112 protein-coding genes and 16 pseudogenes are annotated in these 110,624 nt (G+C 67.7%); 61 read left to right on the top strand and 67 right to left on the bottom strand.

Translation table 11 applies throughout. The features are described 5' to 3' along the window. The first annotated feature begins 167 nt into the window (after positions 1-167). On the top strand, positions 168-776 hold the full coding sequence (locus V2W30_RS41785) for a recombinase family protein (RefSeq protein ID WP_425244739.1): 609 nt from the start codon (positions 168-170) through the stop codon (positions 774-776). Between the two features lie 163 nt (positions 777-939). Next, the gene (locus V2W30_RS40080; RefSeq protein WP_338704093.1) at positions 940-1,767 is read left to right on the top strand and encodes a hypothetical protein; all 828 of its coding nucleotides are present in this window, start codon (positions 940-942) and stop codon (positions 1,765-1,767) included. A 36-nt stretch (positions 1,768-1,803) separates the two neighbouring features. Here V2W30_RS40080 and V2W30_RS40075 read toward each other — a convergent pair whose 3' ends face one another. Next, positions 1,804-2,331: a hypothetical protein gene (locus V2W30_RS40075; protein WP_338704092.1), complete on the bottom strand. Its 528-nt coding sequence runs from the start codon at positions 2,329-2,331 to the stop codon at positions 1,804-1,806. A gap of 174 nt (positions 2,332-2,505) precedes the next feature. Here V2W30_RS40075 and V2W30_RS40070 point away from each other — a divergent pair, with 174 nt between their 5' ends. Beyond that, on the top strand, positions 2,506-2,907 hold the full coding sequence (locus V2W30_RS40070) for a hypothetical protein (protein WP_338704091.1): 402 nt from the start codon (positions 2,506-2,508) through the stop codon (positions 2,905-2,907). A gap of 223 nt (positions 2,908-3,130) precedes the next feature. Next, the gene (locus V2W30_RS40065) at positions 3,131-3,517 is read left to right on the top strand and encodes a hypothetical protein (RefSeq protein ID WP_338704090.1); all 387 of its coding nucleotides are present in this window, start codon (positions 3,131-3,133) and stop codon (positions 3,515-3,517) included. 93 nt (positions 3,518-3,610) lie between these two features. Here the strand turns inward: V2W30_RS40065 and V2W30_RS40060 are convergent, their stop codons facing one another. The 3 genes from V2W30_RS40060 to V2W30_RS40050 all read right to left on the bottom strand — a co-directional run bounded on the left by V2W30_RS40060 (position 3,611) and on the right by V2W30_RS40050 (position 7,124). After that, the gene (locus V2W30_RS40060; protein WP_338704089.1) at positions 3,611-4,336 is read right to left on the bottom strand and encodes a LysM peptidoglycan-binding domain-containing protein; all 726 of its coding nucleotides are present in this window, start codon (positions 4,334-4,336) and stop codon (positions 3,611-3,613) included. A gap of 416 nt (positions 4,337-4,752) precedes the next feature. Then, a complete protein-coding gene (locus V2W30_RS40055; protein WP_338704088.1) occupies positions 4,753-5,607 on the bottom strand; it encodes a hypothetical protein in 855 nt (284 codons plus the stop codon). Beyond that, positions 5,604-7,124, bottom strand: a complete 1,521-nt coding sequence (locus V2W30_RS40050) for an AAA family ATPase (protein WP_338704087.1) — start codon at positions 7,122-7,124, stop codon at positions 5,604-5,606. Before V2W30_RS40050 ends, V2W30_RS40055 begins: the two co-directional genes overlap by 4 nt. A 194-nt stretch (positions 7,125-7,318) precedes the next feature. Between V2W30_RS40050 and V2W30_RS40045 the strand changes: the two genes are divergently transcribed. From V2W30_RS40045 to V2W30_RS40030, 4 genes are all read left to right on the top strand, one after another. Continuing rightward, positions 7,319-7,918, top strand: a complete 600-nt coding sequence (locus tag V2W30_RS40045; RefSeq protein WP_338704086.1) for a hypothetical protein — start codon at positions 7,319-7,321, stop codon at positions 7,916-7,918. A gap of 73 nt (positions 7,919-7,991) precedes the next feature. After that, a protein-coding gene (locus V2W30_RS40040) for an IS5 family transposase (RefSeq protein WP_425244729.1) occupies positions 7,992-8,803 on the top strand; the annotation gives its coding sequence in 2 pieces (ribosomal slippage) (positions 7,992-8,330 and positions 8,333-8,803; 810 coding nt in all). Positions 8,804-8,917: 114 nt separating this feature from the next. Beyond that, positions 8,918-9,439, top strand: a complete 522-nt coding sequence (locus V2W30_RS40035; protein ID WP_338704084.1) for a hypothetical protein — start codon at positions 8,918-8,920, stop codon at positions 9,437-9,439. Between the two features lie 73 nt (positions 9,440-9,512). Further along, entirely contained in the window at positions 9,513-9,725 is a 213-nt protein-coding gene (locus V2W30_RS40030) for a hypothetical protein (RefSeq protein ID WP_338704083.1), read from the top strand. A 16-nt stretch (positions 9,726-9,741) separates the two neighbouring features. On the opposite strand, the gene V2W30_RS40025 is transcribed toward V2W30_RS40030, so the two are convergent. Together V2W30_RS40025 and V2W30_RS40020 are read right to left on the bottom strand one after the other, a co-directional pair. Then, positions 9,742-10,422, bottom strand: a complete 681-nt coding sequence (locus V2W30_RS40025) for an HNH endonuclease family protein (protein WP_338704082.1) — start codon at positions 10,420-10,422, stop codon at positions 9,742-9,744. A 501-nt stretch (positions 10,423-10,923) separates the two neighbouring features. Next, positions 10,924-11,061 carry a hypothetical protein gene (locus V2W30_RS40020; RefSeq protein ID WP_338704080.1) on the bottom strand — a complete coding sequence of 46 codons (138 nt, stop codon included), beginning with the start codon at positions 11,059-11,061 and terminating at the stop codon, positions 10,924-10,926. 283 nt (positions 11,062-11,344) lie between these two features. Here V2W30_RS40020 and V2W30_RS40015 point away from each other — a divergent pair, with 283 nt between their 5' ends. From V2W30_RS40015 to V2W30_RS40005, 3 genes and pseudogenes are all read left to right on the top strand, one after another. Beyond that, positions 11,345-11,608 (top strand): hypothetical protein, encoded by a 264-nt coding sequence (locus V2W30_RS40015; RefSeq protein WP_338704079.1) that lies wholly within the window; start codon positions 11,345-11,347, stop codon positions 11,606-11,608. Continuing rightward, positions 11,605-11,970 carry a hypothetical protein gene (locus V2W30_RS40010; RefSeq protein WP_338704078.1) on the top strand — a complete coding sequence of 122 codons (366 nt, stop codon included), beginning with the start codon at positions 11,605-11,607 and terminating at the stop codon, positions 11,968-11,970. The genes V2W30_RS40015 and V2W30_RS40010 overlap by 4 nt, the downstream gene beginning before the upstream one ends. 186 nt (positions 11,971-12,156) lie before the next feature. Then, positions 12,157-12,311, top strand: a pseudogene (locus V2W30_RS40005) (IS5/IS1182 family transposase); the annotation flags it as partial. A 35-nt stretch (positions 12,312-12,346) separates the two neighbouring features. Here the strand turns inward: V2W30_RS40005 and V2W30_RS40000 are convergent. Continuing rightward, the gene (locus tag V2W30_RS40000; protein WP_338704077.1) at positions 12,347-12,478 is read right to left on the bottom strand and encodes a hypothetical protein; all 132 of its coding nucleotides are present in this window, start codon (positions 12,476-12,478) and stop codon (positions 12,347-12,349) included. A 92-nt stretch (positions 12,479-12,570) separates the two neighbouring features. Further along, positions 12,571-12,711 (bottom strand): annotated as a pseudogene (locus V2W30_RS39995) (IS5/IS1182 family transposase); the annotation flags it as partial. On the opposite strand from V2W30_RS39995, the gene V2W30_RS39990 reads away from it, so the two are divergent. Next, a complete protein-coding gene (locus V2W30_RS39990) occupies positions 12,677-13,186 on the top strand; it encodes a hypothetical protein (protein ID WP_338704408.1) in 510 nt (169 codons plus the stop codon). The pseudogene V2W30_RS39995 and the gene V2W30_RS39990 sit on opposite strands and share 35 nt — an antisense overlap. On the opposite strand, the gene V2W30_RS39985 is transcribed toward V2W30_RS39990, so the two are convergent. Next, on the bottom strand, positions 13,145-13,612 hold the full coding sequence (locus V2W30_RS39985) for a hypothetical protein (protein ID WP_338704076.1): 468 nt from the start codon (positions 13,610-13,612) through the stop codon (positions 13,145-13,147). The two genes, V2W30_RS39990 and V2W30_RS39985, sit on opposite strands and share 42 nt — an antisense overlap. Positions 13,613-13,817: 205 nt before the next feature. Further along, positions 13,818-16,730, bottom strand: a complete 2,913-nt coding sequence (locus tag V2W30_RS39980) for an NACHT domain-containing protein (protein ID WP_338704075.1) — start codon at positions 16,728-16,730, stop codon at positions 13,818-13,820. Positions 16,731-16,852: 122 nt separating this feature from the next. Between V2W30_RS39980 and V2W30_RS39975 the strand changes: the two genes are divergently transcribed. Next, on the top strand, positions 16,853-17,062 hold the full coding sequence (locus V2W30_RS39975) for a hypothetical protein (protein ID WP_338704074.1): 210 nt from the start codon (positions 16,853-16,855) through the stop codon (positions 17,060-17,062). 105 nt (positions 17,063-17,167) lie between these two features. Here V2W30_RS39975 and V2W30_RS39970 read toward each other — a convergent pair. Further along, positions 17,168-18,024, bottom strand: a pseudogene (locus V2W30_RS39970) (IS5 family transposase). Between the two features lie 135 nt (positions 18,025-18,159). Here V2W30_RS39970 and V2W30_RS39965 point away from each other — a divergent pair. Then, positions 18,160-19,116 carry an IS481 family transposase gene (locus tag V2W30_RS39965; protein WP_338704073.1) on the top strand — a complete coding sequence of 319 codons (957 nt, stop codon included), beginning with the start codon at positions 18,160-18,162 and terminating at the stop codon, positions 19,114-19,116. A gap of 106 nt (positions 19,117-19,222) precedes the next feature. On the opposite strand, the gene V2W30_RS39960 is transcribed toward V2W30_RS39965, so the two are convergent. The 4 genes from V2W30_RS39960 to V2W30_RS39945 all read right to left on the bottom strand — a co-directional run bounded on the left by V2W30_RS39960 (position 19,223) and on the right by V2W30_RS39945 (position 22,900). After that, a complete protein-coding gene (locus V2W30_RS39960) occupies positions 19,223-19,624 on the bottom strand; it encodes a hypothetical protein (RefSeq protein ID WP_338704072.1) in 402 nt (133 codons plus the stop codon). Beyond that, a complete protein-coding gene (locus V2W30_RS39955; protein WP_425244738.1) occupies positions 19,621-20,415 on the bottom strand; it encodes an IS5 family transposase in 795 nt (264 codons plus the stop codon). The genes V2W30_RS39960 and V2W30_RS39955 overlap by 4 nt, the downstream gene beginning before the upstream one ends. A gap of 161 nt (positions 20,416-20,576) precedes the next feature. Beyond that, positions 20,577-21,317: a hypothetical protein gene (locus V2W30_RS39950; RefSeq protein WP_338704070.1), complete on the bottom strand. Its 741-nt coding sequence runs from the start codon at positions 21,315-21,317 to the stop codon at positions 20,577-20,579. Positions 21,318-21,427: 110 nt separating this feature from the next. After that, positions 21,428-22,900 (bottom strand): AAA family ATPase, encoded by a 1,473-nt coding sequence (locus V2W30_RS39945; RefSeq protein ID WP_338704069.1) that lies wholly within the window; start codon positions 22,898-22,900, stop codon positions 21,428-21,430. Between the two features lie 389 nt (positions 22,901-23,289). Here V2W30_RS39945 and V2W30_RS39940 point away from each other — a divergent pair, with 389 nt between their 5' ends. After that, entirely contained in the window at positions 23,290-23,583 is a 294-nt protein-coding gene (locus V2W30_RS39940; protein WP_338704068.1) for a hypothetical protein, read from the top strand. A 720-nt stretch (positions 23,584-24,303) separates the two neighbouring features. Here V2W30_RS39940 and V2W30_RS39935 read toward each other — a convergent pair. From V2W30_RS39935 to V2W30_RS39915, 5 genes are all read right to left on the bottom strand, one after another. Further along, complete coding sequence (locus V2W30_RS39935; RefSeq protein WP_338704067.1) at positions 24,304-26,052, bottom strand: UvrD-helicase domain-containing protein; 1,749 nt, start codon at positions 26,050-26,052, stop codon at positions 24,304-24,306. After that, on the bottom strand, positions 26,049-27,980 hold the full coding sequence (locus V2W30_RS39930; protein WP_338704066.1) for an ATP-dependent nuclease: 1,932 nt from the start codon (positions 27,978-27,980) through the stop codon (positions 26,049-26,051). Before V2W30_RS39930 ends, V2W30_RS39935 begins: the two co-directional genes overlap by 4 nt. 380 nt (positions 27,981-28,360) lie before the next feature. After that, a complete protein-coding gene (locus V2W30_RS39925; RefSeq protein WP_338704065.1) occupies positions 28,361-28,786 on the bottom strand; it encodes a hypothetical protein in 426 nt (141 codons plus the stop codon). 383 nt (positions 28,787-29,169) lie between these two features. After that, on the bottom strand, positions 29,170-30,099 hold the full coding sequence (locus V2W30_RS39920; protein WP_338704064.1) for a transposase family protein: 930 nt from the start codon (positions 30,097-30,099) through the stop codon (positions 29,170-29,172). Positions 30,100-30,208: 109 nt separating this feature from the next. Continuing rightward, positions 30,209-31,159 (bottom strand): transposase family protein, encoded by a 951-nt coding sequence (locus V2W30_RS39915; RefSeq protein ID WP_338704063.1) that lies wholly within the window; start codon positions 31,157-31,159, stop codon positions 30,209-30,211. 153 nt (positions 31,160-31,312) lie between these two features. Here V2W30_RS39915 and V2W30_RS39910 point away from each other — a divergent pair, with 153 nt between their 5' ends. Then, positions 31,313-31,558, top strand: a complete 246-nt coding sequence (locus V2W30_RS39910; RefSeq protein ID WP_338704394.1) for a MafI family immunity protein — start codon at positions 31,313-31,315, stop codon at positions 31,556-31,558. 131 nt (positions 31,559-31,689) lie between these two features. On the opposite strand, the gene V2W30_RS39905 is transcribed toward V2W30_RS39910, so the two are convergent. The 3 genes from V2W30_RS39905 to V2W30_RS39895 form a co-directional block, all read right to left on the bottom strand. Continuing rightward, positions 31,690-32,121, bottom strand: a complete 432-nt coding sequence (locus V2W30_RS39905; RefSeq protein ID WP_338704062.1) for a hypothetical protein — start codon at positions 32,119-32,121, stop codon at positions 31,690-31,692. Positions 32,122-32,371: 250 nt separating this feature from the next. Further along, a complete protein-coding gene (locus V2W30_RS39900) occupies positions 32,372-33,475 on the bottom strand; it encodes an XRE family transcriptional regulator (protein ID WP_338704061.1) in 1,104 nt (367 codons plus the stop codon). 49 nt (positions 33,476-33,524) lie between these two features. Continuing rightward, positions 33,525-34,307: a hypothetical protein gene (locus tag V2W30_RS39895; protein ID WP_338704060.1), complete on the bottom strand. Its 783-nt coding sequence runs from the start codon at positions 34,305-34,307 to the stop codon at positions 33,525-33,527. A gap of 217 nt (positions 34,308-34,524) precedes the next feature. Here V2W30_RS39895 and V2W30_RS39890 point away from each other — a divergent pair, with 217 nt between their 5' ends. Continuing rightward, on the top strand, positions 34,525-34,686 hold the full coding sequence (locus tag V2W30_RS39890; protein WP_338704059.1) for a nuclear transport factor 2 family protein: 162 nt from the start codon (positions 34,525-34,527) through the stop codon (positions 34,684-34,686). Positions 34,687-34,725: 39 nt separating this feature from the next. Beyond that, on the top strand, positions 34,726-34,908 hold the full coding sequence (locus V2W30_RS39885) for a nuclear transport factor 2 family protein (protein WP_338704058.1): 183 nt from the start codon (positions 34,726-34,728) through the stop codon (positions 34,906-34,908). 16 nt (positions 34,909-34,924) lie between these two features. Here the strand turns inward: V2W30_RS39885 and V2W30_RS39880 are convergent. After that, a pseudogene (locus V2W30_RS39880) lies at positions 34,925-36,141 on the bottom strand (ISKra4 family transposase); the annotation flags it as partial. Between the two features lie 683 nt (positions 36,142-36,824). Between V2W30_RS39880 and V2W30_RS39875 the strand changes: the two are divergent. Both V2W30_RS39875 and V2W30_RS39870 read left to right on the top strand, forming a co-directional pair. Further along, a complete protein-coding gene (locus V2W30_RS39875; protein ID WP_338704056.1) occupies positions 36,825-37,082 on the top strand; it encodes a hypothetical protein in 258 nt (85 codons plus the stop codon). Positions 37,083-37,116: 34 nt separating this feature from the next. Then, positions 37,117-37,908, top strand: a complete 792-nt coding sequence (locus V2W30_RS39870) for a helix-turn-helix transcriptional regulator (protein WP_338704054.1) — start codon at positions 37,117-37,119, stop codon at positions 37,906-37,908. A 142-nt stretch (positions 37,909-38,050) separates the two neighbouring features. On the opposite strand, the gene V2W30_RS39865 is transcribed toward V2W30_RS39870, so the two are convergent. Then, positions 38,051-38,629 (bottom strand): hypothetical protein, encoded by a 579-nt coding sequence (locus tag V2W30_RS39865; protein ID WP_338704053.1) that lies wholly within the window; start codon positions 38,627-38,629, stop codon positions 38,051-38,053. Between the two features lie 480 nt (positions 38,630-39,109). Here V2W30_RS39865 and V2W30_RS39860 point away from each other — a divergent pair, with 480 nt between their 5' ends. Continuing rightward, positions 39,110-39,508 (top strand): Imm32 family immunity protein, encoded by a 399-nt coding sequence (locus V2W30_RS39860; protein WP_338704052.1) that lies wholly within the window; start codon positions 39,110-39,112, stop codon positions 39,506-39,508. Here V2W30_RS39860 and V2W30_RS39855 read toward each other — a convergent pair. After that, positions 39,458-40,744, bottom strand: a pseudogene (locus V2W30_RS39855) (IS110 family transposase). The gene V2W30_RS39860 and the pseudogene V2W30_RS39855 overlap by 51 nt on opposite strands. A 291-nt stretch (positions 40,745-41,035) precedes the next feature. Further along, positions 41,036-42,061, bottom strand: a complete 1,026-nt coding sequence (locus V2W30_RS39850; protein WP_338704050.1) for a YaaC family protein — start codon at positions 42,059-42,061, stop codon at positions 41,036-41,038. Between the two features lie 224 nt (positions 42,062-42,285). Here V2W30_RS39850 and V2W30_RS39845 point away from each other — a divergent pair, with 224 nt between their 5' ends. Beyond that, positions 42,286-42,858, top strand: coding sequence for an AAA family ATPase (locus tag V2W30_RS39845; protein ID WP_338704393.1), 573 nt, complete (start codon positions 42,286-42,288; stop codon positions 42,856-42,858). A gap of 579 nt (positions 42,859-43,437) precedes the next feature. Beyond that, complete coding sequence (locus V2W30_RS39840) at positions 43,438-43,569, top strand: hypothetical protein (protein WP_338704049.1); 132 nt, start codon at positions 43,438-43,440, stop codon at positions 43,567-43,569. 702 nt (positions 43,570-44,271) lie between these two features. Here V2W30_RS39840 and V2W30_RS39835 read toward each other — a convergent pair. Continuing rightward, entirely contained in the window at positions 44,272-45,435 is a 1,164-nt protein-coding gene (locus V2W30_RS39835) for a hypothetical protein (RefSeq protein ID WP_338704048.1), read from the bottom strand. Positions 45,436-45,810: 375 nt separating this feature from the next. On the opposite strand from V2W30_RS39835, the gene V2W30_RS39830 reads away from it, so the two are divergent. Beyond that, positions 45,811-47,793, top strand: coding sequence for a helix-turn-helix domain-containing protein (locus V2W30_RS39830; RefSeq protein ID WP_338704047.1), 1,983 nt, complete (start codon positions 45,811-45,813; stop codon positions 47,791-47,793). A gap of 274 nt (positions 47,794-48,067) precedes the next feature. Here V2W30_RS39830 and V2W30_RS39825 read toward each other — a convergent pair whose 3' ends face one another. After that, positions 48,068-48,268 (bottom strand): hypothetical protein, encoded by a 201-nt coding sequence (locus tag V2W30_RS39825; protein ID WP_338704046.1) that lies wholly within the window; start codon positions 48,266-48,268, stop codon positions 48,068-48,070. Between the two features lie 116 nt (positions 48,269-48,384). Here V2W30_RS39825 and V2W30_RS39820 point away from each other — a divergent pair. Beyond that, positions 48,385-49,194 (top strand): annotated as a pseudogene (locus V2W30_RS39820) (IS5 family transposase). 757 nt (positions 49,195-49,951) lie between these two features. Here V2W30_RS39820 and V2W30_RS39815 read toward each other — a convergent pair. The 6 genes and pseudogenes from V2W30_RS39815 to V2W30_RS39790 form a co-directional block, all read right to left on the bottom strand. Continuing rightward, positions 49,952-50,470: a hypothetical protein gene (locus tag V2W30_RS39815; RefSeq protein ID WP_338704045.1), complete on the bottom strand. Its 519-nt coding sequence runs from the start codon at positions 50,468-50,470 to the stop codon at positions 49,952-49,954. Further along, complete coding sequence (locus V2W30_RS39810; RefSeq protein ID WP_338704044.1) at positions 50,467-51,435, bottom strand: NucA/NucB deoxyribonuclease domain-containing protein; 969 nt, start codon at positions 51,433-51,435, stop codon at positions 50,467-50,469. Before V2W30_RS39810 ends, V2W30_RS39815 begins: the two co-directional genes overlap by 4 nt. A 410-nt stretch (positions 51,436-51,845) precedes the next feature. Then, positions 51,846-52,034 carry a hypothetical protein gene (locus tag V2W30_RS39805; protein WP_338704043.1) on the bottom strand — a complete coding sequence of 63 codons (189 nt, stop codon included), beginning with the start codon at positions 52,032-52,034 and terminating at the stop codon, positions 51,846-51,848. A gap of 303 nt (positions 52,035-52,337) precedes the next feature. After that, complete coding sequence (locus tag V2W30_RS39800) at positions 52,338-52,475, bottom strand: hypothetical protein (RefSeq protein ID WP_338704042.1); 138 nt, start codon at positions 52,473-52,475, stop codon at positions 52,338-52,340. Positions 52,476-53,066: 591 nt separating this feature from the next. Then, a pseudogene (locus V2W30_RS39795) lies at positions 53,067-53,276 on the bottom strand (SDR family NAD(P)-dependent oxidoreductase); the annotation flags it as partial. Positions 53,277-53,616: 340 nt separating this feature from the next. After that, positions 53,617-54,531 carry an alpha/beta hydrolase gene (locus V2W30_RS39790; RefSeq protein ID WP_338704041.1) on the bottom strand — a complete coding sequence of 305 codons (915 nt, stop codon included), beginning with the start codon at positions 54,529-54,531 and terminating at the stop codon, positions 53,617-53,619. 40 nt (positions 54,532-54,571) lie between these two features. Here V2W30_RS39790 and V2W30_RS39785 point away from each other — a divergent pair, with 40 nt between their 5' ends. After that, the gene (locus tag V2W30_RS39785; protein ID WP_338704040.1) at positions 54,572-55,552 is read left to right on the top strand and encodes an AraC family transcriptional regulator; all 981 of its coding nucleotides are present in this window, start codon (positions 54,572-54,574) and stop codon (positions 55,550-55,552) included. Positions 55,553-55,667: 115 nt separating this feature from the next. Here V2W30_RS39785 and V2W30_RS39780 read toward each other — a convergent pair whose 3' ends face one another. After that, positions 55,668-56,468 carry an NADPH-dependent F420 reductase gene (locus V2W30_RS39780; protein WP_338704039.1) on the bottom strand — a complete coding sequence of 267 codons (801 nt, stop codon included), beginning with the start codon at positions 56,466-56,468 and terminating at the stop codon, positions 55,668-55,670. A gap of 179 nt (positions 56,469-56,647) precedes the next feature. Here V2W30_RS39780 and V2W30_RS39775 point away from each other — a divergent pair, with 179 nt between their 5' ends. The 7 genes and pseudogenes from V2W30_RS39775 (at position 56,648) to V2W30_RS39745 (ending at position 62,064) form a co-directional block, all read left to right on the top strand. Beyond that, positions 56,648-57,499 (top strand): helix-turn-helix transcriptional regulator, encoded by an 852-nt coding sequence (locus V2W30_RS39775; protein ID WP_338704038.1) that lies wholly within the window; start codon positions 56,648-56,650, stop codon positions 57,497-57,499. Positions 57,500-57,806: 307 nt separating this feature from the next. Then, complete coding sequence (locus tag V2W30_RS39770) at positions 57,807-58,319, top strand: immunity 21 family protein (RefSeq protein ID WP_338704037.1); 513 nt, start codon at positions 57,807-57,809, stop codon at positions 58,317-58,319. 79 nt (positions 58,320-58,398) lie between these two features. Further along, positions 58,399-58,926 (top strand): hypothetical protein, encoded by a 528-nt coding sequence (locus V2W30_RS39765; RefSeq protein WP_338704036.1) that lies wholly within the window; start codon positions 58,399-58,401, stop codon positions 58,924-58,926. Between the two features lie 66 nt (positions 58,927-58,992). Next, positions 58,993-60,535: pseudogene (locus V2W30_RS39760) on the top strand (ISKra4 family transposase). 158 nt (positions 60,536-60,693) lie between these two features. Continuing rightward, a complete protein-coding gene (locus V2W30_RS39755) occupies positions 60,694-60,861 on the top strand; it encodes a hypothetical protein (protein ID WP_338704035.1) in 168 nt (55 codons plus the stop codon). A gap of 49 nt (positions 60,862-60,910) precedes the next feature. Next, the gene (locus V2W30_RS39750) at positions 60,911-61,591 is read left to right on the top strand and encodes a RibD family protein (RefSeq protein WP_338704392.1); all 681 of its coding nucleotides are present in this window, start codon (positions 60,911-60,913) and stop codon (positions 61,589-61,591) included. Next, positions 61,588-62,064: a hypothetical protein gene (locus V2W30_RS39745; RefSeq protein ID WP_338704034.1), complete on the top strand. Its 477-nt coding sequence runs from the start codon at positions 61,588-61,590 to the stop codon at positions 62,062-62,064. The genes V2W30_RS39750 and V2W30_RS39745 overlap by 4 nt, the downstream gene beginning before the upstream one ends. A gap of 206 nt (positions 62,065-62,270) precedes the next feature. Here V2W30_RS39745 and V2W30_RS39740 read toward each other — a convergent pair whose 3' ends face one another. Further along, on the bottom strand, positions 62,271-62,435 hold the full coding sequence (locus V2W30_RS39740) for a hypothetical protein (protein WP_338704033.1): 165 nt from the start codon (positions 62,433-62,435) through the stop codon (positions 62,271-62,273). A gap of 659 nt (positions 62,436-63,094) precedes the next feature. On the opposite strand from V2W30_RS39740, the gene V2W30_RS39735 reads away from it, so the two are divergent. Continuing rightward, positions 63,095-63,580, top strand: coding sequence for a polyketide cyclase (locus V2W30_RS39735; RefSeq protein WP_338704032.1), 486 nt, complete (start codon positions 63,095-63,097; stop codon positions 63,578-63,580). Positions 63,581-64,034: 454 nt separating this feature from the next. Then, complete coding sequence (locus V2W30_RS39730) at positions 64,035-64,364, top strand: chaplin (RefSeq protein WP_338693779.1); 330 nt, start codon at positions 64,035-64,037, stop codon at positions 64,362-64,364. Between the two features lie 452 nt (positions 64,365-64,816). Here V2W30_RS39730 and V2W30_RS39725 read toward each other — a convergent pair whose 3' ends face one another. The 4 genes from V2W30_RS39725 to V2W30_RS39710 all read right to left on the bottom strand — a co-directional run bounded on the left by V2W30_RS39725 (position 64,817) and on the right by V2W30_RS39710 (position 67,061). After that, positions 64,817-64,945, bottom strand: a complete 129-nt coding sequence (locus V2W30_RS39725; RefSeq protein WP_338704031.1) for a hypothetical protein — start codon at positions 64,943-64,945, stop codon at positions 64,817-64,819. Between the two features lie 334 nt (positions 64,946-65,279). Continuing rightward, the gene (locus tag V2W30_RS39720) at positions 65,280-65,930 is read right to left on the bottom strand and encodes a fasciclin domain-containing protein (RefSeq protein ID WP_338704030.1); all 651 of its coding nucleotides are present in this window, start codon (positions 65,928-65,930) and stop codon (positions 65,280-65,282) included. 135 nt (positions 65,931-66,065) lie between these two features. After that, positions 66,066-66,566 carry a DUF4383 domain-containing protein gene (locus tag V2W30_RS39715; RefSeq protein ID WP_338704029.1) on the bottom strand — a complete coding sequence of 167 codons (501 nt, stop codon included), beginning with the start codon at positions 66,564-66,566 and terminating at the stop codon, positions 66,066-66,068. Between the two features lie 42 nt (positions 66,567-66,608). Then, positions 66,609-67,061: a hypothetical protein gene (locus V2W30_RS39710; protein ID WP_338704028.1), complete on the bottom strand. Its 453-nt coding sequence runs from the start codon at positions 67,059-67,061 to the stop codon at positions 66,609-66,611. Between the two features lie 295 nt (positions 67,062-67,356). Between V2W30_RS39710 and V2W30_RS39705 the strand changes: the two genes are divergently transcribed. Continuing rightward, positions 67,357-67,938: a fasciclin domain-containing protein gene (locus V2W30_RS39705; RefSeq protein WP_338704027.1), complete on the top strand. Its 582-nt coding sequence runs from the start codon at positions 67,357-67,359 to the stop codon at positions 67,936-67,938. Positions 67,939-68,035: 97 nt separating this feature from the next. Here V2W30_RS39705 and V2W30_RS39700 read toward each other — a convergent pair whose 3' ends face one another. The 3 genes from V2W30_RS39700 to V2W30_RS39690 all read right to left on the bottom strand — a co-directional run bounded on the left by V2W30_RS39700 (position 68,036) and on the right by V2W30_RS39690 (position 71,152). Next, on the bottom strand, positions 68,036-68,785 hold the full coding sequence (locus V2W30_RS39700) for an anti-sigma factor (protein ID WP_338704026.1): 750 nt from the start codon (positions 68,783-68,785) through the stop codon (positions 68,036-68,038). Further along, the gene (locus V2W30_RS39695) at positions 68,782-69,366 is read right to left on the bottom strand and encodes a sigma-70 family RNA polymerase sigma factor (RefSeq protein ID WP_338704025.1); all 585 of its coding nucleotides are present in this window, start codon (positions 69,364-69,366) and stop codon (positions 68,782-68,784) included. The genes V2W30_RS39700 and V2W30_RS39695 overlap by 4 nt, the downstream gene beginning before the upstream one ends. 112 nt (positions 69,367-69,478) lie before the next feature. Further along, a complete protein-coding gene (locus tag V2W30_RS39690) occupies positions 69,479-71,152 on the bottom strand; it encodes a sulfite oxidase (protein ID WP_338704024.1) in 1,674 nt (557 codons plus the stop codon). A gap of 706 nt (positions 71,153-71,858) precedes the next feature. Between V2W30_RS39690 and V2W30_RS39685 the strand changes: the two genes are divergently transcribed. The 4 genes from V2W30_RS39685 to V2W30_RS39670 all read left to right on the top strand — a co-directional run bounded on the left by V2W30_RS39685 (position 71,859) and on the right by V2W30_RS39670 (position 75,360). Next, positions 71,859-72,668, top strand: coding sequence for a hypothetical protein (locus V2W30_RS39685; RefSeq protein WP_338704022.1), 810 nt, complete (start codon positions 71,859-71,861; stop codon positions 72,666-72,668). Between the two features lie 7 nt (positions 72,669-72,675). Continuing rightward, positions 72,676-73,356: a class F sortase gene (locus tag V2W30_RS39680; RefSeq protein ID WP_338704021.1), complete on the top strand. Its 681-nt coding sequence runs from the start codon at positions 72,676-72,678 to the stop codon at positions 73,354-73,356. A gap of 185 nt (positions 73,357-73,541) precedes the next feature. Then, the gene (locus V2W30_RS39675) at positions 73,542-74,687 is read left to right on the top strand and encodes a globin domain-containing protein (RefSeq protein WP_338704020.1); all 1,146 of its coding nucleotides are present in this window, start codon (positions 73,542-73,544) and stop codon (positions 74,685-74,687) included. Positions 74,688-74,850: 163 nt separating this feature from the next. After that, entirely contained in the window at positions 74,851-75,360 is a 510-nt protein-coding gene (locus tag V2W30_RS39670) for an SRPBCC family protein (RefSeq protein ID WP_338704018.1), read from the top strand. A gap of 95 nt (positions 75,361-75,455) precedes the next feature. Here the strand turns inward: V2W30_RS39670 and V2W30_RS39665 are convergent, their stop codons facing one another. Continuing rightward, positions 75,456-75,950, bottom strand: coding sequence for a CBS domain-containing protein (locus tag V2W30_RS39665; RefSeq protein ID WP_338704391.1), 495 nt, complete (start codon positions 75,948-75,950; stop codon positions 75,456-75,458). Positions 75,951-76,450: 500 nt separating this feature from the next. Continuing rightward, complete coding sequence (locus tag V2W30_RS39660) at positions 76,451-77,749, bottom strand: ArsB/NhaD family transporter (RefSeq protein WP_338704017.1); 1,299 nt, start codon at positions 77,747-77,749, stop codon at positions 76,451-76,453. A 1,371-nt stretch (positions 77,750-79,120) separates the two neighbouring features. On the opposite strand from V2W30_RS39660, the gene V2W30_RS39655 reads away from it, so the two are divergent. The 3 genes from V2W30_RS39655 (at position 79,121) to V2W30_RS39645 (ending at position 81,473) form a co-directional block, all read left to right on the top strand. After that, positions 79,121-79,591, top strand: a complete 471-nt coding sequence (locus V2W30_RS39655; protein WP_338704015.1) for a hypothetical protein — start codon at positions 79,121-79,123, stop codon at positions 79,589-79,591. 602 nt (positions 79,592-80,193) lie between these two features. Continuing rightward, the gene (locus tag V2W30_RS39650) at positions 80,194-81,051 is read left to right on the top strand and encodes an IS5 family transposase (RefSeq protein ID WP_338692562.1); all 858 of its coding nucleotides are present in this window, start codon (positions 80,194-80,196) and stop codon (positions 81,049-81,051) included. Positions 81,052-81,068: 17 nt separating this feature from the next. After that, the gene (locus V2W30_RS39645) at positions 81,069-81,473 is read left to right on the top strand and encodes a hypothetical protein (RefSeq protein WP_338692564.1); all 405 of its coding nucleotides are present in this window, start codon (positions 81,069-81,071) and stop codon (positions 81,471-81,473) included. A gap of 175 nt (positions 81,474-81,648) precedes the next feature. Here V2W30_RS39645 and V2W30_RS39640 read toward each other — a convergent pair whose 3' ends face one another. Further along, entirely contained in the window at positions 81,649-82,617 is a 969-nt protein-coding gene (locus tag V2W30_RS39640; protein WP_338704014.1) for a DUF5937 family protein, read from the bottom strand. Positions 82,618-82,683: 66 nt separating this feature from the next. Here V2W30_RS39640 and V2W30_RS39635 point away from each other — a divergent pair, with 66 nt between their 5' ends. The 4 genes from V2W30_RS39635 (at position 82,684) to V2W30_RS39620 (ending at position 84,857) form a co-directional block, all read left to right on the top strand. After that, entirely contained in the window at positions 82,684-83,157 is a 474-nt protein-coding gene (locus V2W30_RS39635; protein WP_338704013.1) for a cupin domain-containing protein, read from the top strand. A 109-nt stretch (positions 83,158-83,266) separates the two neighbouring features. Further along, positions 83,267-83,941, top strand: a complete 675-nt coding sequence (locus V2W30_RS39630) for an SDR family NAD(P)-dependent oxidoreductase (RefSeq protein ID WP_338704012.1) — start codon at positions 83,267-83,269, stop codon at positions 83,939-83,941. 149 nt (positions 83,942-84,090) lie between these two features. Next, positions 84,091-84,549: a PH domain-containing protein gene (locus tag V2W30_RS39625; protein ID WP_338704011.1), complete on the top strand. Its 459-nt coding sequence runs from the start codon at positions 84,091-84,093 to the stop codon at positions 84,547-84,549. 95 nt (positions 84,550-84,644) lie between these two features. After that, positions 84,645-84,857, top strand: coding sequence for a hypothetical protein (locus V2W30_RS39620; RefSeq protein WP_338704010.1), 213 nt, complete (start codon positions 84,645-84,647; stop codon positions 84,855-84,857). A gap of 215 nt (positions 84,858-85,072) precedes the next feature. On the opposite strand, the gene V2W30_RS39615 is transcribed toward V2W30_RS39620, so the two are convergent. Further along, positions 85,073-85,858, bottom strand: coding sequence for an alpha/beta hydrolase (locus V2W30_RS39615; protein WP_338704008.1), 786 nt, complete (start codon positions 85,856-85,858; stop codon positions 85,073-85,075). 152 nt (positions 85,859-86,010) lie between these two features. Between V2W30_RS39615 and V2W30_RS39610 the strand changes: the two genes are divergently transcribed. Beyond that, a complete protein-coding gene (locus V2W30_RS39610) occupies positions 86,011-86,616 on the top strand; it encodes a TetR/AcrR family transcriptional regulator (protein ID WP_338704007.1) in 606 nt (201 codons plus the stop codon). Positions 86,617-86,743: 127 nt separating this feature from the next. Here the strand turns inward: V2W30_RS39610 and V2W30_RS39605 are convergent. The 3 genes and pseudogenes from V2W30_RS39605 to V2W30_RS39595 all read right to left on the bottom strand — a co-directional run. Next, positions 86,744-87,352, bottom strand: a pseudogene (locus V2W30_RS39605) (transposase family protein); the annotation flags it as partial. A 133-nt stretch (positions 87,353-87,485) separates the two neighbouring features. Continuing rightward, complete coding sequence (locus V2W30_RS39600; RefSeq protein ID WP_338704006.1) at positions 87,486-87,860, bottom strand: transposase; 375 nt, start codon at positions 87,858-87,860, stop codon at positions 87,486-87,488. Continuing rightward, positions 87,773-89,011: an ISL3 family transposase gene (locus V2W30_RS39595; protein WP_338704390.1), complete on the bottom strand. Its 1,239-nt coding sequence runs from the start codon at positions 89,009-89,011 to the stop codon at positions 87,773-87,775. Before V2W30_RS39595 ends, V2W30_RS39600 begins: the two co-directional genes overlap by 88 nt. Positions 89,012-89,618: 607 nt before the next feature. Between V2W30_RS39595 and V2W30_RS39590 the strand changes: the two genes are divergently transcribed. Further along, positions 89,619-89,831, top strand: a complete 213-nt coding sequence (locus tag V2W30_RS39590; RefSeq protein ID WP_338704005.1) for a hypothetical protein — start codon at positions 89,619-89,621, stop codon at positions 89,829-89,831. Positions 89,832-89,834: 3 nt separating this feature from the next. On the opposite strand, the pseudogene V2W30_RS39585 reads toward V2W30_RS39590, so the two are convergent. Together V2W30_RS39585 and V2W30_RS39580 are read right to left on the bottom strand one after the other, a co-directional pair. Further along, a pseudogene (locus tag V2W30_RS39585) lies at positions 89,835-89,966 on the bottom strand (IS701 family transposase); the annotation flags it as partial. A gap of 193 nt (positions 89,967-90,159) precedes the next feature. Further along, positions 90,160-90,840 (bottom strand): SMI1/KNR4 family protein, encoded by a 681-nt coding sequence (locus V2W30_RS39580; protein WP_338704004.1) that lies wholly within the window; start codon positions 90,838-90,840, stop codon positions 90,160-90,162. A gap of 639 nt (positions 90,841-91,479) precedes the next feature. On the opposite strand from V2W30_RS39580, the pseudogene V2W30_RS39575 reads away from it, so the two are divergent. Next, positions 91,480-92,216, top strand: a pseudogene (locus tag V2W30_RS39575) (SDR family NAD(P)-dependent oxidoreductase). Between the two features lie 428 nt (positions 92,217-92,644). Then, entirely contained in the window at positions 92,645-92,953 is a 309-nt protein-coding gene (locus V2W30_RS39570; protein WP_338704003.1) for a transposase, read from the top strand. 322 nt (positions 92,954-93,275) lie between these two features. Here the strand turns inward: V2W30_RS39570 and V2W30_RS39565 are convergent. Continuing rightward, a pseudogene (locus tag V2W30_RS39565) lies at positions 93,276-93,506 on the bottom strand (IS5/IS1182 family transposase); the annotation flags it as partial. A gap of 444 nt (positions 93,507-93,950) precedes the next feature. Here V2W30_RS39565 and V2W30_RS39560 point away from each other — a divergent pair. Further along, positions 93,951-94,961 carry a helix-turn-helix transcriptional regulator gene (locus V2W30_RS39560; protein WP_338704002.1) on the top strand — a complete coding sequence of 337 codons (1,011 nt, stop codon included), beginning with the start codon at positions 93,951-93,953 and terminating at the stop codon, positions 94,959-94,961. Between the two features lie 52 nt (positions 94,962-95,013). Beyond that, positions 95,014-95,394 (top strand): hypothetical protein, encoded by a 381-nt coding sequence (locus V2W30_RS39555; RefSeq protein WP_338704000.1) that lies wholly within the window; start codon positions 95,014-95,016, stop codon positions 95,392-95,394. Between the two features lie 460 nt (positions 95,395-95,854). Here V2W30_RS39555 and V2W30_RS39550 read toward each other — a convergent pair whose 3' ends face one another. The 5 genes from V2W30_RS39550 to V2W30_RS39530 all read right to left on the bottom strand — a co-directional run bounded on the left by V2W30_RS39550 (position 95,855) and on the right by V2W30_RS39530 (position 101,054). Continuing rightward, entirely contained in the window at positions 95,855-96,199 is a 345-nt protein-coding gene (locus V2W30_RS39550; protein WP_338703999.1) for a hypothetical protein, read from the bottom strand. 48 nt (positions 96,200-96,247) lie between these two features. Further along, positions 96,248-97,045 carry a SulP family inorganic anion transporter gene (locus V2W30_RS39545; protein WP_425244728.1) on the bottom strand — a complete coding sequence of 266 codons (798 nt, stop codon included), beginning with the start codon at positions 97,043-97,045 and terminating at the stop codon, positions 96,248-96,250. 300 nt (positions 97,046-97,345) lie between these two features. Next, on the bottom strand, positions 97,346-99,238 hold the full coding sequence (locus tag V2W30_RS39540; protein WP_338703997.1) for an alkyl/aryl-sulfatase: 1,893 nt from the start codon (positions 99,236-99,238) through the stop codon (positions 97,346-97,348). A 539-nt stretch (positions 99,239-99,777) separates the two neighbouring features. After that, positions 99,778-100,698: a hypothetical protein gene (locus tag V2W30_RS39535; RefSeq protein WP_338703996.1), complete on the bottom strand. Its 921-nt coding sequence runs from the start codon at positions 100,696-100,698 to the stop codon at positions 99,778-99,780. Then, positions 100,695-101,054 carry a PadR family transcriptional regulator gene (locus tag V2W30_RS39530; protein ID WP_338703995.1) on the bottom strand — a complete coding sequence of 120 codons (360 nt, stop codon included), beginning with the start codon at positions 101,052-101,054 and terminating at the stop codon, positions 100,695-100,697. The genes V2W30_RS39535 and V2W30_RS39530 overlap by 4 nt, the downstream gene beginning before the upstream one ends. A 415-nt stretch (positions 101,055-101,469) precedes the next feature. Here V2W30_RS39530 and V2W30_RS39525 point away from each other — a divergent pair, with 415 nt between their 5' ends. Both V2W30_RS39525 and V2W30_RS39520 read left to right on the top strand, forming a co-directional pair. Continuing rightward, positions 101,470-101,826, top strand: coding sequence for a PadR family transcriptional regulator (locus V2W30_RS39525; RefSeq protein ID WP_338703994.1), 357 nt, complete (start codon positions 101,470-101,472; stop codon positions 101,824-101,826). Beyond that, positions 101,754-102,545: an HAAS signaling domain-containing protein gene (locus V2W30_RS39520; RefSeq protein ID WP_425244727.1), complete on the top strand. Its 792-nt coding sequence runs from the start codon at positions 101,754-101,756 to the stop codon at positions 102,543-102,545. Before V2W30_RS39525 ends, V2W30_RS39520 begins: the two co-directional genes overlap by 73 nt. Positions 102,546-102,910: 365 nt before the next feature. Here the strand turns inward: V2W30_RS39520 and V2W30_RS39515 are convergent, their stop codons facing one another. Then, positions 102,911-103,342, bottom strand: a complete 432-nt coding sequence (locus V2W30_RS39515; protein ID WP_338703992.1) for a hypothetical protein — start codon at positions 103,340-103,342, stop codon at positions 102,911-102,913. Then, positions 103,339-103,851, bottom strand: a complete 513-nt coding sequence (locus tag V2W30_RS39510) for a hypothetical protein (RefSeq protein ID WP_338703991.1) — start codon at positions 103,849-103,851, stop codon at positions 103,339-103,341. The genes V2W30_RS39515 and V2W30_RS39510 overlap by 4 nt, the downstream gene beginning before the upstream one ends. A gap of 252 nt (positions 103,852-104,103) precedes the next feature. Between V2W30_RS39510 and V2W30_RS39505 the strand changes: the two genes are divergently transcribed. Continuing rightward, positions 104,104-104,511 carry a DUF3224 domain-containing protein gene (locus V2W30_RS39505; protein WP_338703990.1) on the top strand — a complete coding sequence of 136 codons (408 nt, stop codon included), beginning with the start codon at positions 104,104-104,106 and terminating at the stop codon, positions 104,509-104,511. A gap of 10 nt (positions 104,512-104,521) precedes the next feature. Here V2W30_RS39505 and V2W30_RS39500 read toward each other — a convergent pair. Both V2W30_RS39500 and V2W30_RS39495 read right to left on the bottom strand, forming a co-directional pair. After that, positions 104,522-104,848 (bottom strand): annotated as a pseudogene (locus tag V2W30_RS39500) (IS5/IS1182 family transposase); the annotation flags it as partial. After that, positions 104,794-105,050, bottom strand: a pseudogene (locus V2W30_RS39495) (transposase); the annotation flags it as partial. The pseudogenes V2W30_RS39500 and V2W30_RS39495, both read right to left, overlap by 55 nt. A 146-nt stretch (positions 105,051-105,196) precedes the next feature. On the opposite strand from V2W30_RS39495, the gene V2W30_RS39490 reads away from it, so the two are divergent. Further along, positions 105,197-105,829: a DUF1707 SHOCT-like domain-containing protein gene (locus V2W30_RS39490; protein WP_338703989.1), complete on the top strand. Its 633-nt coding sequence runs from the start codon at positions 105,197-105,199 to the stop codon at positions 105,827-105,829. Between the two features lie 347 nt (positions 105,830-106,176). Here V2W30_RS39490 and V2W30_RS39485 read toward each other — a convergent pair whose 3' ends face one another. Further along, entirely contained in the window at positions 106,177-106,551 is a 375-nt protein-coding gene (locus V2W30_RS39485; protein WP_338703988.1) for a cupin, read from the bottom strand. 73 nt (positions 106,552-106,624) lie between these two features. Between V2W30_RS39485 and V2W30_RS39480 the strand changes: the two genes are divergently transcribed. Beyond that, positions 106,625-107,098, top strand: coding sequence for a MarR family winged helix-turn-helix transcriptional regulator (locus V2W30_RS39480; RefSeq protein ID WP_338703987.1), 474 nt, complete (start codon positions 106,625-106,627; stop codon positions 107,096-107,098). Between the two features lie 515 nt (positions 107,099-107,613). Here the strand turns inward: V2W30_RS39480 and V2W30_RS39470 are convergent. Beyond that, positions 107,614-108,072, bottom strand: coding sequence for a GNAT family N-acetyltransferase (locus tag V2W30_RS39470; RefSeq protein WP_338703986.1), 459 nt, complete (start codon positions 108,070-108,072; stop codon positions 107,614-107,616). 77 nt (positions 108,073-108,149) lie between these two features. After that, positions 108,150-108,293, bottom strand: a complete 144-nt coding sequence (locus tag V2W30_RS39465; protein ID WP_338703985.1) for a hypothetical protein — start codon at positions 108,291-108,293, stop codon at positions 108,150-108,152. 20 nt (positions 108,294-108,313) lie between these two features. Between V2W30_RS39465 and V2W30_RS39460 the strand changes: the two genes are divergently transcribed. The 3 genes and pseudogenes from V2W30_RS39460 (at position 108,314) to V2W30_RS39450 (ending at position 110,404) form a co-directional block, all read left to right on the top strand. Further along, a complete protein-coding gene (locus V2W30_RS39460; protein WP_338703984.1) occupies positions 108,314-108,664 on the top strand; it encodes a GNAT family N-acetyltransferase in 351 nt (116 codons plus the stop codon). 308 nt (positions 108,665-108,972) lie between these two features. Then, positions 108,973-109,817: pseudogene (locus tag V2W30_RS39455) on the top strand (IS5 family transposase). A gap of 116 nt (positions 109,818-109,933) precedes the next feature. Beyond that, on the top strand, positions 109,934-110,404 hold the full coding sequence (locus V2W30_RS39450; protein WP_338703983.1) for a hypothetical protein: 471 nt from the start codon (positions 109,934-109,936) through the stop codon (positions 110,402-110,404). On the opposite strand, the pseudogene V2W30_RS39445 reads toward V2W30_RS39450, so the two are convergent. Further along, positions 110,399-110,624, bottom strand: a pseudogene (locus V2W30_RS39445) (IS5/IS1182 family transposase); the annotation flags it as partial. The gene V2W30_RS39450 and the pseudogene V2W30_RS39445 overlap by 6 nt on opposite strands.

The following is a 110,624-nucleotide window of genomic DNA, read 5'->3' as shown; positions in this document are numbered from 1 at the left end:
CGCTGCATGGGTGGGCGGCGAGATACGAGCGACTGAAGCGACTCTTTCCCGCAATTGCGGCTGCGTGCAAGGCGGCGCGCCCGCAGTGCCCGCTCGGGTCGCCAAGCGGGAGCCGGGCGGAGGGCGCCCGTGCGCCCGTGCGCCCGTGGCATCCGACGTGAGGATGGATCCTTTCAACAGGCAATCGAGGGCCTGCCCTGCCGACGCTGCTCACCTTCCGGGCTGCCAGGCCCGCACCAAGGACTCGATCTTGGCGGGGTGGTCGCCGATGGCCGTGGCCACTGCGGACGTCGGATACCCGAGAAGGAAATGCAGTACGACGCTGTCGTACTGCAAGACGGAGTCTGTGGTCAGGGGCAGGCAGTCAGCTCGAGGGGTTCGGCCTGGAGGACCAGGACCAGATCGTGCGGCGCTGGTGCCGCGAGCACGGCCACCGGCTCGTGAAGCTGTTCATCGAGAAGGCGGTCTCCGGCACGGTCGCCGGCGACGAGCGCCCGGAGTTGGGCGCCGCCCTCTCCTGGATCGAGGACAAGAAGGCCGACGGGATCGTCGCCCCGAACCTCGACCGGCTCGCCCGCGAACTCGTCGTCCAGGAGGCCGCGCTCGCTCAGACCTGGAAACACGGCGGCCGCGCCTTCATGGCCGACCAGGGCGAGCTCCTGCCCGACGAACCGGAAGACCCGACGAACCGGAAGACCCGACGAACCGGAAGACCCGAGGACCCGGAAGACCCGAGGACCCGGAAGACCCGATGCGCACCGCCATGCGCCAGATGATGGGTGTCACTCAGCCGGGCGCAGGCATGCCTCGCCGCGGTCGCTTCCTGCCCCGGCCTGGAAACCGTCCTGCGCTCCGCCTCGACACCGTCACACTGGACGGACGCGCTCGAGGTCCTGGCCGCCGACCCCATCGATGCGCGCCTGCTGAGAAAGGCCTGCGATGTCCTCGCCCCCTGACCGCGCCGTCGCCGAGCGGATGAACAGAGCGCTCTCAGACGCCGCCCGCCACCTACCCGTGTGTCTGCCCGGCACGCCCCGGTGGGGTGTCGACGGCCGCACCCTCTCCAGCCGTGTCGAGCACCGGGGTGCGACTCCGGGCTGGCTGCGCCTGCTGGCCCTGCCGCAGGTCAAAGCCGATTCCGGCGACCGTCTGTGGGAGGGCGCGGTTGATGCCGCACGCTTCGACGGCAAGGTCACCAAGCCCCGGCTGCTCGCTGTGCACGACGCGTTCCGCGAGGGGATGGGCCTGCGCGCCGAGTTGAGCGAGTACGTCGCCGAACCGGCCTGCTCACCGACTCCGGTCGTGTACCGGGAGCTGGAGCTGACCGACATGTGGTGGACGTCGCTGCGCCGCGACCTGGACACCATCGCGGCGACCGCGACCGACCGCCAGGCGGTACGACAGGAGTGGATCGACTGTGCCGTCCCCCGGTACACCGGTCGCCCCGCCCCGCAGGTCACTTCGTGGACGTGCGCGCACGCGGACCTGCACCCGGCGAACCTGACCACCGGGACCCCGGTGATCCTGGACTGGGAGGCGCACGGGATGGCTCTGGCGGGGTACGACGCGGCAGTGCTATGGGCGCACTGCCTGCTCGCCCCGGTCACCGTCGACCGCGTGCGACGGGAGTTCGCCGATCTGCTCGGCGGGGAGGCGGGGCGCGTCGCGCAGTTGGTCGTCGCCGCCGAGTTGCTCCAGTGCGCCGAGCGGGGGCACTACACGGATCTGGTCGCCCCCCTGCGTGACGCGGTTCAGAGCCTTCCCTGAACCAGTGGCCTCCTCTGCCGGGCGGCTGGCCTGGGCTCAGCCGTAGGCGTTGCTGCACATCGACTTCCAGGCGGGGTCGAGGCCGGTGCGGCCGGCGGCGTCGCACAGGTCGCTCATCCGGTAGGTGGGGTGGGGGCGTGCCGCCCGTCGCGGTGTGGGGGGCTGGTGGCGGCGTGGCGCCGGGGCCGGCTGCTGCGCCGCAGGCTTTCGGGTGTGGTGGGGCTGTGGGTGTGGCGGTGCGGGCCGTGGGTGGTCGTGTCGGGGTGGATGCGAACGAGGCTGCTGGGGAGCGGAGTTGGCGGGCGGGTGCTCGGGCTTGTGGTTGGCCTCGTCCTCGTGGCGGGGCCGGTGGTGGGGGTGCTTTTCGGGGTCGGGGCGGGTGAGGGTCTCGCGTGCCGGGGGCTGGGGCGGGAATTCCGGTGCGGGCTGGTGTGTGACGGACTCGGCGGCGGGTGCGGGGTGGTTGGGCGTGCGCACGCTGGTGTGCGGGGTGTGCTGGGGGAGGGCGACGCAGCCGGTGGACAGGGCGAGTGCGGTGAGAGTGAGGCAGAGGCGGCGGAGCATGAGAGCACGCTGACAAACGGAGCTGCGACAGGTGGGGAGGCCGCGCGCAGGGCACCGGTTCGAGTGAGGGTGGGCACCTGCCGTGGTCGTATGTATCGCTCCCCGGGGTGATCGCCAACGGTCGGCCGTGCCCGCATGATCGGCCTGTGGGTTATGGCGATCATGCGAACTGTGATGACAGCTGGTCTTGCTGCTGCTGCCGTGCTCCTGGTGACTCCTGCCGTGTCAGCGGCGTCGACGCCCGAGGTGGTGCATGCGGCCGGGAAGCGGCTGGTCGGGCATGCCGGTCCGTACGACATCGTCGTCACCTACACGGGCAGCGGGGCCTTGCGGAAGGTCAATTTCGTGTACGCGTCCAAGTTCACGAAGTCGAAGCGGCAGTTGTCGGCGCGCTGGATGTACATCACGCCCAACGGCCCGTTGCGGACGAGCGGGTGGGCCAGGACCACGAGGGTGGACTCCGGGCCCACGTGGCGGGCCAAGAGCTGGGGACCGGGCAAGAAGATCCCTAAGAACTCGAAGGTCTGCACCCAGTTCAAGGGCTCGTCGACGCTGGCCTGCGTGAAGGTCGCCTGATCCCCCTTTCGAGCACGCCCTGCGCGAGCGCCTGGAAGAACACCGGCTCGGCGTTGGAGACGACCCCGCGCCCAGGAGCCTGCTTCCCCTGGGGGCCATCGCGCTCGCGGTCACAGGCGTGCCACGAGCTCTTGCGCGGCGTGGTGCCCTTCTGTGTCGCTCACTGGGGTGATCGCGTTGTCCGGGCCGTGCCTGCATGATTGGGATGTGGGTTATGGCGATCATGCGAACTGTGATCAAGGCGGCCGTCACGGCTGCGTCTGCTGTCCTGCTGCTGGCTCCGGCGTCCTCGTCCGCCCCGATGAGCGGGAGTGACACGGAGCAGTCGGTGTCCATCAGCGTGAAGGGCCGGGGGCTGCACGTCGACAGCATCATCGTGTCGAGCGACAAGCAGCGCAATGGAGAGGCCTTCCGCGTGTACCGGCACACGGGCTATGCGGCGAATCAGGCGTACGTCACCCGGTGGAAGAAGGCGGAGTTCGTCGATGCGGGCATGACGCACTTTTCCATGACCAGCTGGAAGATCAACAAGAACTTCGCGGACGGCACGTGGCTGTGCGCGGAGTCGGCGGAGTCGTCCGGCAATCCGTGTATCAAGGTCCACAAGTGAGCCGGTGCGACTCCTGATCGGGTATGAGTCGCGGGCGGTCTGGGCGGACCTTGTCCGTCTGGGCCGTCGCGTGCTGGGTCTACGGGTGGCGGGTCAGCAGGGTACGCGGCCTGCGGCGGGGTCCGCCCCCTCGTCGAGGTGAGCTGAGGGTGTGGCGTTTGTGGCCTGTGGCCGGGGGGTCTTCACGCGGCGCCGGATCGTGTCGGGGGAGACCCCGTACGCGGTGGCCAGCGAAGTGAGCGACTCACCGGCACGATGCCGCCGCCGCAGTTCGTCAACGGGGAGCTGGTACGGCTGGCTCAGCCCGACACGGGCCCGGATCGTGGGCACCGACACCTGGTACTCGGCGGCGAGGGCCACCAGGGATGTACCCGCGTCCCGGCGCCGGCGCAGTTCCTGCACGGGCAACTCGATCGGCCGGGAGCCGACCGGCACCCGCACGCCGACGTCGTCGCGGAGACGACGCGAGACCACGCGAGCGCTCACGCCGAGGGCGGCGCCGATGTCCTGCAACTCACGCCGCTCGACGAGGTACTGGCGGGCGAGTTCGGCGCTGGGGACCGGCAGTTCGCGGCGACGGCCGCGCCGTGCCACGCCGTGGCGGTCCAGGAGCCGGTACACCTGCCGTTCGGTCATCGCATGCACGGTGGCGATCTTCGATACGGGCTCGTGGCGCCAGTACCGGCGGGCGAGATCGCCCACCGGCCAGAATCCGGCGGCCGCCAAGTGGGTTTCCAGCAGGACGGGCCAGATCCCGAACTCGGCTGCCAGTTCGGCCAGTTCGGCGCCTGCGAGAAAGTCCTCGGCGATCTCCCGCAACGGGAGGTCAGCCCTTGTACCAGTACGTCCTGCGACCACGTCGTGGACAACTTCCCCGGGCGGACGGAGGACACCGTGATATCGGAGCGAAGTCGGCGACGGCCGGGACCAGGAGCCCGCTTTCCCTGGGGCCACGTCATCGGTCCGCGCGGTCGGGCGCCATGTCCCGCTTCGATGCGCGCAACTCTCTGCGAAGCCGGGCCATCCGCTCGCGGTGCCGCAGCACGTCCCGGATCGTGTCCCGTCGGTGTACCGATCTTGTGGGGCGAGTTCGGCCAATGCCCCGCAGGCCGCCGCTCCTAAGACTGTTGCACAAGGCCCGAACGATCTCCCGATGCAGCCTATAGTGCGAAGCATGCGGGACTGAGAGAATGCGGATTCACGGCTGGATTCGCACCCCCCCAGGATCCGTTCGACTACGGGGGCTCGTGGACGCCGTGATGGAGGTACCAGGCGCTGTCGGCCAGGCCGAAGCGCAGCGCCGTGTCCCACGTGTTGAGTCCGTGGGTGGCAGCGTGCTGCTCGGCGTCCTCCTGAAGAAACGCGGTCAGGGCCGCCGGGCCGCCCGTCTCCAGGATCTTGCGGTGGAGCCACTGGTTGGCGGTCAGCACGGATATGCAGAACTCGGCATAGCGCTGGGCAAGGTTGAAGGTGCGGAAGTGGTGCAGGACGCGGGCCAGTAGTTCTGCGTCCCAGTGCGGCAGGGGCCGGATGAGGAACTGCACGGGCCAGCTTGTGACGTCGGCGACGAGATAGCGCCCGCCCTGGCCGGGACGGTCGTAGTAGGGGTGGAGCGTGCGCACGCCGGCGGTGGCGCCGATCCGGTCGCCCTTCATCTGGTTGCACTTGCTGCACGCCGGCACCAGGTTGGCAGGAGTGATCGTGTAGAGCGGCAGCGCGTCCTTGGGTAGATGGTGGTCGAGCGAGCTGACCTCGCTATTGCCACACAGCAGGCAGCGCCCGAACGGTGCTCGGGCCTTGAGCTCGTCGTACTGCACCCGCCCGGGCTTCCGCCCGACCAGCCCTTCACTGTAGAGGGCCGTCAGATGTTCTCCGTCGCGGTCGGGCAGTTGCTTCTCGGCCTTCCGCGCGGTGCAGGCGAGCGCGTACAGACCGCCGTGCTCGGCGGCCTCGATGTAGCCCTCCTCGGCCGAGGTCAGATCCGCTTGGCGGGCCTCGAGCCGAATCCGCAGGACGGCGTTGCGCATCGTGCCGCAGGCGGCTGCCAGGGTGTCTTTGACCTTCAGCGCGGGAGGATCGATCGGGATCACGCACTGTCTCCCTCGCGGCCGAGGGTGAGGACACGCAGCAGACCGCGGGCTTCACTGCCCAGCGACTCGAAGTCCTCCAGGATCTCCCGGTAGCCGCGGCCGCCTTCCACTTCCCTCGCCAGGGCCGCATAGAAGCCGGTGGCGGTGGTCTCCAGGCCGAAGGCCTCATGGGTGAGGGTGCTGACGTTCTCGCCGTAGGTCTCCATCAGCGGCCGATCGGCGGTCAGCACCCGGCCGTAGCGGCGCAGCTTGTAGACGCACGACGCCGGCACCTCCTGCAGGACGACCGGCGAGTGCGTGGCCACCACCGCCATCCCGTTGACGTCCGAGAGGAAGTCGGACAGGGCACGGATGAACGCGGAAAGCAGGGGCGGCTGCAGATGAGCCTCAGGCTCGTCGACGAATACGACGGTCCGCTCGGTCACTTCCTGGACCAGTCGGGTCAGCGTCAGAAGAGCGATCTTGTGCCCGGAACTGAGGGGTGCGAAGAGCCGCTCAGCAGCGGGGATGAACCGCCGGTCCTCGTCCTCAGACAGCAGGTCGTCGAGATCACCCTCGTAGTCGTCCAAGAACCCCGACTCCGCGTACCGGAGCGTGGCCAGGATCTGCTCCCACCGGGCGCGCCGGGGCAGGCGGCGGGCTGCAGCGAGACTTGTAGCAAACTCGTGGGACAACTCTTCTTGCGTCTTGAGGTGATACGGCCGGCTGGTGTCGAGCAACCCGATATAGGCGAACTCGGCAGACGCTTCGGCATGGTGGGCGAGTTCGTCGAACGGGCTGAACGACACGAGCACCACGTTCGGCGTGACCCGGGCCGCCCGCTCGGTGAGCTGCGTGACCTCAATGTCCCCGGACGCCACCCCGTGGGCCATAGCGCGCATCATGCTCGTCTTGCCTACACCGTTGCGTCCGATCAGCGCGTGCACATTACTGGGCGGCAAAGAGGCAGGACTGGCCCGGAACTTCAGCACCGGCGGCCCACTGCCCGCTCCGGCGGGCCGGGACGGCGTGTAGTTCCACTGGAAGTCGACCACACGGGCCCGGCCGTGGGCGATGAGGTGCAGCCGCTCCAGCTCCGCCACGCGATGGGTGACATCGCGCATCAGAGACTTCTTGAAGACCCGCAGGTCCCAGACGCGCTCGACGACCGCCGGCGAATAGTCGAACGCGACATCGCGCAGCGCAGTGAGAACCGCGGTCCTGGTGTTCCCGCCTCGTTTGTTCAAGCGGTCGTAGTAGGTGTCCTGCACGCCCAGACTGAAGAAGTCGTCACTCAGCGAGATGAACTGACGGGGCAGCAGGTCCTCCGTGCGCCAGACCTCGTCCGTCGGGCTCGAGGCCATGCCCACGTGCCCAATCCTGACGCGACCGATGGACAACGGCCGACGACCGAGGCGCTTGATGCCCAGCTCGAACAGCGTCCAAAAGCCGTAGTCATTCCAGCCGTCCGGGATCAGATAACAGCCCACATAGTCGTCTGGAAGATCCACGGTCCGGCCCACCACGAGGAACTGCATGACGCCCCCATCACGCGTGTACAGGAGCACACCTCAGCCCCGGGCAGCACACTCTACTTGCGGCATGCCACGCCATCCCTCACTGGAGAGGCCTCGGGACTCTCGCTTGGATCATTGGGCGGACCAGAGGAAGATGCGACTGCGTCCCGGTCTTCAAAACCTCTCGCGGCGCCTCGACTACACAGGGGGAGTGCATGGAGTGGGGAACTGTCGTCAGCGTCGCCGTCGGCGGGTTGATAGGTCTCAGCGGCGACACCATAGGCAGGATCGGTGCCCGCCGGCAGGCCCAAAGGGCCCGGCAGGAATCGTTGGAGGACGCGGAGGCAGACCGGAGGCGAGCCATCGAGGACGAGAGCCGGGCCGCCAAGGCGGACCGCGAGCGAAGCGCGGTCGAGAACATCCTGGGCGCCTACTTGGCACACCCCGTCATGCTTCTCAACCAGCAGCCCGCCGACACTGCGAGGAGCGCCACCGAGATATGCGCCGTCCTTGGATTCGAGCAGTCGTTCTTGCTCGACAAAGAGCTCCGACTTCGCATCGCGGAAATCTGCTACCTCGTGGACATGGCCCTGTCCGACACGGTGCCTGGATACTCCCTGCCGGAAGTTGCGTTCCTGTCCCGGAGCGAGACCCGCATGCTGATGGGGGCCTGGTCGAGGGGAGAAGCTCTACCCGATTCGATCGAGGGCTGGCGGCAGATTCGGCAGCTGCGTCCCGACATCGAAGCCCAGTGGCAGGGGAAGCTACGAGACGCTGGCTCATCGATCGAAGTGCCCCCGCTCTCCATCTACTAAGAACGGCTAACACAATGAGGTGCTTCGGTCCTGGTAGCCGTGCCTGACAAGTGAGTTGGGCGTTGTCCGGGCCGTGGGGACTTCACCGTGGATCGTGCCGGACGACTTGTGGGTGCGGATTGAGCCGCTGCTGCCGAGGAAGGAGCGGCGGTTCCGCTACCCCGGTCGCCTGCCGGTCCCGAACCGGCAGGTGTTGTGCGGGATCCTGTACGTGCTGCACACCGACATCCAGTGGGAACACCTTCCCAAGGAGCTCGGCTTCGGTTCCGGGATGACGTGCTGGCGCCGGTTGCGGGACTGGAACGAGGCCGGCGTCTGGCAGCGGCTCCACGAAGTCCTGCTGGCCGAACTCAACGCGGCCGCGCGGCTCGACTGGTCCCGCTGTGTCGTCGACTCTTCGCACGTCAGGGCCCTAAAAGGGGGATCCACACGGGTCCGTCGCCGGTCGACCGAGGCCGGGCAGGCTCGAAGCATCACCTGATCACCGACGGGCACGGCACCCCGCTCGCGGTCCTCCTTACCGGCGGCAACCGCAACGACGTCACCCAGCTGCTGCCGCTGCTGGACGCCATCCCGCCCGTCCGCGGGCGGGTCGGTCATCCGCGGCGCAGGCCGGACTCGCTGTTCGCCGATCGCGGCTACGACCACGACATCTACCGCGACCAGGTCCGTGCCCGCGGCATCGTCCCGGCCATCGCCCGCCGAAACACCCGCCACGGCACGGGACTTGGCGTCTACCGGTGGGTGGTTGAACGGACCTTCGCCTGGCTGCACGGCTTCCGACGACTCCGCGTCCGCTGGGAACGCCGAGCCGACATCCACGAAGCCTTCCTCAAACTGGCCTGCTGCCTCATCACGCACCGGCAATTCCAGTCATTGTGTTAGCCGTTCTAAGAGACAGGGGCGTGTGATGGGGTCCGTGTGACATGCACCGGAATGCACACTCCGCATTCCAGTGATTGCCTTGCGTGAGCAAGTCAAGCGCAAGGAGAGTGTTCGATGAACGGCTCACACATACGCATGTCCCTCGCCGTGCTCGCGACCGGGGCGGCGCTGGTCCCCCTGGCTGCCTCCGCCGCCCAGGCGGAACCGGGGGATGACGGCGACGGCCGCTACACGGCCCAGGTGGTCGCGCTGAGCGACGACGAGGCCCGGCTGAAGTTCACCTTCACCGACCCCGGTGTGCGTCTGCGGGTGGACAGCGCGGGCAACCTGGATGCGGTGAACCGGCAGGGCCGCCAGGTCGCCGAGATCCCGCGTGAGCTCCGGCTCGCCGACGGAACCCCCTTCCTGGTCCACTACCGGGTGCAGGGAACCCTGGTCACCATCCAGCCCCAGCAGAGCCAGCCCGGCTCCCGCTCGGCGCAGCCGGCCCGGTGGGACTGGAAATGCGCCGCGAAGTACAGCCAGGCCTCCGCGGTGAGCGCCGGCGTGGTCGGAGCGTTCACTGGACCGGGTGTGGCGCCCGCGGCGGGCCTCGGCGCGGTCGGAGGCCTGGTCGGGTCATTCTGGAGCTGCTGACGATTTGCGGCATATGGCCTTGGGTAGGCAGAATTCCCGATCCACCCAAGGCCGTTGCCGCGGAGAGGGAGACATGCTCAAGCTCGACCCGAACGACCCCAGTTCCGGATTCTGGATCCCCATCGCCCTGTGCCTCGTGGTCTTCTTCGTGCTCACCGCCTGCGGCGTGGGACTGGTGCCGTCCGCCGCATGGGCCGCCGGCGCCGGAGTTGCTGCCGCGTTGATCCTGCGACTGGTGAAGAGGAGCCTGTTCGCCAGCCACACCCCCCACCACGAGGACGAATAGACGACGCTGTCGCGCGCTACCGCGCGAAGACGACCCTCACAGGAGTGTTCGGACACGATGCCAGCTCCTTGGTGATCGCCCTCTTCTCCGCGGTGTCGACGGCGAGTTGCCAGCGCATCTTGGTAGCGACCCAGTCCGCCACGTACGCACACCGCGCGCCGGCGAACGGCGGCAGCCACTGGGCGACGTCCTGGTCGCCCTTGGCCCGGTTCGTCTTCGCGGACACCACCCGCAGGGAGCGTTCGTCGCCGAGGTCGTTCGCGTACGCCTCCCGTTGGTTCGCCGACCACGTCGCAGCGCCCGAGTCCCAGGCCTCGGCGAGCGGGACCATGTGGTCGACGTCGAGCTGGTGAGCATCGCCGACGTAGGTGTTGTCGTAGGAGGAGTACCACTCACCTCCGCTGATCTTGCATCTGGCGCCGGACTGCGGGCTGATGAACGCTTCGGCCTTGAGAACCTCAGCACGCGTGTCGCAGCCGTCGTGATCAGCGTCGACCCAGTGGTGGAACGCGGTGCGCTCATACCCGCTACGGTGCTCGGCCGCCACGGGCAGCACCTTCACCGCATCAGAGACGGGCATGGACAGCATGTCGCCGGGGCTGCCGAGCGGGCCCGGCCCGCCCGGTGCTGGGGCCACGGGAGAGATGAGGGCGGCGAGCGCGGCGGCGGTGGAGGTCGCGGTGGCGAGCAGGCGCATGAGGGTCCGTTCAGCACGATCTGATGGGGCGTGACCTTCGTAGCGCGCAGGTCCGTGCCGCCGTGCGACGACACACCAGCAAGGACCACACGAACAGAGCGCCCTGATGGCCACGCGGCGCGACAGCCGCTCCAACACAGACTTCCTCAGGGGTGCGATCGGTACCCAGGGCGGACCATCGCGCAGCGCCTCGACTCGATCGAGGGCGACCTGAGCGACGTCAAGGGCGACCTGGCGACGTCAAGCTGCTATTGATCGCACTGGCCCGTGCGCAGGGCATCGACCCCGACAACGCGTAGCCGCACCGCCCCCGGCATGACGCGAGGCTTGCACCGATCAGTTCGGTGCAAGCCTCGTTCTTCAGCGTGTGCGCGCCGTTCGGCACGCGCGAGACAGGCCGCGCTCACACGTCCGGTCTCCTTGGCTTTCTGCGGATCGTCCTGCTCCCCGTCCCCGCCGTCGATCCCTCGTACGGGTGATGCTCGGCGGCGGGGGCGTTCGTCACGAACCGGCTGGCTGGTGCTTGTCGTTCTGTGCGGCCGCGTGCGCGGCGATCTCGGCAAGGAGTTGCTGATCGGGCGTGTTGCTGGTGACGACCGGGTCGGCGGCCGGGTTCGGCGTCCAGGCCCGGCGGGGCATGTGACTGAGCGCTCGACTTGGCCCGTTTCGCCAACTGAAGAACTCAGGCGTGCGACTGTCTGACCAGGGCCTTTGCCGTGGCGATGTTCGACTTCGTCCGAGGCGGGCGCAGGGTTACAGGGCATGGCCCGCTCGCCAGCCGCTCTCACCTGCAGGAACAGTCGGGCGGGCCATCTCCAACGCCTAGCGGGCCAACTGAAACGCGCACAGGCCAACTCGGGAGCTCAGTCATACGTGCGTTTCCCGGCCCCCACACCGAGTTCTACACGCGGTAGAATGCGGTATGGCTGACTACACGAGCATCAAGGCGCTGACGGAGACCGCTGAGCGGCTGCGCGTCCTGGCCGCCGAGCGCGGGACGTCGATCACCGCACTCGTCGCGGAGATGGCGGAGCAGACCCTCACCAATGAGGAGAAGGAAGCCCGGGCGCGTGCCGCGGCCGCCGAGCTCGGCGTCGAGTACACGCCGCAGCTGCGCCGCAGCGGGCAGGACGCGTGGGCGCGTATCGAGGCGCACGCCGCGCGGACGGGGAACGCCGCCGCGTGACCATCGCGATCTTCGACCACACCTGTCTCCAGGCCGCGTACAAGGGCCACGAGTTCATGACTGGCGTCCTCGTCGAGGCGTCCTACGGTCGCGGGACCGTGCTCGTGCCCGCGCTGACGGCCGTCGCCAGCGGCGAGGGCGTCGGCACGTACGCGCTGCGGCTGCGCTCGGCGGTCGTCGCTCCGTTCACCGCCGATCATGCCGAGTACGCGATTCAGCATCCGGCGGTGCCGTGGACGGTGGTCCACGCGGCCGCGATCGCCCACTCCGCGCTCATGTCGGGCGAGCGGGCCGCGCTCATCACCCTGGACCCGTCCCTGTACGACGGGCTCGGCCTGGACCCGCTCAACCCGGACGCCTAGTACGGGCGGCGGGCCTGCCCGCCCGTGCCGCGGTACCGCTCGTGGGAGACGTCGGCGGCCGTCGACAGAACCTTGCCCGCCCCGGCACCGGGAGCAGGTTCGTAGCCCAGTTACACGGCGAGAGCAGCGGCGCGTTCGGCATTCCTGGCGCGTACGCGCGACGGTCCGCCTCGGCGAGCTCGCGGCCGGTGGAAGGTCGAGCGCAGTATCAGCTGGTACATGCAGGCCCGCCGCAACTCACGCGACTACGAACGCCTCATCCAGCACTCCGAAGGCCACATCAACTGGGCCTTCATCACCCTCATGACCCCCCGACTCACCTCCAACAAGGCCCAACAGGCCCTCGGGCGACGCTAGTTCGCATGCACCCCCGCCATCATGTCGCGGTGGACGGCGGCTTCCAGCCCGGCGGCGCCGACTCGACCAAGTCGAGCTCCTCGTCGAGATACATCTCGCCGCCGGCCAGAGGGAAGTCGACGAGGATTTCCCCGGTGGAGACGCGCGTCATCACTGTTCCCACCGGGTCTTCAGGATGGTCTCTCTTTTCCCGTGGCCGCACCCGATCTCCCGGTGCGAAACGCCGCTGACTGGAACGTCCGGTCAGTCGTCCTTCTGCGCGAGACATGTGTCGCGTCCCTTCCGCCCGGACCAGATCAGGATGGCTGCCCGGTGCAAAGCAGCTTCGTAGGCCAAGGCAAGCTTGTCCGTGCGTATCGCCAGACCACGCCATCGCTTCACCTTCCAGAAGACGATGAAGCCTCGCAGCGATGGCTCCACGCTCTTCACCTACACGCTGACAGCTGGAACCCAGAAAACCGTCACCCATGTGACTGTTCTCCAGGGCGGCGACCTGTACCCGGGGATCGCGCCGATGGGAAACAACGTCTACCTCGAGCGCGCGACAGATCTGTTCAAGGAGTTCGTTTTCGACTACGAAGCAGTCGGCGGCTGTGTCTCTAATCCGACACCTGCATGCATCGCGGGGGTTGTTGCCGAAGCGCCCGGCCTTAAAGATCTGAAGATTGCTAAGAAGCTCGCCACGCTCCGCAAAGCGTGTAAAAGGCTGAACAGCATCCTGCCTGATGCTGAAGTGGAACACCGGCGTCAGCCGGGCCTGCAGAAAGTTCGGCTGGGCCGGCCCCGTGTTCAACCTGGCAGATGCTTCACGAACACCTCAGCGCATAACCAGGCGGCAGCACCGATCCACAGGAATTGACAATTGCTCCTCCAGGGCCACCCGCAGCCGCAAGAACCGCGAGAGCTCCACGGGATCGCGCGGGCTGGAGAACTTCAGCAGCTCCCGCGCCCTGGCGCTCACCGAGTCGACCGGCTCGTCGCCGTCCAGGTCCTCGCCGTCATCGGAGGCTTCGTCCGAGCCTGCCTGTCCGTCGTCGGCTGCCTCGTCCTCGTCGATCCAACTCCCGCAGTGTTTTCGGGAGTCGGCGAGCGCCTCGATCGTCTCGGTGTCGTGTGCGCGGAGCGCCTCGAGGACCTTGGCGAGGGCCCCGTAGGCGTCAGAAGTGAGCATGTCGTCGGGATTCTCATCCTCTCCGAGAAATACCGGAACGACGAGAGAGGCAATTTTCCCCTGCCCGGGTTTCATGCGAAGGGCCCGTCCGACCATTTGCACGATGTCCACCATGGAGCCGCGCACATCGCAAAAGGCCCCGGAATCACAATTTGCGGTGTCGATTATCTAGTGGTGGGAGAGTGTGAGTGACGTTTGCCCTGGTTGTTTGGAGTGCGTGTGCTTGACAGTGAGCGGGGCGAGTGCTGGCCAGACAGCTCTGCGGGGCTTGTCGGGGGCAGGGAGGCTGTCTTTGCGCATGTTTGGGTCGAATGACGACTCAAGTACCAGCTGTTCGGGGGCGTGGATACAAGTGGACGGAGTCTGGATCGAATTCTTCCAGGCCGAGGACGGTGTCTGCATAATTCAGAGATACCTGCAGGCCTTTGATTCGCTTAAGGGGAGTGATGTCGGTGATATCAGGTAGTGATCTGCGGCAGTTGACGAGAATTCTCTTCAGGTTGGGGAATGTGTCAGGAATCAGGTGTAGTTGTGCGTCGGTGTCAATAGGTGACAGCTGCAGATATTTCACATTTGGTATAGGTGCAGCCTGCGCGAGATCGTAGGTGGAGATGTAGAGATCCGTCAGGTGCGGTAGTGAGGATATTTCTCGCCACTCTGTAGGCGTTGGTCCAGTATTGATCACCAGGTCTTCAAGAAACTGCCACTTGGAGATGCCCCGCAGGGAGGTGCCGATCCAACTGGCTAGACGGAGTGCGGTCAAGTGTGGCCGTGCGGGAATTTCCTCCAGGCTGTCCCATGGCAGGCGAGTGTAGAGGGATAATTTTGTGAGTTCGGGTAAGGAGGCTAGAGCATCGAAGGAAGTTCCGTCCGGAAACTGAAGGAGGTCCAATATCGATAGCGACAGCCCTGCAAGGTCTTCAATATGCATGAGCTGGCCGCACTCGGATAGGGAGAGTTCGTTCAGGGCGGGAAGCCTGTGCAGGAATTTGAAGTCCGTTAGTGCTTGACCAGAGTAAACGCGGAGTGTGTGAGTGTGTTCGGGCGATAGGTGCTCGATTATTTCTGCTCCGGTGAAAGGCCTTCGGAAGGTGACGTCGGCGATAGGTTTCAGCAACCTCAGAGCCTCGCGCTGCTCGCGTGTTTCCACGACTAGACTTAGGTGTTCTTTTGCGGGGTGCAGGATCTCGCGTGCATAGGGGATAGAATCGAAATTCTTCCAGCCGTCGGCGAGCTCGTATGGTGCCGACTCGAAATTCAGTGACTGGGCGAAGCGGCTGAGGAAGGCGTAGGCCTGGTCCCCGCCGATGGTGGCGGCAGTCCGGATAACGGGGCCTATTTCGTCGTGTTCCAGACCTTGGGGTTCCGGCAGTAGATCCAAGATGCCGGGCCCGAGCGCGGCAAGCGCATCTGCCTCCTCCGGGGACCGGGGAGGCATTAGGGCACGCGCACGTTGTTCGACCAGTTTGCGGGTGTCGGGTTCGATTTCGGTGGCGTACTGCAGGCTTGCGGCTGCCAGGAGATGGACTCTGCCCCTGTGATCGCCTTCAGCATCGCCGCGTTTGACGAGTCGGCGGAGCAGGTCAGCGCTTTCGGCCGGGCGGGCGTGGGCGACGGCCATGCGCATGACGTCCTCCCACTGGTCGTCGTGGGCGTTGTTGACGAGCAGGGGAAAGTCGTGGGCTTCGATGGCGGCTTTGGCCCCGAGGTAGTCCTGGAAGGTGCGGTGGACGAAGTCGATGGTGTCCGCGGTGGGCTGGCGCAGGAGTCCGCTGCGGCCGACCAGGTGTGTCAGGACCTGGTCGGCGGTGCCCTGCTCGGCAACCGCCTGCATGGCGGGCAGCGCATCGCCGACCAGCGCGAGCGCGGTTGCCCGTTCCATCTCGGTCTGGCGGTTGCGGATGAGCCAGTAGGCCAATCGCTGCAGCAATTGGATGCTCTGGTGTTCGGTGAGCTGAATGCCTTCCGGGACATCGATGCTGCGCTCCAGGTCACGACGCACTAGCAGCATCGACAGCGCCGCTTCGTACAGCTCCATACGGCTGTGCGGCAGATGGCCCCGGCGGTCCCGGTGCAGGGCACAGATCAGCGCACACATCAGGGGTGTGCTGGACAGCTGCGCCAGATCACGCTGAGCACGCACGGTGACCTGAAGCGCTGCTTCGAGATTCTGCAGTTGTGCGCGTTCGGCATCTGTCGCCGCACTGTTCCGGGCCGCGGTATGCCACCGGTGAACGAAGACTCCGGTGTCGGCGGCGCTCATGGGCCGTACTGACAGTTCGGTGAAGCGCGACGAGGCCAGCCAGCCTTCCGGTACAGCGGATGGACGTGTGGTGACCACGAAGCGTGCGTCCCTGTAGGCTGCCAGGAGCTGCTCGAGCCAGTCCCGCGTGGCGCCCCGGTGCTCTTGGGGAACTTCGTCGATACCGTCGACCAGGACGAGGGCGTCGCCCCTGGCGAGAGCGTCATCGGCCCAGCCGCCAGGTTGCGAGGCGGCCAGGGGGGCGCCGATCGCAGCCAGAAAATCTTGAGGCTCTGGAAGGGGCCCGCGCCGCACCAGAGTCCGCAGCGGCAGGACGAACGGAATCTGCCCCCGCCAGTCCGGCAGTTCCTCCGGCAGCTCATCGCGCGCTGTGGCAACAGCCAGCCACTGCAGCAGCGTTGTCTTCCCGCTGCCAGCAAGCCCTCGCAAAAGGACACGTCGGCAGTCGGCCAACGCATGCTCGGCGCGCTTCACCACGACGGATGGCCGATCCGCCTCCTCACTGCCCGCAGGCCAGCCTTCCACCCGCTCCGCCAGTTCCAGGCTCAAGTACGCCGCATCCAGCGGCCAGCGCGCACGTTCTGGCCGGCTCAGGTCCAGCCCTACGACAGTCAGTTGAGAATGCCGTTCCGCCACATAGCTGAGGTACCGCTCCTCGAACGAAGGTTGCGCCCTGGGCCGCACTGACCTGCGGGAAACCTGCCTGGGCAACGCTTCGCGCACCTGCGGGATGCGCATGGCGGCTTCGCGCAGGGCCAGCAGCGGCTCCATGGCCACACCCAGGGCCTTCGCGAGAGCCACCAGCGTGGCCTCGGAGGGCACCACTTGACCATTCAGCGCCTGGCTGACCGTGGTGCGCCCCAGCCCGGTCCGCTGCTGCAACCCGCCCATCTGCACGCCCCGCTGCGCCTTGAGGGTGCGCAGCCGCCGCGCGAGTTCCGCCCCCGGATCTTCGTGTACGTCCCCCATGCCCCGCTTCTCCGCCTCTCGGACGACCGTCTTCGTTCATCTTTGTTCGCCCCGAACCCCGGTGAACACGAAAGCCGCGAAATTCCCCAGAGTCAGTGTGATCGAAGCTCTGGGGAGAAGTCATGAACACCCAATCCACCCACCTGCTGCTCCTCGTCCTACTCCTGGGACTCGTCGCGCTCTTCTGCACTCTTGTGGGAGCGGCTGCGGGCCTGCTTGCGCGGATCGACGGGGCCACCTACGCAACCGCCCTGCTAAGGGGGGCTCTTGCCTTCGCGGGCAGCGCCACCCTGTCCCTGGCATTGTTGACCTTCGTGCTCACAGCGCTCTGAACTGCCGGATACATGGACGTACTTCGACAGATGCATCTGACTCCCGCCCGGTCGGACGGTGTCACCCATGGCACCAGGAAAGTCAGGCGAGACTAGGGCCTGTCTTCAAAGTGGGCGGAGCCAGAGGAGCGTTGATGCGAGGGTGACCGCGGCTTCGAAGGAGGTCGCGGTCTTGTCGTATCGGGTGGCGATGCCGCGCCATTGCTTGAGGCGGTTGAAGCAGCGCTCGACGACGTTGCGGCGCCGGTAGGCAGCCTTGTCGAAGCCGCATCGCCGTTCACGGCGTCGTGCTCGCCCGGCGAGTTGGTCGACCCGTTCGGGAATGGTGGCCTTGATGCCGCGTCGGCGCAGATGGGTGCGGATGGCCCGGGACGAGTAGCCCTTGTCCGCGACCACCCGGTCGGGGCGAGTGCGGGGGCGACCGGGGCCGAGTCGAGCGACGCGAATACCCGCCATGACCTGTTCGAACTGGGTGCAGTCATTGCGGTTACCGCCAGTGAGAGTGAACGAGAGCGGGCGGCCGCGGCCGTCACAGGCAAGATGGATCTTGGTGGTCAGTCCACCTCGGGATCGGCCGAGGGCGTGATCTGCCGGTTCGTCCCTCGACCGGCCCCCCTTTTCGCGCCGGCCGCGTGTTGATGGGCACGGACCACAGTGGAGTCGACGGCCACCAGCCAGTCCACGTCCGCGTTCGCGTCGCGGTCGGCCTGGACCGCGGCAAGCATGCGGGTGAACGTGCCGTCCAGGGCCCACCTGCGGAAACGTGTGTACAACGACTGCCACGGCCCGTCCCGGGCTGGCACATCCCGCCAGGCGGCGCCCGCACGGATCTTCCATACGATCCCGTTCAACATCGTCCGGTCGTCCGCCCGCGGGCGACCGAACGATGCCGGCGGTAGGAACGGGCGTAACAACTCCCATTCCTCATCGGTCAGTTCATAGCGGCGACTCACAAGACCCATCATCCCGCGCCGCTACTTTGAAGACAGGCCCTAGCTGTATTGATCACGAGCGTTGTTGACAGTCGTCGGGCTTGATCATGGCGAAGACCTCCGGTGTGGTGGAGCTGTCTAGGACTGCACCACACGGAGGTCTTCGTGTCCCACCGTAATGCCCGGCTGACCGTGCACGGCAGGCGCCTGCTGGTCGAACGTGTCGCGTCCGGCCGTCCCGTCGCCCATGTCGCCGCCGAGATGGGCATCTCGCGGGCGACCGCCCATAAATGGCTCCGGCGGTGGCGAGCCGAGGGCGGGGCGGGCCTGGCCGACCGCTCCAGCAGGCCTTTGACGACACCGCATCGGACCCCGGCGAGTATCGAGGCCGACGTCTGCCGGCTGCGGACCGACCGCAAGCTCGGGCCGGCCCGGATCGGCCCGATCCTGGGACTGCCCGCCTCGACCGTGCACCGCGTTCTGACCCGCCACCGGCTGAACCGGCTGTCCTGGATGGACCGGCCGACCGGCACCGTGATCCGCCGTTACGAACGCGACCGGCCCGGCGAACTGATCCACATCGACGTGAAGAAACTCGGCCGGATTCCCGACGGCGGCGGCCACAAGGCCCTGGGCCGCCAGGCCGGCCGCGTCACCCGCAACAACATGGGTTTCGACTACATCCACTCCGCCGTCGACGACCACTCCCGCCTCGCCTACAGCGAGATCCACCCGGACGAGAAGGCCGCGACCTGCGCGGCCTTCCTCACCCGCGCCGCCGCGTTCTTCGCCGAGATGGGCATCACCCGCATCGAACGCGTGCTGACAGACAACGCCTGGGCCTACCGCAAGGGCCTGGCCTGGAAGAACGTCCTGGCCGAACTCGGCGCGAGTGGCAAGCTCACCCGCGCCTACCGGCCCCAGACCAACGGCAAAGTCGAACGCTTCAACCGCACCCTGCTCGAGGAATGGGCCTACCAGCGGCCCTACACCTCCAACAACGAACGCACCGCGGCCCTGGCAGACTTCCTGCACACCTACAACCACCACCGCAGCCACACCGCACTCGGCGGCCAGCCACCCATCACCCGCGTCAACAACCCTGCGGGTCAATACACCTAGCGCACCTGCCCACGTGCATAGCGTCCTTCATCACCTCCATCAGTACCGCGGAACTGATCAACCTGCGCTTCCAACTCGCTATGCGGGAGGGTGTATTGAGAGGGCGTTAAGTCCGTTTCTGGTAGCGGCCTCGTCCGGGCTGGGTGAGGAAGCCTTGGCGGAGGAAACGTCCGAGGCGGGTGCGGGTGACGTTGACGGATGTCTCGTCGGTGGGCAGGTCGAGGAGTTCGTGCAGCTCACGGGCACGGAATGGCTGGTCGGGGTGTTGGTTGAAGGCGTTCACGATGGCCTGGTAGGCGGTGTTCGTCTCCGGCGGTTCGCTTTCGCTTCCTGCGGCCGGCGCGAGTTCGGTGATGACCTTCCGGGCAGTGGTCAGGTCCGCGAGCCGCGCTTCGGTCTCGGCCAGAGCGACGGTCAACTGCGCGACGTGAGCGCGTAGTTCACCGGACCTTGATGCGGTTTCGTCGCGCTGGGCCTGCAGGTCGGCGAGGAGCTCGGTGGTGTTCATGCGGCCAGCTCGAGGGCGTCGCGCCAGGTGGGGGCGGGTTCGGTGAGGCGGCGGGTCATGTTCGCGATCGATGCCCAGTAGACCCGCGAGGCCGAGGTGTCGGGCCGGTGGTCGTACTCACGGGCCAGCCGGCGGTGCAGCATCAACGTGCCGTTGGCCTGCTCCACGATCCACCGTTTCGGCTGTGGGACGAAGCCTTTGCCCTGACCGTCGGGGTTGCGGCGGACGACCTCGACGTCGATGTCCAGCAGGGCTCCGTGGATGAGGACTTCGTCCTTGAAGCCCTGGTCGATCAGGACCTTCTCTAGACGGTTGCCGCACCGCTCGGCCGCCTGGTCGAGGAGGGCGGTACCGGCGGCGTTGTCGTGAACGGAGGCGGCCAGCACCACGACGCCGATGATCAGGCCGCGAACGTCGACGGCCAGCCCTCGCATGCGGCCCGACACCTTCTTGTTGGCGTCCAGCCCCGTCGTAGCCTTCGGGACGCCCGCGGCCGCGCGGACCGACTGGGCGTCGATGATCACGAGGGACGGGTCCTCTAATCGCTTCGCTCTCTCCCGTACTTGGCAGCGCAAGAGTTCCTGGATGCGCTGGTCAAGCCCGTCCTGGCGCCACAGGCCGAAGTAGTAGAACACCGCTGACCAGGACGGCAGATCATGCGGGAGGTAATGCCATTGGCAGCCCGTCCGGTTCTGATAGATGATCGCGTTCATGACCTCCCGCAGGTCACAGGAGCCCGGATCTCCGGTCGCCGACCGCTTCACCCGGCCCTGCTTCCAGGCTGTGATCATCGGCTCGATCAACGCCCACTGCTCATCCGTTAAGTCGCTCGGGTACGGGTCTCTCTTCACGCCCGCATCTCAGCATGGACATGCCGACTAGAAGTCGCGTGCGACGATCAGTCCCACGATCGAGCGATCACGAACCGAGGAAGATCGGACTTAACGCCCTCTCAGATGGTGAACCCGCCATCGCAATACCAGGTGCTGTCGGCGAGGGCCTGGTACATGGCTCCCTGCCAGCTATTGACACGTGCGTGGCGGCGACTTTCCGCCTGGTCTACAAGGAACGCGCGGACCTTCACGGCGCCTTGGGCGGGGGCAGCGCTGTACAGGTTCGTGAGGTGGTAGGCAATGCCGCTGATCTCCGGAGCTGCCTGGGCTGCATAGAGCTTTGGGAGCTGGAAGAGTACGCAATGCCGTTTCACGCGTTCGGTCAGGGAGGCGTCCCAGTGAGCAGGTGGGTCGACGAAGAACTGGACGGCCGCCGGCTTCGTTTCCACGACGGTGGCGGCGAGCCAGGGATCGTCGCTTATGGCGTCGAAATAGGGGTGCAGTGTCTCCTGTTCGCGGCTGCTCGGTGCGGCGTCGAGTTTGAGCTTGTTGCAGTCGGCGCAGGCGGGCACCAGGTTGAGCGGGGCCACGGCCAGCGCAGGAAAGAGTTTTTTGGGCAGGTGGTGGTCGAGGGTGGAGACGTTGCGCTGCCCGCACAGAGGGCAGCACCCACCCGGGGCGCTGAGGATCAGCTCGTCGTAGATGCCCCTGCCCGAGGCGCCCTTCTTGGCCATGCGGCTCTTATAGACGGCGACCATCTCATCGTTGGTTACCTCGGCAAGCTCGAAGTCCTCGGTCTCCAAGGTGTGCAGGCCCGCACCGCTGGCCGCGGCGGTGTACTCGGAGTCGGCGTCGACCACTTCCTGGACGGACTTCTTCAGTCTCTTGCGTAGATCGGTGTCCCGGACTCGGCTGGTGCAGGCCCGGAAGGCTGCATCAGCGCTTTGACGCGGCGGTGGGACAGGCCACATCAGCGGCTGCCCTCTGCTTCCCGCGCCGCGAGCAGGGTCCTGACCAGGATCCGCGCTTCGCTGCCGAGCTGCCCGTCGAACTTCTCCAGTACCTCCTCGTATGTGTCCGCTTCCTCGAGGGCCTCGTCGAGGAGGCGGTGGAAGCCCGAGTGCGTGACTTCCAGCCCGAAGATTTCGCGGGTGAGGACTCCGACGTTCTCCCCGAACGTCTCGATCGTCGGCCGCTCGACGACGGTGTCCCAGCCTGAGCGCCGGATCTTCCAGACACAGCTGCGAGGCACTTCCTGGAGCACGACGGGCGAGTGTGTGGCGATGATCGCCACCCCGTTGCGGTCGGACAGCAAGTCCGACAGAGCGCGGGTGAAGGCGCTGAGCAAGGGTGGGTGCAGGTGGGCCTCCGGCTCGTCCAGCAGTACCAGGGAACGTTCGGAGACGGTCTCGACCAGACGGGCCATCGTCAGCAGCACGATCTTGTGGCCGGAACTGAGCTTGCGAAACAGGAGGCGTGCCTGTCGTCGCAATTCCTTGTCATCGGTGGCCGCATCCGCCAGCCCGGCCACACCAGCGTCGCTGAAGATTGGATCGCTCTCCAGCATGGTGAGTGCTCGCCGCCAGCGCGCCTGCCGGGCGCCGTTCAGGCACACCCTGACACTCTTGCCGAACTCGGCGGCCAGGGCCTGCCAGTCTTTGGGGCCCGACTCGTCGGGCTTACGTACGTGCTTGAGGCCGATGTAGGAGTACTCCAGGCCACTGGCCTTGTTTCGCGGGCTGGGCAGCGGCTCGAAGGGGTCGAAGGCACTGAAGGTGACCGAGACGAGGTTGGCGAAACTGCCCCGAAGCCCGCCCTGGTCCACTTCAAAGGTGCCGACCTCGTCAGCCGTGGCTCGCTCATCCGCGAGCGCGCGCGTCATGTGGTTCAGTGCGTGGGTCTTGCCCACGCCGTTGCGCCCGATCAGCACGTGGATATTGGTCGGTGGCTGGGACTTCGGCCTGACGTCGAACGTCAGCGGCGTCGAAGCGCCGCTGCTGGCCGCGGGCGGCGTATAGACGAAGTGGTACCGGGTCCGTCGGGGCCCGCCGCGCGCCATGCGACGGAACTGACCCTGCACAGTGGCCCGGGGGACCGAGCGCAGGAGCGAGGTCCCGGTGACGTTCTCCGCGAGCGCCCGCTGAAACAGCTCCTCATCGAAGGCCACGTCGCGCAGAGCTTGCAGCACCTCCGCGCGAAAGTCGGTGCTGATACGACCGAGGTCCCTGTAGTAGCTGTCGTCCTGTCCCAGCGAGAAAAACCGGTCATCCAGCTGCTCGAACGTCGAAGGCAGATCGGGTCTGCTCTGCCCCTTGGGCATGTCGAACTGACCAATCTTCACGGATCCGATCAGCGTGCGGTTGTTACCCGCGTCCTGGTACGTCAGCCGGTACTGAGTGTTGTACTGGAACCAGTCGTCCCAGTCGTCGGGCACCACAATCATGCACCGTCCGTCGTACCGGTGAAGCTTCCGGTCTGGCGCAACGACGAAACGCACCCTGCCCCCTCACCGACCTGCCCGAGCGTGTGATGTTCGGCCACTCAACCGGTAGATTTTCTCACACCCCGTCGACAGGTCACGGTGGTTACCGCGTCCGTGTGACGCAGGGAGGCTTCTATCGCTCGGCGGCAGCTGCGGGCAGGAAAAGGCTGCCCGGTCCGGGTCCGCCGTCTCGGTGTTGCCGCTGTCTGTCCCGACTACCCCGCCGGTGCCGTACGTCCGTCGGGCGGGGGAGCGGTGGTCCGTAGCGGCACCAGGGCCCACACCTGGCGTCCCTCGTCGGTCATCTCCGTCCCGCAGCGTCCAGGCCCAGCTCCTGTAGGGCCGCAAACGTGTCGACCGTCTCGCGTTCGGCGGTCTGCTGGTGGCTCAGGCACAACACGAGGGCCAGGCCGTTCTGCTCGGACAGGTGGAGGCTGCCGGAGACGAACACCGCCTACCAGGCCATCGTGAACGCCTTCAACCAACACCCCGACCAGCCATTCCGTGCCCGTGAGCTGCACGAACTCCTCGACCTGCCCACCGACGAGACATCCGTCAACGTCACCCGCACCCGCCTCGGACGTTTCCTCCGCCAAGGCTTCCTCACCCAGCCCGGACGAGGCCGCTACCAGAAACGGACTTAACGCCCTCGGAGGACGCCCCACGTCCATGTCAGCGTGCAAAGCGGGTAGTTGGGGGCGATGAGCCTCTCGAAGCCTGTGAAGTACGGACTCCTTGCCCTCGGCGTGTACGTCGCTGGGGTGCTGTATCTGCGATTCGCTGCGCATCCTCCGTTCGGTTGGGGCAAGGCGCTGCTGGTCTCCCTGCTGACCACACCGGTGGTTCTGCTGTGGTGGTGGGTGCGTGACCGGTTGATGAACAGAGCGCGCAGGGCTGGCGAGCGGTACAGGCAGGCGCGTCAGTAGCTGGGTGCTGTCCTCGTCCTTGCGATCTCGCAGGGTTCGGCGTACGTGTGGCCCTCGGAGCACTCCGGGCCGCAGCGCTGCATCAACTCGGCGGCGGTCACAGCGATGTGCTCGTACTTCTCTTCGGTGGCGTGGCCGTAACCGGTAGGGGTGCCCGACGCCCAGGCGTCCAACGGACGCTGCCCAAGGCCCGCTGGACGCCGGCAGCCTTCCCGCCGGGTGTGGGAGCCTGTTCTCGGTCATGCCGATCCGGGCAGCTCACTGAGTCTGTCGGTCCAGATCGTTGAACTCCTGCAACCTTGAAGCTAGTTCAGCGCAACTGGTGCTGTTGTTGCGGGTTGTCGCAGAATGCCGACAGCGCGGCACGCCGAGCAGCAGGCTGCCGCAAGGATCGTTCTGTCTGCCCCCGGCCGGGTGCGGGACAGACAACACGAAGGGTCATGCGACGCGGAACGGTACCTGCCGCTCGGCCAGCAACCGGGCCAGCTGGTCGCTCTCCTCGTCGGGCAGGGCGACGGCGGCCAGGCGGCGGGCGCGGGTGACGGCGACGTACCAGACACGCAGGACCTCGTCGGTGGCCGGGTCTGCGGTGGCCCAGCGCTGGACGCTTCCGGAATCGGGCAGTAGCAGCAGGACGCCGTCTGCTTCATCGCCCTTGAGCTGGTGAACGATGTTGGTGCGGATCCCGGTGGCCGCCTGGGGGCGGGACACGGTGGGTTTTCCGGCGGGGCGGCCCTTTCCGCCTTGCGGAGCAGCCCCGGGCAGAGCGGGCCAGGCCTTCATGGCCTGCCAGACCTGCGGCCCCCATTCCCGGTGGGGCGCAGGCAGGCTGTGCAGGAAGGCGAACGCCGTGCGGTTGACCTGTTCGGCCGAGAGACGGTGGCGGGCCATGATGCGGTCGGGGCCGCCGGTCTCGCCCGGGTACCAGTAGCCGAACAGGACGCGCACGGCGACCGCGCAGGCCCGGGCGAGGTCATCGCCGCTGGCGCTCGGGGTGTGGGTGACGGTGCGGGCCCAGGCCAGGCTGGTGATGGCTTTGGTGTTGGGCTTCTCCCGGGTGATGCCCGGCAAGGTGGCGTACTTGTAGGCGGTCACCAGGCAGTCCTTGGCCGGGACGGCGTACTCCTCGGCCAGCGTGCGGAAGGCGTCGACGATGCCGGCACCGGTCGGGGCGTGCAGGTGTCGGCTGCCGGAGTCGGCGAACCGGGTGGGCAGCACGAGGACGGGGACGTCGTCGTCGCGCACCACGGAGGTGTCCGGCGGGCGTTGCCCCGTGCGTAGGGTGGACGCGAGCCGGCAGATGACGGGAGAGCTGCGCCAGTTGCCGGTCAGACGGTGCGGGGCGGGGGAGAGCTGAGCGGCGAAGGACTGGAGAGCCCGGGGTTCGGCGCCGCGCCAGGCGTAGATGGCCTGGTCCGGGTCGCCGACGAGAACCTGCGGCAGGCCGGCGTCGTGCAGCAGCTGAAGGATCGCCAGGTCGGCGGCGGAGCAGTCCTGTGCCTCGTCGACGACGACTTCCGCGAACCGGGAGAGCAGCGGGGGCAGCAGAGCGGCCGCAGTCTGGGCGTGGCGCAGGTTCCACAGGGCCAAGACCCGCGCCTCGTGCCCGGTCAAATAGCCTTCGTCACACCACGCCTTGCGGGTTTCGAAGATCTTCTTCTCCCACTGCGCGCGGCTGTAGGAGGTGTCCTTGATGAGCTGGCGGGTGTCATAGTCGAGCTTGTCCCAGGCAACAGTCTCGCGCGCTTTGCGGTAGGAGGGATCTATCGTCATGGGGAAGCGGTGCAGGTTGATCTCCCGGTCCGTGCCCTGCACCGGGGCCTTGAGGCTTGCCCAGGATTCCAGCAGACGGGGCGTCGGCTGGGCCGCCCGCCGCGGCTTGACCAGGAACTCCCACAGGAACGAGTCGAGCGTGCCGATGAAGTGCGGTGCCTGCACCAGATCGGCGCGGCCCGCCGAGCGGCAGCGCCGGGCCATCTGATCCCGCGCCACCCGCGTGAACGAGATCAGCGCCCGTCCCTTCCGCAGCCGTCGCCGGGGCGACTGCAGATGCCGGTTGGTGATCACATGCGTCTTGCCCGCACCCGGGCAGGCAGCCACGTAGGCAGGCGCGGCCACGGCCATGGCGGCCTGCTGCTGCTTTTCGGCGTCGGCCCGCACCGGATCCGGCTGCTCAGGCGTCGTCATGGCGCGCCCACTGCAGGCGTGCTCGTGTCCTGGGCGGTGATGAAACGGATGGCACCCGCCAGGTAGTCAGGCACCGTGAACGGCACCACCCGGTCGGCCAGCACGTCGGCGAGTTCCTGCGCGAACCGGCCCTTGGAGATCTCGGTGCCCTTCAGGGTTTCTCCGTCCGTGCCGGTGACGGTCCGGCTGGTCTTCGGGACGAACAGCTCCCCGAACGCCAGGGCGGGATCCGTTGCCTCAACGACCTGCTCCCAGCGGTCCTGCGAGTGCGGCGCGCAGCGCAGGAACGCCGCCCGCAAGGCGGTGATGTTGTTCTGCGACCAAAGGGCCGGCTCCAGCGTCCTCGGCGCCGCGGCCAGGTGCAGCTCGCCAGGAGAGTGCCAGCCGCGCGGCAGCTTCCGCAGCGACTGAAGCCGGGGCGGTTCCGGCTGACCGGGCGCCACGTCCGTGTCGGTGATCAAGGCAACCCGCCGGCCCAGACAGATGCCGTCAACGGGCGCCAAAAGCACCCGCAGATAGACCTCGAACCCCACCCCGTCGACGATCACCCGGGTGGTGCCGAAGAACCGTTCCACCGCCTCGAACGCCTCCCGCTTCGCCGAAGCATTGGCGCCCTCGTCTGCGGCGAGGGCCCGCTCGGCCAGAGCCGGCAGCAGCAGAAGCTCGGAAATACCCTCCACGAGGATCGCCCGCGACGCGAACAGCAGAGCACTCTTCGTGGCATCGAGATAGCGGTCCAGATGCCGTATCCGGTCTGGGCTCAACTGCAGCCGGGGAATGGGCAAAGGCCGCGCCTGCCAGCCGTCCGACAACTCACCCGGGCAGCGCGCCATGACCACCAGGTCCTGAACGCTCGCCGCGGCCGACAGGATGGGGGAGTGGGTGGTGACCACCACCTGCAGATGCCCGGCCGGCTCAGCCGGATCCTCCGACGGCTGCCGGCGCGAGGCGCGCGCCCGCCGCTGTAGGTAACGCAGCAGCAGGGTCTGCAGCTGCGGATGCAGGTGCGCCTCGGGCTCCTCCACCAGCAGCACGGTTAGATCCGCCTCCGCCGCCGCGTCCAGCTCGGCCATCACCGTGGCGATGAACAGGGTGTTGGCGTACCCCAGCCCCGAGGCCGACAACGGGAACGGCTCGGCGGAGACATCACCCAGCAGCATGCGCAGCGACCGGGCGATCGACGCGAACGTCGGTTCGGCCAGGGCCAGTTCACTCGCCTGGGGATGCGCGCCGACCGTCAGATCCCGCAACGGCTCGTTGATCTTCTCGCTGACCTTGACCACGTCCGGGTCCGCAGCCACCTTCTTCAGTTCGGTGCCGATCCGTTCCACGAAGGCATCGACCTGCTCGTCATCGCCCAGCAGCCCGCGAAGGATCATCCGCACCCGATCCCCGCCCGCCGAGGCCAGCTCCCGCTCGGCATCGCGCAGCGCCGGCAGATAGACATGCCGCACACCGCCCCGCGCCGGAGGGTCCCCCGTGACCGGAAGGCCCGCGCCCTGCGCCCAGACGGTGCTCCCGCGCCGCCCGCCCGTTTGCGGCGGCGTCCAGGACACCTGCCATCGGGCGGTACGGCTGTCAGGAGCCCCTTGGGGCAACAGCGCCTCCAGATACGCGCCGCTTTCCCGAGGGCCGATGCCGGCCACGTCCAGCTGCAGGCTGGGGCCGCCCTGCGCGGCCGCGGTGGTGAGGACATCGGACTCCTCGAAATACCGCACGCGCCGCCCATCCAGGGGGTCCGTGAGCAGCCGGAGCGCGTCGATCACGGACGACTTGCCCGCGTTGTTCTCGCCGACCAACACCGTCACTTCCGGCCGCAGCGGAATCTGTACCCGCTCGCACGAACGGAACCGCTCCACCAGCACCTCGGCCACGTACACCGCCCGCCCCCCCATCCCCGGCACATCACTCTGAGTAATAGCGATCACCGGATAATAATGGGAAGTGTCTGGCGCAGCGTTCAGAACGCGTCGTAAAGCAAAGCGGTCAGCGCAGATGACGGCCCGCGCCACAGGAGTGCCTGCTGCCGTGGGGCCGGGCCCGGCCCCACGTGAGGCGAACCGGGCATCCAGGAGGAACGCCACGTACATCACCAGGCGCTGCAGGCAGTCGTCCCCGAAGCCGATCCGCAATAGCGCCGTGCCTGATGATGCCCGTCGGCAAGCCCCCTCCGGCAGCCCGGGGCTGGTCTGTGGGGAAAGGACCGGCCCGGGAGCTGCCCGAGACAGCGGTCACGGGTGCCGTGGGTTGTCTCATGCGGTCAGAACTCGTCATCGTCGGGATCGGTGAGGAGCCCGAGTTCTGGATCTTAGTGCAGCGGGGACTGCACATAGCCGTTGTGGAACTGCCAGCCCTGACGCAGCACCATCCTGACCGGCGCGAACGCGGGGTTGCCGACCCTACGGCTGGCGCCGAGCGTGGGAACCGCAGCCCGCCCGGGCTCAAGGGAAGGGATTTCCACGATCAGGCCCTGTCCGAGATCCGGCACATAGACGTGCCACGGCGCCAACTGCGCGGGCGGGTTCCCCGGGTAGGGCCGCTCCTCGGTGACCGTTCCGTCCAGGTGAAGCTGGCGGCGCAGGATCTGCGCCAACCCCAGCCGGCCGCCGCTGCTGGCCGGGATCACACGGTGCACCACCCTGGACTCCATACTCATGCGGCGCAGATGCCCCGAGATGTCCTGGCTGGAGTCCACGGAGTCGCGGTACACCAGCAGTCCGCAGGAGATCGCCATGCATGTGAACAGCAGGGCGGTCCGGGAAGCGGTTGAGATTGGCGTCGCGCTCGAGGCCGGGGGACTCGTTCCACGTCTGGGCCTGTCCCGAGATCCGTGTACGCCCGGTATGACCGGATGGCGTTGGGGTGACCGGCGCCGGGAAGGATCATGATGGGCGACAGGAACGAGCCCGGCAAGCGTTCGACCGTCGTACGTACGGGGACTGAGTTGACTCAGCGACAGGTCCAGGACCACGAAATCGCGCGGCAGTTGATCGAGCGTGCCCGCGAGGAAGGCGTGAGTCTGGTGGGGCAGGACAGCACCGCCAACCGTGCACGAGGTCGTAACGACCTCGTGCATGGTTAGCGTCTGGGCGTCGTGGAGGGGCAGGTTGGTGCTTCTCACCCTGCTGCGGTTGGCTGCGGTTGCTGTCGATGGGTTGATGCGAGTCCGGCGATGGCCGGGACGAGTTCGTCGAGGAGTTCACGCCGGCCGAGGTGGCGGGTCAAGGCACGCCAGTTCTTGAGGTGGGCGATGCCGTGCTCGACTCGGATGCGTCGCGATGAGTGGGCTTTGCGCTGCTGCGTGAACCTCTCCTCCCACCACGTCGGGGCGTTCTTCTTGAACTTGCGGTGCGGTGGCGTCACCACGCGCCCGCCGGTCTGGGCACCCAGGCCCTGATAGCCCGCATCGGCCAGGATGCGCAGGTCACGATGTCGGTCGAGCAGTTCCACGAGTCCTGCGTCGCGGGCCTGAGTGATGTCGGGGCAGCTGCCGGGCTTCAGAGCGCCGCTGAACAGCAGCCGCCCCTGGACGTCGGTGACCACCAAAGCTTTCACCGCGTTCTGCTTGCTCTTGCCGGAGACGTAGCGGTCGCGGCCCTCCGTGGCCTGGGCGGGGCGGCGGACGCGGATTTCGGTGGCATCGATGATGGCGCTCTGCCCGCTGGCCCCGAGATAGTCGACGACGTCAGCGAGCGTGCGCAGCCGGACGCCCGGTCCCACTGCGCAACCGCGCTCGGCCAGCAGCGGGCGGACCTCGCCGATCGCGCGGGTGATGGTGGAACGGTCCACGCCGAACCAGCAGGCCAGCACGTCGTGTGTGACTCCGTGGCGGAGGTGAACCAGCGTGGCGAGCAGCCGGTCCACGAAGACCAGTTTGTGGCGGGCCCCCGCTCCGACGGCTCGCCGCCGTGGCCGTCCCGCAAGCCGCCGGTAGTGCTGATCTGCCCACAACGGGCCGATCTCAGCGACGAGTTCCGCGATCACATCCCTGGTCAGCCCAGTGATCCGCGAACCGCTGACGATCACCGAACGGGCAACGCTCGCCATGAACCAACTATCCCGCGACGAGGCCCGGCCGCCAACCATGCACGAGGTCGTTACGAGCTCGTGCATGGTTGGCGGTGGCGCGTTGGGACCCGCGGATTCGTTGCCGAGTTCACATCTGCGGATTGCTCGCCCAGGTGGCGGTCTGCTGGTGGGAGAGGAGTCCAGCGACGGCTTGGACGATGTCGCTCATGTGCTCGCGGCGGCCGTGATGGCGAGCGAGGGCTCGCCAGTTCTTCACATGACCGATGCCGTGCTCGACCCGGATGCGGCGTGAGAAGTGCGCTTTGCGCTGCGGTTCGTGCATTTCCTCGTACCACTCGGGCGGGTTCTTCTTGAACTTGCGGTGCGGTGGCGTCACCACGCGCCCGCCGGTCTGGGCGCCCAGGCCCTGGTAGCCGGCGTCGGCCAGGATCTCCACGGCGGGGCCGGTGGCCAGGAGCTTGACCAGGCCCAACTTCCGGGCATGCGTGATGTCCGCGCAGCTCGCTGGCTCAGTTGGGCTGCAGAACAACAGACGCCCCGCTGCGTCTGTGACGACCATGGACTTCACGGCGTTCTGCTTGTTCTTGCCGGAGATGTACTTCTCCCGGTCCTTGCGCCCGGTGGCTGGGCGGCGGACTCGGATCTCGGTCCCGTCGATGATTCCGGTCTGACGGGTGGCGCCGAGATGGTCGATGACGTCGGCCAGGGTACGCAGCCGAACCCCGGGTGCCACGGTGCAGCCACGCTCGGCGAGCAGGGGCCGCACTTCGCTGATTGCGCGCGTGATGGTGGAGCGGTCAACACCGAACCAGCAGGCCAACACGTCGTGGGTGGCGCCATGGCGGAGGTTGACCAAGGTGGCCAACAGACGGTCCACGAAGACCAGTTCGTGTTTCGCCCCGGCACCGACAGCGCGGCGACGAGGCCGAGCCGCCAGCCCGGCTTGATGCCGCCCGTGCCACAACGGGCTGATCACTGCGACGAGTTCAGCAATCACCTCGGGGCTCAGCCCGGTGATCCGCTGGCTTCGGATGATCGCTTCACGTGCCCGGTTCCCCACCACACCAACCATGATCATCGATCAAGGTCTCGACGCGCCACCGCCAACCATGCACGAGCTCGTAAGGCTTGTCCCGCAATGGATCAGATGAGTCGACAACCCTCCGTCAGACGGCAAGGATGTGGGTCATCGATCCGCGCGGGGCTGGTCTGGGGGCTGCTCGTGAGTCTGATGTACCGCGCTCGGGTAACGGCGCTCCTTGAGGACTCGCCTCTCACTTCGGAGGCCGTCATCACGGATGTGCGCCATCTTCTCTCGCATGGCGAGGAGGAGTTGGCGTTCGACACTATGTGCTCGTGGATCTACGAGGATGTCCTGCCCATCACTCGCCAGTACCACGGCCAATTGGTGGCAATGGCTGACGAAATGGGCACCCCGATGTCCGCTCGGCGCCTTGACGAGCTGATCGTCGACTGACGCACGACCTCCAGCGATCTTGCCGAGAGATGATCTCGCCATGGCTGGTGTGATCACGGCTTCGGCGCCGTCTTGGATAGCCCCGTTCACCGGGTTGAGCCCGAGCATTTTCGCCCTCGCCTTCAGCGGTGTCAGTCCGATTCGCTGCGGGGTCGTTGTCGTGCTTGGCGGCTCCTGGCCGGAACGAGCGCTTTCAGGTCCGGGCCGAATATCGCTGGCTTGCCTCCCTGGGCGAGCAGTCCGATCACCTGGCCATCCCGCAGACGGATGGTCACCAGCGGGTCCGGAGGGTCTTTGAGCTGCACATCCGCAATCGCGTAGGCGGGGATTCGCAGCGGGCCCTGGCCACGCTGGAGCAGGTAGACAGCCTTGGTGGAGACCACCACGAAGGTGGCGGGGCTGCGGACGGTGTAGATCTCAAGTAGATGGGCGCCCGCTTGGCACATGTCGGACGAAAGAAGGGTTTCTCCAGGCTCCGTGAGGGGCTTGAGCTGGCGTTCCGCGCGTCTGAACGCCTTCTTCAGGATGCGGTTTATCAGTCGTTCCAGGAGGCGGGACTGCACAGGCTGAAGGCTACTGCGCTCGGTGAGGCCCGTCAGGACATCGCGCCTGGCGGGCTTTCGCCTCCCGCGCCGGGGTACCGGTCGCCGCCGCCCGGTGTGACGTTGTCCCTCTGGCGGCTCTACTGGACGGGCCTGCTGGGCGCACACGATCCCTTCCGTGATCGGCTGGAGCCTGGTGTCCAGCGACTCTTCGTCTTGGCCTGGACCTCGAATCGACCGGCCGGATGTCCGCGCGGGAAGCGGCATCGGATCACACCAAACGAAGTACCGGCCGGCTGTCCGGCATTCCTAGCAACTCCCTGACCCGCGCCATCGGCCAGGCCAGTTCCTGAGCTAGTTCTCGAACGCCCAGCCCCGTCTCCTGGACCGCGAGATCGAATGCCTGAGACAGCAGGACCGGCTGTTCCCCCGGGTAGCCGCTGACCGGCTCCGCGACGAAGCCGGGCTGGCCGTCCAGGGCTCGTAGTCGCTGGTAGGTCCGGCTCGCCGTGGCGTCGGAGATCAGACCCAGTTCGCGGCAGCGGTACACCAGGGAGTGCACGGATACCCCCCAGGTCCGGCGCAGACCCGCCAGGTGCCCCAAGTCCATCCGGCGCGGCAGCAGGGGCATGATGCTCGCCTGCGGCGTGAGGAACTCCGCAGCGAAGGCGTCCGCCTCTCGCTCCTGTCTGCTGTCGCCTGTGGCGTCGCCGTGCAACACCAGGTGGCCGAGTTCGTGGGCTGCTGTGAAGCGGTGGCGGTAGACGTCGTTGGCCCGGTTCCTGGTGAGCACTACCAGCGGGCGCGCCGAGCGCGAGGAGAACGCGTCGACCGTCGCGGCGGCGGCATCGGCCTCCGCCGGCAGGACCACCACGATGCCGTGCGCCTCCATGCGCCGGATGAGATGAGTGACCGGACCGTCGCCGAGGCCCCACTGGCGCCGCAGTTCCTGGGCGGCGGCAGTCGGCTCCGACGGCAGGGCCACGCCGGGATGCACCTCGCCACCGGCGAAGCCGGGCAGGTCCACGAGCGGCAGCTGCACCCGGCGCTCCAGCGCGTAGGTCAGCTCCCACACCTGCTCGGCGAACGCCAGGGCCCGCTCGCGCTGAGCCTTCGGCGTGCTGCGCAGGGCGCGGAAGTGGGCCATCGAGGAGTCGAGGCGCTGGCTCGGCCTGCCAGCGATGAAGAACTCCACCGGCACGTCGAGGACCTTCGCCATCCGTGGCACCAGGTCCGACCGCGGACGGGAGACGCCCGTCTCGTACTGGCCCACCGCCGCCGGGGTGACACCGAGGTGTTCGGCCACGTCCTTCTTGGTCAGGCCGGCCAGGCGCCGGGCCTGGGTGAGGCGGGCAGGGTCAAACGCATCGGACACGGCGCGGGGGGTGGCGGTGCGGGCCTCCAGCCCCGGAACGACCGGGTGGTCAGTTCGCATTGTTCTCGTTCGTCAGAGGTTCGAGCGGGGCGACTTCGCTCACCAAAGGGATGTCCAGCTTCCGCTCTGTGTCGGGGCGGGGCGCCAGGGCGACGATGGGCTGCTCGCCCTCGTCGAAGCCGGGGTGGCCAGTCGGCTGCTGCGGAATCGTCAGCTTTGACGTCGGGGCGTCCGGCAAGGGCAGGGGCTCCGGGTCGATGACCCATTCCAGGGTGCCGCTCTCATCTGCCAGTGCCGCAACGCCCCAGTAGGGCTTGAGGAGTCCGGCCGCGTTGCAGGCGAACGGAACGAGGACCAGACGCGTGCCCTTCGGTAGGGCCGCCAGCTTCGGCCGGAGCTCCACCGCGCCCGGGTTGAACGCGTATCCCCCGAAGAGATCTGCCTGTTCCGAGGGCGGGGCGAAGGCGAACAGCTCGCGGATCACCGACCACACGTTCTGGATCCTTGCCGTACGGACGTTGCTGTCCTTCTTGGAGAAGCAGAACGGGTACAGCAGCCCGTTCCCGATCCGCACCAGGTCGAACTGGAAGCCGTTGGGCTTCACCAGCTGGGCACCCGGGAGATCCGCCAACTTCTCGCTGACCCGCTCGAACGCCCCGCGGTAGCGCGCGACGCCGTGGACCTGGGTGGAGGACACGTCGGCTTCCTGCTGTGAGGAGCGAGCGTTGGCCTGCATGTCGACCAGCGCCTGGCCGATCCTGTCGCGCACCTCCCGAGCCGTCTCCTCGCCGTTGAACAACTCGCGGGCCCAGGCTGAAGCAGCAATCTCCATGCGGCTGACCCCTCCGGTTCAGCGCTTCACATCGAAGCGCATAGACAGTGCTATCACTTTAGTTGATCTCAATCAACTTGCGTGAGTGCTTTCGTAGAACAGTGCGAAGTGAGTTGGGTGCGGCTCGTCGTGAGGGATGACGGCTTGAGCGTCGACCGATGCCACGGAGATCCGCGAACCGCTCACCGTCGCATGTGGTGCCGAGATAATGGGTGTCGTGATTGATCCGATGGCCTCGGAGCAGGAACTTGCGGCGTTCATGCGCGAGTACGAGGCGGCGAACAACAGCCACGACATCGAACGTGTCGTGCCGTTCATCGCCGAGGACGCCAGCTATTGGTTCTCCGACGGCTCATACCGGGGCATCAAGGAAATCTGATCCGCGGTCGAGACGACCTTCTCGACCATCCTCGACGAGGTGTACAAGGTCCAGGACCTGGAGTGGCCCGTACTCACCCCCGAGGTGGCGGTGTGCCGCTATCGGTTCGCCTGGAGTGGCGTCGTCGAGGGCCAGCAGCGTTCCGGTCAAGGGCGGGGCACCAACGTCATCGTGCGGCGCGACGGCGAGTGGATGATGCTCCATGAGCACTTGAGCGACTGACCGATCCGTCCCGGGGTTAGGCAGTGAGGGTGTATTCGCCCTGGCCGCCGGATGGATAGAGACGTTGGTGCTCACGCGCGGTGTGGTGGCACCAGTAGGAATCGAAGTCTCCGTTGTTGATCAATGTGCGGAGTCTGAGGACGGCTTCGGCGCTGGTGAGGCACCAGCGGGCTCCGGTGATGTCCGGGCGGTCGCCGATCAGGTGTCGGCAGGCACCCTTGATCGCGCCGGTGGCGATCGGCCAGCCCGCTGCCAGGGCAATGTCGTAGCGCAGCTGGTCGAGGTGACCGGTCAGATAGCGGCAGCAGGCATCGACGGCTTCTCGCCTACTGGCGCGGAGGCCGGCCTGGTCTGCTTCGGCTGCTATCTTCCGGGCGGCGCGGTCAGCTTGACCTGCGAGGATCGTGGTCAGATGACCGGCGACCCAGGCGTCGGCCGCGGCGGTGCCGACCTTGTGAAAGGCGTGGGCCGCGGTCCAGACGTACTCGGTGACGTGCACGAAATCCAGGAGCACGTTGATCGTGCAGCCGCGGCGAGGGGTCTCCTTCTGGATCAGGTCGAGTTGGTGGCGGGCGCCGTCGACCAGGACAACCCAGCAGCGGTGGTGGTCGGGATCGCGGGCTTCGGCCTGGGCGAAGACGTCGGCGATAACCTTCTCGGGCGGATGCAAGAGCGAGGCAGTGCACCACTTCCGTATCGCGGTCGCGCCGCGGCGGATCCGACGGCGGGGGCTGCGTCCGCCGGGCGGATGGATCACGTCGTGCGGGCGCCGTGGAGCGGCGATGGCGTCAAAGACGCAGGCCACGGTGGCCATCCGCTTGCGGTTGGGTTTCTCGCCCGGTGAGAGGCGGCTGCGATGTCCGGCCTCGGCTGCGAGGCGGGCACGTTGAGTGGCGGGCAGCAATGCCTCTCGGGGCGCATGACCACGCCCTTGCCGTCGACCTCGATGACCAGCAGCACATGCCGACTGTAAGGCACGGGAATGTGCTGCCAGTAGAAGGAGTCGATGGCCCCGGAGGCGGCGGCCACGAGTTGCTCAAGACGGCGTTTGCCCAGCGCTCTTCCGCAGCGTCGCTCGATCGCACTCTGGGCCTGGTCGAAAGAGCCTCGCACCGCTTCGGTGACCGCGAGCCGACGCAAGCCCATCGAGTGCCGGCCCGCGGGAAGCGACAGGTTCGCATCGGTCGGATGGACGTTGCTCATCAACGGGCCTCGATAGGCCATGCGTTCCAGGATCCCCTGCGTCGCCGAAGCCCACGGAGAGAAGTTCGGACGTGACGCGAACTCAGTGTCCGGCCCCGTCGCCCCATCGTCCTCCAGGTGACTGTGGACTCGTAGGGGCACCGGGTGAGTTGGAACGGCCCAGCTAATCGGACTCGTCTCGGTGTTCGAAGAGCCGGCACTCCAGGGGAGTGCCGGCTCTTATGCGCGAGGGGTGAGCCAACACGCCCTCACATAGGCCCTGTTCTGCCTGGTTGGAGCCACAGCGAGTCAGGGGAACGCCACGGTGGTCCGTAGCTGTGCGGGGATCGTCGCAGCCGTCGGGCGATCGCAGCAAGAGGATGTTGTGCCAAGGCTGGGTGAATACCCACCCGGCACGTATCGGAGCCAAGTGTTCCGGTAGCGCTGTTCCAGGAACCCGCAGTTCGCGGTGTGTCGGGGGCCCGTGCTCTGGCCCATGGTTCAGGGCGACTTGCCAATCCGGAGGCATAAGAGGGGTGTTGAAGCCCGAGTGACAAACGCGAACGAATACTTCAGATGCGGTGCGGGGTGCATCGGAACGCTGGCACGATTTGGGCCGCCGCGCCAGGGCGGAGCCAACCGTCCGCGGCACTTGGTTGGAGCCAATTCAGTACACACCTGATCACGGCGCCCGTCTGCCCACAGGCCGGGGCGCCCAGCGAGTAGGGATCCGTATGTCCAGCAAGACTCTGTTGCCCGGCGGCGCATACTGTCGTCCCGATGCCCGGCTGTCGCCCGGGGATGCCGCGGTTGTCGTCGTCATCATCGTGGTGGCTGCCGTGATGATCCGCGACGGCATGATTCTGCCCGACCTTCTAGTGCTTTTGGGCAGTGTGGGCCTGATGGCCATGCTCACCATCCGGCTGAGCACCATGGAGTTCAGGCCGCTGCGCCGCGCCGGAAAAGCCCTGTTGACTCCAGCGCAGCTCTGAACCGCCAGCGATGGAGGAAAGAAGGGGCCGGCCTATGCGGCCGGTCCCCTTCCCGGAGTATGGGGCAGGCCGCCTCGCGGCCGCCCTGCGCCAGGGGCGGGAGACGAGCGGCAAGAGTCGGGAGCAGGTCGCGGACGCGATCCCGTGTTCCCTGGCGACGGTGCAGCGGGCCGAGGCTGGCAAGAAGCGGCCGACGCAGACGGTGACTCGCGCCTTTGCCCAAGTCTGCGGCATGAACGAGGAGAAGATAGTCCGATTGTGGGAGGCAGCGGGCAGGCCCGCGCGGGGCTCGAAGCGTACGCAGGCACCGGCGGTCAATTTCGTACGGACGGAAGCCGACCTTGGGGCGGCGTTGTTACGAGTGCACGAGGACAACGCGAGCCCAGCACTGCGGGAGATGGAACGCCGGGCCGAGCGACACGGCGGCTTCGGTCGGCTGGACCGGATGACGGCCTGGCGCATCGTGCACCGCAAGGTCCTGCCGGCGACCGAGAACCAGCTCAAAGCGTTCCTCACGGCCTGCGAGGTCCCCGAGAGCGCCTTCCCGCAATGGGTTCGCGCCTGGCGGCGCGCGAAGGCCGATACCAAGGCGACCGCCCGGCGCCAGGCTGCACAGGCACGGGCTGCGAAGCCAGATTCCGTCGATCCCGACACCGCCATGAGGATCATGCGGGCCGCCGGGCTCAGGCCCATCGACACCTTCCCCGGCTCGGCCCGGCCGTGGACCGCGCAGTGCGCGGCCTGCGGTCAGTGGTCCCGCTTCCGCCTTGACGCCGTACACCGCGGCGCGATCTGCCCCGTGTGTCACACCACGCGCGCCCCCTGACGAACCCTCGCCCGTCTCGTTGCCCGAGCCGCCCTGACACGCGGTGCGGCCGTAGGCAGGGCCCTTGTCGCCGACTTCTCCCGGTGAGCAAACGGGCTGCGATGGGGTGTTCTTGAGCGGGCGGGACCACCCCTTCCCTTCCTCAGAGGCGCTGTGGTTCACACGCGCTGCCTTGAGCGGGGGCGAAGGCAGTCGGCTGGATGACGTGGGTGCCGAACTTCGCGCGGGCGGCGTCGGCAACTTTCTCGAGGCGGTGTTTCTTGTCGTCGGCCAGGTCGGGGAGCAGCTGGTGGGCTTGTTCGTCGGGGCCGAGTTGCTCGGCCCCGACGGTGAACTGCCGTACGTGGGCCCGCTGAAGGCCGAGGCTCGCGTACAGGACGTGGACGGCGGAGACGAGCTCGGGGGTGTGGTGGGCGGGCTCGGCCAGTTTCCGGGTGCGGCTGGTAGCGGAGTGGTCGGCGTAGCGGACGGTGAGGGTGACGGCGCGGCCGACCTCGTCCTGGGTGCGCAGGTGGTGTCCGAGTGCGTCGGCCAGGCCGAGAACGAGAAGTTCGTGCGCATGGTCCGCGAGACCATCCCCTTCTCCGGGGACACCAACCAGCTCGTGGCATCCCCGCAGTGGCCGCTGGTGGCGGCCCAGATGGCGCGGTCGAGGACCGGGCCTGGCCTGAGACTCCGTGACGGCGCGCGCGCAGGACCACCGGGGAGTCCACGCCGACACCCACCATGTCCACGGTCTGGGAACACTGACGCCCGCCCTGGGCGATCGGCGATCAGGGGCGGGTGGTCGGTGGGGAGCCGGGGCTCAGGCGGGGGGCGATGTTCTCCGCTGCGTCGCCGGCGGCATCGGCGGAACATGGGCCCACTCGGTCGCCGTGTCGGCCAGCTGCGCCGCCTCGTTGGCAAGCGCGGTCGCCCGCTCGGCGACACCGGGCGCAGCGATTCGGGGCAGCAGGTCCATGACCGGCACAACGACGCACTGCCGTCGCGAGGAACGCCCGAACGTGCTGTACCCGGTCGCCGTACGCCGGCCGTAGCGGTGTCCTCATCCTGCGGCGTCGGGTCCGGGGTGCCCCTATGGTCTTCGTCAAGGGGTGAGTAGCGTCCGTGGCGGTCGGCCTTGATTCGGGGAGCCCGATTGACCAGGGCCAACGACTCCCATCAGTGAGTCCGGCGTCGTGGAACGAAGGGGTTGTGGCGGATGAGGGTTTTGTTCTTCCCCGATGAGGATGGGTTGGATGTCTCGGGTGGCTCTGTGGAACTCGTCGCCTTGGCCCGCGCCCTCATCTCGGGGAGGGGTGGCATCGAAACCACCGCCTCGGCTGAGCCGAGCTTCGGTGGCACTGAACTCGCTTCGGTCGAGGTAGTAGGCACGAGCGGTCCGGGTGTGCTTGTCCGAGTTGACTCGCGGCGCGGCGTTCTACTCATCGAGGGTGACCAGCCGGGTTTGAACGCTTTCGCTGACGAACTTCGGTCGATTGCGGAGATGAACGACGGCGGCCACCAGCACATCGAGTACTTCCCGGATCACTACTACCTTGCCTCTGGGTCACTGGCCATGGTCGTGAACAGTCCTCACGGAGGCATGCCGGCTCGATGAATGACTGATGACAGTGGCTGGCCGGGATTCGTAGAAGGTTCCGTCGCGGAGCATGGCGAAGAGGACGTCGGCCCGGCGTCTGGCGAGGCAGAGCAGGGCCTGGGTGTGGTGCTTGCCCTGGGCGATCTTCTTGTCGTAGTAGGCCCGCGATGCTGGGTCGCCCAGGGAAGCGAACGCGGAGAGGAAGAAAGCCCGTTTGAGCTGCTTGTTTCCCCTGCGGGATGGCTGTTCGCCGCGGATCGAAGAGCCTGAACTACGGGTCGCGGGGGCGAGGCCCGCGTAGGCATCGATGTGCCGAAGAGGGTTCGGAGTCATCCCGACGCCCACCAACCACCACAAAGGCCGCCGCGGAGCCGGTGCCTGTCTTCAAGGCGGACCTCATCGGTCAGAAGGTTCCGAGGCATCCGCTCCGCACTGCATTAGAGGGTGGGCCTCCAGCAGTTCCTCGATCCGCCCGGCCAGCAGCTTGCGTTGGTCGAGCGCGGCCGACAGCGAGCCGGCCAGGCTCGGGACGATCAGCGCGGCCGCCTCGGTCCCGGGGACCGTAACGGTCTGCTCGTCCAGCGCGGCGAAGATCTCCTCGACCAGCCGCTCGGCCATCCTCGGCGCCTTCGGTCGCAGCAGCGTGACCAGCCGCCGATGTCCCGCCTTGCGGATCTGTGCTGGTGACCCGAACCGTTCCAGCAGCGCGAGGACGGCCGGGTGCTGCAACCGTGGCCCCATCACGCGTTCCAGGGACGGGTGGATCTGGGTCAGCAGGCCGTGCAGCCGGTTCGCGACCCTGGGTGCCTCGCCGGCCAGGTCGTCGTCGAAGCCGACGATCATCTCCAGCTCGGCGATCGTCTCGTCCTCGCCGTCGATCGCCCGCAGCGTGTGCGGCATCGCGCGGGCCGCGTCCGCGATGATGAACGCGTCCTTCGCGTCGGTCGTGGCCTCGCCGGGATAGAGGTCGGCGATCCGCCGCATCGTCAAACCGGGCAGATAGGCGACCGGACAGCCCATGTCGCGGGCGACCGCCAGCGGCAGGGCACCGATCGAGGCCGGCTGGTCGACCACGACCAGCACCGTCCCGTGCTTGGCTTTCAGTTTCGCGAACAGCTCGCGGAGCTTGGGTTCGGTGTTGGGCAGCCGCTTGTCGAAGGCTTTCTTGCCGGCCGTGGTGACGGCGGTGGCGTGGTGTTCGCCCTTGCCGACGTCCAGGCCGAGGAAGACGTCGATGTCGCCGGTGTCGATCACGTGCAGGCCCCTCCATCACGCTTTCGTCCGACCTTGCCAGGGCACCGAGCTGCCACATCCACGTTACGGAGAGCTCTTCCGGCCTGGGTGAAGCCGGTGCTCAAGCCCCTCATCAGCGGTCCGTCGATGCCTTCGGACCCGGTGACACCACCCCCCGGATCATCAACCGCGACAGGAGGGGGAAGTCATGCCGGACCCGAAGGCTGGTAGCCCCATTGCGGAGCCACGAAGGAGGTAACGGGGGGCGAGCAGATGCCGCTGCGCGCATGGGCACAGGTTCGGCGTCTCGGGTCAGGCGGCGACGTGCTCGATGGTGTCCGCGATCAGTACGGGCAGGTGTTCCATGGCCTGTTCCAGGATCTTTTCGATGGGCACCGCGCGTTGACTGTTGTCCACGTTGATGTGGTGCGCCCACTGGGCGGGCTGGTAGCGGGCGAGCATCGACAGCGCGTACAGCAATGCCCACCAGGCCATCAGCGGGTGGAGTTCACGGGACAGGCCCGTGACGGCGGGGAAGAAGTAGCGGTGCCCGGCGTACGGGCGGGTCATCGACGACAGGCGTTCCAGGCGCTCCTCTTGGGTGCCCTTCTCCGCGGGCATTCTCCAGTGAATGGACAGCCAGCCGGCGTTCGGCTGGTGCCGCTCGAAAGTCGGCTCGGCGTCGGCTCCCGGCCCGCGACGGACGAAGTCCTCATATCCGGCGGCGCCGGGGTAGTTCTGCAGGAATTCGTCGAGAGCCGTGCGGCTGCCGGCATCCACGACGCGATCCAGGAAGTTGCCGACATGCACGGTGAGCAGCGGGTGGAAGTCGATGCCTGTGATGACGTCCGTGCTGGCGTACAGGGGAGTGAAGCGCTTCCGATCGGTCAGCGGGTATTGCAAGTTGCCGGGGAGGGTGTCCCACACCTCCTCCAGACGCACGACCGTGTCGTTGCCCCAGACCGGCGACTGCAGCAGCTGGCTGAGCCGCACGAAGCTGCCGGCAGTACCCACAGGATCGGTACGGATCTCGATGTCGGCGAAATCCATGTGGTAGCCCGACGCGTGGATGCCGTGAGAGTTCAGGTTCCAGTCCTCGCCCTTGAGGTCGACGGCCGCAGCCGCGATCGCCCTGCCGGCCTGGCTCAGGCCGTAGAACACCAGCAAGGGACGGGTCTGCGGGCCCACCACCTCGGCTGCCTTGAACATCTGCTGCGCCTGTTCCAGAGCCGTGGTGTACGTCTTGGCTCGCGCCCCACTGCTCGCTCGTCCCGGTCGGTCGGAACGACTGGCCCGCAGCCTCTCCCACGCCTCAACGGGGTCTATCTGCATATACATGGTGGGACGTTACCTAACAGCCGAGGGCGTTGGAGGGCCTCCGCATCAAGCGACTGATCAGCGCAAGGGCAGGGAGTGGACGCTGGTCACCGACGAGCAGATCCGCGCGTACGAACTCCCTGTGATCGAAGGCAAACGAGGCGGCCATCGGCGGCTGGCCTTCGCATCCCGGTAGGGGGCACGAATCACGTGTTGGGGCGCGGCAATCTGCTGTGGCGGCGGTGATGTCAGCGGTCGCGGATAGCGTGTCGGACGTGGTCGGAACTAACGAAACGCGCCTGATCATCCTGCGCGGCAACAGCGCATCGGGAAAGTCGTCCATTGCGGCCGGGCTCCGCGAGGCCTTCGGCCGCAACCTCGCGATCGTCGCCCAGGACAACCTGCGCAGGGTTGTGCTGCGCGAACGCGACCGGCCCGGTGGCGCCAACATCGGGCTGATCGACGTCACCGCCCGCTACGCCCTTGCTCACGGCTTCCATACGGTCGTTGAGGGCATCTTGTACGCGGACCGGTACGGGGCGATGCTCGAGGACCTGGTCCGCGACCACCAGGGTGTCTCCCGCTGCTACTACCTGGACGTGGCGCTGCGCGAGACCTTCGTACGGCATGCGACCAAACCCGATGCCGACTACCTCGCGCAGGTCACCGAAAGGCACCTCGCCGACTGGTACCGCGAACGGGATCTGCTGCCGGGGGGTATAGAGACCCTCATCGACGGGAGCAGCACGCTGGAGGAAACGGTGGCGCAGATCATGGCCGAGACGGGTCTGCACCAGGTGGCGTCCGTCGACCGGTGAACAAGGGGCCGGCTCAGCCGGACTTTTGGCGTGCTGTCTCAGCGCTGTTCGATGCGGTAGTGGGTGTGGGGGAGTCCGTGGAAGCAGTCGAGGGCGGGTCGTTTCAGGACGGTGGTGAGGGGGGGTGCCGGTGAGGATGAGGGGGAAGGGCCGGTGGCGGTCGGCGGCGGCGTGCCAGGTGCCATACAGGTTCTGCAGGCCGTCGCTGCGCAGCTGCTGAGCCTGGCTGACCAGGAGGACGGGGCGGGTGCGGCGGTCGAGTGCGCGGTCGATGGTCCGTTCGGCCTCGGCCAGGATCCGGGGGCGTCTACCGTCACCCGTATAAGCAAGGGTCAGAGAAGCGCACGTACCGCGTGTTCGTTGACTACGCGGACTTCACCTTCCATGGGAAGAATCTGGGGCAGAAGGGCATCATCACGGCGTACTAGAGCAAGGGCCAGTCCGGGGGAAGGGACGCGACACATGTCTCGCGAAGAAGGACGACTGACCGGACGTTCCAGTCAGTGGCGTTTCGCACCGGGAGATCGGGTGCGGCCACGGGAAAAGACAGACCATCCTGAAGACCCGGTGGGCACAGTGATGACGCGCGTCTCCACCGGGGAACTCCTCGTCGACTTCCCTCTGGCCGGCGGCGAGATGTATCTCGACGAGGAGCTCGAATTGGTCGAGTCGGCGCCGCCGGGCTGGAAGCCGCCGTCCACCGCGACATGATGGCGGGGGTGCATGCGAACTAGCGTCGCCCGACGGCCTGTTGGGCCTTGTTGGAGTGGGTGAGTCGGCGGGGCATGAGGGTGATGAAGGCCCAGTTGATGTGGGCTTCGGAGTGCTGGATGAGGCGTTCGTAGTCGCGTGAGCTCCCGGATCGTCGACGCGACCGGCCACCCCCGCGCTCGCGACGCCGTCCGACTGGCCGCCGACGGCGAACTTGCGCGCCAGGCTTAGGAGTCCGAGACCGGATCCGACGCCGACCGCGACCGCCTCCCGTAGACGGCGCGAACTCTTCTGGCACGGGCACCGGTCCCGTCCAGCACACGGCGTACGACGAACTGCCAGCCGGCGAGGGCGAGGACGCCATGGACATCGATGGCCGCCATGACGCCGGCCATCCGGTCACGCCGGGCGACCGGCATCCGGACGGCGTCGGACAGTGCCCAAGCACCATCGTCGATGCTCCGCGCATGGGAGCATGAACACGTCGGCCCGCTGGTATCCCCCCCCGTAACGAGCGGGCCGACTCACGCCCGGGGCCGTACGCGAGGGCGCAGCACCGGGCGCGCGCCGTCGGCCGTCTGCGGGCCGTGCGGGGTGTACTGCACTTTCTTCCCGGGCCGGTGGGAGCACAGCCCGGTGCGCGCCGTCCGGCCTCGCGGCGCATACGGCGAGGCCGGGAGTGTCCCTTGAAGGGACACCTTTTTATGCGCGCCAGTGGTGGGGCAGGAGACGTCGCCAGGTGAACCGGCGGCCTTGGGGACGGACGCGGCGAACAGGGGCTGGGGGCGGCAGGCTGGGGCGCGGCGGCACCGGCCGGTGTTCCGGCGGCGCGGGTGCGTGTGCGGGCGGCGGTGTCGGTGCGACCGGTGCTTCGTCTGCTTCGCTGGGAGGCTCGACGGGGGCGGGGGACTGCTCGGGGCTGGCCGGTTGTTGGGCGTGCTGACGGGCGAGGCGGCGGCGGTGGGCTTCCCGGCCGTGCTGGGCCTTCTCCAGCGCGGTCATGAGCGCGAAGGCCGGTGCGGGGTGTAAGCCGCTCTGCTGGCCGAGGGCGAGCAGCGGGAGCGGGATCAGGCCCCACCAGGCGGCGCCGTCGGCCGGGTGGGGGTGGGAGATCTTCCAGTCCTTCGCCCAGGAGGCCATCTCGCCGCTCCAGTCCTCGCCTTCGAGAGCGGGGTAGGTGCCGGGGTGGCCGCCGTAGGGGAGGAGAACGGTGTCGGCTGTGATCCAGCAGACGGAGCCGCCGGTGCGGACGAGGTGTCGCTGCACGGGAGTTGGGCGCACCTTGTGGTGGGTGTCGGGCTTGCCGTGCGGGCGGACCTTGACGGTGCCTGCGGGCACATAGTGCTGCGTGTCGTCGCGGTCGAAGAACCACCAGTGGGCTGTCTGGTCTCCGTAGGTCGTGCGCACGTGCTGGCGGCGGGCCTCGGCCGTGGCCTTGGCGAGCGGGCGCCGAGGGCGTTCGACGACGAGGATCTGGTCGTCGCGGCGCACGACGATCGCGGGCGGGAGTTCCCAGCGCTGCCCGGCGAGGCGGGGATCGGTCTGCAGGTCGACGCTCGCGCCGGGCAGGGCGTGCACCAGGCGGTCGCGCAGGTCGATGATGACGGTGAGGTCGGCCTGGATGTCGGCCTGGTGGGCGGCGACGGCGCCGCACCGGTCGGCGCTGGCGGCGGTGCCCTCGTGCCGGAAGCGCGGGGTGAAGCCGGACTGGAGTGTGGCCGGGCCGCTGAATATAAGTGTTTTTCCGCACGCGCAGCACCGGTAGCGGCCGCCGGCCTTGCCGCGGGGCAGGCGGGAGGCGGCGTCGGGCGCCCGACGCAGGTCGATGATCCGGCCGTCGCTGGTGTCGAGAGCGAGTTCGCTCATGCGAGGCAGTTCGCTGCGCGAGCGCGAGCAGCGTGACCGTTTCGTGGGGATGGCGAGCTGCCCTGGCCCGGCACGGCGGGCGGAGGAGGGACGGCCGGTGCGGCGAGGCGACGAAGTGGCGGAGCGAGTCATGCGGGCAACTCCAGGGGCGGGGAGGGACGGGGGCGTTGAAAGGAGCTTTGCCCGGATGAAGCTGTCCGGCAGTTGCCCGGTGGTGTCTCCGCAGGTCGTGGCCGGACATGGCCGGACATGGCCGGGCTGGGCCGGGCAAGCCGACCCGGCCGGACAAGCCCTGGTCGCGCTCTGTCGCCCGATTCTGACGATCCGTAGGCTGATCCCGGTGTGTGACAGGGGCGGGCCTGAGGGGGAGGGGTCATGGCAGAGAGCAAGCCGGGCGGCCGGGGGTACGGCGCGTTCCACGAGAATGCGACGCCCGAGAGCAAAGAGCTGGCGCGGTACCTGCGCGCCCTGGTGAAACAGGCAGGCAAGACTCAGCGGGACCTTCAGGAGCCCACCAACTACAGCAAGAGCCACATCTCCTCGTTCCTCAGCGGCGAGACGGTGCCCCCGCGGGTCTTCGTCCAGAAGCTGGTCAAGTACGTGACCCATCCGCGCCAGGAACAGGCGTGCTTGAACAAGGCAATGCAGCTGTATCTCTTGGCGCAGCGCCCGCAGCCCGCCCCGAACCTTCCCGCACCGCGTCCCGCTGCGGAGGACGGTGCCTCGACGGCATCGCTGGCGAGCGTCGCGGCCACGGCCCAGGACCAGGCGGCGAAGGCTCACGAACAGCTCGCGCAGGCTCACGAGCGCAATCAGGAGCTGATGGAGGAGCGGGGCCAGACCCAGCAACTCGTGCTGAGCCTGAGCCGGTTGACCGCCGAACTGCAGCAGCAGGTGACGACCCTCGAAGACCAGTACGACGAGGAGAACGAAGAGAACGAGGAGCGCCTGCGCAAGCTCACCGAGCAGTTACAGGCAGCGCAGAGGGAGTTGCGCCGGGCCCGGACGAGCCGCGACGAGACCGAAAGCCTCCTGGCCCGGCTGCGCAAACGCAGCGACGAGCTCGAGGAGGAACTAGCCCAGTCCCGCCGGACGGTCGCCTCCGACGAGGAGCCGAGGCTCCCGCCACTGCCGGCCGAGCTGCAGGAGGCCTTCTTCCGCGCCGACTTCGAAAACGCCCTGCGCGCCGCGGAAGGTTTCCTCAACGACGGCCAGCAGCGTCGGGACACGGTCAGCGACGAATGGAGCCTGACCGGGCCGCGCCGAACGGCGCTGCAGACGCTCGACCGGCTGCGCACCGGCTGCCATCTGCTGGGACGCTCCCTGGGGTGCCTGTCCATGATGTCGGCGGCGGCCCTGTACCTGGCGGCCGACCGGTCCGGCGCAGACGGCTGGAAGTTCCTCCTCGGCGTACTGATGCTGGCAGGCGTCGTCCTGGTCAGTGACCCGTGGAGCCCGCTCGCACAGCTGTGGCCGGCGTTCCGCGCCGGTTTCCGCCGCGAGCCGGTGCCCTGGCACATCACCATCAGCACCCGGGCGATGGCCGTACGGGTGGGACGGTTCCTGAGCGCCGCACTCGCCGCAGTCGGTGCCGCACTGAGCGTCCAATGCTCGGTGGCGTGGAGCGCCTGGTGGCTGTTTCCCCTCCTGCCCGCAACCGCGCTCTGCGCCTGCTACGCCGTCTTCGGTCACGACCGGAGCGTGGTCCGCCTGGTGCAGGAGCTGGTCGGAGAACTCGGTGCGGACTTCAAGGCCCCTGTGCGCGCCCACCACGCGCCAGCGGCCGTGATGGGGATGACGGCGCCGGTTGTCGTGAGCGACCGGGAATGGTTCGAGGCACGGCGGCAGGAAGTGGGGGACTCCCTGACGGGCGGCTGGAGAGAGACCGCGATCTGGATCAAGATGATCGTCCTGCTCGGGGCCTTCCTGGTCGTCATCGCCTTGGCTGGTGTGGTGTCGAACACCGTTGTCCACACGGCACGTACGTGGCAGACGCCCAAGGGATGGCACTGGGACGGTGTGGTCGCCACGATCGAGCAGCCGGTCAACGCGTACCTGACCGCGCACTCCGCGGGGCTCCCGCTGTCCGTTTCCGCGCTGCATCTGCTGTGGATCGCCAGCGGTGCGACGGCGCTGGGGCTGAGCTTCTTGTTCGGCGGCCTGGGCGCACGGACGACCTGGGTGCTGTGGGGTGCGGCCACCATCGTCATGGTGTGGTCAGGCACGCCGGGCGAAGCGCGTCAGGTCGCGGCCGGCCTTGCCACGATCGCGTGGGGGCTCGCTTCGATCCTCGCCATGCAGGGCCTCAAACTGCGACCGAGCACGACTCAGAACGTGATCGTCTCGAAGGACTCGTAAGCACAGCACCACGGCCAGCGGCTCCACGCTCCACTCGTGATGCCACTCGGGCCCGATGTGCGAGCGTCGGGCCCGCTCCTTCCGGCGTCAACACGGCTCCGTGCGAACCGTGACACCCATCCTGGTTGTTCGTTGCCAGGTCGAGGTGGTGGGGTGCACTGCCGCTGCTCCCGGTCGGCCCCAGTCCTCGAACCCTGGGGCCGACCGGTGGGGCCCACGGCATCGAGCGACGGGGGGGGCAGAGACGCAGATGTGCACTTCCTCGTGTGGGCCGCTACGTCTGGCCGGCGGCGCTGGCAGCTCTGCGGAACAGGCAGATGAGGGCGATGCGCTCTCCCGTGAGGGCTTTGCCTTCGGCCGCAGTCATCTTGTCGAGCTTCCATCCGAGATCTTCGACCGCTTGAATCTGCTCGGCCAGGCCGGTCATCGGGGCGGTGCTCATAGAGTTGGTGGATGCCTCGATGAACTTGTACACCAGGACGGAATTGCCTGCGTCTAGTGCGTGCTGAGCAGCCTTAGAACGGCTAACACAATGAGGTGCATCGCGCCTGGTAGCCGTGCCTGACAGGGCAGTTGGGCGTTGTCCGAGCCATGGGGACTTCACCGTGGATCGTGCCGGATGATCTCTGGGAGCGGATCGAGCCGCTGCTGCCGAAGAAGGAGCGGCGGTTCCGCTACCCCGGTCGCCTGCCGGTCCCGGACCGCCAGGTGCTGTGCGGGATCCTGTACGTCCTGCACACCGACATCCAGTGGGAACACCTCCCGCAGGAGCTCGGCTTCGGCTCGGGCATGACGTGTTGGCGCCGGCTGCGGGACTGGAACGAGGCCGGCGTCTGGCAGCAACTCCACGAGGTGCTGCTGGCCGAACTGAATGCGGCCGCACGGCTGGACTGGTCCGCTGCGTCGTCGACTCCTCCCACGTCAGGGCCCTAAAAGGGGGCTCCACACGGGCCCCTCGCCGGTCGACCGGGGCAGGGCAGGCTCCAAGCACCATGTGATCACCGACGGGCACGGCACCCCGCTCGCCGTCATCCTCACCGGCGGCAGCCGCAACGACGTCACACAGCTACTGCCCCTGCTCGACGCCATCCCACCCATCCGTGGCCGCATCGGCCCCCCCGGCGCAAGCCCGACTCGCTCTTCGCCGATCGTGGCTACGACCACGACATCTACCGCGATCAGGTTCGAGCTCGCGGCATCGTGCCCGCCATCGCCCGCCGAAACACCCGCCATGGCACCGGACTTGGCATCTACCGATGGGTCGTGGAACGTACCTTCGCCTGGCTGCACGGCTTCCGACGACTCCGCGTCCGCTGGGAACGCCGAGCCGACATCCACGAAGCCTTCCTCAAACTGGCCTGCTGCCTCATCACCCACCGGCAACTCCAGTCATTGTGTTAGCTGTTCTTAGCGGCTTCGTCGCCCTTGGCTTTGTTGATGAACCCCACGGCGCACTCCCTATGAGGGCGTCCCCGAGTACTTCTATTGGAGCACTGGGGCGGCGGGAGTGCACATGCACGAGGCGGGCCTTCGTGGGTCTGCGACCCACGAAGCCGGGGGAGCCACTGCTGTTCCCGTGGCACTCCGTGAAGCAGCGGCCGGACGAGGTTCCGAGAGGCGTTTGTGGAGGGCGGTCTCCACGCCACCCCGTTCACCCAGATGGCGGAACCGTGTAGGTGGCGGGTGAGAGGCAGACCTAAGGTCGGCTACGACGCTGCCCGGCGGTAGCGCCATCGGCCGACGCAGACGAAATCTGGCTCGGCGAAGCCAAGAAGACCAACGCTCTGGGCGACACCCACCGCGACATCAAGAGAGAGCTGTGCAAACTCCTCGACGGCTGCCAGACGGTTACCGCACACCGCCTTGTCCTCGCGACCGCTGCTCCAGCATGGAACACCGCCCCCCTGACGGTAGCCAGACGAGAACTGCACGGGCTGCGCACAGCTGGCAAGTACGCCCCTGACGTCTACCTCCTTACCGACGTGGGTTCCTCCGCGCCAGCCTTCGAGCACCTTGCCCCGGCTCAAGACTGAACACCCGCGCGCCTGGCATCGGCTCTATCCCGTACATCCGCCCGGCCGTTGCCCCCTCCCCTCAGCACGGCACCTCGCGCACCGTCTTCTGCCGGAACCGGCGGCCGCGTGCGTTCCTCGTCGTGTCAGCGCAGGGTGGCTCCGTAGCCGTCGGTGGTCTTCCAGACATGCAGGGGCGCGGTGGGGGCGGGCCAGACGTCGATGAGGTGTTCTTCGAGGGGTTCGTCGCCGTCGATGATGAGTTGGCGGTGTCCCAGGTCGCGGCCGCGTGCGTGGACGCGGATGCGGCTGGGGACGCCGGCGATGCGGGTGAGGGGTGGCAGGGGGTCGTTGTCGTGGGCGTCGGTGATGCCGGGGTTGGTTCCGGGCAGGAGGAGGCTGGCTTCGACGATGTCGTCCCAGGCGTCCAGGTCAGGTGGTGGGGGAGGGGCGGAGTGCTGGGTGAGGGTGACGCGGACCGGGCCGAGTTCGGTGCCGGTCATGACCAGGGCGAAGGTGCCGGGTTCGGTGATGCCCCGGCCGGGGGAGAGGGGGGCGAGGAGCCCGTTGAAGCCGGTGTAGGAGAACCCGGCGGGGTCGAAGTCGTCCCCGTACACGTAGTACTGGTGGTCGCTCGTCCACACGAGGGCGGTCGCGGTGTTCATCGGGGCACCTGAACCCAGTAGGCGTCGTGGTTGAGGACGCGGTTGGCGCTGTAGAAGGACGACAGGAGCCCGCCTTGGCGGTTCTGCTCGCCGGCAGGCACCCAGGCCCATCCCCAGTCCTTGCGTGGAACACGCGAGGCGCCTTGGTTGCTGCGGGCGAAGGGGTACTCGTCGCAGCTCATGCCCGCGGGCCGCTTGCGCGAGGCCGGACACGCCCGACTGCGGTTGGCACGTTCGATCGTCGCGCTGGTGGTGCGGGTGAGCGGGTTGCCGCGGGTACGGTCGCCGTAGTGGTGCGGGCCGGAGTCCTGGATCCGGCGGATGTTCTTGGCGATCTCCGGGAGGGTGCTCATGGAGGTCAGCACGGGCTTCACCGTGGGAAACACGCATCCGGCGGACCGGCCGATCTGCTGGTCGCACCGGTAGGAGGGTGACTTCCACTGGGAGGCCGCCGACAGCGGCCCCTTGCGGGCCGTGAGCGCGTAGCTGGTGCGCGTGACGTTCTGCGATGCCGTCGTGTCGTGGTAGTTGATGGTGGTGGTGGCTTTCTGGCCCACCTGCATGGTCATCTTCGGGAACTTCTCGGTGGCCTTGCAGGTCCCGGTGCACGACGCGCTCAGCGTCAAGGTGGCGCCGACCGCCCGGCCGGTGGCGGCCGTGACCTCCGCGCGCAGGTCCTCGGCGAAGTCGCGGCTGGTGGCCTTGAGTTCGAAGGCCTGCGTGACCACGACGTCCGCCCGGCCCACCAGCCTCTTCTTCTCGAACACGAGCAAGGTGTTGGTGGCCTTCTCGCAGTAAGTGAAGCGCGTCGGGGTGGGCCGGCACGCAGGGCCTGCCGCCGCCCGCACGGGTTCACGCACCACGTGCACGTCGTCGGTGGCGGCACCCGCCGATGCCGGTCCGCTCAGCGTCAGTCCCGCGCTCGCCATGAGGCACATCAGCAGTGCCTTGCCTCTGTGGTGCATCGCTGTATCCGCTCTCTGCAGGCTCTTGACGGCCCACGCCGTCTCCCCTTCGGATACCGCAGGACACCTCCTGCGCTCGGCCAGCGCGCCCGAGGGTCACCGCAATAGGTGATTCCACAGACCCAGTCCCTCTCGGGCAGCATCGTCAAGCTCCTGCAATACCTGATCTCCCGTAGTGAGGGGGCAGGCTCGCGCCCGTCCGGCAGGCCGCCGCTGCGCACGTCGGCCAGCGCGCGGCGCGCACCTGGCGGCCCGCTGAGCTGCAGGCACACCGGCACACGCGACGGCACCGCCCCGTGTGCTGAGCGGTCCGCACAGGGACCGTGTACGGCTGCACCCTCGGGTGACGTGAACGCATCTCCTCGGCGGGATGCCACCCGGCTCCGGCAACTGCCACCGGGTGCTGCGCCTCACGGACGATTGGTCCCGTAGGTCCAGTTGATCAGCTCACGCACCATCTCCAGCACCACTTTCTGCCGTTCCGCCGGCAGAAACGGCCACACCAGCCAGGCCGGCGTGGACAAGACGACGTCGAGAAGGACAGGCAGCAGGCGCAAAGCAGGCGCGCAGTCCACCCTGCAGGAAGCACGGTCGACCATCCCATGCTCGTTCGAGGGGAGTGCCTCAGGCTGAGTGCGAACCGCCAACAGGGAACATGCAGAATGCGACGTGGCAGTACTGAGGCATTTTTTCTCCCCCCGAAGGGGTGGGATGTGTTTCCAGCGCACGGTCGCAGGCGACCGCGTGACAGAACCCGAGGCGCACCTACCCTCTCAACAGGCCGCTGGCACACGGCCCTTGGGCAGGGGCAGCCGACGCTCCTCCCGCGAAGGCGGCCGCCTCCCGAGGCGGCATGCCCGACAGCCTCCCGCGCGCAGCATCCGGGTAACGCCAGACGATCCTCAGGCCCAGGGCCGGCTGCCCAGATCCTCGGCCGGGTCATGGATCTTGCGGGTCAGGTACTCCAGGACATGCGCCATGTCCTCCTGGATGCTGCGGTCTGCGAGCTCCCAGAACACCTCCAGGTGCCTGCGCGTCACGTCATCGTTGCCGTCTCTCCCGGCCGTGTGCAACGTTCCGCCCCGGGTACTGTGAGGACGTGGTCATGGCATCGACGGTAGGGGCGGGCAGGGACAAACAGGCCGCCTGCGCCGGCTCCTTCGCCCGGTCCTGCTGGGAGCAGTGCTGTGAATGATCGGTGTGGTGACGGTGGGTTGGGCGTCAGCGATCCTGGACGTGCGGGCTTGCGGGCTTTCCGGCGTGTTCTGTGTGGTTCACGGCGAGATCTTGGCTGTCACGGGGTGACCAACTGGCAGCTGCGGAGTGAGGGTTCGGGCTAGCACAGCAGGTGGCTGGCTGTCGTGGCGATGAGTGTTCCTGTGGTCTTGATCAGGGCCGGGGTGTGGGCTGGCCGGTATGACAGCCGATGTGTCCTCACCTTCATCGCCGCCGCTGTCGGCGTCTGCGCTGATGGCGGAGAGCGGGGGATCTCATGACCAGCGCCGAAGCCGCCCGCGAACTCCACCTGCCCCCCCGCCGCCTTACGCTGACTACCGAAGCAGGGTGTCCGGAAGCGACCCGGCGGCCGGGCGCACGACACGCGGCTGACGAGAGCCGAGGTCCCTCTGACCGGCAGGAACTGCTATTCGTGCGTGGACCGCGAAAGCGCTTCCGCTGGCCTTCTCGATCGTTGCGACTGTCTCGTCGGCGCCGTGTTTGCTGGCGTTGTAGGTGAGCGCGACGAGCGCGCCTTCCTCCGCGAGGCGCTCGGCTATCGAGCGCCCGATACCGCGGGAGCCTCCGGTGACGAGGGCGGTCTTTCCAGCGAGCGACTTTGACACAAGTATTTCCTTACTGGGCAAGATGTGGCTGTTGAAGGAGCGGGGCTGCGCCCCGCTTCGGTCGATCCGGGCAGCGAGCGCTGCGGGGAAGCCGGGCTTCGTTAAGGTCTCTCGCTCGGTATGTACGTTCCGGGCGCCCCATGTCCTTCACTGTGAGGGATGGGGTTCAGCGCAATCCATAACGTGAAGTCCAAGAGACATTACGGATCGTCCAGGCAAGGGGGAACGGCGGCGAGAGCTGCTGCCCTGCGCGCGAGCGTCGCGCGGGCAGACTGCAGCCCTCTGAGGCAGGTCGTCCTGAGCCCGTCCCGCGAACGGGCCCAGGACATCTCGGCCGGCGTCAGTTACCGAGACGCTCACTCTCGCGGTCGCCGAGCCACTTGATGACCTCGCGGTTGAACACGTCGGGGGCGTTGCGGGCGATGAAGTGCCCGGCGCCTCCGATGCGCTTGAGGGTGAAGGGGCCCTTGATGAACTCGCGGCCGGTGATCAGCTGCTCCGGACCGATGTAGGGGTCGTTCATGGAGTAGAGCTGCAGGACGGGCACCGTCACGTCGGGCAGCGGCTCCGCCTTGGGAGCACGGTCGGGGTTGACGGTCGCGTGGTACCAGTTGAGCCAGCTGGCCTTGAGGCCGTTGGGCCGTTCCCAGTCGGCGATGATGTGCTCCATGTCCGGGTGCCAGTCGAAGAACTCCCTGGCCAGCGCCCAGTCGTTTGCGCGAAGCGCCTCTTCGGCAGCTTCGAACTGGAAGTAGGACATGTACCAGGACCGCTTGCGCTGATCGAGGGCGGGATCGATGAAGAAGCCGTTGAGGTGGCTGACGTTCTCCGAGATGAGCCCGAGGACCCGCTCCGGATTCAGGGCGGCGAGCATCCACAGCGGGAGGCTTCCGCGGTCGCCGCCCTCGGCATAGAACATGTCGATGCCCAGGGCGTCCACGACCGCCAGGGCGCGCTCGTAGTCGTGATAGCCCGAGTACAGCTCGACGCCCTCGGGGCGGTCGGATCCGCCGGCTCCCAGGTGCTCCGGGATGACGACGCGGTATCCGGCCTGGACGAGCGCGGGGACGTTGAAGCGGAATTCGAGCGAGTTGTGCGGGGCGCCGTGGAACATGACCAGGGTCGGCGCGTCGGTCGCCCCCTCGTCATACACCCGTAGCTGGTGACCGAGGACATCGATCATCCTGTAGTTCTTGGCAGGCAGTGCGTCTGTGGTGGGGGTGCCGGTTGCCGGTACCGTCTGTGCGTTGCTCATGGAGTTAACCGTAGGAACGCACGCACGTATGATGAATAACGTGCCTTCCGAGAAACTTTACGCATCGTCCAGGCGGGTTGAGTCTGTCGGATCAGGCGACCCGATCGTCGACGTACTGCGCCTGCTGCGCACACAGGCGGTCGTCCCGGCCCGGGTGCACGCCGCCTCCCCCTGGGCGGTGCGCTTCGATCCCTATACGCACGTGAAGCTGGGCGTCGTCCTCGAGGGCGAGTGCTGGATGGCCCTCGACGGCTGCGAGCCGGTACTGCTGCGTAAGGGCGACTTCTTCCTGCTCAACAACCCGCCCTCCTACACACTGGCCAGCACCCGCGATCCGGCGCCAGGCCAGGCCACTGCTTTTCACGAGAACGAGAACGACGGCGAGGTCCGCATCGGCCCCGTGGCCGATGAGGACACCTACGTCTGCTGCATCGACTTCGTCTTCGAGCAGGCCAACGCCTCCGTACTCTTCGACGTGCTGCCGCCCATCGTCCTCGTCCGGGCCGGCGACCCGTGCGGAGCACTCCTGTCGAACCTCTCCGCCCTCACGGTCGCGGAAATGGAATCCGCCGGCGTCGGCCGCTCCCTGGTACTGGAGCACCTCGCACAACTCATCCTCGTCCACATGCTGCGCGTCCACGCCGATCAGACCGATCAACCGGTCGGCTGGCTCGGCGCCCTGGTCGAGGACGGCATCGGAGCGGCCCTGCGCGCCATGCATGCGGACGTGGGCCGACGCTGGACCCTCGACGAGCTCGCCGCAATCAGCCACATGTCACGTTCCGCGTTCGCCGCGGCCTTCAAAGCCAAAGTCGGCACCGCTCCCCTGACATACCTCATCGAATGGCGGATGAGCCTGGCACGTGACGCGCTGCGCACCGACACCCGATCCATCTCCGAGCTGGCCGCCGCAACGGGCTACGAATCCGAGAGCGCCTTCAGTACGGCATTCCGGCGCGTGGTCGGGGCTTCTCCTCGACACTTCCGCGACGAGGCACGCCAACAGGCAAGGCTGGGATAGCCGCACCCGCTCGCACCCCAGCCGTGCGGACGGCGAACGCCGGGTCGGCATGCGACGAGGGACTCAGGGATCGGCGCGCCGACTGCCGCAGGACGGCACTCGGCGCGCCCGAGTACTACTTGTTCACGGTGTTGGCGCTCGCCTGGTCCATGAAGATGGCGACGTGGGCAGGAGGCATCCCCGCCAGCGTGCCACCGACGGGTGACGGCCGCTCCGCGCTGTCGATCATCGTGCGGGCGGCTTCGGGCGAGACAGGCGGGACCGGGTGCTCAAGGTAGAAGCGCTTCTCCTCATCCCCAGTGATCCCGTCCGGGATGGCAGGGGCGTACGGCCAGAAGTAGATGGGCGTCTCGGGCTCGATCCGCCAGCTCTCCGCGAGCGATCCGGCATCGACCACGTCGTAGCCGACCGCTTCCAAGAACCGCGTCACCGCCTCCTTGGCAGCGGGATCGTTGCCCGCGATCGGCAAGGTCGTCCGCTCAGCGTCGCCCTTCGGGCGGGCGTTGGAGTACATGTGGTTCCAGTCCAGATTGTGCAGGCCCTTCACCACCAGGGAGTCCTTGAGGTGGCTCTGCACGAGTTCACTCGAGGTGAGCTTCCCCGCATCGAGCTCGGCGTTGCGCCAGAACTCCGGGTAGTAGTTCGTCTGGTCCAGGACGACCTTCCCGGCCAGCTTGTCGGCCGACAGGGCCTCGAAACTCGCGAGCGGCACGGGGAGGGCAATGATGTCGCCGGCCTCGATCGCCTCATCGACCGTTGCGGCGCGCGCCAGCGGACCGAGCTCCGATACGAGTTCCGCGATCGATTCCGGGCCTCGTGAATTGCTGAGCACAACGCTGTAGCCGGCCTCGACCGCCAGCCGGGCGACGGAGCCGCCGACCAGACCAGAGCCGATGATTCCGATGGTGGGTGCCATCTTGGGTATCTCCTTACATAAAAGGCGCCGCGAGTAAGGCGGCAGGGTTCCGCCGTGCCTCTGACGCACTTGGACTGACACGTCGATACTCGGCTTGGCCCCTGGGGTGCACCAGGCGTTGTCGTCCCTGGTAGCGCCAGTACCACCCAGCCCCTCACCAGCAGGCTCATACTGGATTCATGACCACTCACACCGAGCTCGGCCCAGCACTGCGGGCGTGGAGGGAGCGCATCGGCCCGGCCACGGTCGGTCTGCCGGTTGCGGGAAACCGGCGGGTTCCGGGCCTGCGCCGTGAGGAGCTGGCGGTTTTGGCCGGCATCTCCGTCGACTACCTCGTGCAGCTCGAACAGGGCCGTGCGAAGAATCCCTCTCCCCAGGTGCTGGCGGCCTTCGCACAGACCCTGCGGCTCAATGCCGTGGAGCGCGAATTGCTTTACCGGCTGGCAGGCGCGGTCGTCCCGCCGTCCGGGACGGTGCCACGTGAGGTGCCGCCCGGCGTGCAGCGCATGATCGATCGGATGAGCGACACCCCGCTGGCCGTCTTCACCGCCTCCTGGGACATCGTGCAGAGCAACCCGCTCTGGGCCGAGCTGTTCGGCAGCCCGGTCGACGCCGATGCCCGGTCGAGCAATCTGATCTGGGGGCACTTCGCCGCCCCGCCCGTACCCGGCGCTTCCCGCATCGAGCGCGGCGCCGCACACGCCGACGCCTTCGAGCGCATGATGGTGTCCGACCTGCGCCGGGCCGCTGACCGGTACCCGGATGACCGCGCCGTGACCGAGCTGATCAACGGGCTGCGGGAGTCCAACCGACGCTTCGCCGATCTCTGGACCCGCTACGAAACCCTGCCGATCGGGCGTTCACACAAGACGGTCGTCCACCCCGAGCTCGGCGAGATCGTCCTAGACTGCGACATCATGACCATCGAACGCGCCGACTTACACATCGTGTTGAACTGGGCCGCCCCGGACACCGGCGCGGCCGAGAAGCTCGCCCTGCTCCGCGACCGCGTAGCCACAGCCGCACACTGAACATCGGCGCCGCGCCGGGTGCAGCCATTGAACTCAACACGCAGGACTTGACAGGGAACAGACCCGGTCGACGTACAACTTCGTGGTCAACTGGCGGCCACAGCCGCCCAGCCACAGCCCGCACCAGAAGGTGTGCCCGGCGTACCGGGCGCGGAAGGCGTCGAGTTCGATCGCCTCGATGGGCAGGACCAGCGGGTCAAGCGAGTTGGGTGCGGATCCTCTGAAGGGGAATGGAGCGTCGGCGCCTGGGATGTGATGCGTGCCGCCTGGTGTGCTTGTTGTCAGTGGCGGCCTGTAGTTTTCGCGCATGGCGAGGTACGGGGATCCGGGTGCGGTTGAGTGGGTGGAGTCTGGCGGTGGGCCGTTGATCGCGGTGCCCGCGGTGGCGTTGTCTTCGTGGTCCGGTGCAGACGGTGCCGGGCTGGAGACGGACTACGACAGGGCCTGCGGTGTTGACGCGTACGGGGGCCTGGTCACGGTGGGGCAGTCGCTCGCGCTGGTCCTCGGTGACGAGCCTGCCTCCACGTCCTTTCTTCCCGAGCACGGGGTGTTCTTTCGGTGGTGTGCTGCAGAGTCGGAAGCAGAACTGCTCGCCGGCATTGATGCCGCGCTCGCCGAGGCCGTATGGGAACCTGAGCAGCGGTGGGACGTGCCGGGGGCCGTCGTCTTGTTCGATGCGGCGTGGCCGGGCGGTGAGCTGGAGCCGGAGAATCATCTGCGTGTGGAACTGGAGCTGGGGCGATATGGGGTTCGTGGCACGTACGTTGAGCCGGATCCGCAGACGTCGTTCATCCTGGTGCAGCTTCGACGCCTCGTCTGACCTGTTGGGGAACCGTTCGCCGAGCGCGGGGTAATCGGGTCGGAGCGCCTCTACCGTTGCCAGGTGGAGGTGGGGCGCCATGGTGTCTTTGCCGGAAGAGCTTCAGGCGCGGGAGGCCGCAGCTCGGCGACGCGTGGAGGAACTCCAGTCTGAAGTCGCGGAGTTGACTCGGCGCCTGGAGGGGGCGCGGGAGGATCTGTCGCGGCTGGAGATCACGCGGGAGACCGTGGCGCAAGTTTTGGCGGACCTGTCGGCCGCGGGGGCCGAACCGGACCTTGCGGCGGAGGAAGCGCCGGAGGCGAACGAAGCGTCGGCGCCCCATGGGGTGGGGGTGATGATGGTGCCGCCGTGGCGTGAGGGCCTCGTCGTCGCGGTGTTGCCGGATGTTTACCGCGACATTGTGGAGGTCATCGCGGATGCGCCGGGACCGGTGCATGCCAAGCAGATCGTGCCGCGGATCGGTTTGCCGACGACGACCGGAAAGATCGAGGGGACCCGGGGAAAGCTGAAGCGTCTGGTGGAGCGCGGCTGGCTCGACGAGGACACGCCGGGGCAGTTCACCCTCGCCCGACAAGGTCCGGGCCGGGAGCGGGCCAACTCCCGGTGACCAAGGGGCTCTTCTCTCTAGATTCGAGGGTGCCAACCACATCGGATCCGCTGAAAGAAGAGCCCGGTGGAACAGTACGACGCCTTATCCGAGCCTGATCCGTACATCGCCTCCCGTGACGCCTTCGAACGCCTCATCTCGACGCTGGCCGGTGCCCCGGCGCGGGGCATGACCCATGACGAGCTGGAGCTGCTGCTCGAGCGGCAAGGACGCGAACTGCTGCGGCAGTTGATGCAAGATCACCTCGACAAGCTGGCGGAGAGGGAAGAGAACGCCGTGCGCGCGGACGCAGGACAGGCGGTGGTACGCGGTCCGGAAGGACAGGTGAGGACCTGGCGCGAGAGGGACCATGGCCGGTGGCTGACCTGCGTGTTCGGGCCGGTGCGGGTGACCCGGATCGCCTATCGAGGCAGAGGCGTTGCCAACGTGCATCCAGCGGACGAGACGTTGTCACTGCCCGCGGGCCGGCACTCACGCGGGCTGATCCGGCTCGCGGTCCTGGAAGCGGTCCGCGGTTCGTTCGACCAGGCCGCCGCCGCGATCGAGCGAAGGTGCGGCAAGGTGCTGGGCAAACGCCGTCTCAAAGAACTGGTGATCGCTTCCGCCGTGGACATTGCCGCCTACTACGCGGCGAAGATCCCCATCCCATGCACCCGCGAGATGCCGCTGATCATCCAGGTCGACGGGAAGGGGGTGGTGATGCGGCCCGAGGCCCTGCGCGAGGCCCCCCGACGGGCCGCGGCCAAGAGCGCGGCGGCCGGGCGGCGCGGACGCCTGGCCCCGGGGGAGAAACCCAACCGGAAGCGGATGGCGACGGTGGCCTGCGTCTTCGACGTTCTTCCGGCCCCGCGTTCGGCCGCACGACATCGTCCACCCGCCCGGCGGGCGCAGCGAGGCCCGGCCGCCACGGCCGGGACCGAAAGCGCAGCGGAAATGGTGCACCGCCTCGGTGATCCGTCCCCCGGAGCAGGTCGTCGCCGACGCCTTTGCCCAGGCCGCCGCCCGCGACCCGCAGCACCTGCGGGACTGGATCGTGCTCGTCGACGGCGCCCGCCACCAACTCGACCTGATCCACGACGAAGCGGCCCGGCGCGGCCAGGCTGTCCACGTCCTGCTCGACTTCGTGCACGTCGCGGAGTACTGCTGGACAGCCGCGCACGCCTTCCATCCAGTCGGCGGCCGCGAGGCCGAGACCTGGGCCGCGGACAAACTCACCGCGATCCTCGCCGGACACGCCGACCGCGCCGCCACCGAGATAACCGCCCAGGCCGCAGCCGAACAGCTTCCCCCCCCCGCCCGCCGAGACGCTGTCACCACCTGCGCCCGCTACCTCACCGGGCACCTCGACCAACTCCGCTACGACACCGCCCTCGCGGCCGGCTGGCCGATCGCCACCGGCGCCGTCGAGGGCGCCTGCCGCCACCTGATCGCCGACCGCCTCGACATCACCGGAGCCCGCTGGGGACTCGATGGCGCCGAAGCCATCCTCCAACTCCGCGCGCTCATCACGAACGGCGACTTCGAGGACTACTGGATCATGCATGCGGCCCGTGAACACCAGCGCCTCTACTCAAGCCCTGACCAGCAGAAATACCACCTCACCGCTTGATCATGACCGACACTTCAGAGGATCCGCACCCAAAGCCGATACGGTCGCCGCACAGAAGGCCGGGCTGACGGCCGCGGCACGAGAAGACCGCAGCACGGCTCAGCCCGCGGTCCCGCCCGGTCAGCCGGCCGGGACATCACCTGCGAAGGGAGCTCACCATGACGGACATGCACATCATCGGCATCTACCCGGAGGAGTACGACGGTCAGATCGCCGACGACCCGTACGCAATCGGCGACGGCATCTACTACGACGGCGGCCTGTACGGCCTCGACGGCGGACCCGACCACAACCAGGGACCCGACGACAGCATTCCCGCGAAATAGGGCACACCGCGTCTTGGACCCCGTCAAAAGCATCACGCACTACGGGGAGATGAGGTGGGAGATCCACGCCGACGACGGCAGTGTCGCGGTCTCGATCGACGGCTACATCGACGACACATCATCGCAGCGCCTGTTGCTGTCCAGCGCGGAAGACTTCGACCGGGTCGACGCGGTCAGGGCGGAGTGCGACGCCCTCCTGATAGGTGCCGGCACACTGCGTCAGGACAACCCGCGCCTCCTGGTCGGCTCTGAGCAGCGCCGGGCGGCGCGCCTGGCGCGAGGCCTCCCGGCCCACCCGCTGAAGGTGGTGGTCACCGCGAGCGGCGACCTCGACCCTGGACTCCGCTTCTGGCACTGCGGTGGACGGAAGACGGTCTACACCCGATGCGTGCCCGAGGCCGTGCGACAGCAGTTCCGAGGGGCGGCCGAGATCGTGGAGTTGGGGCCTGCCTTGGGCCTCCCCGCGATCCTCGACGACTTGGCAGCACGAGGCGTCCGCCGCCTTCTGGTCGAGGGAGGAGGCAGCATCCACACACAGTTCCTCAAGGAGGACTTGGCTGACGAACTGCACGTGGCCCACGCGCCCGTGCTGGTGGGAGCAGAGAAAGCACCTCGATTCCTGCGCCCCGCCCGCTTCCCAGGCGGTGCAAAACGACGCATGAAGCTCATCGACGTCCAGCAACTCGGAGACACAGTGCTGCACCGCTACGCCCCCCGGGGCGCCGCATGACCAACCTGTACCCGGGCATCGACGCCCTACGACTTACCAAGGCGGTACAACTGGCCCGGTTGTGCCCGCAGTCCAACGGTGCCTTCAGCGTGGGTGCAATCGTCTTCGACGCGGCCGGCGTGGAAATTTCCCGAGGATACAGTCGCGAATCCGACCCCGTGGTGCACGCGGAGGAGGGCGCACTGGCCAAGCTCGACCACGATGACGAGCGCCTCCGGGGGGCCACCCTCTACACGAGCCTGGAGCCGTGCTCCAAGCGTGCTTCTCGGCCCCGGAGCTGCACCCAGATCATTCTGGACTCGGGCATTTCCAGGGTCGTGTTCGCCTGGCGCGAGCCGGACACGTTCGTCACCAAATGCCAAGGCAGGTACCTCCTCGAAGAGAGAGGCATCGAAGTCGTCGAGCTACCGGAACTGGCCGTGGCCGCCATGCAACCCAACACGCACTTGCTTCGGAGCGAGAGAGTCCAATGAGTACGCACACCCTGACAGGTCTTCCCACCGAACCCCTCCGGCTCGCCGTCCTTCAGGCGGAAGCAACGCCTGCGGACGTGCAAGGCAACTCACTTCGGGCAGCCTCAATGGTGCGCGAAGCAGCTACTGAACTTGAACTCGTGATGTCGGACGGCTCGTGGTGGCGGCGTCAGGGTCCGAGACCGCCGGCTGTTGTCGGCTCGGGTTCAGGACGGTGGCTGTAGCCAGCGCCGCGCCGCGGCGAGATTCACCTCGACGTCATCGCTCCAAGAGCAGACCTCCAGCCATGAGAGGTAGCCGCCTTGCGCGAAGACCAGGACCTCGCCAGGGCACTCGCCGATTTCGGTGAACAGCTGTACGTCGACAGCCACGACGGTGCCAGGGCCGGTTGGCGCGGTGTGGACGCAGTGCGGGCCGGCCCGTCGCCAACAGCGCGCTGTGGACCTGACGGCCAATCAGAGTCTGACTTCACTGCGAGACATGGGAAATGTCTTGACGGAGAAAAGCACGGGAGCCGCATCGCAAGTGACCATTTCTCGCGCCGCGATTCATGAGTCGCACTTCGGAAACTTCGGGAACCGCAGGTAGGAGGCCCCTGTGCGCGAAGAGTGGACCTCCAGAAGTTATGCAGGGTGCGTACGGGCGTTGCGCCGAAAGAGGGATGAGTGTCGGCGCTCACCCAGGCGCGACTGGCGGTCGGGGGACGTGAAACGTGGCACTGCAACGCCGTTCAACAGGTCGGATGATGCTCGTAGATACCGCATCGAACATGCGCAATTCGTTCTCTTGCCTGAGTGGTGAAGCGTTTCCCCGCGCGGCAGGAAAGGTCGCCGCTGAGCCGATCGAAGGGATTCGGTGATGTGAACCAATCCGGAACGGTATCTGCTCCGTATGTCATAGCCGTCAATGTCTATTGCTGTAGGTGTAGGAATTCTCCACTGCTCCGTAATCGGCGGGCGCGTGCGGTGCCCTGCGAGATTCAGGCGCCCCGGCAGTAGGACGATCGACGGGGGAGTGCAAGGGTGGAGGGATGACAGCTGAACGCTTCGAAGTCACGCGTCACATCGCCGCCTCGCCCTCTGCGATCTTCGATGTGCTGCGTTCTCCGCAGGGACATGTGAGCATCGACAGCTCGGGCATGCTGCAGTCCGCGCAGGGCGACCCCGTGGGAGCGGTCGGGGACGAGTTCGTTGTGCACATGGACCGGGAGGCACTGGGTGACCTGCCCATGGGCCGCTACGACGTGACTGTGATCATCACGCGTTTCGAACGCGACGCCCTGCTGGAATGGACGATCTCGGGCACCATCCAGCCGCCTATCCGTCACTTGTACGGCTACCGGCTCGAACCCTCCGATTCCGCCACGGTCGTCACGTCGTACTACGACTGGAGCAAGATTGATGACAGGTACCGCGAGGCGGGCGTCTTTCCGGTGATCCCGGAGGCTGGCCTGCGCGCGACGCTCGGCATCCTCGCGCGTACCGTCGAGAAGTCTCCGGCGGGTGCGACGGGTTGACACTGCTGCAAGAAGGCGGGCAACTCGCGATGACGTCGCCCCGATCCTTGTGACACTGCGGTGAGGCACAGGCAGATCTGGGCGAGTGCGCGGGGTCGGTTCGCGGCGTCGAGGACCGTCAGCAGGGGCGCTCCACTGGGGGATGCCCCATCAAGTCGTACGCGGTGTTCACCAGTTTTCGACGGCCAGGGCGGGCGCGGGTTGGGGTATCGACGTCGCGCTCGTCGAAAGGGCCGTGGAAATACAGCATGCGCCGATGAGTTGTGTCTTCCGGACGCCGGTGGGCCACCGACTTGAAACGGGCGCCGACGGGTGGCATGTAGTCCGGACGGGTGAACTCCAGCCGTGCAGCCAATCCAGCCCTCAGGGACGCTCCGGATGGCCAGTGAGAAGCCAACCGCTTCTCGTCCCCGACCTCAGGGGGAGGGGACCGTGCGGAAGTGTGGAGCGTTTCATGTCTCGTGTGCTGAAGAGTGCGGCGATCGCGGTGGCCATCGGCGGTTCGGTCCTGGCCGGTGCGGGCGCGGCGTCCGCGGACGCCGGAGCTCAGGGCGCCGCTGTGGGGTCGCCCGGGGTGCTGTCCGGCAACGTCCTCCAGGTGCCGGTCCACGTCCCGGTCAACGCCTGCGGCAACACTGTCAACCTCATCGGCCTGCTCAACCCGGCTTTCGGCAACAGCTGCGCCAACGGCTCGGGCAACTGGGGCCATCACGCCTGGGACGAGGGCCACATGGGCCACCACGGCTCGATGAACCACGACGCCGACAGGGGCATGTGGAAGTAGTCCACCGCCCGTAGGTACCGGCGGTCGGCCCGTCAGGGGCCCCTCCGCTGTATCGCGCAACCCGGTGCCGCAGCATCACGCGGCGCCGGGGATGTGGTGCGTATGAATGCTGCATGACGCGCCCTCTGTAGGCCGCTGGACCGGGCCCGTGGTGGGAGACAGGGCGGACTCGTGCGCCCGCCACAGCATGACCGGCCGGAACCATCTGATGATCCGCCAAACCCGCTGCGGACGGTGCCGGCCCGCCTCGACCGGTCTCCGGTGTTCGCGGCGAGTCGGAAAAGGGCTGCATGGTCGTGCGGGCACCATGGATGTCAGGTCTTCGGCGGGGCGGGCCCCGGGGATCGAGGCGGAGGTGTCTGGCTGCGGGGCCTGATGAACTCCGTACAGAGCACGGCAGCGATGGCGGGGCCGGCCTGAAGGATCAGACAGATCCAGCCGCCACCCGCAAATCAGGCGGGCGCGACAAGGAACGCACCGCCCGTGCCGATGAGCGCGGCCAGTACGGCGGTCGCCATCGTCCACATGACCGACACGCGGGGCCTGCCGGTGTCCAGGAGGCGCCCCAGGGTGGCCGCCACCACCCCAATGGGTAGGCAGGCCAGCACATTCAGTACGTCCACCCGCGCATTTCCCACTTCAGTTGAACGTGCTGCGAGCTCTCGGCGAGGCCCTGTCCGCAAACCTCTCGGAGATGGCCAGGAGACGAAGAAGGTGGACGAGGCGGCCGGCGACTGCGCTTCCGAATCGCCGTCCGCCTCGCCCACCGGACACAACCGTCGGGAGGCCACCGCTCAAGCGGCCCGGAACTGTTCCCCTCTTTTGTGCTGCCCCCGATTTCTGTGGGTGACAGCAGGAAGGAGGGGCGCAGGTTTCCCGTCTTCCCTCTGCTCGGCTCTGTCGGCTCGTGGTCCGTCAGCTCTTGGGCATGAGGACGGAGTCGATGATGTAGACGTTGGCGTTGGCGGTCTTGACGTTGCCGCAGACGACGTTGGCGCTGTCGTTGACCTTGTAGTTCTCGCCGGAGCCGGAGGTGGTGAGCTTCGACTTCTCCAGAGTGTCGAAGGAGCCCTTCTCCAGGTCCTTGGGCGCCAGCTTCTGGCCCACGACGTGGTAGGTCAGGATCTTGGTGAGCTGGGCCTTGTCGCTGAGGACCTTGTCCAGGTCGGCCTTCGGGATCTTGGCGAAGGCGTCGTTGGTGGGCGCGAACACGGTGATGTTCTCGGCGTTGTTCAGGGTGTCGACCAGGCCGGCCTTCTTCACCGCGGTGACCAGGGTCGACAGGGCCGGGTTGTTGGAGGCGGCGGTGGCGACCGGGTCCTTGGCCATGCCGTCGAAGGAGCCGGCGCCGTCCTTCGGCACAGAGGAACAGGCCGAGCCGAACGGCTCATCGGCGGTGCTCATGTCGTCGGAAGGGCTGGCCTTGTCCGACCCCTTCGACGCAGCCGAGGACGCGCTGTCGGAGGCCTTGTCCTTGGAATCGCTGTCGGAGCAGGCGGTCAGCGCCAGCGGCAGCATGGCCGCGGCGGCGACGACGACGGCGGCACGACGAAGGCGAGTCTGCATGAAAATCCCTCAACGATCAGAACTGTGAAGGCCATCCGCCTCCATCGCCGGGAATCCGGTGCGGTCGCCGCCGCGGATTGGTCGGTTCCTCGAAAGAGTGAAACCCAAGGGGAGGAGAGCCCCCGTACGCCCTGGTCAGCCCGGGTGCCGGGAGAGCCAGTACGGGTTGTCGTGAGGGAGGCCCCCGCTGACTCTTCCGTACATGCCGCCGGTCATCAGCAGCAGTCCGACGGCGAAGCTGAACAGGACGTTCTGCATGCGGAAGTTGAGAAAGTTGAACCGGCTGTCCAGCGCGAACAGGAACGCCAATCCGGCCAGCAGGAAGCCGATCCCGAGCACCATGTTGACGGTGGACGCGGCGTTGCCGCCGCGGACGGCGGCCGCCAGGAGCACGCCGCCGACCACCAGGGAAAGGACACTCAGGGCCCCGTTGGTGTTGAGGCCGAGGGCGGTGTTGGTGCCGGTGTCGAAGAAGCCGATCCGGCGGATGAGCCCCAGGACGCCGAACGTCACGAGGAACAGGCCCATGGTTCCGGCGCTGAGCCGGTAGACCCGGCTCAGGCGGTGGTCGACCGGCAGGTGATCGTCGAGCTTCACCCGCGGTCGGGCGTGGGGGCCGGCGTGCAGTGTGGTCATGGCGAGAACCTCCTTGCCCCTCCTGGCGGATACGGGCAGCTGTCAGCAACTGGGCGGCTGCCAGCCGGTGGGCCGGACATGGGCGGCGCTGATCCAGCCGTGGGCGTCGTTGTCGAAGTACCAGGTGGACGTTCCGTCCGCGTGGCCACCGTCGGTCTGGCAGAACAGCCGGATATGGGAACCCGCGGGCAGCGTGGCGGTCGCCTTCGCGTGCACGGTCGGCGCGTCACGGACGTAGACCTCGGTCCGTGCCGTCACGACGGCCGGAGCGATATGGTCGGCATGCCCGTTTCCGGACCAGGACCAGGCCCCGGCCGCGGATACCGTCCAGGACCCCGACCAGGTCCAAGACTCCGACCAGGAGCTGCCGGGCCCCCAGTCGTCCGGGTCCCAGCCGGAGGCGTGGGCGCTGCCGCTGGCGGCGAGGCCGGTCAGGGCGAAGGCCCCTGTCAGGGCGGCGGCGCAGGCCCGGGTGCGGATCTTCGATCGGTTCATGGCCAGACTCCTCCTCGGATCTCCCCTCCCGTCCCGTGCGCCCGCGGGTCCGAGTGTGAAATGGCGCCGCACCATCGGGTGCGCCCTCCACCGGGAATCCGGCACCAGCACCCGCCCTGGATTGCCGAAATCCTCGAAATTCTCAAATCGGGGCAATCCGCCCCTTGCGTGGTGACGAATTCTCGATGTGAGGGCGCGAATGACGCGCCGACCCCCGGTAGCCCGCGCTCTCACCGGCCCCGGGCTGCTCGGGGGCCCGGCGAGCCCGCTCGCCCGCCGCAAAGGAGTGTTGATCATGACCGCTCATCGCGTAAGCACCCGGATCCTGGTCGGAGGGGCGGCGCTCGCGCTGCCGTTCTCGCTGGCGGCGCTGGCCCCGGCGGCGTCGGCCGACGACATGACGGGCCCGTTCGGGCCGGCCTGTTCCTCCGTGCCCAAGGACGGTGCGGGTTCCTTCGACGGCATGGCCAAGGACCCGGTGGCGACGGCCGCCTCGCACAACCCGGACCTGTCGACGCTGGTGGCGGCGGTGAAGAAGGCCGGTCTGGTGGACACGCTGAACAACGCGAAGGACATCACGGTGTTCGCGCCGACCAATGAGGCGTTCGCGAAGATCCCGAAGGCGGATCTGGACAAGGTCCTCAACGACAAGGCCCAGCTGACCAAGATCCTGACCTACCACGTGGTCGGGGAGAAGGCCACGCAGGACAAGCTGGCTGACGGCAGCTTCAAGACGCTGGAGGGCGGCATGCTCACCACGTCCGGATCGGGCGAGAAGTACAAGGTCAACGACACCGCGAACATCGTCTGCGGCAATGTGCAGACCTCGAACGCCACCGTCCACATCATCGACACCGTCCTGATGCCCAAGAGCTGACTGTACGACCGAACGGCGCGCAGTCGGAGGGAAAAGGGGAGTCAAGGGGTGCACCGATGGTGCACCCCTTGATCATGCCCAGGAAGGGCGGGGTCGATCAGGCGGGAAGCTGCAGCAGGGCCACCGGCTGGGTGGTGGGCTGCTTTGATCCGCCGTCCGGTTCGAGGGTGACGCCCACGCCGGACGCCTTGTCGACGGCGCCCGTCATCAGGACGCTCTGGCTCGCCCGGGATGGGTTCATCAGGCCGGCCGGGCGCATCTGATCGCCGTCGGTGAACCACAGTTGGTACACCTTGCCCTCCGGCGGCTTCGCCATGCCGGAGGCGATGAAGACGGCCTTGTCGCTGTCGTGCGAGACGACCACGGAGCCGCGCGCCCCGCCGCCGACGGCGGTCGAGGTCACTGTGGCGTCCGGGGCGGCGAGCACCTCATTGATCTGGTCGGCCTGGCGCTGCGCGGCCTCGGCCTGTTGACGGGCTTCGTCGGCCTGCTGGTGCTGCCACAGCGTCGTGCCGCCGAGAGCGGCAGCAGCGGCGACACAGGCGGCGAGCGCCCAGCGCATGGCGTGCCCGCGACGCGCTGTGCGCGACAAGGCCGTCACCGCAGAATGAGGGCGCTCCTGGCGCACACCGGCGATCTGCTCCAGCACCTGGGCCTTGAGGCGGGGCGGTGCCGGCATCGTGGCCGCGAGGGCCAGCCGTCCAGCGGTCGCCGTCAGCTCACGTACCTCCTGGGCGCAGTCCTCGCACTTGGCAAGGTGCTGCTCGAACGCGACGCGCTCGTCCTCGTCGAGGGCATCCAGCGCGTAGGCGCCCGTCAGCGTGTGCAGGTCGGTCGGGGCGGTCATACGGTCACCCCCAAGCAGTCGCGAAGCCGGATGAGACCGTCACGCAGCCGGGTCTTGACGGTGCCCAACGGCGCGGACAGTGTCTCGGCGACCTCCTTGTACGTGAGGCCCTGGTAGTACGCCAACGTCACCGACTGACGCTGGATCACACTCAGGGAACGCAGGCAGCGCCGCAGCTGTTCCCGCTCCAACCGCCCCTCCACCTGTTCACTCACCTCGTCGAACTCCGGGACCTGATCGAGCAGCGCGACGCGGTGGTCGCGCGCGGCAGCCGCCTCCACCGAGCGGATCCGGTCGACAGTGCGGCGGTGCGCCAAGGTGAGCACCCAGTTCAGGACCGTGCCCCGATCCGCCCGGTAGCGCGCCGCGGTACGCCAGACCTCGACGAGGACTTCCTGGGCGACTTCCTCGGACTGGGCATGATCGCGCAGCAGTTTGCACACGACGCCGAACACGGGCGCAGCCACCGCGTCATAGATGACGGAGAACGCATCGCGATCCCCCTGCGCGACGAGGGCGAGCTGTTCCTGCAGATCAGGTCCACGGGTTGGGCCGGGCCTGATCGGCCTGGGGTGTGTCATGTGCCGCCTTCCGAACACCGCTGGGCAGCGGCAGAGCAGGTCAAAGTCACCAGTAACGCACAGCGTTCCCCTTCTACTCGAATCAGGGCCCGAAGTGCGCTTTGGCCAGGAGTCAGTCGACGGTGACGACGACGGAGTGCCATCCGGAGGCGCCGTCGGGGATGGTGGGGGTGCGCTGCTCGGTCTGGGTCTCGCCGGTGCGGTCGGTGGCCCGGACGGTCAGGGTGTGGCCGCCCTTGGTGGCGTCCCAGGGGTAGGACCACTGGCGCCAGGTGTCGCGGGTGTCCTCGGTGGCGAGGCGTGCTTCTTCCCAGGGCCCGTCGTCGACGCGGATCTCGACCTTGTCGATGCCGCGGTGCTGCGCCCAGGCAACTCCGGCGACCATCACGGTGCCGGCTTTCGGGCGGGCGAAGGGCTTGGGGGTGTCGATGCGGGACTCGGTCTTGATGGGCGCCTTCTGTGCCCAGTCCCGCTTGACCCAGTACGAGTCGTAGGCGTCGAACGTGGTCAGCTCGATGTCCTGGATCCATTTGCAGGCCGACACGTAGCCGTACAACCCGGGCACGATCATGCGTACGGGGAAACCGTGCTCGAAGGGCAGCGGCTGGCCGTTCATGCCGAGGGCGAGCATCGCGTCGCGGCCGTCCATCACGTCCTCGACCGGGCTGCCGATGGTCATCCCGTCCACCGACCGCGCCACCAGCTGGTCCGCGGGCCCGCCCTTCGACGGCGGTTTCACCCCGCACTGCTTGAGGAGGTCGGTCAGGCGGACGCCGATCCAGCGGGCGTTGCCGACGTAGGGGCCGCCGACCTCGTTGGAGACGCAGGTGAGGGTGATGTTGCGTTCGATGAGCGGCATCTTCAGCAAGTCGGCGAAGGAGACGGTCAGTTCGCGCTCGACGCCCTTGCCGTGGATACGCAGCTTCCAGCTGGTGGCGTCGACCTTCGGGACGACCAGTGCGGTGTCGACGCGGTAGAAGTCACCGTTGGGCGTCATGAACGGGCTGATGTCCTTGATCCGCAGGGCCGCGCCGCGCGGCACCGGGGCCGCCTTCGACGCCGGGGCGGGGATCACGACGTCCTTCCGGGAGGCGACGGCGTTCTGGCCCTGGGACCCGTTCAGCGCCCGGCCCGCGAGCCCGGCACCGGTGGAAGCCGCGGCCGCGGCGGTCGCGGCCAGGATGAACCCGCGCCGGTCCCACCCCGACCCGCCTGAGCCGTCAGCGTCATGTACGGGGGCTGTGTCATCCAGTGCCTGCGCCGCGGAGTCTTCCGAAACCGAGCCTGGAGGGACGGTGGCCCGGCCGGCGACGTTCGCCGTGCGTCCAAGGCGGCCGGTCAAGTAGTAGAGCAGGCAGGCGCCGGCGATGGCGCCGACGGCGGAGGGCAGCGCGTCGGTGATGCTGGTGGAGTCGGGCCTGCTGGTGGCGGCCAGGGCACCGACGACGCCGAACGCGAGGACACCGAGGGAACCGATCAGCCGCCATCGTGCGGCGAGCGCCCCCAGCACGAGGGCGAGCACGGTCAGCACGGCCAGAATGCCCAGTTGCAGCACCAGCTTGTCGTTCGTGCCGAACTGCCGGATCGCCCAGTCCTTGACCGCCGGCGGGGTGCGGTCGATCGCCGCCCCGCCAACCGCGATGACCGGACCCGATTCGGGCCGCACCGCCGCGGAGACCAGCTCGGCGACCGCGATCGCCGCATAACCGGCGAGCAGTCCGCTCAGTGCGCCCAGAGACAGGCGTTTGATGCCGCGCAGATGCGTGGGGGTCGAGTCGTCGTCCATGTGCGGGAATCCGTTCTTGCGCTGCGCCTGGATTGGTCGTTCACGCCATCGAGGGATGAAGGGGCCTGCGGCAGCAGTAGCAGGCAGAGCGGCGCGGTCCCTGGTGGCAGCGCCGCCGGGCTGCCGGTATTCCACGATCTGGAGGGCAGTGTGCGGGGCGAAAGAGTGACGGCTTGTGCGAAGACCAAGCCGTGGGGCACAGGCCGCCGGATTACCGGCGGGCACACCGACCCACACCACACCGCCCGATAAGGCGAGGCAACGGCCGCCGCAGGAAAGCGGTGATACCTGCCGCTTCAGCGGCCAGGTCGATTACTCCGGGGGAGCAGCCGTGAGAGTGCACATCCTGTTCGCGTCGTTGATGAGGCGGGTACGGGCCGAGCCTGCGGCTGGTTGCCGGTTCAGGGCCCGGGCCTGCCGCGGCAGCAGGAAGCAACGTGCGTGTGACCGAGGCGAAATGCGCCTCGCGACCTGCCACTTGAGCCCTGAACCGTGCCCGGTGACGCCGCCCGCGGAGCTGAGGGAAGCCGTCTTGAGAGCCATCTCGCACACACCTCAGGAACCCGCAGACACACACGCCGCTCAACAGACCGACCACGATGCGACCAATCCGCCTCCCGGTAGGCCTCCGGAATAGGGGAGTCAGAAGCTTGTGGAGTCCGAAGCCGTCGGCAGATCGCTGAACGGCACAGGAAAGAGGCTTGCTGTGATAGCCCGTCACACCGCACGACTGACCGCCCTTGCCGCCGTTCCCGCGGCTCTCGCCCTGGCCGCTGTTCCCGCCGGCGCGCACACCGGCCACACCGCGGCAAGTGGCTCCGGCGACACGTACCAGATCGACCTGGCCTCGCTGAACAACTCCGGCGCCAAGGGCACGGCGATGCTCATGCTCGACGGCACCCGGCTCACCGTGAAGATCGAAGCGTCCGGACTCGTGCCCGGCCAGCCCCACGCACAGCACATCCACGGTTCCACCGACGGCCATGACTTCCACTGCCCGGACGCGTCCGCGGACAAGAACAAGGACGGCATCGTCACCACCGCCGAGGGCCTTCCGGTCTACGGCGACATCAACATCTCCTTGACCACCAAGGGCGACACGTCCAAGAAGAGCGGTCTGGCCGTCGACCGGATGCCGGTCGCGGACAAGAGCGGCAAACTCTCCTACGAGCGCACGATCACCGTGTCGCAGGAGGTCGCCGACCACATCAAGGACCTGCATGTGGTCCAGCACGGCATCGATCCCAACCACAACGACAAGTACGACTTCGGCAAGGGCAAGAGCGAACTCGACCCGAAGCTTCCGCAGGAAGCGACCGCACCGACGGACTGCGGCATGGTCCAGGGGGCAGCGGTCGGCTCCATGCCGGCGGGCGGTGTCGAAACCGGATCGGGCAGCACCGCCGGCATCGAAGCACCGGGCCTGATCGCCGGCGGCGGAGCGGCCCTCGCCGCGGCCGGCGCGCTCACGGTGGCACGCCGACGCCGTGCCCACCTCGGCGACAACGCCCGCTGACACGGCGATGGATTCCCGCCTGTTCAGGCGGCTGCGCCGTGGCCGACAGCGCTCGCTGTCGGCCACGGCGGCCGCCGTGCTCCTGCTGCTGGGTGCCACCGCCCTGGTCGTAGGCCTGTTGCGGCAACAGCCCGCACCTCCCGTTGCCCATCCCGCGCAGGAACCTGCTCGTCGGTCCGCGCCGCCCTCAGCGGCGGGGAACAGCAGCTCGCCGCACCACGACGAGCGTCCTGCAGTGATGGCCGCGTCGGCGCCGACGCGCCTGTCCATCCCGGCGATAGGCGTCGACACTTCGCTGGAACGCCTGGCTCTGGATGCGCACCGGGCCATGCAGACTCCCAAGGACCCGGCTCGCGTGGGCTGGTACACACCCGGCCCCACCCCCGGCGCCAGAGGCCCGGCCGTCATCGCCGGTCACGTCACGTGGAATGAGACCAAGGCAGTCTTCTTCCAGCTCGCCCGCCTGAAGGCAGGCGACCACGTGTACGTGCACCGCAAGGACGGCTCCACCGCCCGCTTCACCGTCTCCCGCACCGAGCAGTACGCCAAGAAGGACTTCCCCTCCATCGACGTCTACGGCAACGTCGACTACGCCGCACTGCGACTGATCACCTGCGCCGGCACATACAGCGGTCACTCCTACGCCGACAACACCGTCGTCTACGCCCGCCTCGACCCCGAGTCCTGAACCCGCGCCCGAACTCCAGCGACGCCCCCGCAGATTTCCTTGTGGAGTAGACCAATCCGTCGGGGCTGGGGTCCCGGATTCCTGGCAGGGGACGGTAGGCACGACGAGGGGGAGCGGTAGTGGACGAGCAGGACGTGGCCATAGTGCAGGACAGTCTGCAGCGAGCATCGGCCCGCGGAGTGCACGTGGTCCGGTACTTCTATGCGCACCTGTTCGGCAGCAGACCGGACCTGCGTCGGCTCTTCCCTGCCGAACTCGGGGAGCAGCACGAGCGGCTGCTGAACGCGCTGCTGCACGTCATCACGCATCTCGACCGTCCCGCCACGGTGTCCTACCTCCAACGGCTGGGTCGTGACCACCGCCGGTACGGCATCGCCCGGCGCGATTACCTCAGCGTCGGACAGAGCCTGATCGCATCGATCGCCGAGCACACTCCCCGGACCTGGAGCGAGGACACCGAACGGGCCTGGACGAACGTGTACGGCATGGCGATGGACACCATGCTGGCCGCGGCCCAGCAGGACAAGGACGCACGGCGCCCGGCGAGCTGGGAGGCAACCGTCGTCTCCCGCCGCCTGGACCGCACCGGGCACACGGTGGTCCTGCAGACGGTGCCCGACCAGCCCTACGCCTTCCGGCCCGGTCAGTACGCGGCCGTCCACCACCCGGAACTGCGCGGCGTGTGGCGTCCCTACTCGTTGGTGCGCCCGGGCGACGACGCGACACGCGGCGAGGTGGAACTCCACGTCGCCCGCACTCCCCATGGGGCTTTGAGCGCGCTGCTGTGCGACCACACCTTTACCGGGCAGTCCCTCACCCTGTCCTCGCCTGGCGGGGACGGCTGGACCACGCAGGACACGGGACCGCTGACCCTGATCGCGGCAGGCACGGGGTGGGCTCCGGCCCGTGCCGTCCTCAGCGAGCAGGTGCAACGTTTCCCGGCGCGCACCATTGACCTGCACATAGTGGCCCGTAGCCGTGACCACTTCTACGACCAGTCCCACCTTGCCCAGCTCGAGAGCCGTCACCACCAGTTGACCTGCCACTGGTGGTGGCCACGGGACCCGGACCGGGTCCGCGGGTTCCAGCGTGCGTTCCAGGACCATCTGGCCGGTGAGCGCTCCCTGGCCGCCCGTCACGTCTACGTCGCGGGTCCCCCCGCCTTCGTCCGCGACACCGTGGGCACCCTGGAGGAACACAACCGGCCACTCAGCCTGGCGCACGATCCACTCCCCGCGGAGCACCCCCAGACACCACTCACCCACGCCGAACGCGTCCTCGACCCGCCCCGGCCACGCTGGGTCAACCCGTCGCTGCACCACACCGGATGACCATCGGGCGGAGCCGGCCACTGGCTGCCGACGGACCCGTGACAACAAGTCGCCACTGGACTCGGCAAAGCCGCGTCTCTGAACCACGTGCGAGCCGCGAAACCGTCGGGCCCACGATCCCCGCTCTTCAGCAGTTATCTGTTCCGATCGAGAGGACCCTGAAATGAGCCGCGTATTCACGGTGCGCAGGAGCATCGACATCGGGGTGACGCCCGAGGTCGCCTATCAGGCCGTGAGTCGTCCTGAAGACATGGGCCGGTGGAGCCCGGAGAACCGGGGCACGACGGGTGCTGCTCCGGTCGGACCGGCGGTGCCAGGGACCTCGTTCGTCGGGCGCAACAAGAGGGGACGGTTCCGGTGGGTCACACGGTGCACCGTCACCGTGGCCGAGCCGGGGAGCCGATTCGCGTTCCGTGTCCATGCGATCGGTGCCCGTCGCCCGCGTCTGCGCGGGCCGATCGCTACGTGGGAGTACCGGTTCGAGGCGACTGACCACGGCACGCGCGTGACGGAGACCTGGACCGACGACCGGCGCGCCTGGCCCGATCTCGCCGCGCAGGTCTTCGACCGGATCGTCACTCGGGGGCAGACGTTCGCGGACTTCCAGATACGGAACATCGACAGGACGCTGCAGAACCTCCAACGCGAGCTGGAACGCGCCAACGCCGCCTGATGCGGCAGTGCGGTACGCGCCACTCGCTGCCGCATCCCCACCGGCTGTGGAGCAGCACGGGGCGCAACGGTCGTCCGGCCGGTGAGCCTACTTCGTCATACGACGGGTGGAGTCGGTTGGCTGCCGTCTGGCTCTTCACCGGCCAGCAGTTCGTGCAGAAGGTGGGATGCGGTGATCACGCCCAGGAGGTGCGGGCCGTCCTTTGCCGTCTCCACGACCGCGACGAGGGGACTGCGGGCCTGAGCCATGAGCGCGGCCACTTCCAGCGCCGTGTCGTCGGGTACGGCGACCGGCGGCGGCCCGGACTGTGCGGGGAGACAGTCGGCGACGCTGCGTCCGGCCAAGGCCTCGCAGATACGGTCCGCATGTTTCTCGTCGACGACCGCGGCCAGAGTCGGATCCTCGATCACGTAGGCCGGTACGAGCGCTTTGACCAGCTGGGAAGCAGGAAGGATCGCCTTGGGCGCACCGTCGGTGCCGAGAACGAGGAGGCCGGGCAGCTGATGTTCGGCCATGAGGCGGGCGGCCGCGGTGGCATCACTGTTCACGTCCACGGTCAGGTAGGGGATGGCGAGGTCGCGTGCTCGCATGGTCAGCTCCTGGGGAGGGTCGGTGGCGCTCAGCCGGGGTGGGCTGGTGTGCTCCGGAGAGGTTCGGCGAGACGGCGGTGGCGGTGTGGCGAGGACGCGCCATGGCCAGGCCGGAAGCACTCGGCGATGCTATGGCCCCCGGCTGCGGATGTCCGGCGACCTGGAGTGCCGCGAACGGCAGGACACTGCGTTCGACGGGGACCTGACGTCCAATCATGGCACCGGCGAAGCCGGAGGCCGTAGGGTCATCAGGACGATCGCGCGGCGGCTGGTGGCGCCCTCGTAGGGGGCTCTCGTCCATCAGAGGTCGGGAACAACGTCATCATTGCTTCCCAAGCTGCCCCCCGGCGGGCTCGTTGGCAGTCGTGGAAGGGCAGAGCGAGGGCGCCCAAGCCCGCGTCGGGTGTCTCGCCGCGCCGGGCGGGTGCGTTCGACGGCGCGCAGCAGCAGCTCGTCGGCCTGGACGAGATTGCCGGTCCTCGCGACGGCAGTGACGCGGTTCAGGTCAGAGCGAAGTAGCGCAGCCAGATGTACGTCGCCGAGATCGCCACCGTGACGGCCGTGACGACGAGCCCGTACTTGGTGAACTCCCAGAAGGAGATGGGCTGTCGGTTGCGCTCGGCGATACCAAGCACGACGACGTTGGCGCTGGCACCGATGGCGGTGGCGTTGCCCCCGAGGTCGGCTCCCAGGGCCAGCGCCCACCACATGACGTGATCACCGGCGCCGCCCATGTCGCGGACCAGATCGGCCGTGATCGGGGCCATGGTGGCGACGTACGGGATGTTGTCGACGACGCCGGACAGGACCGCGGACGCGCCCAGCATGACCATGGATCCACCGAGTTCGCTACCGCCGATGACATCGGCGAGCGCTTTGGAGATCTCGCCGATGACGCCGGTCTCGATGAGGCCGCCGATCATGACGAAGAGCCCGGCGAAGAAGGCGAGGGTGGGCCATTCCACCTCGCTGAGCACGTCACCGGTCTCGACTGTCGAGACGGCGACCAGGAGACCGGCGCCGAGCAGGGCGACGACGCTGGGCTCGTAGTGCACGACCGGGTGCAGCACGAACCCGGCGACCACGAGGGCCAGGACGACAAGACCCTGCACGAGAAGGCGGGGGTTCTTGATGGCCTCCCGTTCCTCCAGTGCCATCACCTCGGCGGCCCGGTCCTCGTCGTAGACGAATGCCTTGCGAAACATGATCCGGCACAGCAGTACCAGCACTGCCGTCAGGACAGCCGCCAGGGGAGCGAGATGTACCAGGAAGTCGTTGAACGTCAGCTGCGCGCGGCTGGCGATGATGATGTTGGGCGGATCGCCGACGAGAGTGGCGATGCCGCCGACGTTGGAAGCGAAGACCTCGGCGATCAGGAACGGGGCCACAGGCAGGGCGAGTCGCTCGCACACCAGCAGGGTGACCGGCGCGACGAGGAGGACGGTCGTGACGTTGTCGAGCAGCGCGGAGGCCGTGGCAGTGATGACGACGAGCATGACCATCACACGGAACGGTCTGGCGTGCGCTCGCTTCACGGCCCAGATGGCCAGGTACTCGAACATGCCAGTCTTCTTCAGCACGCCGACGATCATCATCATGCCCATGAGCAGGAAGATGACGTTCCAGTCGATGCCGGAACCGGTCGAGTAGAAGGCCGATTCGTCGTCCGTGGCACCGATGGCCAGCATCAGCCCTGCACCACCGAGAGCGGCGGCGACACGGTGGACCTTCTCGCTGATGATCAAGACGTAGGCACCGACGAAAACAATGATCGCCGCCCAGCCGTGCCAGTCGTTCACGGTCCTCCGATGGGACGTTTCATGAGGTGGGCAGGGTGACGGGCCCGCCAACTCGCCACGGTCGCCGTCGCGTTCGCGGGGGCCGGCGTACGCACGTCGGGATCGGTGCCGAGGCAACTGATCCGTCGCCGTGATCCTTGCTAGGGGCTTCTGTCTCGACGCCGCTGTCGGTGTGCCGACGTTCGGTCACACCGTGGGTGTCCTCGACTTCGAAGCGGCAGGCGATCGGTGACGCCGGCGTGCACCGTCAGACCGGACAGTGGCACTGCGACGAGGAAGGCGACACCGAAGACGGCGGTGAGGGCCACGGCCGGATTCCCCCGATCAGCGAAGAGAGCTCTCCTGAAATCGGAACCCCGGAGGGGTCTCGAATTCGCCGACCAGACTTCCCGGCACACCGCAAGGAACCATACACGTTCTTGACGCGGCATTGTCAGAGCCTTGATGCGCGGTTCAACCCGACGTGGTTTGCCGGGAACAGGAACTCACAACTGACCGGCTTCGGATGCACTGTTCATGGACTCGTGCATCGTGGATCAGGGGTACAGGACGGGTGGTTTTTGCCCCTGTTTGTGGACATCTCTTGAGGATCAGATCGTGGGATCTGATCCTCAAGAGATGTCCACAAACAGGGGCAAAACCCAGGCCCTTTGAATTCCGGCTGGTGGGCGCGCCGAGGATATTCACCGGTGCATCCATCAGCGGGAAGAAAGGCAGGACCAATGTCTCGGACAGCTTCGTATGTGCTCACGGCAGTGCTGGCTGTGGTGAGCGTTGCGCTCTTCATCGCGAGCAGCGAGGCGGCCGTCATGTTCGTGGCCTGTGGCTGCGTAGTCATGGCACTGGCCACGGTGATCTACGCTCATCGCTCTGGTCGGCCTCAGGGGTAGCCGCGTACTTCCATTGGGAGCGTTGAACAACCCACTGCCCCGTTATGGAATCCGCGGCGCGCCGTCGCGAACACCGTCAGGTCCGCGCCCTCTTCGGTGCGGACCTGACGTTCTGGAGGGGTGCGGGACGACTACCGGGCCCCTTGGAGTGCGTCGAGGGTCCACCCGCTCGCACTGCCGAGGCCTCACACGACCAGCCGCTCCAGGGCTTCGGCCTGGCGATCGGCCTGGCGAACCTGGCGAGGGCTGGCGATTGCCCGCCGGACCATGTCTGGGTGCAGTGTTCGGGCGTTGGCCCGGCCTTGGCAGGGAGACGGAGTCGAGCCGGTCGTGCGCACGAACCCGCTTCTGCTGCAGGCCCGCGGACAGGTGTGTGCGCAGGGCAGAGGGTGTAGTGCGGGCACGTGTTCAGGATGCGGCTGGACAGGCTCGTGCTTGACTGCCGAGACTGCCTACAGACGGGCTGGGGAGGGGGGACGGGGTGGCGGCTGGGGTGCGGGCGCCGTTGTTTTCTTTGTTGGGTGTCGTGCTGGGTGGTGTTCTGACGGCTTTGTCGCAGCGGGCCGTCCAGCGTTCTACCGAAATGTTGGAGGAGCGCCGTCAGGTCGATGCCGGGCGTCAGGCGCGGCGGGCCGAGCAACTGCAGACCATCAAGGATTATCTGGCGTGTGTCCAGGAGGCGGAGGGTGTGGCGTATCGGCGCCCGCACACGTGGGGTGAGGACGAGGCGTGGCACGGCACCGCGTCCTCGGTGATGGGCAGACTCTGGATCGCTGAACGGCACCTGGTGCTTCTGTGCCACGCCGATCTTCACGCTCCGGTGCAGGCGTACGCGCGGGCGTTGAACCAGGCGGTGTGGCGCGAGATCGGCGACAGCGAGGTCAACGAGCATGTCGAGGAGCACAAGCGTGCCTTCATGGCTGCGGCCCGAGCGAGCCTCGCCGCTGTCTGACGGTGCGCACACCGGGAGCTGTCCGAGGGGGCTGATGACAAGCAGCGGTGATGCAGTTCCAGAGGAACATCGGCTGGACCGCTGTTGAACGATGTCCACGCTGTGCGGCGATCCGTATCGGTGATCGGCCTGGCGGGGGCTGGCGATTGCCCAGGGGACCATGTCTGCGCGCCGGATGGGGCGTTGGCCCGGCCATGCATGCTGATTCACACGAGAGCGCAGCGCCCATGGTGGTGCTGAACGAGGCGTACTGGCTCACCACCCCCGCCGATCTGGGTGGCCACGCATCCTGTACCCGGTGCACATTGCGATCACCTTCCTTCATGGCGAATCGCGTGCTGTGCCGGCGTGTGCACTCGGCCATGACGGCATCGTCGGTGCTGACCGTGGCCGCCGCGCTGGCCGTGGCCGTGCGCCGAGAGCCGTTACGGGACCGGGAGCACGGTGAGTTCTTCGAAGACTTCGGGGTTGTCGGCGCGGGATGCGGACCGTCGTCGCGTCCGCGAGTGGCTATGTATCTCAGTGGGTGTTCTGCGAGTCGTCGTGGCCGGTTGTCCGGTTTGAGGGGTTGCGGTTGGCCGCTTCTGCGGTGTGCTGGAGACGTGGCTGATCGGCAGCCGTACCCGAGCGATCTGTCGGACGAGGCATGGGAGTTGATCCGGCCGGTCATCACGGCCTGGAAGGGGCAGCACCGTTCGGTCAGCGGCCATGAGGGCCGGTACGAGATGCGGGAGATCGTCAACGCGATCCTGTACCAGGCCCGGGTCGGCTGCCAGTGGCGCTATCTGCCGCACGACCTTCCGCCCTACACCGCGGTCTACTACTACTTCGGGCTGTGGCGCGACGACGGCACCGACCAGACCATCCACGACCTGCTGCGCTGGCAGGTCCGCGAGTCGAAAGGCCGGCGCGAGGACCCGTCCGCGGTCGTGATGGACTCCCAGACCGTGCACGTCTCGCTCAACGCCCCGAAGGAGACGACCGGCCTGGATCCGGGCAAGAAGAGCCGGGGCCGCAAGCGGGGCATCGCCACCGATGTGCTCGGTCTGCTCATCGCGGTGATCGTGGTCGCCGCGAGCGTGCACGACAACGCCATCGGGATCACGCTGCTGGACAAGGTGGCCGCCGACAACCCCGGCGTGGTGAAGAGCTGGGTCGATGCCGGGTTCAAGAACGCCGTCATCGAGCACGGCCGGTCACTGGGCATCGACGTCGAGGTGGTGTCCCGGGATCCGCAGACCAAGGGGTTCGCCCCGGCCCCGAAACGGTGGATCGCCGAGCAGACCTTCGGCACCCTCATGCTGCACCGCCGCCTGGCCCGCGACTACGAGACCCTGCCCGCCAGTTCGGCGTCCTGGATCCGCTGGTCGATGACCGACGTCATGACCCACCGGCTCACCGCCACCACCACTCCCACCTGGCGGGACCCGCCACCGGCCCGCCGGCCCGGACCGGCATGATCGTGTGGGAGTTGAGCATGCAGGAGTTCCTGGAACAGATCGAGATACGCGAGGCCGCCGGCCGTGACCTCGCGAACCGGCTCCGCACCCAGATCGCCGAGCTCACCGCCCAACTCACGGCCGCCGAACAGGCTCTGGAGCGACTGAAGATCACCCGGGAAACCATCCTGGAGATCGGCCCGGACCTTCCCGGCGGCCTCGCCCCGCTGCCCTCGGCCTACCGCCAGATCCTCGCCCTCTTCGAGAACACCGCGGACGGACTGCACCCCAAGGACGTCTGCCTCGCCCTGGACACCGGCACCGAGCCCCGGCACGTCGAAGGCACCCGCGCCAAACTGAAACGCCTGGTCAGCCGCGGCATCCTCACCGAACCCGAGCCCGGCCTCTTCCAGCTACCGCAGCCAACCCCGCCCCCGGACTGACACCCGGCGAAAGCCCACAGAACACCCACTCAGAACGGGCTCTGGTCCATTTGGTGTGGAGAGGGCACGCTCGGTAATCGTCTCCCTCATGGGCCCTGATGTGGGTGCGGTAAGCCCTTCGTGCTGGGGAGCGCGGTCTGATCGCGCCAGGTGGGACGATGGCCCGCACGCGTCGTCATGACCGCGGCGAGGCTGCGTCCAGGAGGGTGCGTCCCGCCTCGGTGAGCTCGTGTGTGGCCGTGCGGCCGGAGCGGATGCTGTCGATCAGTCCGGCGTCCCGCAGGACGGCCAGGTGTTCGCTGGCCGTCGGCGGGGCGACGTTCACCAGTCTGGCTACCACGGTCGTCTGCAGCGGCGTGGTCAGCGCTGCCAGGATCCTTGACCGAGTCCTGCCCAGGAGACGGTCGAGCGACCTCGCCGTGGCAGGGGGCGACCACAAGTACCTCCCGGATGCCGGGTAATAGATCGCCGGCGTCCAGTGGTCCGAGGTGGTGCACTGTATCCGGTCGGTGATGAACAGCGACGGGACGAGAATGAGCCCCTGACGCTCGGAACAGTCGACGTCGATGTCGACAGCCTTGTCGACCGTAATCGTGTCGCCTTCACATGCGGCGGAAGGGTGCAGCCGCGGAAGGACGGCGCGCAGCCCCTCGCGGTTGACCTGGAGGGCCCGGTCCAGCATCTCGGCGCGAAGCGCCTGGCGCATGGAGGGCCATTCCGGTTCCACTGCCGTTTTCCACAGTCGGTACAGCGCATCGGCGGCCCGGGACCTGGCTCGGTCGGGATCGTCGAGCAACTCGCGGCGCACCGGAGCCTTCTGCCCTGTCGTGGCGTCGGCCAACTCGGCGTACGTCTGGTCCGTCGGCGCGGCGAGAAGGGCCGCCATGCCTTCCTCGAACGTCGGCTCACTGGACATCGGCGACGGGTCGAGGAAGTCGGGCCGGTACGTGCCATCGGCCATGAAGACGGTGAGCGCCCTCAGGTCCGGGAACGAAAGTCTGAGGCGGCGACGGCGCAGCCAGGAGTGGAACAGCGGGTGGCGCTGCGGCTCGGTCAAGAGCTGGGCAAGACTGACTACTTCGTGGATCGGCGACATCGCCCACCGCACGCTCGCGGCCCCGGCGCCCAGTCGATAACGGATCACGCCCCTATTGTTAGGCCACCGCCGAAGCGAGCGCGAGCGACGCGGCAAAGCCCTGAGACTCGGGCCATGACGAACAAGGAACCGACAGTACGGCTGGTCCCGCAACCCGGGCCAGCCCGAGCGACGCGACCCCTGCGGCTCGGCGCCGGCGGATCGACCATCGAAGTCCTCGCCGCTGCGGCGGAGACCAGCGGGAACGTGAGCATCTACCGGTGGCACATGGCCCCCGCCAGCCGTGGACCGGCCCCGCACTTTCACACGACCTTCAGCGAGACTTTCATCGTCGAAGAAGGCGAGATCGACTATTTCGACGGACAGTTCTGGCGAACACTGCGGCGCGGCGACACCGCGCACGCGGCTGCGGGTGACGTCCACGCACTCCGCAAGCAGCTCGCCGAGCCCGCCGTCCTGCTCATGGTCCTCTCGCCCGGCGTACCGCGGGAGGAGTACTTCGCGCAGCTCGCCACCGTGGACGAGCGTGACCTGGGCAGGTTCCACGAAGCGCACGACAACCACTTCGTCGACGACCAGGAACGGTGACGGCATCGCCGCACTCGCCGCAGTAGGGGCTGGCGCGCACGGCACGTCGCGCCCGCAGCCGTCTGATCCGCCCCGTCCCGACCGATCTCCCAGCAAAGGATGATTCCCTGTGCCCAGCATCGCCATTGTCGGCGCCGGCCCCGGTATGGGCCTGGCCATCGCCCGTACCTTCGGCTCCCGCGGTTTCGACGTCGCACTCATCGCCCGTAACCGCGACAAGCTCGACGAACTGGTCGTCCGGCTCGGCGCCGAGGGCATCACCGCCGACGCGTTCCCCGCGGACGTGCTCGACCATGACGCGCTCACCCAGGCACTCAAGAACGCCGCAACCCGCTTCGGCGGCATCGACGTCCTGGAATACTCCCCGGCCGTCAGCCTCGAATCCGTGTCGCTCACCGCCCCGTCCCTGACCCTACCGTCCGATGTGCAGTGGGCCATGGACGTCCTGCTCCACGGGGCCATCACCGCCACCCGGGCCGTGCTCCCCGCGATGCGAGAGGCCGGCACGGGTACCTTGCTCTACACCAACGGCGCCGGCTCGGCCGACCCCGTCCCGATGCTCGGCAACCTCAACGCCGCCCAGGCCGCGCTGCGCAACTGGGTTCTCGGCCTGCACAAGGAACTGGCCCAATCTGGGGTCCAGGCCGCACACATCGCCATCGGCGTATGGGTCGGCACCGACGGCCCGCCCGGAGCGCCGACGGCCCCGGCGGAGCAAATCGCCTCCCACTACTGGGACCTGCACATACACCGCGATGAGGCCGAACGCGTCGTCACCTGCTGAGAGATCCCGGCAGAGGCGTTGGATGTGACGCCGCTCGCACCTGCCGTTGGGTCGGCCTCGGTCCTCGAGCTCCGAGGCCGGCCGGGCTCCTTCTGGCGGTCGAGGGGTGGCCCTGTGGTGGGCCGAGCTGGGTGGTTCACAATGCAGGCATGGATGACCGGGGTGGGGACTTGGTGTCGGTGTGGCGGGTGGGCGGGACGGCTCGCGTGGCGGGCTGGGCCATCCCGGCTGTTGTTGCGGTGAAGGCGCTCTGTGGCTGGGCGGGGTGGGCTTCCTCTCCAGATGTGGAGACGGCACGGCTGGCCGGGGTGTGGTCGGGGCTTGCCGTCGGCGTGGCGCTGTTTTTCTGGTGGACGATTCTCCGGGTCCGGCTTGAGGTCGGCCCTGACGGGATTGCCACGGTCAATCCGTGGGGGACCCAACACCTGGCACTGGACGAGGTGGCCTCGGTGCGGCTGGGTGCGTGGGGCGTGGAGTTCCATCACGCTGACGGTTTCAAGACCACGGCCTATGCGCTGAGCGAGCTGGCTGCGGGAACAGCGCAGGACCGGCGCTTCGCGGAGCTGATGGCGGTTTTGGAGGCGGGCCCCGATGCCATGCCGCGGTGACGCATGGCGGGTCCGTGGTGAGACCGTCGAGTTCGGGTGACCCTGCGACCAGCGCCGCAGGTCGACGACGAACCTGTGAGGGTTCTGGGACCGCCGTGAGAACGCTCGAGCCGACCCCGGTCCACAGCGGTCCGTACGGAAGCGCCCCTGTCTGGTACACCATCCACGCGGGCGCTCTCGTCCACACGTACTACCGCTGTATCAACAAGTACGGCAACCTCTGGTATGCGACCTCGGACAACATCGACACTGAACCGGCCGGCAGTATCCACAGGTCCGGGTTCATCTACAGCGGTTACGTGAAGTGAAGCGCTGAGCCTGTTCCAACCTGCCGGACAGGTTGATGCCGCCGCGGTGGTCCATCACGTGAAGCCTCTGGTGGATCCGGTTCTCTGGGTCGAAAACCCGTCTAACAGGGGCTTTTTCGCGCTGTCAGGCCAACGAGCAAGCTGGCCCGGCAGGTTGGAGCAGGGTCACGGGAGGTGCATCCATCAGCTGGCACAGATCATGAACTGACGGTTCTTCATGCGGAATCTCCTCTCAGCGGCTGTACCCGGGCCGGCGCTGCGCCGGTTTGGATCAGGAATGCGGTGAGTACCTGGGCAAGTTGTTCGGGCTGGTCCTCGGGGATGAGAGTGGAGGAGTCGGTGATCTCGACCAGTCGGCCCTGCGGGTACAGCTCGGCCAGCCGGGGGCCGTGTTCGCGCGGCATCAGCTTGTCCTCGGTCGCCCATACGACCAGTACCGGGCGGTCGTAGCCTCGCAGGAGCTCGGCCCAGGCGAGCAAGGTCTTGCGTCCGGGTGCTCCGGTGGCGAACTTGGCGAAGTCCCTTCGGATGGCTTTGTCGCGACTGGCGGGGGCGAACCAGCCGTCCATGATCTCGTCGGGAATCCCGCGCAGGCTCATTCCGCCGTACCCGTGCCGACTGTGGCGGAAGGCAGGGATGCGCATGAGACGCGTCAGGAGCCAGACGCCGCCTGGCATTTTGCACACGTGCGCCATGGCCTTTGCCGGTCCCGGAGGGAAATTGTCGAATGCTTCGCAGGCCACCAGCACCAGGCGCTCGATGTGCTGGTCCCGCCCCTCGGACACCAGGAACTGGCCGCCGCCCCAGTCATTGAGCACGAGAGTCACCCGGTGCAGACCGAGCCGTTCGATGAACTCACCCAGAAGCCGGGCGACCCCGCGCTGGGAGAGGTCGGCATCCGGGTTCATCGGCTGACGGTGCCCTCCCAGAGGCAAGGTGGGCAGGACACAGCGATAGCCGCCCAGCATCGGGATCACCTTGCGCCACTGGGACTCGTTCATCGGCAGTCCATGGCAGAACACCAGTACCGGCCCGTCTCCACCGGTGTCCTGGTAGTCGACCGGTCCGTACGACAACTGGATCCGCGGCATCTCGACGCCTCTCTTGATAGAGCGTTCTACTGATAGTTTGGAGGCGAGGGAGGCGGAAAACAATGGGACAGTCGGATACGCGAGCCAGGATCCAGCACGCCGCCGCGGTGCTGTTCCGGCGGCACGGCTACGCGGCCACCGGCTTGAAGCGGATCGCGACAGCAGCTGACGCGCCGTTCGGCTCGATCTATCACTTCTTCCCGGGCGGTAAGCAGCAGCTGGCCGAGGACATGATCCGCACGTCCGGAGCCGAGTACGGCCGACTGGTCATGACCCTGCTGGACAGCGTCTCGGATCCTGCGGAATCACTCGTGCATGCATTTGAAGCGGCTGCGGACGACCTTGCCGCGGCTGACTATGCCGACGCGTGCCCCATCGGCACCGTGGCCCTGGAAGTCGCGAGCAGTAACGACGAACTGCGTGCCGCGACTGCGGAGGTCTTCGCGGAGTGGATCGCCGCGGCGACGCGTTGGTTCGGCCGATGGGTGGACGACCCAAGCGCAGCACGGTCCCTCGCGTACTCCATGGTCATGATGTTGGAGGGCGCATTCATGCTCGGCCGAGCTGCCCGTGATCCAGAACCGCTGCGGGTGGCCGGCCGGTCGATGGCAGCCTTGCTCCGCGCCGCCTCCTCCGACTTTGAGAGGACGTCCCGCACGAAGCGGTAGTTCATGGTTCATATCAGGTTATGGATGTGTCTCCCGTGGCCCGTTCTGCGAGGTTGGAGATCATTGTCGGGCGGATCATGCTTTCGGGGCGGCGGATGAGCGTGGCGTGCGTGAGCGCTTTCCAACCTCATGCTGACGCATGGTGAAGGACGAGGACGGCCTTCACCACGTCGGTGATCCGATTGGTGCTGCAGCGGAGTTTCCGCAGAAGGCGCCAGCCCTTCAGGGTGGCCATGGCCTGCTCGCCAACGCAACGAATCTTGGCGTGGGTGGTGTTGTGACGGCGCTTCCACCTCTTGAGGCGACGACCACGAAACGGCACCCGAACGGGCCCGCCGGCGCCTTGATACGCCTTGTCCGCCCAGCAGCTGAGCCCTGCGTCGACCAGGGCGTCGATGATCCCGTGCTGCCTGGCGGCGGTCAGGTCGTGGGTCGAGCCGGGCAGAGCCGGTGACGCCCAGAGCAGCCGTCCGAACGGATCGGTGAGGACCTGAACGTTCATGCCGTGGCGTTTGTGTTTCCCGGAGTAGTACGGGGTGTCGGCGGCGATGCGGTCGATCGGCAGCAGGGTGCCGTCAAGGATGACGAACGCCTTCTCCTGGATCGTCTCCATCGCTTCGGGCAGGGTCGGTGCGAGGGCTGCCAGGAGGTCGACGGCCTCGCGTATGTAGCGGTAGACGGTCGCGATCCCGATGCCGAACCCGGCGGCGAGCCGGGCGTAGGTGTCACCGCACCGTCCCGTCGCCTCAATGCCAGTTGCCCGGTCAGGAACCGCAGGCTGCGGTTGGACACCTGCGCAATGACGAAGCTCCTGGTAGACGGGTTCTCGACCAAGATCACCCGTGTCTGCCAGGAGCTCCGCGAGCCGGTCAACTGGCGAGGAGGATGCGGCGCTTGAGGAGTTCGAATCCAGCGCGCCCGTAGTGCTGGCGCTTGAGCATCTTGATCCGGTTGACGTGCCCTTCGACGGCGCCGGAGTTCCAGGGGACGGTCAGGCCGGCGGTGACGGCTGCGAGGTCCTTGCGCACACCGTTGGCGAAGACGTGCAGCTCCTTGAGTTCGCTCTGCTCGACTTCCTTGAGCCAGCTGATGAGACGGTGGCCGTCACGGCGTCGCAGGATCGTGGCGAAGCTGCGGGCGAGGCGGTTCGTGGCGGCTATGTATCCGCAACGATCGCAGAGGTCCTTGAGGTGTTGCCGGGCGGTCTCGCTCTGGTTCTCCGGCCGTCCGATGACCCAGCGCACGACGTCGGCGACGGCCAGCGGGGGCGCCGACGCGGGGGACGGATTGGTCCTGGTGCCCAGGGAGTTGAGGAAGCGACGGACGGTCTTGCGGGAGCCGGTGTAGCCGCGGGCGGCGATCTCGTCGCGCAGGACCGCGCGTTGTCGCAGCCCTCGGTCCAGCGAGCGAGCAGATAGGGCTTGTGCATGTCCAGCGTGGTGCGGCGCCGGGGCCGGGACCGGATGAGTTCCTCTGGAGATGCAGCCCGGGCGTATCGGCGGACAGTGGTGCGGTCATAGCCGGTGACCTGGCTGATTGCGTCGATCTTCATGCCCTTCACGTAGAGGGGGTGGATCTGTTGCCACCGGGCTCGGGTGTTCTCCTCGGTGCGGGTGACCACGGGCTCTTGCCGCTCGGTGGCAGGGCCAAGATCGGGTTCGGATTCGGGCGGTTGGAGGCAGGGGCGATGACGGCGGATCGCCTTCTCGACGGCGGTCGCCAGGTTATGGAGGACGTGCCATCTGTCGGCGACCTGCGGGACGCCGGGCAGGGCGCGTTGGGCGCCTTCGGCGAACGACCCGCTGCGGTCACGGCAGACGGTGCGGACATGGTCACGGTCCTGGAGCCAGGCGGCGAACGTGTCCGCCGTGTGGTCGGGCAGCACGTCCACGGGGCGGCGCGAGTGCATGTCGATGAGGATCGTGCCGAACTTGCGGCCTCGACGGAAGGCGAACTCGTCGACGCCCAAGACCTCGACCGCAGGTACCGCCGGCAGTTCCAGCCGTCGGATCAGCCGCAGAAGTGTGGAACCGCTGACCGGCATGGACAACCTGGCCGCGAGACGTTCACCGGCCGCCCCGCCCAGCATCAACGCCACCTGTTCCAGAGCTTGTTGGAGGAGCACGGTCCGGCGTCCGTAGCGGAAGGTGAGCCCCTCGACCTGCTCGGCGAATGTCTTCTTCTGACACGCGTCGTTGCCGCAGAAGAAGCGACGGACCTGCAGGTTGATCACGGCGGGTTGTCCGCCGACCGCCGTGTCGGCCGGTCTGCGTACGTAGCGGCTGTGGACACGACCCGCAGCCGTTCCGCACGCGGGACACCGCGCCGTCGGCGCCGTGCATCTGACGATGAAGCGTACGGAGCTGTCGCTCCGGGACGTCTGGTCGACGGCCACACCGGACAGGTACGGGAACAGAACTTTCAGCAGGCCACACGCATGATCCCCCACCGGGGAGGGCTACCCCAAGATCAACGGCTTCACGGAAAGTGCCGAAGAGCCAATCTCAACTGGCCGCTGTCAGGAGGGCGTGACAGCCTCAAGCAGTGTTGCGCTGTACGAACTGTGAACCCCCGACCGTCGGCGGCCGGGGGTTCACAGTTCACGCTGCATCCGTACGCGGGCGTGAGCCGGTAGTTCATGGCAAGTCGACTGTGCACCTGGACCCCGTGCACCGCCGATGTCAGTCGCTCCCCGGTCGTCGGCGGTCGGGGAGCACCTGGCCCCGCTGGTTCGAGGAAGCGGGGCCAGGTCCCAGGGGAAGAGTCCGGCTGCGGGGTGTGCACTTCCCCGCTCGCTCGTCCACGCGATGGGTTCCGCAGCTGGTCTCAGGGAGGCAACGAGCTGCGCTCTGCCACGTTGCGCCCAAGTCCTCCCGGGTTGACGAAGTCCTGCACATCTCCGGCCCGCCTTCACGCGGCGGCCACACCCTCAGGCTCGTCTGTGTTCCTGGGTGCGCGGAGGTCCAGATGCCTCTGCTGGCCTGAGAACGCACCCTGGAGGTATGACGAGTGCCCCGATAGTCGTGCACCCGCCGCTCGGTACCGGCGGCCGGCGGGTGACCGCGCGCGGACAGATCCTCGGCCTCGCGCACTCGGACCACGATGTCGTCGAGTTCCTGCGTCGTGCCGGGCTGGAGGCCGGGGAGGGGCTGCTGGATGATCCGGCGTGGGTGAAGTGGCGCGGTGGCCGAGCCCACCGCTATGAGGCGGCGTGACCGGGTCCTCTCCCCGGTCCACTCCGCGATCGTCCAGCAGTTTTTGCGCGGCAGGTCCGACAACAGGCCCAGCACCAACCGCCCGGCCCGCAGGCGAGGTTCGACCCGGGCGAACCGGTCCGCAATCCGGCTCATAGCCACCTCGAACGCCTCGCGCCAATGGGCGGGATCTATTCTGTGACCTGCGGCTGCCGTCTCCTCGTTTGTCCACACAACTCACGATGATCAACGGTGGCCGCACCCGTTTCCGCACCGGCCCCACTGTGGCTGAGGGCCCCACTTAGCCCGTTTGACCAACCGCAACGCTCAACAGCACAAGCCGGCGGGCCTACGGAGCCGACATGGCTGTGCGCTCGGCTTTCTCCAACCAGTCGGTGTACCAGCGGGCGAATGTCACCGACATACCGTCGCCGTCGAGCAGCGGGGCGAGGTCTACGTCGTCCACCCTGCAGTCGGACCAGACCGTGCCGCGGTGGCTGCCGCTGATGATCAGCCACTCTCTCTGGGCGCAGCCCTGGTGAGAGATCACGATGGCGCCAGCAGTGCGCTCCGGGGCGAACATGACGACCTCCCACCGCTCATCCCATGCCTCGATGGCGTCGTCGAAGTCCTCGATGTCGTCGAAGTCCTCCTCCTCGGGGCGTTGGGCAAGAAGGTCATCGAGCAGCTTCGGGTCCGGGCCTTGGTCGGGGAATGGCTCAGCAAGCCTCGACAGGTCGGCCAGGTCCGCGCCGTCGCCTTCCCAACGCCAGCGGCCTTGCACCCGCCGGACCGGGAACAGGCCATACGCGGGGCCGGCGCCGCCCGCGCCGACGTGGAGCAGGAAGGACCGGTACTCCTCTGGCAGCCGCACGCCCATCTGAGCCTCGAGTTCGGCAAGATCGCCCTGGGTAAGCGGGTCCTCCACTATCCACCTGTGCCCCAATGCCCCGAACACCTTGCTGCCAGAAGGCCCTGCACCCGCCGCCTCGACCCGCCGACGCCCACCCACCCACCACTGATCAGTCATGCGCAGACCGTACGTGCAGCCACCGACAGCTGGGGCGCGGGGCCCACTGCTGCCGTCCCGACGGGCTCAGAAACGCCCTGACGCCCCAGACCCCTCGGCCGCAACACGCACATCGGCCAGCTGAGACCCTCGGTAGCCAACCAGCGCCCTCAGTCACGCCCAGCAGCAAGATCACGAACTACAGCTGGAGTATTTGGGCCACGCCCGGCGCCGACGCCAGGCAGTTCTCCAGCGCGAGGCGCACATTGGCGTGCTCGTCGGTCAGGCGGGGTGATGCGAAACATGGCGCGTTCGCCATCACGGATCGGGGCGGAAGGCACAGCGGTGACATGGGACACCCCACACTCAGCTCGATCCACACGGGACGGCCGCCGAGCGTGTTGTCGGCGAGGTGACGCCAGATCCGCACCTTCGCCTCCCTCCTCGTCGTGTTCGCGGGGTAACGACGAGAAGTTGACGGTCTGAATCACTCGAACCCGGTGCTGACCTGCCCTTCCTGCGCTCCTTCGCCAGTGTCCTGACGAAATCTTGCAAAACCCACTCAGCGCACGGTCCCGTTCGCTTGGAGGTGGTCATCGGGATGACGGCCCTCGTGGCATGGTGAGGGCGGTATAGGCGACAAGCTCGGGGGGGGGGCTGATGGGTGGGACGGATCGTACGGTAGTGATCAGCGGCGGTGGCACTGGGATCGGTCGGGCCATCGCCGGGAGGTTCGCCGGGCAGGGCGACAGGGTGACCATCCTGGGAAGGCGAGCGGAGGTCTTGCGCGAGGCGGCCAGGAGATTGATGGGGCCCACCCGGTGCAGGCCATCGCGGTCGACCTGTCTGTACCGGAAGAGGTTGAACAGAAACTGGGTGAACTCCCCGAGCGTGTCGATGTCCTGGTGAACAACGCGGGCAGGCGGGGCACACCTTCACGGGAGGGCGGCCTGAAGGAAGTCGCCGAGCGGTGGCGGCGGGACTTCGACAACAACGTTCTGCCAGCGGTCCTGCTCACCGAGGCGCTCCCGCCACGCCTGACACGCCCCGGAGGCAGGGTGGTCACTCTCAGTTCCCTCGCTGCGCTGCGGGGGAACGGCTCCTACGGGGCGGTGAAGGCGGCTCTACTGGCTTGGAACCACGCGCTGGCACAGCAGTTGGGGCCGCACGGTGCCACAGCCAATGTGGTGGTCCCCGGCTTCGTCGCAGGCACCGAGTTCGTCGATGTACCCGCAGATGAGGAGGAGCTCGCCAGACGACGAGCCCAGACTCTGCTCGGCGAGGTCGGAGAACCAGACGACATCGCCGCCGCTGTCGCCTTTCTGGCCTCTCCCGAAGCCCGCTACATCACGGGCGAATTTTTGAACAGCAATGGTGGAGCGATGCTCGGGCGTTGAACAGATGCCACGACCGCTGTTTCGTCATCGGGGGTATCCGTCGCTGGCGCAGGGTGGGAGACGAAGGTGTGGATAACTCCGGGAGCACCCACGCCGGTCACTCTTCACCGCGTGCGCCGCAACGGCCGCTCCCACGCGCCTCAACTGGCCCCGCCGGCCGTGGGGAGCGGGCCGGGCGTCCACATGGAGCCGGTGGTCACGAGCGTGGTTCGATGAGGGCCGACCGCCATGCCCTCGCTGCCCGGAGGCCCGCCCGAACGGCACGAACTCTGGGCCGCCACGCCCCGCCCGCGAGGTAGCCTCTGGCCTCCTTCACATCCCGCGCTCTTCCAGCAGGTCACAGGCGCGGGTCGACAATTGGGTCTGCTGCACGATCGGGTGACATCTGAACTGGCTTGCCCTGTGGGGTGGGTGGGAAGGATGTCGCTGTGCCCAAGCCTTATCCGAAAGAGTTCCGCGAGGACGTCGTGCGGATCGCGAGGAACCGTGGCCCGGGTGTGACGGTCGAGCAGGTGGCCGCCGACTTCGGGGTCCATGCGATGACGCTGTGGAAGTGGATGCGCCGGGCAGACATCGACGACGGGACCAGGCCCGGAACGACCGGCCAGGAGAGCGCGGAACTGCGGGAGGCACGTCGGCGGATCAAGCTGCTGGAGCAGGAGAATGAGGTCCTGCGCCGGGCTGCGGCCTATCTGTCGCAGGCGCATCTTCCGGGAAAAGGATCTACCCGCTCGTGAAAGAGCTTGCCGCCGGCGGAGTTCCCGTCACGGCCACGTGCCGGGTCCTCAAGCTCGCCCGACAGCCCTACTACCGCTGGCTGGAGAGGCCGGTCACCGATGCGGAGTTTGAGGAAGCCGTCCGTGCGAATGCGCTGTTCGACCGTCAGCTCGCCCCGCGCAAAGCACTCAGCAGCCTCACACCTGATCTGCTCTGGCTTCTTCCGTTCCGCGGCGGTCAGCCCGCCGCCCTGCGCGTACCGCATACCAACGACGTACCGCAGGGATCATCCGCCGTCAGCCCCGACACCAAGCGGAAAGAGTCAGTAACTCAAGAACTTCCCAGTACGGTGCCGTCCAGGATCACGTACGCCTGCGTGCGGGCTGTCGCCATCGCCTCGAGCTGCGCATACGTGTCGCCGCACCGCAGATGGGCCAGGGCAAGCAGGGCCTGACGTCGGGGAGCCAGCCGTCGCCACCGGCTGCCTGTCTGCTGGCGTCGTGCCGCGAGCTCCCGGCTCAGGTGGCGCAGGTGCGCGGTGGACAGATCGATGGCCGACGGGTAGGCAAGCACACGCAGCTCCTGGAGCGACGGTTGATCCTGGTCGACAACTCGTCTATCAGGAGCTTCGTCGTTCTGCAGAGCCGTCCAACTCACCGTCGCACTCGACAGGTTGGAAGAGCCTCAGTGGGTTGCCATCGCAGTCATCGTGCGCGCCAACACGCTTATCGCCCTGCTCCTGGCCCCATGGACCCTGGCCACCGGACGAGTTGACTACCCAACCTGCGCTGCCGTTGCCATGGCGATGACCGCCGCACGCGGCTCCTACGCCGTCTACCGGCGCATTCAGCTGCGCTGACCGTGCACGGCGGGCCACGGCCGGCCGCACTGCAACGTGGGGACGGCCCGCGGGCCTGGCCCCGGCCGTCCCCACGCCTCCGCATCCGCATACCCCACGAACGGGCACGCTCGCCCAGCCGACAACCCGCGGCATCCCGAAACGAGGGACCACTCGCAATGGCTTCCGAAACCCTGTCCGCACCCCTTCCCGCCCACGGCCCCGCCGACCGACCCGCCAGGGCAGGCCGCCAAACCGCTCCGCCGCCCACACCGCACCGCAGCCAGCCGCCCGACCCTCCCAGCGGGGAGGTCTTCTACCGCGAGCACTCCTACGACATCGCCGAAGACCTCTTCCAGACGGTTGTCGAACTCCGCGACACCGTCTTCTCCGACGCCCCCACCCAACAGGTGATGACGTTCAAAGCACTGGTCCAGCGCCTCATGGACGACCTCGAAAGCGCAGCGGTCGGCCGCGGCCGCAGCCGCGGGGAGTCTCCCGAACAACTCGCTGCGGCCATCGGACTCAGCCTGGAGCGGCTGCGCAAAAAACACCACCCCGCCCTCACCGAGCAACGCCTGAGCCACCGCACCCGCCCGGCAGCCGGCCAAGGACCCGGCTCGCGCCGCCGCGACCAGGCAGCCTCCCCACAGGACTACCGCCGGCTGCTCGCCGCCCTGTCCTTCCTCCTGCGCAAGAACGCCCTCACCCAGAAGGCACTCGCCCAGCAAATGGGCTTCACCCCCTCCTACGTCTCCCGGCTCCTGTCCGGCGAGCGCACCCTGTCCTGGCGCTACGTCACCAAAATGACCGAACTGTGCGGCCGCGAGCCCGACCTGCTGCGCCCCCTGTGGAACGCTGCCTTCGCCACCTCCCCGCCCGTGGGCACCGACCCGGTCCAGTACTTGCGCGACCACCTGTGCGCCCTGCGCCTGGCGGTCGGCAACCCCGCCGACGCCGACCTCCTCAAGGCGGGCCGCCCCGAACTCACCGAACGACACCTGCAGATGAGCTTCACCGGGCCCGGCGTGCCCTCCTGGGAGACCGTCCGCCTGCTCGCCCGCACCCTGTCCTGCTCCGCCGAGGACCTTCAGCCGCTGTGGCGCACCGCCTCCGCCGCCCACGCATCCAACACCCCCGGCTGCGAAAGCGTCGGGACCAGCAGCGCCCTCGCCGAGGCCTTCGGCTGAACGCCATAGAACACCGGCCGTGCCCCGACGCCAGGGAAGGAGACGTCCGCGCATGCCCCGCCGTGACCCCGCCAGGCCTGCAGTGAAGATGCTGTCCGACGCCTTCCTCGCCTTCTACGAACTCCAGCAGCCCGGATACCTCGCCTACGCCGCAGCGCACCTGCCCGCGGACGAGGCGCGCATCGCCGTCGCGCACACCTTCGCCCTCATCGCTGCGGACTGGCCCCGGGCCGTCACGGAGCCCAACCCCGCCGCCTACGCCTGGGACCTGCACACCCACTTCGTCACCGTTCGCACCGGAACGAGCAGCAACCCTCAGCAAGACACCCTCCTGCTTCACGAACGACTCCACCTCACCGTCGCCCGCATCGCCGACCTCACCGGAAGCGAACCCGCAGTCGTTACCGCAACCCTGGCGGCAGCGCACCGCTGACCACCGCCCCTCGATGTCGTTCTCGGGTACAGCAGTTGGTGATTGCGCCACAGCCCGCAGCGCCAAGACGCCCCGCCAGTTGCCGTACTTCTCCGGCAACTGCACCCACTGCGCCCCGGTCTGAAACCTCCAGGCGATGGCATCGATCACCTCTCGATGGTCGTTCGGCCTCCGTGTAGGCCGCGGTCAGGGACGCCCTGAGCTGTTCGGTCTCGATGAAGACCGCGTTCGCGCCGAGGACCTCAAGGATTTCGGAGCGTTCGAGCAAGTCGTACATGGGCCGCGGGACGCGGGACGCCGCACAGGATGAGGTGGACACCTTGTTCGCGCAGGCGAAGGCAGGCACGCTCGTGGGCCTTGAGGAACGTCGCGGACGGGATGCCGGCTGATCCGCGTAGGGACAGGGCGATCGCCGCGTGGTGGGCGCCGTGAGGGTCGGGCCACTCGTCCGCGAGGCGGTTCACCTCGGCGAAGAAGCCGCCGCCGGCATAGTGCAGAACGGTGGTGCGCCCGCTGGGGACTTCCGGCGGGGGTTCAGCGAGCCGGTGTGCCAGGGGCCATCGCCGTCCGGGATGAGCTGGGCCAGGCGGCCGCGCCGGGATTCGGCGACCGCGTGCAGGAGGATCGACAGACCGGCACCAAGGAAGATCGCGTACTGCAGGGCCAGTTGGGTGGTGGCCAGGAACGTCAGGATCGTGGCGGCCGCCGACAGCCACGAGGTGCGCAGAACCAGGACGATGTCACCGACTCGCCCCGCGATCAGCTCGCCGCCGATGACCAGGAGCAGCCCGCCGATGACAGCCATCGGGATCTGCCCCGCGTACGGCCCGACGACAAGGACGAGGACGGCGAGCTAAACGCCGGCGAAGATCCTGGACCAGCGGCTCTGCGCGCCCGCGCTGGTGCCGAGTCCGGTAGGGGAGAGGGAGCCGCCGGTGGGCAGGGCCGGGAAGAAGCCTCCGGCGATGTTGGCGAGGCCTTGGGCGGTGAAGTCCCTGGACGCATCAGGGCGGGTGCCGTCCGGGTTGGCGACCGGCGGCGCTGATCCCGGCGGCCTGGGCGAGCGCGACCAGCGCGATGGCGAAGGCGCCTGCCGCAAGTTCGGGAACGGATTCGAGGTCGGGCAGGGAGCACGGCGGCAACGCGCGGGGGATCGCCGCGATGTCCTTGACCAGTTCCACGTCCGGCCCGTGATCAGGCAGACCAGGGTCACGGCGAGCAGGGCAAGGAGCGTTGCGTACGACTCCAGCCTTCTGACGGCGCGAAAGGCGGCCCAGGCGGCCAGGGTCGCGACGGCGACCAGCACAGTGGTGCCGTCCCCGTCGCCGATGTGGACAAGGGAGTCGACGACCTTGGCGAGGGTGTTGTGCGGGGTGGGCGTGTAGCCGGTGGCGTCCTTGAGGACGCCGGTGACGATCTGCAGCGTGATCCCGGTGGTGAAGCCGGTCATCACGGCCGTCGACACGAACGACAGCACCGAGCCGAGCTTCAGCAGCCCCATGGCAAGCATGATCACGCCGACGAGGACCGTGAGCGCGGCCAGGGCTCCGAGGTCACCGGGGTCGAGACCCGCGGCGGTCAGCACGCTGCGCGACGACAGGGCGATCGCGCTGGTGAGCGTGGTGACCATCAAAGCGGTGCGGGCGAACACCGAGCCGACGACGGTGGGGACGGCGCCGGACCACAGGCCGAGCGGCGCGGCGAATCCACCCGATGCCGGCGTGGGCCATGCCCTCAGGAGAAGCCTGACACGATGTCGCGCGGTGTCGGTCGGCCGAGGCCGCCTGCGGTGCTCGGCGATGGCACACTCCCGGCAGGCTCGGGGGCGCTCTCGGCTGGTGGGCTGTCGGCCATGGGCGCTCTCCGCGTGATGCAAGTGTGTGCGTCGCCGCCGCGCCGTGCGCACATGAGCTCGGCGGCGACGTGATGTGGACGCCCCGGAGGCTGTGGTTCAGGGGGTGACGATGGGGAAGTCCTGGTCGCCGGGGTCGAGTACGGCGGTGAGCCGGTGCAGTGCCGACGCGTCTCCCTCGACCTGGACACCCGCCCGGTCAAGGCCCTCCGGCGTCAGCCCGGTGACGGCCAGTTCGGACAGGGCGCGGACCGTGCTGGTGAGCGTGACGTCGGCGGCCGTCTTCTGGGATGCGGCGGTATAACTGAGGACCCCGTTGACCAGGCGCAGACGGTAGCGCTCGTCGGCGTCGGTGAGGTGGACGTCGATCGTGAGGTCCTCGTCCCAGGCCTTGGGTCCGTCGACCTGGATGGAGATGGCGTCGAAGAGCATCGTGGGGGTGAGGTTGGCGACGATGTCGGCCGATGCCGTGACGGTGGGGGTGCCGAACTGGCCCTCGCGCAGTTCGGTGGTGCCGGAGAGATAGAAGTTGCGCCAGGTGCCGTTCTCGGCGCCGTAGCCGAGCTGTTCGAAGGTGTCGGCGAGCAGTTCGCGGGCCGCCGCGTGGTCGGGCTGGGCGAAGACGACGTGACTGAGCACCTCGGCCGCCCAGCGGAAGTCGCCCGCCTCGAACGAGCCGCGCGCCTTGTCCACCACCGCGTCGGCGCCGCCCATGAACTCGACGTAGCGCCTGCCCGCCTCGACGGGCGGGTGCTGCCACAGGTGAGCCGGGTTGCCGTCGAACCAGCCCATGTAGCGCTGGTAGAGCGCCTTGAGGTTGTGGCTGACCGAGCCGTAGTAGCCGTGCGTGTTCCAGGCGTTCTCCAGGGCCGGCGGCAGCTTCAGGTACTCGGCGATCTCGGTGCCGGTCCAGCCCTTGTTGATCAGGCGTAGTGACTGGTCGTGGAGATAGCCGTACAGGTCGCGCTGGATCTCCAGGAACGCCACGACGCGCTCCTTGCCCCAGGTCGGCCAGTGGTGCGAGGCGAACGCCACGTCCGTGGTCTCGCCGAACAGATCGACCGCCTCGGTGAGCGCGTGCGACCAGGCGTGCGGGTCGCGGACCACCGCGCCGCGCAGGGTCAGCAGGTTGTGCAGGGTGTGGGTGGCGTCCTCGGCCGTGCACAGGGCGCGGAAGTCGGGGAAGTGGATCAGGAGTTCGGCCGGCGCTTCGGTGTTGGGTGCCATCTGGAAGACCATGCGCACCCCGTCGACGGTCTCCTCCTGGCCCGTCGCTGTGATCTCCAGGGTCGGCGGGATCAGGGTCACCGTGCCGGTCGAGGTCGTCTGGCCGAGCCCGGCGCCGACCGCGCCCTGCGGGCCCCGGGCGAGCGCGGCGCCGTACATGTAGGCGGCCCGGCGGCCCATGGCGGTGCCCGCGTACACGTTCTCGGCGACGGCGTGCTCGGTGAAGCCCTCCGGCGCGAGGACCGGGACGTGCCCGGCATCCACGTCCTCCTGGGTGGTGACGCCCTTGACGCCGCCGAAGTGGTCGACGTGCGAGTGGGTGTAGACGATTCCGGTGACCGGGCGCTCGCCGCGGTGCTCGCGGTAAAGGGCCAGTGCCGCCGCGGCGGTCTCGGTGGAGATCAGCGGGTCGATCACGATCACGCCGGTGGTGCCCTCAACGAACGTGATGTTCGACAGATCCAGGCCACGCACCTGGTAGATGCCCTCGACCACCTCGAACAGCCCCTGCTCGGCGACCAGCTGCGACTGGCGCCACAAGCTCGGGTTCACCGTGTCGGGAGCCTCGCCCTTGAGGAAGGCGTACGTGTCGTTGTCCCACACGACCCGCCCGTCCTCACTGGTGACGGCACTCGGAACGCGACGGGCGATCAGCCCCCGCGCCGCGTCCTCGAAATCCTGCCGGTCGGAGAACGGCAGGCGATCCCTGAGGTCCGCCTGCTGCCTGGCGATGGACGACTGCGCACCCTGAGAAGTAGGAGTCATATCGTCAGATTCAAGCTGCAAAAGGGCAAAAATGAGTGGACGGCGCGCGCTGTCCGGCGAACAGCGGCCATGATCCGCTCCCTCGGCGCGCGCCAAGAGGGTCGCGCGACCGGCAACGTCACGTCCCGCCCGGGAAGACCGTCACGCTCATTACCCCCTTGCCCCCGCAACCCCGCCCACAGCGACCCGTTGATGACCCATGCGGTCACCGGGCAACCCGACTCCACCTGCCAGAACGGCACCGATGCGCTCGGGAGCGCAACGGCCGCAGGCATGAGATCAGTCTGCGCTGGTCGCACTCCGTTCCGTCGAGCTCTCCGAGTCGCACGTGAAGTCGCCGAAAGTGCCCCTGGACGCGGCAGTTGGGTCGACTGAGAGGCCGTGGAAGAGGTCGTACTCCGCCGACTGCTTCGGGCCGCACTCTTGTCACGGGTGAGGTGCCCCAGGTGGTCGCGCAGCCAACACAGACGGCCGCCGTGACGAGTGTGCTCAGGGGCCGTGGCGGGTTGGGCCGAGTGGCACCCTGGGCGCAAACTCCGTCAGAGGGCCGGGTCGCGGTCCCCTCCGGCCGGGCGGCGGGAGCGGGTGAAGTAGGTGACGACAGCCAGCGCGAACGCCGTCACGACTGACGCCACCAGTCCCGCCTCCAGGCGGGAGGCGAACGCCGAAGAGTCCTCCCACAGACGGTTCAGGGCAGGGGGATACAAAGGTGCCAGGGCGACCAGCCCGATCATGGCTGCCCTCCGGGTCCGGCGGACGGCAGCCGCGCCGGCAAACAGCAGGGCGAGGTCTGCCACGGCCCACGTGCTCGCTCCGGGTATCTCGCACAACACGGCGAACGCCAGCACTCCCGCGGCAGCGGTCAGCCACGCGGTGCGATTGCCGGGCGTCGGCAGGAGCCGCAGAGGTGCGAGCCACAACAAGGCGCAGACCAGCAGGGGGCCGCCCATGCCGACCAGGGGAAGGGCGACCATGCCGGTGCGCTCGGCCCAGTACGAGGCGGAGGTGACCGCCGCCACCACTGCGAGGACAGCGGCGGCGGAGGCCAGCATCCTGCCGGCCGACACCCGACCCAGAAGGAGGGCGGCCAGGGCCAGGGCGGCCAGGGCCACGCCCGCGAGGGCCGGCAGGGTGCCGAAAGCCTGATTCATCTGGTCCCAGGACATGGCGCGTTGGAACATGTTCGCCTGCAGGACTCGATCGGCCGACTGACCGGCGATGCTCAAAGCCAGAGCCGCGGGCGCGGAGGCGGCCAGGATCCGCCCGGGCGAACGGTCGGAGCTGAGCCCCGTCCGCAGCCGGAGGCCGTGTACGGCGAGAGAAGCCGCCTCCGAAACGATGGCGGTGAATCCGCGGCCGGCGGCTGCGGCCAGGGCGGTGTCCTCCAGCTCCGTCCCCAGTTCGGCGCGGTAGCGGGCCGGGTGGGTCTTGACGGCCCACTGCACAAGACGTGTGTTCATGCGGTCGCTCCCACGGGGCCGGCCGTCGGGGATCCCATCCTGCGGCGCGCTTCCCGTGTGATCGCTTCCATGCGTTGTACCTCGACGTCGAGCGCTGCACGTCCGGCGTCGGTCAGGGCGTAGGTACGGCGGGCCCGTCCGTCGACGACTTCTTCGCGGTCCACGCGTACCAGCCCCTGGTGCAGCAGCCGGTCCAGGGCGCCGTAAAGGGTGCCCGCCCGGAGGGTGACCCGCCCGCCGGAAATGCGCGCCACCTCACCGATCAGGGCGTAGCCGTGCCGGGGCGCGTCGGCCAGCGCGGCGATCAGGAGCAGCGTGGGCTCCCGCATCGGTTGAGAACGATCACTGTCACTCATGACGCCTATATATATCGGCGACTTGACTATGCGTCCAGTCGGTCCCTTCGCTCCGCCCGCCGCGAGCGGCTGACACCACTGCCCCCCTCCACCGGGCCGCCCGGGCGGGGGGGGCATGCCGAGCACGGGATTGCGGCGTGCCGTCGGCCGGCGGTGGTCACGCCTCACCGTGAGGCCGATCAAGGCTGCGACCCGGCCGCTACTGCTGGCGAACCCCGAGGTCCGAAGTCAAGTGCGCCCTTCGCGCGGATGGGTGCCTGGCTATCCCGACCGTCCCGTGGCACGGCCCTCGACATCAGCCAGCGGGGTGCCGCCGGGTTCTCCACCCCTTGGTGTGCCGCCCTCGAAGTGCGCTCGGGACTACCGCTCAGGGGAATCTTGCTTTGCAAGATACCGCCTACCTATCATGCAACGCATGGAACCTGGCAAGACATTAAGCCAGCTCCGCAAGGGGGTCCTTGAGTACTGCGTGCTGTCCCTCCTGCGTGACGGCCCGCGCTACGGCACGGAACTACTGGGAGCACTCGCGGACACCGGAGCACTGGCAACGAGCCAGGGCACGGTCTACCCGCTGCTGTCCCGGCTGCGACGCGAGGCGCTGGTGACGACCGACTGGAGCGAATCGCAGAACGGTCCTCCGCGGCGCTACTACACACTCACCGAGGAAGGCCACGCGGCGCTCGCCGATTTCGCCGGAGTGTGGGCCGACTTCACCGACGCAGTCGACCGCCTCATCACCCCCGACATGACGTCCGACCGGAGAAGACAGTGAAGACCACCACCCACCCTGAGATAAACCGTTACCTGACAGCCGTCGATCGAGCCTCCTCAGCCCTGCCGTCCGATCGCCGAAGAGACTTGGTGGCAGACCTCTCCGAGCACATCACCGTCGCTCTGGCCGAACGGCCCGGCGAGCTCGACCAGATCCTCGCCGAGCTCGGCGACCCCCATGACATCGCCACGGCGGCCGTCCGTGAGAATGCCCAGTCGACCCCCGATCAGGTGCGCGGCAACCCCCGCACAGTCCTGACCCTGCTCGCTCTCGGCTCGACCGTCGGACTCTTGGCGCAGATCGCGGGCCACGGAGAGCAACTGAACTTCCCCGTCCTGGTTCTCAACCTTCTCGGCCTGGCCACCCTGGCCGTGTCCGCGTGGTGGACGACCTCACGCAAGTGGATCACCGTCCTCTGGTTCATTGCGCCGAATCTGCTCATGCACGCGCTCGACCAAGCACTGGGCCTGGGCCACGGGGCCGAAGTGGTCCTCTCCTGCGCAGCCGTCTCCGTCCGCGCAGCTGTGCTCGTGTGGCTGTGGCGCCACCGCGTGGCTCCGGAAGGACCCGGCCGGATCTCCCTGCGCATCCCGCGCTGGGCCGGCATCCTGCTGTGGGGTGCCCTGCTCCTGTTCCTCGTCCTCGAAGTGATCCTCTGGATCTCCGCCTTCGCCGTCACCGACGGTCTTTCTCAGGTCAAGACCGGAACCCTGCACTGATCCAACAGACCGGGCCTGCCGCCGTCCTCGTACTTGCATGCACGCGCTGCCAGCGGCAGCACTGATCCACCCACCGGACGAACGGCTCGTCGGCCGGCGCACCACGTCGTCTCGGGTACCTCGGTGCGCAGCGCTATGACCTCTTTCCAACCTGGCGTTGCCCCAGGCCAGGAAGGTTTCGGCCGTCGATCAGGCAACCCCGCAAAGCAGCGGTTCCAGCACCCTGCACGTGCCAGCGCCAGCGATCCGCATCGCCCAGCCAGCCAGGTTGGAAGGGGCTCAGTGTGATTGTGCGCTCCAGCTTCCGAGCTGGTGGTCAGCATGCTGACGTGCGGGTTTCATCGGGCCGGTGTTCATGAACAGGGTCACCATCGTGCGCGCAGCACGCCGTCGCTGTCGGGGAGAGCGGCTTGGAGGAGTGGATCGCGTTCGTCGGCGTAGAGGGACAGGGCACGGGCCGCTCGCGCCTCGGCCACCAGGGCGACGAGCTCCTGATACTCGGTCTCATCGACGGTCACGTCTCTGATCGTTCCGTCCTCCGTCTCCCGGACGAACTCGACGTGCCATTCGGACGGTAGTGCGGCCAGGACCGTGCCGACGTCGGGTTGCAGGTCAGGCCAGACGGTCAGCAGGGCGCGGGGGCCGAGACCGGCGCGCACCGCGTCGAGGTTTTCCGCGGTGAGACGGTGCCAGCGTGTGGCGTTGACGACGTGGGTCTCCTCCAGGAGCAGGCCTCGTCGCGCCACCAGTTCGGTTCGCAGCGACGTCCAGAAGCCTTCGTCGGCGGCCTTCGTCACCTCTGTTCCGCGGCGTAGGGGGACGCCTCCATCGGTTCCGCGAAGAGGCCGAGTTCCCGCGTACGGACCGCGGCGCCTGCGCAGGGCCGGTCGCTGCCCACGTAGACGTACTGGTCCCATCCGACGTGCACGGCGAAGACGTCTCCCGCCTCCAGCCGGCACCAGGCTCCTTGCTCACGGAGCATGACGCGGATCAGCTCCAGGGCCACTTCCAGAAAGACCTCGGCGCCGTCGTGGTAACCGGTGAGGTCGGCCGGGAAGAGACCGCTTAGACCGTGCCCCTCGGCTGCCGGCTGGGCACCGAAGCGGACGAACCCGGTGACGGAGGGCTCGCGGATCTCCAGCCGGTCAATGCCCGCGGCTTCCGCGAACGCGGCGACCGCCTCCAGATACGCGGCCTCGACCGGCCCGTGGTCACTGACCGCCTCCTCCACACCCTGGTAGCTGCCGTGTTCGTCACGGTCGGCGGGGTCGTACTTCGTGATCCGGTGAACGAAGGCAGGCGGCACGCTACTCCTAGGCAAGGTGGAAGGTAGCGCCAGCGTAGGTCCCGAGCCGAACTCGTAGTTCGCAGTTCTGCTGCGCAGCCCGACGGATCTTTCTGGTGACAGAAGGACTGCTGAATGGGCAGATGTGACAAGCAGGACGCCTCGCTTGGGACAGTCGGGCTGCTTTGGCCACCCCGGTTCACTAGGGCCTGTCCGGCGGATCATGGACGGATACTCGGTGAGGATGCCAGTGGTGGGGCCTACGATCCAGGGATGCGAGCTTCAGGAACGTTCAAAGTTGCCGAGTTCACCCCAATTCCGTTGCCGAGCCCCGCGATCGAGACGGCGCTGCCCGTCGGTGTCTCCACCATGGAGAAGCAGTACGAAGGCGAGATCATCGGTCGCTCTGCGACCCTGTTCACCGCCGCGTTCGACCAGTCCAGCGGGACGGGGACGTATGTCGCTATGGAGTCCTTCGAGGGAACGCTCCACGGGCAGGTAGGCACCTTCAATTTCGCGCACTCCGCGGCCACCCTGGGCGAAGGGAGACAGGACGAGTTCTTCGTCATCGTCCGTGGCAGTGGAACGGCTGCGCTGGCCGGGATCACTGGGGCCGGCGGCATGGCAGTGGACGCGGACGGCACCCACCGGATCTGGTTCGACTACGAGCTCGGCCCGTAAGGGCGACGCGTCATGAACGGAGCCGGAGCCGAATCGAGGCGACGGTGATCGTGCCATGGAAGATGTAGGCACGTTTGTCGAACCTGGTGGCCACGGCCCGGGAGTTCTTGAGGGCGTTGATCATCCGCTCGGCTTCGTTCCTGCACTTGTAGATCGTCTTGTTGAATCCGGCGGGCCGACCGCCCTTACTGCCTTCGCGCCGGCGGTTGACCCGCTGGCTCTTCGGTTCGGGGATGGTGTGCTTGACCTGGCGCCGTCGCAGGTACTGGCTTCGGCTTGCCAAGGTGACGTTGGTGTGTGGAGGGTGAGGCCGGTTCCGGCTATGCAGCCGTCGAGGGTGCGGGGTCGGTAAGTGGAGTCGTTTGGTGCGGTTGCGGACGAGGTTTTCCGGGCGGTCCAGGGCCGACGGCAAGGTTGGCGAGGCTGTGTTTGTCGTCGGCCCAGAGGCCCTCGGCAGGGTTGAGGTCGGGTGCGTAGGCGGGCAGCAGGAACACCGTCAGCCGGTCCCCGTCGTCGATCATCTGTCGCATGTGGCGGGAGTTCCCGACTGGTGCACCGTCGTGATCCGAGAGCTGGGGTTCCCCCTCGCGCTCACCGCCCGTCACCCCACAGCCCGGCTGGTCCCCGATGCCCCGAACCGTCGGCGGCAGGGCGACCGCAACGACGCAAGCGTCACCATGCCGCGATGGAGAGTTCGGCGGGCATGCCCCATGCGAGAATTGCGTGCATGACTCATGAAGTTGGGCGATCCGGCGACCTGGTCCGCGTCTCCGACGACGAGCGCGACCGGGCGGCGGAGCAGGTTCGCGAGGCTTTCACCGCAGGCCGCCTGACAGCAGTCGAACTTGACGACCGCATCGGTGCGATCTACCAGGCGGCGTCTCGCGCCGAGTTGGAGCCCGCGATCCGTGACCTCCCTGCGTCCGGCCGCAGGGCAGCGCACCTGCCGGACCGCCGTCCCACCTTGCGCTTCGCTGCCGGAGTCTTCGGGGGGTTCGTCCGCGCCGGCGCTTGGACCGTTCCTCCCCGGTTCACCTCGTGGTCGATGTTCGGAGGCGGACGACTGGACCTGCGGGACGCCCACTTCGTCAGCCACGAGACGACGATCAGCGCCGTGGCGCTGTGGGGCGGAACCCGGATCACGGTCCCCGACGACGTCGAGGTCGACGTCAGGGGCGTAGGACTTTTCGGTCTGTTCGGAAAGCGTGCAGCCCGCCGGGCCGAGCAGGGCTCCCCGGTGATCACCATTCGGGGGCTCGCCCTCTTCGGCGTCATCGTCACCAGGAGCGGACCCGCAGGGAACGACACGCGGCGATGACCGATGCCCGTGTCGCGGCGGACGTGATGCACTGCCGCCGCGACCCGGCCGCCCCCTGCTGCTGTCGACCGCGCCATGGGTGGTGCAGATCGCGCTGCGGCCCCGCCAGGCGGATAAGGCCCTCTCTCAGATCGGGCGGGCGTTGCGGGCGGAGGCCCTCATGGAGGCCGCCCTCGTCGCAGGACTCGGTCACGGTCCCCAGTGCGGTGGCCCCGGCGGAGCTGATGGCGAGGGATGCATGGCCACACCACAAGGACAGTCCGGGTGCCGGTCGGCCGATCCGCGGTCAGGCAGCCGGACCGGGACCAGCGGAGTCGCGTGGGGTCCGGTCGGGCTGCCGGGAGGCGTCATGCAGCCCAGGGGAGAGGGATCTTGTCCTCGCTGCCCGGCATCATGGCGCTGCCCCCGACGGTCATGGCGACCAACGCCTCCGCTCGCCCGCCGATCGCGGTGATCTGCCGCACCGAGCCAGCGGAGAGGATGAGCGCCTGTCCGGCCTTGACGTGCTCGGTCCTGCCGTCGACCTCGACCTCGAGCGTGCCCGCGAAAGGCATCCAGACCTGCTCGCGGTCGATGATGTGCACCGGGCCGGACACGGCCTCTTCGAGCGCCACCCGCCAGGTGCTCACTTCGGTACTCCCCTGACTGGGGCCGGCCAGGGCGAACATCGACCCTGACGCCGTGACGGTGGATCGCTGCTCGGTTTCACTGACGACGCGCATGGAACCTCCTGTGTAAAGTAGCTTTACTTGCGGTGAGTAAAGCTACTTTCGAAAGGTGTGTCAAGATGCGCTAATGGAGCCCCGCGACCCCCTCGAGCGCACCGAGCTCACCTTCCTTCTCGGGATGGCCTTCCAGCTCGTCCTCTCGGAGTTCGTGAGCCGTCTCGACGCCGCCGGCTACGCCGATCTTCGCCCCGTGCACGGCCTGGTCTTCCAAGTGCTGCACGGATCCGGCCTGACCAGCAGCGAGCTGGCAGAGCAGTTGGGGGTCACGAAGCAGGCTGCCGGCCAGATCGTCGACGACCTCGAGAAGCGCGGATACGTGGAACGACGGCCCCATCCTGCAGGCGGTCGGCGCAGACTCGTCGTCCTGACGGGCAAGGCGATGGAGCACATGGCCGTGGCCGGCCGAACCATGGACGGCCTGGAAGGCGAGTTGGCCGGCCACCTCCGCGAAGCGGGCCTGGAAGTCCCTCGCAGCGAACTTGCAGCCCTCGTCCGCGCACTCGCCGGGGATGCGATCCCACCTCTACGTCCGATGTGGTGACCGGGGACGAGCACAGGCTCCAGCGCGAGACATCACTGCGCTCTGTCTGGCGGCAGTAGCTGTTCTCGACCGATCTTCGGCGCGGGCGGTGGCCGCCTCGCGCCGGGACGGGATGTCGGCGACGAGTTCGGTGACGCTCACACGGCCAGCCCGATAGTGTCGCGCCAGGCGGAGCTCGGAGCGGTCAGCCGGCGGGCCATGTTCGCGTTGGAAGCCCACTGGGCGCGTGAGGCGGAGGTGTCGGGCCGGTGGTTGTACTCGCGGGCTAGGCGCCGGTGCAGCAGCAGGGTTCCGTCGACCTGCTCCACGATCCACCGCCTGTGCTGCGGGACGCAGCCTCACCCAGCTGGCGAGCACGGCTGTGCCGCCGGTGGGTGTGTTGCCGGGCGTCGAAAATGCCGACGAAGGCGGCGTTCACGGTACCGACGACCCGTGACGGCGACGCCCCGCCAGCGCGGGTGCGGGCGGGGCGGTCGTCGGTGCGGTGTTGTCTTCGTGGGCAAGGTACCGGTGATTCAGCGGGTGACCCCGTCGGCCTGCAGCCGGAGATCGAGCCAGGGGATCGTCTCGCCCGGCAACAGGTACTCGTCGATCTTCACGAATCCGCGCTGCTGCGCGAAGCGGAGGCCGTCTGTGTTGGATGCCAGTACCACGGTCGCGATGGCCTCGGCGCCGAGGTCCCTCGCCTGCGTGAGACCACGCTCATAGAGTTCTGCACCGAGACCCTGGCCACGATGCTTGGGGTGGACACGAGCGATGACGGTCGCCACGGGTGTCTCGCTTGCGGGTGGCCGAACGGTCGTACATCCGATCAGGGTCTCGTCGAGATAGGCGACCTCAAGAACGTTGTACTGAGAACGTTCGCGCACCTCGTCGAAGGACCGGTGGTGCGTGGGTATGACGAGGTTGTGGACGTACTGCCAGTCACGGACCGTGGCGTCGCCGCCCACCTTTTCGATGCGAAGGCGGGACATCGGGCCAGCAAATCCTCAGGTGGTAGTCCTTGTCAACAGCGATACCGGGCTATGCCTCTGTCGCGCGGACTGGACGCTCAGTCGCCGACGACCTCGCTCACGAAGGCGCGGGCGGCGGCGTCGAGGAGGTTCTTGCCGGCAGTGGCGAAAGCGGCGACCAGGGCATGCGCAAACAGGTTGTTAACCGTTCTCGGAAAGCCGCGCGAGGCCGGGTGGATCAAGGACGAGGGCGTCCGGGCAGGTGCGAACCGAGACGGTCCTGTGGGCGGCGACCTCACCGGTGACCACGCCGATGAAGGGCGTCCTGATTGGCTGCACCACCGTGCGCCCGCCCACCGAGGACAACGGCGCCACCGCCACGGTCATCGCTCGTGTCCTGCCCGAGCACCGCCGCCGCGGCCTCGGCACCCGACTCTACGAGCGCGCCCTAGGCCAGGCCCGTGCGCTGGATGCCAAGGTGATCGAGACCGTGGTACTGGCCTCCATTACGGATGGGCTGCACTTCGCCGAACAGCACGGCTTCGTCGAGTTTGATCGTTATCTGCTGCGCGAGGGCGACACCGTGCCCTGGATCGACCTGCGCCTGATCTGACCTGCCGTCAGCCCGACAGGCTCGACAGAGCGCCTCGGACCAGCAGGAATGGCGACGTACCACTGGAGCACTAAGAGGACGTTCGTGCTAACTATGTGTAGGTTTGGGGTAGTTGGGTCGCGCCGGGATTAGCCGTGTACAGGAAGAATAGCCGAAATACCCATTCAAGGAAAACGTGCCCGGCCTTGCGGTTCATTCCAGTTCCTGCCGATGGCTCCTGTCCGGTTCGAGTACATCCCTGAAGCTGGCTTTTGCCTCGCTCGATCGAGCGATATGCCCGGTTGGGGACCTCGTGCATGAGTGGTCCCATGACCTCTTCGCAGCAGCGCGAGCCCTACCTGAGCGATCTCTCCGATGCCCGCTGGGCGTTGATGGAACCGACCTTGACGGCCTGGCGGGCCGAGCGGCAGAAGACCTCGCTCAACCTGGGCGGGAAGGTCACTGACCTGCGAGAAGTCATGAACGCGATCCTCTTCCTCACCGGACCGGCGTCCCCTGGCGCTACCTGCCCCACGACTTCCCGCCGCACACCACGGTGTTCGGCTACTTCAGCGCCTGAACTGCGGACGGCACCATCGAGAGACTCGGCCTCCACCTCCACCGGATGGTGCGTGAGCAGGCAGGACGCACCGCCGAGCCCACCGCCTGCGTCATCGACGCCCAGAGCGTCAAGACCGCCACCAGCGTGCCCACCGCCACCCAGGGCACCGACGCCGGCAAGAAGATCGTCGGCCGCAAACGCAGCATCGTCGTCGACACCCTCGGCCTGTTACTGCTGGTCATGGTGACCGCCGCCAGCGTCTCGGACAACGAGGCCGGCATCCAGCTCCTCACCCAAGTCGCCGCCGACCACCCCACCATCCGCAAGGCATGGGTCGGCACCGGCTACAAGAAGAAGGCGATCGAGCACGGCGCCACTCTCGGCATCGACGTCGACGTCATTCCGCGAAACGAGCAGGTCAAAGGCTTCTCCGTGATCCCGCGGCGGTGGGTTGTGGAGCGGAGTTTTGGATGGATCATGATGCACCGCCGCCTCGCCCGTGACTACGAGACCAAACCGACACACTCCGAGAGTATGATCCGCCTCGCGATGATCTCCAACCTCGCGAAACGAGCAACGGGCGAAACGCCCATAACTTGGCACAACTCATGAACTATCAAGTCTTCAACCGGAACGTCCTCTAAGGAAGTCCTACCAGGAGCTGTCCGGCCGATCATTGGTGTGTGCAGCCAGCGGAGGTTGTCTGCGCGGTCCCATAGCCTGCACCCATGACCACCCTGGAGTACCTCTCGACGATTGACTCGCTGGCCGTGCAGCCGTTCCCGGAGGTGACCTATGTCGACGCCTCCGGGGAAGGTGGACCAGAGCATCATGTGCGCGTACTGCAGGTCAGTCGGGATTTCTGGGATGACGACGACGGGCAGGCCTGGGTTGAGGCCGAAGCCGAACTGCGGGCCAGCCTCGACGGCCTGGCGGCACGCCTGACGGATCGGTGGGGCAGTGCGTTTGTCGTGGACCTCGGACCGTATCTCAGCGCCAGCTGCGAGGGAGAGTCGGTGCCCGAGCCGCTCGACTACCTCAGCCAACAGGCCGTGAGCATGCAGGTGTGGCCGCTCCCCGACAACGATCGTTGGCTCGGGCTGGCGCTCGGCCAGGCCGACAAGGAGCTGCCTCTCATCCTTTTTGCTGCGGTCGGCCGGGCGCCCGCACTCGACTTGAACGCGGGTGGCCGGTCATGAGCGGAGCCGGAGCCGAATCGAGGCGACGGTGATCGTGCCATGGAAGATGTAGGCACGTTTGTCGAACCTGGTGGCCACGGCCCGGGAGTTCTTGAGGGCGTTGATCATCCGCTCGACTTCGTTCCTGCGCTTGTAGATCGTCTTGTTGAATCCAGCGGGCCGACCGCCCTTACTGCCTTTGCGTTGGCGGTTGACCCGCTGATTCTTCGGTTCGGGGATG

Source organism: Streptomyces sp. Q6, assembly GCF_036967205.1.
GTDB lineage: Bacteria > Actinomycetota > Actinomycetes > Streptomycetales > Streptomycetaceae > Streptomyces > Streptomyces citrinus.
Note: the sequence above shows the minus strand (reverse complement) of the source record. Positions and strands in the feature narration are given on the sequence as shown.

Coding starts and splice junctions, on each gene's coding strand:
- V2W30_RS39625 (WP_338704011.1), top strand. CDS start 84,091: ATGGATGACCGGGGTGGGGACTTGGTGTCGGTGTGGCGGGTGGGCGGG.
- V2W30_RS39695 (WP_338704025.1), bottom strand. CDS start 69,366: ATGACACACCCCAGGCCGATCAGGCCCGGCCCAACCCGTGGACCTGAT.
- V2W30_RS39450 (WP_338703983.1), top strand. CDS start 109,934: ATGACCACCCTGGAGTACCTCTCGACGATTGACTCGCTGGCCGTGCAG.
- V2W30_RS39550 (WP_338703999.1), bottom strand. CDS start 96,199: ATGGCTGTCATCGGCGGGCTGCTCCTGGTCATCGGCGGCGAGCTGATC.
- V2W30_RS39505 (WP_338703990.1), top strand. CDS start 104,104: ATGCGAGCTTCAGGAACGTTCAAAGTTGCCGAGTTCACCCCAATTCCG.
- V2W30_RS39980 (WP_338704075.1), bottom strand. CDS start 16,730: ATGGGGGACGTACACGAAGATCCGGGGGCGGAACTCGCGCGGCGGCTG.
- V2W30_RS40020 (WP_338704080.1), bottom strand. CDS start 11,061: ATGCCCCGCCGGGCCTGGACGCCGAACCCGGCCGCCGACCCGGTCGTC.
- V2W30_RS39610 (WP_338704007.1), top strand. CDS start 86,011: ATGGGACAGTCGGATACGCGAGCCAGGATCCAGCACGCCGCCGCGGTG.
- V2W30_RS39730 (WP_338693779.1), top strand. CDS start 64,035: ATGTCTCGTGTGCTGAAGAGTGCGGCGATCGCGGTGGCCATCGGCGGT.
- V2W30_RS39955 (WP_425244738.1), bottom strand. CDS start 20,415: ATGATCACAGCCTGGAAGCAGGGCCGGGTGAAGCGGTCGGCGACCGGA.
- V2W30_RS39535 (WP_338703996.1), bottom strand. CDS start 100,698: ATGAACACACGTCTTGTGCAGTGGGCCGTCAAGACCCACCCGGCCCGC.
- V2W30_RS39985 (WP_338704076.1), bottom strand. CDS start 13,612: ATGGTGGACATCGTGCAAATGGTCGGACGGGCCCTTCGCATGAAACCC.
- V2W30_RS39765 (WP_338704036.1), top strand. CDS start 58,399: ATGGTGTCTTTGCCGGAAGAGCTTCAGGCGCGGGAGGCCGCAGCTCGG.
- V2W30_RS39830 (WP_338704047.1), top strand. CDS start 45,811: ATGGCAGAGAGCAAGCCGGGCGGCCGGGGGTACGGCGCGTTCCACGAG.
- V2W30_RS39875 (WP_338704056.1), top strand. CDS start 36,825: ATGTCCAGCAAGACTCTGTTGCCCGGCGGCGCATACTGTCGTCCCGAT.
- V2W30_RS40075 (WP_338704092.1), bottom strand. CDS start 2,331: ATGCTCCGCCGCCTCTGCCTCACTCTCACCGCACTCGCCCTGTCCACC.
- V2W30_RS39490 (WP_338703989.1), top strand. CDS start 105,197: ATGGAGAGTTCGGCGGGCATGCCCCATGCGAGAATTGCGTGCATGACT.
- V2W30_RS39680 (WP_338704021.1), top strand. CDS start 72,676: ATGGATTCCCGCCTGTTCAGGCGGCTGCGCCGTGGCCGACAGCGCTCG.
- V2W30_RS39920 (WP_338704064.1), bottom strand. CDS start 30,099: ATGGCGAGCGTTGCCCGTTCGGTGATCGTCAGCGGTTCGCGGATCACT.
- V2W30_RS40035 (WP_338704084.1), top strand. CDS start 8,918: ATGAACGGCTCACACATACGCATGTCCCTCGCCGTGCTCGCGACCGGG.
- V2W30_RS39915 (WP_338704063.1), bottom strand. CDS start 31,159: ATGATCATGGTTGGTGTGGTGGGGAACCGGGCACGTGAAGCGATCATC.
- V2W30_RS39840 (WP_338704049.1), top strand. CDS start 43,438: ATGACGCGCGTCTCCACCGGGGAACTCCTCGTCGACTTCCCTCTGGCC.
- V2W30_RS39525 (WP_338703994.1), top strand. CDS start 101,470: ATGGAACCTGGCAAGACATTAAGCCAGCTCCGCAAGGGGGTCCTTGAG.
- V2W30_RS40080 (WP_338704093.1), top strand. CDS start 940: ATGTCCTCGCCCCCTGACCGCGCCGTCGCCGAGCGGATGAACAGAGCG.
- V2W30_RS39815 (WP_338704045.1), bottom strand. CDS start 50,470: ATGAACACCGCGACCGCCCTCGTGTGGACGAGCGACCACCAGTACTAC.
- V2W30_RS39715 (WP_338704029.1), bottom strand. CDS start 66,566: ATGACCACACTGCACGCCGGCCCCCACGCCCGACCGCGGGTGAAGCTC.
- V2W30_RS39975 (WP_338704074.1), top strand. CDS start 16,853: ATGAACACCCAATCCACCCACCTGCTGCTCCTCGTCCTACTCCTGGGA.
- V2W30_RS39910 (WP_338704394.1), top strand. CDS start 31,313: ATGTACCGCGCTCGGGTAACGGCGCTCCTTGAGGACTCGCCTCTCACT.
- V2W30_RS39665 (WP_338704391.1), bottom strand. CDS start 75,950: ATGCGAGCACGCGACCTCGCCATCCCCTACCTGACCGTGGACGTGAAC.
- V2W30_RS39945 (WP_338704069.1), bottom strand. CDS start 22,900: ATGATTGTGGTGCCCGACGACTGGGACGACTGGTTCCAGTACAACACT.
- V2W30_RS39835 (WP_338704048.1), bottom strand. CDS start 45,435: ATGAGCGAACTCGCTCTCGACACCAGCGACGGCCGGATCATCGACCTG.
- V2W30_RS39720 (WP_338704030.1), bottom strand. CDS start 65,930: ATGCAGACTCGCCTTCGTCGTGCCGCCGTCGTCGTCGCCGCCGCGGCC.
- V2W30_RS39670 (WP_338704018.1), top strand. CDS start 74,851: ATGAGCCGCGTATTCACGGTGCGCAGGAGCATCGACATCGGGGTGACG.
- V2W30_RS39485 (WP_338703988.1), bottom strand. CDS start 106,551: ATGCGCGTCGTCAGTGAAACCGAGCAGCGATCCACCGTCACGGCGTCA.
- V2W30_RS40025 (WP_338704082.1), bottom strand. CDS start 10,422: ATGCGCCTGCTCGCCACCGCGACCTCCACCGCCGCCGCGCTCGCCGCC.
- V2W30_RS39790 (WP_338704041.1), bottom strand. CDS start 54,531: ATGAGCAACGCACAGACGGTACCGGCAACCGGCACCCCCACCACAGAC.
- V2W30_RS39590 (WP_338704005.1), top strand. CDS start 89,619: ATGACGAGTGCCCCGATAGTCGTGCACCCGCCGCTCGGTACCGGCGGC.
- V2W30_RS39750 (WP_338704392.1), top strand. CDS start 60,911: ATGAGGTGGGAGATCCACGCCGACGACGGCAGTGTCGCGGTCTCGATC.
- V2W30_RS40065 (WP_338704090.1), top strand. CDS start 3,131: ATGCGAACTGTGATCAAGGCGGCCGTCACGGCTGCGTCTGCTGTCCTG.
- V2W30_RS39810 (WP_338704044.1), bottom strand. CDS start 51,435: ATGCACCACAGAGGCAAGGCACTGCTGATGTGCCTCATGGCGAGCGCG.
- V2W30_RS39775 (WP_338704038.1), top strand. CDS start 56,648: ATGACCACTCACACCGAGCTCGGCCCAGCACTGCGGGCGTGGAGGGAG.
- V2W30_RS39555 (WP_338704000.1), top strand. CDS start 95,014: ATGCCCCGCCGTGACCCCGCCAGGCCTGCAGTGAAGATGCTGTCCGAC.
- V2W30_RS39960 (WP_338704072.1), bottom strand. CDS start 19,624: ATGAACACCACCGAGCTCCTCGCCGACCTGCAGGCCCAGCGCGACGAA.
- V2W30_RS40015 (WP_338704079.1), top strand. CDS start 11,345: ATGGCTGACTACACGAGCATCAAGGCGCTGACGGAGACCGCTGAGCGG.
- V2W30_RS39850 (WP_338704050.1), bottom strand. CDS start 42,061: ATGTATATGCAGATAGACCCCGTTGAGGCGTGGGAGAGGCTGCGGGCC.
- V2W30_RS40000 (WP_338704077.1), bottom strand. CDS start 12,478: ATGACGCGCGTCTCCACCGGGGAAATCCTCGTCGACTTCCCTCTGGCC.
- V2W30_RS39480 (WP_338703987.1), top strand. CDS start 106,625: ATGGAGCCCCGCGACCCCCTCGAGCGCACCGAGCTCACCTTCCTTCTC.
- V2W30_RS40070 (WP_338704091.1), top strand. CDS start 2,506: ATGACAGCTGGTCTTGCTGCTGCTGCCGTGCTCCTGGTGACTCCTGCC.
- V2W30_RS39540 (WP_338703997.1), bottom strand. CDS start 99,238: ATGACTCCTACTTCTCAGGGTGCGCAGTCGTCCATCGCCAGGCAGCAG.
- V2W30_RS39745 (WP_338704034.1), top strand. CDS start 61,588: ATGACCAACCTGTACCCGGGCATCGACGCCCTACGACTTACCAAGGCG.
- V2W30_RS39690 (WP_338704024.1), bottom strand. CDS start 71,152: ATGGACGACGACTCGACCCCCACGCATCTGCGCGGCATCAAACGCCTG.
- V2W30_RS39925 (WP_338704065.1), bottom strand. CDS start 28,786: ATGGCGATCTCCTGCGGACTGCTGGTGTACCGCGACTCCGTGGACTCC.
- V2W30_RS39805 (WP_338704043.1), bottom strand. CDS start 52,034: ATGGTCGACCGTGCTTCCTGCAGGGTGGACTGCGCGCCTGCTTTGCGC.
- V2W30_RS39935 (WP_338704067.1), bottom strand. CDS start 26,052: ATGACGACGCCTGAGCAGCCGGATCCGGTGCGGGCCGACGCCGAAAAG.
- V2W30_RS39860 (WP_338704052.1), top strand. CDS start 39,110: ATGAGGGTTTTGTTCTTCCCCGATGAGGATGGGTTGGATGTCTCGGGT.
- V2W30_RS40045 (WP_338704086.1), top strand. CDS start 7,319: ATGGAGTGGGGAACTGTCGTCAGCGTCGCCGTCGGCGGGTTGATAGGT.
- V2W30_RS39755 (WP_338704035.1), top strand. CDS start 60,694: ATGACGGACATGCACATCATCGGCATCTACCCGGAGGAGTACGACGGT.
- V2W30_RS39700 (WP_338704026.1), bottom strand. CDS start 68,785: ATGACCGCCCCGACCGACCTGCACACGCTGACGGGCGCCTACGCGCTG.
- V2W30_RS39530 (WP_338703995.1), bottom strand. CDS start 101,054: ATGAGTGACAGTGATCGTTCTCAACCGATGCGGGAGCCCACGCTGCTC.
- V2W30_RS39645 (WP_338692564.1), top strand. CDS start 81,069: ATGCAGGAGTTCCTGGAACAGATCGAGATACGCGAGGCCGCCGGCCGT.
- V2W30_RS39635 (WP_338704013.1), top strand. CDS start 82,684: ATGACGAACAAGGAACCGACAGTACGGCTGGTCCCGCAACCCGGGCCA.
- V2W30_RS39560 (WP_338704002.1), top strand. CDS start 93,951: ATGGCTTCCGAAACCCTGTCCGCACCCCTTCCCGCCCACGGCCCCGCC.
- V2W30_RS39580 (WP_338704004.1), bottom strand. CDS start 90,840: ATGACTGATCAGTGGTGGGTGGGTGGGCGTCGGCGGGTCGAGGCGGCG.
- V2W30_RS39710 (WP_338704028.1), bottom strand. CDS start 67,061: ATGAACCGATCGAAGATCCGCACCCGGGCCTGCGCCGCCGCCCTGACA.
- V2W30_RS40050 (WP_338704087.1), bottom strand. CDS start 7,124: ATGCAGTTCCTCGTGGTGGGCCGGACCGTGGATCTTCCAGACGACTAT.
- V2W30_RS39615 (WP_338704008.1), bottom strand. CDS start 85,858: ATGAACGAGTCCCAGTGGCGCAAGGTGATCCCGATGCTGGGCGGCTAT.
- V2W30_RS39735 (WP_338704032.1), top strand. CDS start 63,095: ATGACAGCTGAACGCTTCGAAGTCACGCGTCACATCGCCGCCTCGCCC.
- V2W30_RS39845 (WP_338704393.1), top strand. CDS start 42,286: ATGTCAGCGGTCGCGGATAGCGTGTCGGACGTGGTCGGAACTAACGAA.
- V2W30_RS39895 (WP_338704060.1), bottom strand. CDS start 34,307: ATGGAGATTGCTGCTTCAGCCTGGGCCCGCGAGTTGTTCAACGGCGAG.
- V2W30_RS39470 (WP_338703986.1), bottom strand. CDS start 108,072: ATGTCCCGCCTTCGCATCGAAAAGGTGGGCGGCGACGCCACGGTCCGT.
- V2W30_RS40030 (WP_338704083.1), top strand. CDS start 9,513: ATGCTCAAGCTCGACCCGAACGACCCCAGTTCCGGATTCTGGATCCCC.
- V2W30_RS39870 (WP_338704054.1), top strand. CDS start 37,117: ATGCGGCCGGTCCCCTTCCCGGAGTATGGGGCAGGCCGCCTCGCGGCC.
- V2W30_RS39770 (WP_338704037.1), top strand. CDS start 57,807: ATGGCGAGGTACGGGGATCCGGGTGCGGTTGAGTGGGTGGAGTCTGGC.
- V2W30_RS39780 (WP_338704039.1), bottom strand. CDS start 56,468: ATGGCACCCACCATCGGAATCATCGGCTCTGGTCTGGTCGGCGGCTCC.
- V2W30_RS39705 (WP_338704027.1), top strand. CDS start 67,357: ATGACCGCTCATCGCGTAAGCACCCGGATCCTGGTCGGAGGGGCGGCG.